Source organism: Colwellia maritima, assembly GCF_022669015.1.
GTDB lineage: Bacteria > Pseudomonadota > Gammaproteobacteria > Enterobacterales > Alteromonadaceae > Colwellia > Colwellia maritima.
Genome location: NZ_JAKKSL010000004.1, coordinates 113,772 through 229,114, shown reverse-complemented (window position 1 = coordinate 229,114; position 115,343 = coordinate 113,772). Strand labels below are relative to the sequence as shown.

General features: G+C 36.4%; 103 protein-coding genes, 6 tRNA genes and 23 pseudogenes (1 of these 132 only partly in view). 48 read left to right on the top strand and 84 right to left on the bottom strand.

What is annotated here, in order from left to right; all coding sequences use genetic code 11:
* Positions 1–349 carry the 5' portion of a uracil phosphoribosyltransferase gene (upp, locus tag L3081_RS19695; protein ID WP_242287935.1) on the bottom strand. The gene continues 281 nt to the left of window position 1, outside the view, so only the first 349 of its 630 coding nucleotides appear in the window; its start codon is at positions 347–349; the stop codon falls past the left edge of the window.
* Between the two features lie 362 nt (positions 350–711).
* Here upp and L3081_RS29230 point away from each other — a divergent pair, with 362 nt between their 5' ends.
* The 6 genes and pseudogenes from L3081_RS29230 to L3081_RS19670 all read left to right on the top strand — a co-directional run bounded on the left by L3081_RS29230 (position 712) and on the right by L3081_RS19670 (position 5,729).
* Complete coding sequence (locus L3081_RS29230) at positions 712–1,155, top strand: bifunctional ornithine acetyltransferase/N-acetylglutamate synthase (RefSeq protein ID WP_274620664.1); 444 nt, start codon at positions 712–714, stop codon at positions 1,153–1,155.
* The gene (gene argJ / locus L3081_RS19690) at positions 1,131–1,973 is read left to right on the top strand and encodes a bifunctional glutamate N-acetyltransferase/amino-acid acetyltransferase ArgJ (protein WP_274620689.1); all 843 of its coding nucleotides are present in this window, start codon (positions 1,131–1,133) and stop codon (positions 1,971–1,973) included. The genes L3081_RS29230 and argJ overlap by 25 nt, the downstream gene beginning before the upstream one ends.
* Before the next feature lie 165 nt (positions 1,974–2,138).
* Positions 2,139–3,210: pseudogene (locus tag L3081_RS19685) on the top strand (endonuclease/exonuclease/phosphatase family protein).
* A gap of 443 nt (positions 3,211–3,653) precedes the next feature.
* Positions 3,654–4,432, top strand: a pseudogene (gene hisF, locus L3081_RS19680) (imidazole glycerol phosphate synthase subunit HisF).
* Positions 4,426–5,046, top strand: coding sequence for a bifunctional phosphoribosyl-AMP cyclohydrolase/phosphoribosyl-ATP diphosphatase HisIE (gene hisIE, locus L3081_RS19675; protein WP_242287934.1), 621 nt, complete (start codon positions 4,426–4,428; stop codon positions 5,044–5,046). Before hisF ends, hisIE begins: the two are co-directional and overlap by 7 nt.
* Positions 5,047–5,192: 146 nt before the next feature.
* Positions 5,193–5,729: a GNAT family N-acetyltransferase gene (locus L3081_RS19670; RefSeq protein ID WP_242287932.1), complete on the top strand. Its 537-nt coding sequence runs from the start codon at positions 5,193–5,195 to the stop codon at positions 5,727–5,729.
* 37 nt (positions 5,730–5,766) lie between these two features.
* Here L3081_RS19670 and L3081_RS27355 read toward each other — a convergent pair whose 3' ends face one another.
* From L3081_RS27355 to nhaA, 11 genes and pseudogenes are all read right to left on the bottom strand, one after another.
* Positions 5,767–5,922 carry an MAPEG family protein gene (locus L3081_RS27355; RefSeq protein WP_338027422.1) on the bottom strand — a complete coding sequence of 52 codons (156 nt, stop codon included), beginning with the start codon at positions 5,920–5,922 and terminating at the stop codon, positions 5,767–5,769.
* Positions 5,877–6,161 (bottom strand): MAPEG family protein, encoded by a 285-nt coding sequence (locus L3081_RS19665; protein WP_274620662.1) that lies wholly within the window; start codon positions 6,159–6,161, stop codon positions 5,877–5,879. Before L3081_RS19665 ends, L3081_RS27355 begins: the two co-directional genes overlap by 46 nt.
* 277 nt (positions 6,162–6,438) lie before the next feature.
* A complete protein-coding gene (adk, locus tag L3081_RS19660; protein WP_242287930.1) occupies positions 6,439–7,083 on the bottom strand; it encodes an adenylate kinase in 645 nt (214 codons plus the stop codon).
* A 256-nt stretch (positions 7,084–7,339) separates the two neighbouring features.
* Positions 7,340–9,299 (bottom strand): annotated as a pseudogene (htpG, locus tag L3081_RS19655) (molecular chaperone HtpG).
* Between the two features lie 759 nt (positions 9,300–10,058).
* Positions 10,059–10,247: a hypothetical protein gene (locus L3081_RS19650; RefSeq protein WP_242287928.1), complete on the bottom strand. Its 189-nt coding sequence runs from the start codon at positions 10,245–10,247 to the stop codon at positions 10,059–10,061.
* A gap of 44 nt (positions 10,248–10,291) precedes the next feature.
* On the bottom strand, positions 10,292–10,642 hold the full coding sequence (locus tag L3081_RS19645; RefSeq protein ID WP_242287927.1) for a hypothetical protein: 351 nt from the start codon (positions 10,640–10,642) through the stop codon (positions 10,292–10,294).
* Positions 10,639–11,565 carry a hypothetical protein gene (locus L3081_RS19640; protein WP_242287925.1) on the bottom strand — a complete coding sequence of 309 codons (927 nt, stop codon included), beginning with the start codon at positions 11,563–11,565 and terminating at the stop codon, positions 10,639–10,641. Before L3081_RS19640 ends, L3081_RS19645 begins: the two co-directional genes overlap by 4 nt.
* A 199-nt stretch (positions 11,566–11,764) precedes the next feature.
* Positions 11,765–12,368, bottom strand: a pseudogene (gene recR, locus L3081_RS19635) (recombination mediator RecR).
* 43 nt (positions 12,369–12,411) lie between these two features.
* Positions 12,412–13,587 (bottom strand): ATP-NAD kinase family protein, encoded by a 1,176-nt coding sequence (locus L3081_RS19630; RefSeq protein WP_242287923.1) that lies wholly within the window; start codon positions 13,585–13,587, stop codon positions 12,412–12,414.
* The gene (locus tag L3081_RS19625; protein WP_274620661.1) at positions 13,575–14,126 is read right to left on the bottom strand and encodes an elongation factor P hydroxylase; all 552 of its coding nucleotides are present in this window, start codon (positions 14,124–14,126) and stop codon (positions 13,575–13,577) included. The genes L3081_RS19630 and L3081_RS19625 overlap by 13 nt, the downstream gene beginning before the upstream one ends.
* A 104-nt stretch (positions 14,127–14,230) precedes the next feature.
* A complete protein-coding gene (nhaA, locus tag L3081_RS19620; protein ID WP_242287919.1) occupies positions 14,231–15,403 on the bottom strand; it encodes a Na+/H+ antiporter NhaA in 1,173 nt (390 codons plus the stop codon).
* Between the two features lie 254 nt (positions 15,404–15,657).
* On the opposite strand from nhaA, the gene L3081_RS19615 reads away from it, so the two are divergent.
* Positions 15,658–16,128 carry an Lrp/AsnC family transcriptional regulator gene (locus L3081_RS19615; protein WP_242287917.1) on the top strand — a complete coding sequence of 157 codons (471 nt, stop codon included), beginning with the start codon at positions 15,658–15,660 and terminating at the stop codon, positions 16,126–16,128.
* Positions 16,129–16,476: 348 nt separating this feature from the next.
* On the opposite strand, the pseudogene L3081_RS19610 reads toward L3081_RS19615, so the two are convergent.
* The 4 genes and pseudogenes from L3081_RS19610 to L3081_RS19595 form a co-directional block, all read right to left on the bottom strand.
* A pseudogene (locus L3081_RS19610) lies at positions 16,477–17,234 on the bottom strand (DUF3300 domain-containing protein).
* A 213-nt stretch (positions 17,235–17,447) separates the two neighbouring features.
* Positions 17,448–18,783, bottom strand: a pseudogene (locus L3081_RS19605) (ATP-binding protein).
* A pseudogene (locus L3081_RS19600) lies at positions 18,780–19,459 on the bottom strand (response regulator transcription factor). Before L3081_RS19600 ends, L3081_RS19605 begins: the two co-directional pseudogenes overlap by 4 nt.
* Before the next feature lie 2 nt (positions 19,460–19,461).
* Positions 19,462–19,782 (bottom strand): PepSY domain-containing protein, encoded by a 321-nt coding sequence (locus L3081_RS19595; RefSeq protein WP_242287916.1) that lies wholly within the window; start codon positions 19,780–19,782, stop codon positions 19,462–19,464.
* A 173-nt stretch (positions 19,783–19,955) separates the two neighbouring features.
* On the opposite strand from L3081_RS19595, the gene L3081_RS19590 reads away from it, so the two are divergent.
* From L3081_RS19590 to L3081_RS19580, 3 genes are all read left to right on the top strand, one after another.
* Complete coding sequence (locus L3081_RS19590; protein WP_242287914.1) at positions 19,956–20,345, top strand: hypothetical protein; 390 nt, start codon at positions 19,956–19,958, stop codon at positions 20,343–20,345.
* Positions 20,290–20,799, top strand: coding sequence for a choice-of-anchor H family protein (locus L3081_RS19585; RefSeq protein WP_242287913.1), 510 nt, complete (start codon positions 20,290–20,292; stop codon positions 20,797–20,799). Before L3081_RS19590 ends, L3081_RS19585 begins: the two co-directional genes overlap by 56 nt.
* 164 nt (positions 20,800–20,963) lie before the next feature.
* Positions 20,964–21,716 carry a substrate-binding periplasmic protein gene (locus tag L3081_RS19580; RefSeq protein WP_242287912.1) on the top strand — a complete coding sequence of 251 codons (753 nt, stop codon included), beginning with the start codon at positions 20,964–20,966 and terminating at the stop codon, positions 21,714–21,716.
* A 144-nt stretch (positions 21,717–21,860) separates the two neighbouring features.
* Here the strand turns inward: L3081_RS19580 and dnaJ are convergent.
* The 3 genes and pseudogenes from dnaJ to grpE form a co-directional block, all read right to left on the bottom strand.
* Positions 21,861–23,004: pseudogene (gene dnaJ / locus L3081_RS19575) on the bottom strand (molecular chaperone DnaJ).
* Positions 23,005–23,228: 224 nt separating this feature from the next.
* Positions 23,229–25,151, bottom strand: a complete 1,923-nt coding sequence (gene dnaK / locus L3081_RS19570; protein WP_242287911.1) for a molecular chaperone DnaK — start codon at positions 25,149–25,151, stop codon at positions 23,229–23,231.
* Positions 25,152–25,430: 279 nt separating this feature from the next.
* Positions 25,431–26,062, bottom strand: a pseudogene (grpE, locus tag L3081_RS19565) (nucleotide exchange factor GrpE).
* 268 nt (positions 26,063–26,330) lie between these two features.
* Between grpE and nadK the strand changes: the two are divergent.
* The 3 genes and pseudogenes from nadK (at position 26,331) to L3081_RS19550 (ending at position 29,522) form a co-directional block, all read left to right on the top strand.
* Positions 26,331–27,201 (top strand): annotated as a pseudogene (gene nadK, locus L3081_RS19560) (NAD(+) kinase).
* 139 nt (positions 27,202–27,340) lie between these two features.
* Positions 27,341–29,016: pseudogene (gene recN, locus L3081_RS19555) on the top strand (DNA repair protein RecN).
* A 131-nt stretch (positions 29,017–29,147) separates the two neighbouring features.
* Positions 29,148–29,522 (top strand): outer membrane protein assembly factor BamE, encoded by a 375-nt coding sequence (locus L3081_RS19550; protein ID WP_242287909.1) that lies wholly within the window; start codon positions 29,148–29,150, stop codon positions 29,520–29,522.
* Between the two features lie 99 nt (positions 29,523–29,621).
* On the opposite strand, the gene fabA is transcribed toward L3081_RS19550, so the two are convergent.
* Positions 29,622–30,137, bottom strand: a complete 516-nt coding sequence (gene fabA, locus L3081_RS19545) for a bifunctional 3-hydroxydecanoyl-ACP dehydratase/trans-2-decenoyl-ACP isomerase (protein ID WP_242288221.1) — start codon at positions 30,135–30,137, stop codon at positions 29,622–29,624.
* Positions 30,138–30,373: 236 nt separating this feature from the next.
* On the opposite strand from fabA, the gene L3081_RS19540 reads away from it, so the two are divergent.
* From L3081_RS19540 to L3081_RS19475, 14 genes and pseudogenes are all read left to right on the top strand, one after another.
* A complete protein-coding gene (locus tag L3081_RS19540; protein ID WP_242288220.1) occupies positions 30,374–30,640 on the top strand; it encodes a hypothetical protein in 267 nt (88 codons plus the stop codon).
* Between the two features lie 13 nt (positions 30,641–30,653).
* Positions 30,654–31,297: pseudogene (gene uvrY, locus L3081_RS19535) on the top strand (UvrY/SirA/GacA family response regulator transcription factor).
* 29 nt (positions 31,298–31,326) lie between these two features.
* Positions 31,327–33,197: pseudogene (uvrC, locus tag L3081_RS19530) on the top strand (excinuclease ABC subunit UvrC).
* A 75-nt stretch (positions 33,198–33,272) separates the two neighbouring features.
* Positions 33,273–33,852, top strand: a pseudogene (pgsA, locus tag L3081_RS19525) (CDP-diacylglycerol--glycerol-3-phosphate 3-phosphatidyltransferase).
* A gap of 129 nt (positions 33,853–33,981) precedes the next feature.
* Positions 33,982–34,070: pseudogene (locus L3081_RS19520) on the top strand.
* Between the two features lie 257 nt (positions 34,071–34,327).
* Positions 34,328–34,403, top strand: a tRNA-Gly gene (locus L3081_RS19515).
* A gap of 64 nt (positions 34,404–34,467) precedes the next feature.
* A tRNA-Cys gene (locus L3081_RS19510) sits at positions 34,468–34,541 on the top strand.
* A gap of 4 nt (positions 34,542–34,545) precedes the next feature.
* A tRNA-Leu gene (locus L3081_RS19505) sits at positions 34,546–34,630 on the top strand.
* A gap of 241 nt (positions 34,631–34,871) precedes the next feature.
* A tRNA-Gly gene (locus L3081_RS19500) sits at positions 34,872–34,947 on the top strand.
* Positions 34,948–35,127: 180 nt separating this feature from the next.
* Positions 35,128–35,202 (top strand) — tRNA-Gly (locus L3081_RS19495).
* 81 nt (positions 35,203–35,283) lie between these two features.
* A tRNA-Leu gene (locus tag L3081_RS19490) sits at positions 35,284–35,368 on the top strand.
* Between the two features lie 522 nt (positions 35,369–35,890).
* On the top strand, positions 35,891–36,250 hold the full coding sequence (locus L3081_RS19485; protein WP_242287907.1) for a hypothetical protein: 360 nt from the start codon (positions 35,891–35,893) through the stop codon (positions 36,248–36,250).
* A 91-nt stretch (positions 36,251–36,341) separates the two neighbouring features.
* Positions 36,342–36,998 carry a Bax inhibitor-1 family protein gene (locus L3081_RS19480; RefSeq protein WP_242287905.1) on the top strand — a complete coding sequence of 219 codons (657 nt, stop codon included), beginning with the start codon at positions 36,342–36,344 and terminating at the stop codon, positions 36,996–36,998.
* A gap of 16 nt (positions 36,999–37,014) precedes the next feature.
* Positions 37,015–37,710, top strand: coding sequence for a peptidylprolyl isomerase (locus L3081_RS19475; protein WP_338027433.1), 696 nt, complete (start codon positions 37,015–37,017; stop codon positions 37,708–37,710).
* Positions 37,711–37,912: 202 nt separating this feature from the next.
* On the opposite strand, the gene L3081_RS19470 is transcribed toward L3081_RS19475, so the two are convergent.
* Positions 37,913–38,410 carry a hypothetical protein gene (locus tag L3081_RS19470; RefSeq protein WP_242287901.1) on the bottom strand — a complete coding sequence of 166 codons (498 nt, stop codon included), beginning with the start codon at positions 38,408–38,410 and terminating at the stop codon, positions 37,913–37,915.
* Between the two features lie 77 nt (positions 38,411–38,487).
* Positions 38,488–38,694, bottom strand: coding sequence for an alternative ribosome-rescue factor A (locus L3081_RS19465; RefSeq protein WP_420839770.1), 207 nt, complete (start codon positions 38,692–38,694; stop codon positions 38,488–38,490).
* 241 nt (positions 38,695–38,935) lie between these two features.
* Here L3081_RS19465 and L3081_RS19460 point away from each other — a divergent pair, with 241 nt between their 5' ends.
* The 3 genes from L3081_RS19460 (at position 38,936) to L3081_RS19450 (ending at position 42,341) form a co-directional block, all read left to right on the top strand.
* Positions 38,936–40,111: an alpha/beta fold hydrolase gene (locus L3081_RS19460; protein WP_242287897.1), complete on the top strand. Its 1,176-nt coding sequence runs from the start codon at positions 38,936–38,938 to the stop codon at positions 40,109–40,111.
* 32 nt (positions 40,112–40,143) lie between these two features.
* Complete coding sequence (locus L3081_RS19455) at positions 40,144–41,298, top strand: L-lactate dehydrogenase (protein WP_242287895.1); 1,155 nt, start codon at positions 40,144–40,146, stop codon at positions 41,296–41,298.
* Positions 41,299–41,381: 83 nt separating this feature from the next.
* Positions 41,382–42,341 carry a dihydrodipicolinate synthase family protein gene (locus tag L3081_RS19450; protein WP_242287893.1) on the top strand — a complete coding sequence of 320 codons (960 nt, stop codon included), beginning with the start codon at positions 41,382–41,384 and terminating at the stop codon, positions 42,339–42,341.
* Positions 42,342–42,373: 32 nt separating this feature from the next.
* On the opposite strand, the gene L3081_RS19445 is transcribed toward L3081_RS19450, so the two are convergent.
* The 4 genes from L3081_RS19445 to L3081_RS19430 all read right to left on the bottom strand — a co-directional run bounded on the left by L3081_RS19445 (position 42,374) and on the right by L3081_RS19430 (position 43,926).
* A complete protein-coding gene (locus tag L3081_RS19445) occupies positions 42,374–43,093 on the bottom strand; it encodes a Crp/Fnr family transcriptional regulator (protein ID WP_242287891.1) in 720 nt (239 codons plus the stop codon).
* 138 nt (positions 43,094–43,231) lie between these two features.
* Positions 43,232–43,420, bottom strand: coding sequence for an ASPIC/UnbV domain-containing protein (locus L3081_RS19440; RefSeq protein WP_242287890.1), 189 nt, complete (start codon positions 43,418–43,420; stop codon positions 43,232–43,234).
* Positions 43,421–43,429: 9 nt separating this feature from the next.
* The gene (locus L3081_RS19435) at positions 43,430–43,681 is read right to left on the bottom strand and encodes a hypothetical protein (protein WP_242287888.1); all 252 of its coding nucleotides are present in this window, start codon (positions 43,679–43,681) and stop codon (positions 43,430–43,432) included.
* 26 nt (positions 43,682–43,707) lie between these two features.
* Positions 43,708–43,926, bottom strand: a complete 219-nt coding sequence (locus tag L3081_RS19430) for a hypothetical protein (RefSeq protein ID WP_242288219.1) — start codon at positions 43,924–43,926, stop codon at positions 43,708–43,710.
* Positions 43,927–43,957: 31 nt separating this feature from the next.
* On the opposite strand from L3081_RS19430, the gene L3081_RS28585 reads away from it, so the two are divergent.
* The gene (locus tag L3081_RS28585; protein ID WP_338027432.1) at positions 43,958–44,053 is read left to right on the top strand and encodes an SDR family oxidoreductase; all 96 of its coding nucleotides are present in this window, start codon (positions 43,958–43,960) and stop codon (positions 44,051–44,053) included.
* On the opposite strand, the pseudogene L3081_RS29225 reads toward L3081_RS28585, so the two are convergent.
* From L3081_RS29225 to L3081_RS27345, 3 genes and pseudogenes are all read right to left on the bottom strand, one after another.
* A pseudogene (locus L3081_RS29225) lies at positions 44,013–44,305 on the bottom strand (GFA family protein). The gene L3081_RS28585 and the pseudogene L3081_RS29225 overlap by 41 nt on opposite strands.
* Positions 44,306–44,602: 297 nt before the next feature.
* Complete coding sequence (locus L3081_RS19420; protein WP_242287887.1) at positions 44,603–45,490, bottom strand: branched-chain amino acid aminotransferase; 888 nt, start codon at positions 45,488–45,490, stop codon at positions 44,603–44,605.
* Between the two features lie 41 nt (positions 45,491–45,531).
* A complete protein-coding gene (locus L3081_RS27345; RefSeq protein WP_274620660.1) occupies positions 45,532–45,666 on the bottom strand; it encodes a hypothetical protein in 135 nt (44 codons plus the stop codon).
* Between the two features lie 538 nt (positions 45,667–46,204).
* On the opposite strand from L3081_RS27345, the gene L3081_RS19415 reads away from it, so the two are divergent.
* Entirely contained in the window at positions 46,205–46,609 is a 405-nt protein-coding gene (locus L3081_RS19415) for an RNA-binding S4 domain-containing protein (RefSeq protein WP_242287885.1), read from the top strand.
* A 72-nt stretch (positions 46,610–46,681) separates the two neighbouring features.
* On the opposite strand, the pseudogene L3081_RS19410 reads toward L3081_RS19415, so the two are convergent.
* The 6 genes and pseudogenes from L3081_RS19410 to L3081_RS19385 form a co-directional block, all read right to left on the bottom strand.
* A pseudogene (locus L3081_RS19410) lies at positions 46,682–47,517 on the bottom strand (DUF6999 family protein).
* Positions 47,510–47,740, bottom strand: coding sequence for a hypothetical protein (locus L3081_RS19405; RefSeq protein WP_242287881.1), 231 nt, complete (start codon positions 47,738–47,740; stop codon positions 47,510–47,512). Before L3081_RS19405 ends, L3081_RS19410 begins: the two are co-directional and overlap by 8 nt.
* A complete protein-coding gene (locus L3081_RS19400) occupies positions 47,731–48,198 on the bottom strand; it encodes a hypothetical protein (RefSeq protein ID WP_242287879.1) in 468 nt (155 codons plus the stop codon). Before L3081_RS19400 ends, L3081_RS19405 begins: the two co-directional genes overlap by 10 nt.
* A 4-nt stretch (positions 48,199–48,202) precedes the next feature.
* Positions 48,203–49,312 (bottom strand): 3-oxoacyl-[acyl-carrier-protein] synthase III C-terminal domain-containing protein, encoded by a 1,110-nt coding sequence (locus L3081_RS19395; protein ID WP_242287877.1) that lies wholly within the window; start codon positions 49,310–49,312, stop codon positions 48,203–48,205.
* On the bottom strand, positions 49,313–49,873 hold the full coding sequence (locus L3081_RS19390; RefSeq protein WP_242287875.1) for a diguanylate cyclase: 561 nt from the start codon (positions 49,871–49,873) through the stop codon (positions 49,313–49,315). It abuts the gene before it with no gap.
* A 180-nt stretch (positions 49,874–50,053) separates the two neighbouring features.
* Complete coding sequence (locus L3081_RS19385) at positions 50,054–51,139, bottom strand: hypothetical protein (RefSeq protein ID WP_242287873.1); 1,086 nt, start codon at positions 51,137–51,139, stop codon at positions 50,054–50,056.
* Between the two features lie 318 nt (positions 51,140–51,457).
* Between L3081_RS19385 and L3081_RS19380 the strand changes: the two genes are divergently transcribed.
* Positions 51,458–51,595, top strand: a complete 138-nt coding sequence (locus tag L3081_RS19380) for a hypothetical protein (protein WP_242287871.1) — start codon at positions 51,458–51,460, stop codon at positions 51,593–51,595.
* Positions 51,596–51,883: 288 nt separating this feature from the next.
* Here the strand turns inward: L3081_RS19380 and L3081_RS19375 are convergent, their stop codons facing one another.
* The 8 genes from L3081_RS19375 to L3081_RS27340 all read right to left on the bottom strand — a co-directional run bounded on the left by L3081_RS19375 (position 51,884) and on the right by L3081_RS27340 (position 62,867).
* Positions 51,884–52,753: a substrate-binding periplasmic protein gene (locus tag L3081_RS19375; RefSeq protein ID WP_242287869.1), complete on the bottom strand. Its 870-nt coding sequence runs from the start codon at positions 52,751–52,753 to the stop codon at positions 51,884–51,886.
* A gap of 432 nt (positions 52,754–53,185) precedes the next feature.
* On the bottom strand, positions 53,186–54,868 hold the full coding sequence (locus tag L3081_RS19370; RefSeq protein ID WP_242287868.1) for a nuclease-related domain-containing DEAD/DEAH box helicase: 1,683 nt from the start codon (positions 54,866–54,868) through the stop codon (positions 53,186–53,188).
* A complete protein-coding gene (locus tag L3081_RS19365) occupies positions 54,868–56,544 on the bottom strand; it encodes a protein NO VEIN domain-containing protein (protein WP_242287867.1) in 1,677 nt (558 codons plus the stop codon). The genes L3081_RS19370 and L3081_RS19365 overlap by 1 nt, the downstream gene beginning before the upstream one ends.
* On the bottom strand, positions 56,507–56,989 hold the full coding sequence (locus L3081_RS19360) for a hypothetical protein (protein ID WP_242287866.1): 483 nt from the start codon (positions 56,987–56,989) through the stop codon (positions 56,507–56,509). Before L3081_RS19360 ends, L3081_RS19365 begins: the two co-directional genes overlap by 38 nt.
* Before the next feature lie 103 nt (positions 56,990–57,092).
* Positions 57,093–60,272: a sacsin N-terminal ATP-binding-like domain-containing protein gene (locus L3081_RS19355; RefSeq protein WP_242287864.1), complete on the bottom strand. Its 3,180-nt coding sequence runs from the start codon at positions 60,270–60,272 to the stop codon at positions 57,093–57,095.
* Positions 60,273–60,453: 181 nt separating this feature from the next.
* Positions 60,454–60,849 (bottom strand): PDDEXK-like family protein, encoded by a 396-nt coding sequence (locus L3081_RS19350; protein WP_242287862.1) that lies wholly within the window; start codon positions 60,847–60,849, stop codon positions 60,454–60,456.
* 251 nt (positions 60,850–61,100) lie between these two features.
* The gene (locus L3081_RS19345) at positions 61,101–62,699 is read right to left on the bottom strand and encodes a hypothetical protein (RefSeq protein WP_242287860.1); all 1,599 of its coding nucleotides are present in this window, start codon (positions 62,697–62,699) and stop codon (positions 61,101–61,103) included.
* A 39-nt stretch (positions 62,700–62,738) separates the two neighbouring features.
* A complete protein-coding gene (locus tag L3081_RS27340; RefSeq protein ID WP_274620659.1) occupies positions 62,739–62,867 on the bottom strand; it encodes a hypothetical protein in 129 nt (42 codons plus the stop codon).
* Between the two features lie 337 nt (positions 62,868–63,204).
* On the opposite strand from L3081_RS27340, the gene L3081_RS19340 reads away from it, so the two are divergent.
* Positions 63,205–63,522, top strand: a complete 318-nt coding sequence (locus L3081_RS19340) for a hypothetical protein (RefSeq protein WP_242287858.1) — start codon at positions 63,205–63,207, stop codon at positions 63,520–63,522.
* 49 nt (positions 63,523–63,571) lie between these two features.
* Here the strand turns inward: L3081_RS19340 and L3081_RS19335 are convergent, their stop codons facing one another.
* The 27 genes and pseudogenes from L3081_RS19335 to L3081_RS19225 form a co-directional block, all read right to left on the bottom strand.
* The gene (locus L3081_RS19335; RefSeq protein WP_242287856.1) at positions 63,572–64,279 is read right to left on the bottom strand and encodes a hypothetical protein; all 708 of its coding nucleotides are present in this window, start codon (positions 64,277–64,279) and stop codon (positions 63,572–63,574) included.
* Between the two features lie 20 nt (positions 64,280–64,299).
* The gene (locus L3081_RS19330; protein WP_242287855.1) at positions 64,300–65,010 is read right to left on the bottom strand and encodes a hypothetical protein; all 711 of its coding nucleotides are present in this window, start codon (positions 65,008–65,010) and stop codon (positions 64,300–64,302) included.
* Between the two features lie 5 nt (positions 65,011–65,015).
* Positions 65,016–66,983, bottom strand: coding sequence for a BREX-3 system phosphatase PglZ (gene pglZ / locus L3081_RS19325; protein WP_242287853.1), 1,968 nt, complete (start codon positions 66,981–66,983; stop codon positions 65,016–65,018).
* Between the two features lie 3 nt (positions 66,984–66,986).
* Positions 66,987–67,502 carry a hypothetical protein gene (locus L3081_RS19320; RefSeq protein WP_242287851.1) on the bottom strand — a complete coding sequence of 172 codons (516 nt, stop codon included), beginning with the start codon at positions 67,500–67,502 and terminating at the stop codon, positions 66,987–66,989.
* Positions 67,503–67,572: 70 nt separating this feature from the next.
* Positions 67,573–68,316 carry a helicase-related protein gene (locus L3081_RS19315; protein ID WP_242287849.1) on the bottom strand — a complete coding sequence of 248 codons (744 nt, stop codon included), beginning with the start codon at positions 68,314–68,316 and terminating at the stop codon, positions 67,573–67,575.
* Positions 68,306–69,625 carry a DEAD/DEAH box helicase gene (locus tag L3081_RS19310; RefSeq protein WP_242287847.1) on the bottom strand — a complete coding sequence of 440 codons (1,320 nt, stop codon included), beginning with the start codon at positions 69,623–69,625 and terminating at the stop codon, positions 68,306–68,308. The genes L3081_RS19315 and L3081_RS19310 overlap by 11 nt, the downstream gene beginning before the upstream one ends.
* Positions 69,603–69,779: a hypothetical protein gene (locus L3081_RS19305; RefSeq protein ID WP_242287845.1), complete on the bottom strand. Its 177-nt coding sequence runs from the start codon at positions 69,777–69,779 to the stop codon at positions 69,603–69,605. The genes L3081_RS19310 and L3081_RS19305 overlap by 23 nt, the downstream gene beginning before the upstream one ends.
* 18 nt (positions 69,780–69,797) lie before the next feature.
* The gene (locus tag L3081_RS19300) at positions 69,798–69,947 is read right to left on the bottom strand and encodes a hypothetical protein (protein ID WP_242287843.1); all 150 of its coding nucleotides are present in this window, start codon (positions 69,945–69,947) and stop codon (positions 69,798–69,800) included.
* A gap of 107 nt (positions 69,948–70,054) precedes the next feature.
* Entirely contained in the window at positions 70,055–72,007 is a 1,953-nt protein-coding gene (locus tag L3081_RS19295; protein ID WP_242287841.1) for a hypothetical protein, read from the bottom strand.
* On the bottom strand, positions 71,961–72,626 hold the full coding sequence (locus L3081_RS19290; protein WP_242287839.1) for a DNA methyltransferase: 666 nt from the start codon (positions 72,624–72,626) through the stop codon (positions 71,961–71,963). The genes L3081_RS19295 and L3081_RS19290 overlap by 47 nt, the downstream gene beginning before the upstream one ends.
* A 62-nt stretch (positions 72,627–72,688) precedes the next feature.
* Complete coding sequence (locus tag L3081_RS27335) at positions 72,689–73,789, bottom strand: DUF6079 domain-containing protein (protein ID WP_274620658.1); 1,101 nt, start codon at positions 73,787–73,789, stop codon at positions 72,689–72,691.
* Between the two features lie 19 nt (positions 73,790–73,808).
* Positions 73,809–75,872, bottom strand: a complete 2,064-nt coding sequence (locus L3081_RS27330; RefSeq protein WP_274620657.1) for a DUF6079 family protein — start codon at positions 75,870–75,872, stop codon at positions 73,809–73,811.
* Complete coding sequence (locus tag L3081_RS27325) at positions 75,802–76,419, bottom strand: DUF6079 family protein (RefSeq protein ID WP_274620656.1); 618 nt, start codon at positions 76,417–76,419, stop codon at positions 75,802–75,804. The genes L3081_RS27330 and L3081_RS27325 overlap by 71 nt, the downstream gene beginning before the upstream one ends.
* Positions 76,416–76,913 (bottom strand): BREX-3 system P-loop-containing protein BrxF, encoded by a 498-nt coding sequence (brxF, locus tag L3081_RS19280; protein WP_242287837.1) that lies wholly within the window; start codon positions 76,911–76,913, stop codon positions 76,416–76,418. The genes L3081_RS27325 and brxF overlap by 4 nt, the downstream gene beginning before the upstream one ends.
* A pseudogene (locus tag L3081_RS19275) lies at positions 76,900–77,818 on the bottom strand (WYL domain-containing protein). The gene brxF and the pseudogene L3081_RS19275 overlap by 14 nt, the downstream one beginning before the upstream one ends.
* A 257-nt stretch (positions 77,819–78,075) precedes the next feature.
* Positions 78,076–78,405 carry a hypothetical protein gene (locus L3081_RS19270; protein WP_242287835.1) on the bottom strand — a complete coding sequence of 110 codons (330 nt, stop codon included), beginning with the start codon at positions 78,403–78,405 and terminating at the stop codon, positions 78,076–78,078.
* Positions 78,341–78,736, bottom strand: coding sequence for a HEPN domain-containing protein (locus L3081_RS19265; protein WP_242287833.1), 396 nt, complete (start codon positions 78,734–78,736; stop codon positions 78,341–78,343). Before L3081_RS19265 ends, L3081_RS19270 begins: the two co-directional genes overlap by 65 nt.
* 161 nt (positions 78,737–78,897) lie before the next feature.
* On the bottom strand, positions 78,898–79,323 hold the full coding sequence (locus tag L3081_RS19260) for a hypothetical protein (protein ID WP_242287831.1): 426 nt from the start codon (positions 79,321–79,323) through the stop codon (positions 78,898–78,900).
* 239 nt (positions 79,324–79,562) lie between these two features.
* Positions 79,563–82,478, bottom strand: a complete 2,916-nt coding sequence (gene gcvP, locus L3081_RS19255; RefSeq protein WP_242287829.1) for an aminomethyl-transferring glycine dehydrogenase — start codon at positions 82,476–82,478, stop codon at positions 79,563–79,565.
* A 270-nt stretch (positions 82,479–82,748) separates the two neighbouring features.
* On the bottom strand, positions 82,749–83,138 hold the full coding sequence (gene gcvH / locus L3081_RS19250; RefSeq protein WP_242287827.1) for a glycine cleavage system protein GcvH: 390 nt from the start codon (positions 83,136–83,138) through the stop codon (positions 82,749–82,751).
* A gap of 111 nt (positions 83,139–83,249) precedes the next feature.
* Positions 83,250–84,338 carry a glycine cleavage system aminomethyltransferase GcvT gene (gene gcvT / locus L3081_RS19245; RefSeq protein WP_242287824.1) on the bottom strand — a complete coding sequence of 363 codons (1,089 nt, stop codon included), beginning with the start codon at positions 84,336–84,338 and terminating at the stop codon, positions 83,250–83,252.
* 289 nt (positions 84,339–84,627) lie between these two features.
* Entirely contained in the window at positions 84,628–85,074 is a 447-nt protein-coding gene (locus L3081_RS27320; protein ID WP_338027421.1) for an FAD-dependent monooxygenase, read from the bottom strand.
* Positions 85,044–85,910 carry an FAD-dependent monooxygenase gene (locus tag L3081_RS19240; protein ID WP_274620655.1) on the bottom strand — a complete coding sequence of 289 codons (867 nt, stop codon included), beginning with the start codon at positions 85,908–85,910 and terminating at the stop codon, positions 85,044–85,046. Before L3081_RS19240 ends, L3081_RS27320 begins: the two co-directional genes overlap by 31 nt.
* An 84-nt stretch (positions 85,911–85,994) precedes the next feature.
* Positions 85,995–86,387: an FAD-dependent monooxygenase gene (locus L3081_RS27315; protein ID WP_338027420.1), complete on the bottom strand. Its 393-nt coding sequence runs from the start codon at positions 86,385–86,387 to the stop codon at positions 85,995–85,997.
* Complete coding sequence (locus tag L3081_RS19235) at positions 86,360–87,310, bottom strand: FAD-dependent monooxygenase (RefSeq protein ID WP_274620654.1); 951 nt, start codon at positions 87,308–87,310, stop codon at positions 86,360–86,362. The genes L3081_RS27315 and L3081_RS19235 overlap by 28 nt, the downstream gene beginning before the upstream one ends.
* A 4-nt stretch (positions 87,311–87,314) precedes the next feature.
* Positions 87,315–88,668: pseudogene (pepP, locus tag L3081_RS19230) on the bottom strand (Xaa-Pro aminopeptidase).
* Between the two features lie 83 nt (positions 88,669–88,751).
* Positions 88,752–89,357 (bottom strand): UPF0149 family protein, encoded by a 606-nt coding sequence (locus tag L3081_RS19225; RefSeq protein ID WP_242287822.1) that lies wholly within the window; start codon positions 89,355–89,357, stop codon positions 88,752–88,754.
* 203 nt (positions 89,358–89,560) lie between these two features.
* Between L3081_RS19225 and zapA the strand changes: the two genes are divergently transcribed.
* Entirely contained in the window at positions 89,561–89,725 is a 165-nt protein-coding gene (gene zapA, locus L3081_RS19220; protein ID WP_242287820.1) for a cell division protein ZapA, read from the top strand.
* Complete coding sequence (locus L3081_RS19215) at positions 89,725–89,868, top strand: hypothetical protein (RefSeq protein WP_242287818.1); 144 nt, start codon at positions 89,725–89,727, stop codon at positions 89,866–89,868. The genes zapA and L3081_RS19215 overlap by 1 nt, the downstream gene beginning before the upstream one ends.
* A 90-nt stretch (positions 89,869–89,958) precedes the next feature.
* On the opposite strand, the gene L3081_RS28580 is transcribed toward L3081_RS19215, so the two are convergent.
* Positions 89,959–90,147: a hypothetical protein gene (locus L3081_RS28580; RefSeq protein WP_338027419.1), complete on the bottom strand. Its 189-nt coding sequence runs from the start codon at positions 90,145–90,147 to the stop codon at positions 89,959–89,961.
* 4 nt (positions 90,148–90,151) lie between these two features.
* Entirely contained in the window at positions 90,152–90,868 is a 717-nt protein-coding gene (locus L3081_RS19210) for a LysR family transcriptional regulator (RefSeq protein ID WP_338027418.1), read from the bottom strand.
* Between the two features lie 166 nt (positions 90,869–91,034).
* On the opposite strand from L3081_RS19210, the gene L3081_RS19205 reads away from it, so the two are divergent.
* From L3081_RS19205 to L3081_RS19200, 3 genes are read left to right on the top strand one after another with little or no spacing between them, the layout of a single operon-like run.
* Complete coding sequence (locus L3081_RS19205; RefSeq protein ID WP_274620653.1) at positions 91,035–91,604, top strand: cytochrome b; 570 nt, start codon at positions 91,035–91,037, stop codon at positions 91,602–91,604.
* A complete protein-coding gene (locus tag L3081_RS27310; RefSeq protein WP_274620652.1) occupies positions 91,594–91,743 on the top strand; it encodes a YceI family protein in 150 nt (49 codons plus the stop codon). Before L3081_RS19205 ends, L3081_RS27310 begins: the two co-directional genes overlap by 11 nt.
* 21 nt (positions 91,744–91,764) lie before the next feature.
* Positions 91,765–92,175: a YceI family protein gene (locus tag L3081_RS19200; protein WP_338027417.1), complete on the top strand. Its 411-nt coding sequence runs from the start codon at positions 91,765–91,767 to the stop codon at positions 92,173–92,175.
* 98 nt (positions 92,176–92,273) lie between these two features.
* Here L3081_RS19200 and L3081_RS19195 read toward each other — a convergent pair whose 3' ends face one another.
* Genes L3081_RS19195 through L3081_RS19185 form a run of 3 tightly spaced genes read right to left on the bottom strand, consistent with a single transcriptional unit; the run spans position 92,274 to position 93,192 of the window.
* Positions 92,274–92,672: a TM2 domain-containing protein gene (locus L3081_RS19195; protein WP_242287817.1), complete on the bottom strand. Its 399-nt coding sequence runs from the start codon at positions 92,670–92,672 to the stop codon at positions 92,274–92,276.
* Positions 92,673–92,704: 32 nt separating this feature from the next.
* Positions 92,705–92,962, bottom strand: a complete 258-nt coding sequence (yidD, locus tag L3081_RS19190) for a membrane protein insertion efficiency factor YidD (RefSeq protein ID WP_242287815.1) — start codon at positions 92,960–92,962, stop codon at positions 92,705–92,707.
* An 8-nt stretch (positions 92,963–92,970) separates the two neighbouring features.
* The gene (locus L3081_RS19185; RefSeq protein WP_242287813.1) at positions 92,971–93,192 is read right to left on the bottom strand and encodes a DUF4177 domain-containing protein; all 222 of its coding nucleotides are present in this window, start codon (positions 93,190–93,192) and stop codon (positions 92,971–92,973) included.
* Positions 93,193–93,391: 199 nt separating this feature from the next.
* Here L3081_RS19185 and L3081_RS19180 point away from each other — a divergent pair, with 199 nt between their 5' ends.
* Positions 93,392–94,129: a YebC/PmpR family DNA-binding transcriptional regulator gene (locus L3081_RS19180; protein WP_242287812.1), complete on the top strand. Its 738-nt coding sequence runs from the start codon at positions 93,392–93,394 to the stop codon at positions 94,127–94,129.
* 169 nt (positions 94,130–94,298) lie between these two features.
* On the opposite strand, the pseudogene L3081_RS19175 reads toward L3081_RS19180, so the two are convergent.
* Positions 94,299–96,001: pseudogene (locus L3081_RS19175) on the bottom strand (RluA family pseudouridine synthase).
* Between the two features lie 125 nt (positions 96,002–96,126).
* On the opposite strand from L3081_RS19175, the pseudogene L3081_RS19170 reads away from it, so the two are divergent.
* Positions 96,127–98,422: pseudogene (locus L3081_RS19170) on the top strand (peptidase U32 family protein).
* Positions 98,423–98,524: 102 nt separating this feature from the next.
* Here the strand turns inward: L3081_RS19170 and L3081_RS19165 are convergent.
* The gene (locus L3081_RS19165) at positions 98,525–98,737 is read right to left on the bottom strand and encodes a hypothetical protein (RefSeq protein WP_242287811.1); all 213 of its coding nucleotides are present in this window, start codon (positions 98,735–98,737) and stop codon (positions 98,525–98,527) included.
* 46 nt (positions 98,738–98,783) lie between these two features.
* Positions 98,784–100,016, bottom strand: a complete 1,233-nt coding sequence (locus tag L3081_RS19160) for a mannitol dehydrogenase family protein (RefSeq protein WP_242287810.1) — start codon at positions 100,014–100,016, stop codon at positions 98,784–98,786.
* Positions 100,017–100,327: 311 nt separating this feature from the next.
* On the opposite strand from L3081_RS19160, the gene L3081_RS19155 reads away from it, so the two are divergent.
* The 3 genes from L3081_RS19155 (at position 100,328) to L3081_RS19145 (ending at position 102,689) form a co-directional block, all read left to right on the top strand.
* Positions 100,328–101,095 carry a FadR/GntR family transcriptional regulator gene (locus tag L3081_RS19155; protein ID WP_242287809.1) on the top strand — a complete coding sequence of 256 codons (768 nt, stop codon included), beginning with the start codon at positions 100,328–100,330 and terminating at the stop codon, positions 101,093–101,095.
* Between the two features lie 468 nt (positions 101,096–101,563).
* The gene (locus L3081_RS19150) at positions 101,564–102,529 is read left to right on the top strand and encodes a bile acid:sodium symporter family protein (RefSeq protein WP_242287807.1); all 966 of its coding nucleotides are present in this window, start codon (positions 101,564–101,566) and stop codon (positions 102,527–102,529) included.
* A 1-nt stretch (position 102,530) separates the two neighbouring features.
* The gene (locus tag L3081_RS19145; RefSeq protein WP_242287805.1) at positions 102,531–102,689 is read left to right on the top strand and encodes a hypothetical protein; all 159 of its coding nucleotides are present in this window, start codon (positions 102,531–102,533) and stop codon (positions 102,687–102,689) included.
* 88 nt (positions 102,690–102,777) lie between these two features.
* Here L3081_RS19145 and L3081_RS27305 read toward each other — a convergent pair whose 3' ends face one another.
* The 3 genes and pseudogenes from L3081_RS27305 to L3081_RS19135 all read right to left on the bottom strand — a co-directional run bounded on the left by L3081_RS27305 (position 102,778) and on the right by L3081_RS19135 (position 107,280).
* Positions 102,778–103,278 (bottom strand): polysaccharide lyase family 7 protein, encoded by a 501-nt coding sequence (locus L3081_RS27305; protein ID WP_338027431.1) that lies wholly within the window; start codon positions 103,276–103,278, stop codon positions 102,778–102,780.
* A 2-nt stretch (positions 103,279–103,280) separates the two neighbouring features.
* Complete coding sequence (locus L3081_RS27300; protein ID WP_274620651.1) at positions 103,281–103,862, bottom strand: polysaccharide lyase family 7 protein; 582 nt, start codon at positions 103,860–103,862, stop codon at positions 103,281–103,283.
* A 354-nt stretch (positions 103,863–104,216) separates the two neighbouring features.
* A pseudogene (locus L3081_RS19135) lies at positions 104,217–107,280 on the bottom strand (TonB-dependent receptor).
* A 928-nt stretch (positions 107,281–108,208) separates the two neighbouring features.
* Here L3081_RS19135 and L3081_RS27295 point away from each other — a divergent pair.
* The 4 genes from L3081_RS27295 to uxuA all read left to right on the top strand — a co-directional run bounded on the left by L3081_RS27295 (position 108,209) and on the right by uxuA (position 111,911).
* Positions 108,209–108,985, top strand: coding sequence for an Nramp family divalent metal transporter (locus tag L3081_RS27295; RefSeq protein WP_274620681.1), 777 nt, complete (start codon positions 108,209–108,211; stop codon positions 108,983–108,985).
* A 14-nt stretch (positions 108,986–108,999) separates the two neighbouring features.
* The gene (locus L3081_RS27290) at positions 109,000–109,440 is read left to right on the top strand and encodes a divalent metal cation transporter (protein ID WP_274620650.1); all 441 of its coding nucleotides are present in this window, start codon (positions 109,000–109,002) and stop codon (positions 109,438–109,440) included.
* A 136-nt stretch (positions 109,441–109,576) separates the two neighbouring features.
* The gene (locus tag L3081_RS19125; protein ID WP_242287803.1) at positions 109,577–110,653 is read left to right on the top strand and encodes a class I mannose-6-phosphate isomerase; all 1,077 of its coding nucleotides are present in this window, start codon (positions 109,577–109,579) and stop codon (positions 110,651–110,653) included.
* A 61-nt stretch (positions 110,654–110,714) separates the two neighbouring features.
* Positions 110,715–111,911: a mannonate dehydratase gene (uxuA, locus tag L3081_RS19120; protein WP_242287802.1), complete on the top strand. Its 1,197-nt coding sequence runs from the start codon at positions 110,715–110,717 to the stop codon at positions 111,909–111,911.
* A 142-nt stretch (positions 111,912–112,053) separates the two neighbouring features.
* Here the strand turns inward: uxuA and L3081_RS19115 are convergent, their stop codons facing one another.
* From L3081_RS19115 to hscA, 3 genes and pseudogenes are all read right to left on the bottom strand, one after another.
* Positions 112,054–112,905, bottom strand: a complete 852-nt coding sequence (locus tag L3081_RS19115) for a mechanosensitive ion channel family protein (RefSeq protein WP_242287800.1) — start codon at positions 112,903–112,905, stop codon at positions 112,054–112,056.
* Between the two features lie 110 nt (positions 112,906–113,015).
* On the bottom strand, positions 113,016–113,354 hold the full coding sequence (fdx, locus tag L3081_RS19110) for an ISC system 2Fe-2S type ferredoxin (RefSeq protein WP_242287798.1): 339 nt from the start codon (positions 113,352–113,354) through the stop codon (positions 113,016–113,018).
* 57 nt (positions 113,355–113,411) lie between these two features.
* Positions 113,412–115,297, bottom strand: a pseudogene (gene hscA / locus L3081_RS19105) (Fe-S protein assembly chaperone HscA).
* Between the last annotated feature and the right edge of the window lie 46 nt (positions 115,298–115,343).

Here is a 115,343-nt window from a genome sequence, read left to right as displayed (position 1 = left end):
TATCAAAATAAGGAACAGCTTCTAGCGTTTCTTCATCACGATATAACCCAACCACACTAATTTTTGCACTAGGAATCAAAGGGATTACTCCATCTAACATACCTAACCCTGCACGTAAAATAGGCACAATAGTAATTTTTTTACCTTTGATGTTTTCAACTTCTATTTGATTACCTTCCCAACCTTCAATCGTAATTTGTTCAGTAGCTAGGTTTCGGGTAGCTTCATAGGTAAGTAATGCGCCAACTTCACCGCAAAGCTCCCTAAAATTTTTGGTACTAATACCATTAGCACGCATTAATCCAAGTTTGTGTTGAACTAAAGGGTGTTTTATTTCATGAACTTTCATAAAGACTCTCATTTATTTGATTTAATACAACTTATAATTGCTGATAATAATAGCATTGAACGTTAAAAATAATAATGCCTGCAACTATATAAAAACAAAAAATCTTGGTTAAATTATCAAGCGTCAATCTTATTTGATCGTTATCAAATAAGGGTATTATAAAAATAAAATCCATACTCTAGTTCAGTAAATAAACCCATCACTAAAACAAAAGGTTTTTTCAATTTGTCATCCACCTAAACCCTCTCGTTTGTTTTCTGTAACTAATGGTACTAAATCATACTACTCCCTCAATATTGCTTTGCATAAAAAACCATAAAAGCGTAATATTTACCTACTCTTATATATCCTAATTTACTTATATGCCTGTTAATTTACCTGAACTAATTCCTGCGTCTCTTTCACCAATTCAAGGCATTCGCCTAGGTTGGGCAGAATCAAATATTAAAAAAACAAACCGGAAAGATTTACTTATTATTGAAATTGCTGATGGCAGTGCTGTGTCAGGTGTATTTACTCAAAACCGTTTTTGCGCTGCCCCTGTTACTTTGTGTAAACAGCACTTAGATGCCGTAAAAAACAACGGTGTAAATGGTATAAAAGCATTAGTAATCAATACGGGTAACGCCAATGCAGGTACTGGCGAGCAAGGCATGTTAGATGCACTAACCACCTGTGAACACTTAGCTGAAATTATGACCATCCCTGTAGAGTCTATATTACCCTTTTCAACGGGGGTCATTTTAGAACACTTACCAATGAGTAAAATTTTAGGTTTGGACTGCCAAATGCCGTTGCTAACTTAGCTAGCGATAACTGGGCTGACGCAGCTACAACGATTATGACGACAGACATAGTGCCTAAAGCTTACGCCACTCAAGTAAATGTAGGCCAAGAAAACATCAATATCACAGGTATATCAAAAGGTTCAGGCATGATACATCCTAACATGGCGACCATGTTAGGATATGTGGCAACCGATGCCGCTATATCGCAACCATTATTAGACAGCATCACCAAAGAAATTGCGGACCTCTCGTTTAACTGTATTTCAGTTGATGGTGACACCTCAACGAATGACTCGTTTATTGTCATAGCCACAGGCAAAAGTAATGCGCCTGCGATCACAAGCCGTGATGATGAAGGCTATGAAGCCATATTTAATGCGCTACTTGAAACGTCACAATACTTAGCTAAAGCAATCGTACGTGATGGCGAAGGGGCAACCAAGTTTATCACCATTACAGTTGAGGGCGCGCTCACAAATCATGAAGCTAAAACCGTTGGTTATTCTATCGCGAAAAGCCCTCTCGTTAAAACAGCCATGTTTGCTTCTGACCCTAATTTAGGTCGAGTACTTGCTGCTATTGGCTATGCTTCTAGAGAATGTCACTCGTTAAATGATTTAGACACAACACAATTATCACTTTATTTTGGTAATTTATTGGTTGCTGAAAAAGGCGGACTTGCGGTAAGTTATATTGAAAAAGAAGCTCAAGCGATCATGAACGAAGCTGAAATAGACATCACAGTGCAATTGAACAGAGGTAATGAAAAAGCAACCATTTGGACCTGTGATTTTAGTTATGATTACGTCAAAATTAATGCTGAATATAGAACGTAAATTTAAATACTAGTAATATAAAATCTAAAATACAAGGTTAAATATACGTTACTTAAAAACAGCACATCTAAAGAATAAAGTTTAAGGTATAATAATGCTTCCACTTATTATAGAGTTAGCATTATTATCCAAGCAAACAGTAAAACAAACGAAAATAGTCACGATATAAATCAGAATCCCCCTTATGCTGCGGAACTAAATACGCAGCTTAAAGTAGCAACGTTCAATTTATTCAACTACCTTGAACCACCGAATGCTTTTTACGAATTTGAGCGTATTTATAGTGCACAGCAATGGCAAAAAAAGCAAACATGGATTACTGAATATTTACGCGAGCACCCGACCTGACATTATTGGGTTTCAAGAAGTTTTTAGTATCGAGTCTTTGCAAGCATTAGTGAATAGCCAAGGTTATGCTTTTTTTGCCGTTGTCGACCAACCCCAGATCATAGATGATTTTATTTACAAACGGCCCGTTGTCGCTATTGCTTCTCGTTACCCTATTATTAATGTTGCCGCAGTAGAATCCAACTCAGAGCTTGCTCAAACATTAGGTTTAACTGGTAATTTTTCATTTAGCCGTAAAATAATAAGAGCGACAATTAACGCCCCCCATATAGGCAATTGTGATTGCTATGTGGTGCACTTTAAATCGAAACGATCAATGATTGAATTGGACGAACAAAGTAAACACCAACCGGTAGAAAAAACGATTATTGAAACACTAAAAGCCCAAGTGGGCGGTTCATGGGGATCAACCGTACAACGAGGTAGCGAAGCAACGTTACTTATGATTGATATGATACAACGTCGAGAAAACACGGGGAATCCTATGATCTTAATGGGTGATTTTAATAACACCCTAACTGATGGTGTGCTAAATCACTTATTAACAAATACCCTGAGATTTATATCGGTTACTGACCGCGATACCTATCTAGCCAAATATTGCTTAACAGATGCTTGGGATTTATTTCAAGAAGTACAAAAAAATGAGCTAAATAAAGCAGATAAAACCGCAGAGCCCCGCCCCCCTACACACTATTTTGGCGCAAATAGTTCAGTGCTCGATTACATATTATTATCCTGTGAATTTAACGCCGCCTATCACGACAGTCTTTATGAAGTTAGCGATTATCACACGTACAACCGACATCTAATCAACCCGCTGTTTGAGCGTGATGGCGAAAGCACAGATCACGGTATAGCCTTAGTCACATTAACCCTGAGATCATAAACACAAGAGACTTTTTAACACTGCTGAAAAACAGTTTGTTGCATCGTATTTTTAGCTGTGAACTCAATCTTAACGTTTGTTTGTAGTGGCATAGTTAATTTGGCGCAACGTGGGCGATTTAAATTGGTTAAATACAATTTTTTCTCACCCAATTAAACAAATCCACCCCACATTACTGAATAAATAAATAAAGTATCAATAGAATTCTACTTAATCAGCTAATAATCTAATACTGAGATTAACAACGCTTTAAAATTAATGTATATTTACACCCAAGAATTAAGTGCATAACAATGCATTAGTATTCACTCATTAAAGAACTATTCTTTTATTAGAACAACAATATACCAAGTGTATCTTATGCGTCTCCTACGAAATACAAAACACAAAGAAAATGAAATTTTAAATATTGAAAATCAAACAATTAACCCGATGGTGGCACCATGTTAGCAAAACGCATAATTCCTTGTTTAGATGTACGTGATGGTAAAGTTGTCAAAGGTGTACAATTTAGAAATCATGAAATTATTGGTGATATTGTTCCGTTAGCTCAAAAATATGCTGAAGCCGGCGCAGACGAACTGGTTTTTTATGATATTACTGCCGGCTCTGATGGTCGTGTTGTTGATAAAAGTCCGGGTTAGCCGTATTGCGCAAGTAATTGATATTCCTTTTTGTGTCGGGTGGCATAAAAAGCGAAGCTGACGCCAAAGAAATACTCATGATGGGGGCAGACAAAATTAGTATTAACTCCCCTGCTCTACGTGATCCCACACTTATTTCTCGTCTTGCTGATCATTTTGGACAACAATGTGTCGTGGTTGGTATTGATAGTTTTTATGACAAAGAATCACAACAATATCAAGTATATCAATTTACAGGCGATGAAAACCGTACTCAAAAAACAAACTGGACCACATTCGAATGGATAAAAAAAGTGGTTAGTTTAGGTCTTTACGGTGAAATAGTGCTTAATTGCATGAACCAAGATGGCGTTAGACAAGGCTATGATATTGCTCAATTACAAGCAGCAAGAGCCGCATGTACTGTACCATTAATTGCTTCAGGTGGTGCAGGCACGATTGAACATTTTGCCGAAGTTTACCAACAAGCCGATGTTGATGGCGCACTTGCAGCTTCGGTATTTCATAAAGGCATCATTCCAATAGACGAACTAAAAACCTATTTAAGATCACAAAACATAGAGGTAAGACCATGTTAGTAAACAAAGATAATATCAATGAATTAGCATGGGAAAAAATGGATAACCTTATTCCTGCTATTATTCAACATGCCGCTACGGGCGCAGTTTTAATGCAAGGTTTTATGGATCAAGCTTCATTAAAAGCAACGTTAGTCTCTGGCAAAGCAACTTTCTTTAGTCGTTCCAAACAAGCATTATGGGTAAAAGGCGAAACTTCAGGTAATTTTTTACATGTTAAACAGGTGCTTACAGATTGCGATAAAGACAGCTTACTAATTGCTTGTACGCCAATAGGACCAACGTGCCATTTAGGCACTGAGTCTTGTTTTCCTGAACAAAAGCTAACCACTCAAAACTTTTTAAGCCAACTGGAGCAAGTCATTGCTAGTAGAAAAGGAGATGATCCTAAAGAAAGCTACACAGCTCATTTATTTTCGCGTGGCACAACTAAAATGGCACAAAAAGTAGGAGAAGAAGGTGTTGAAGTAGCCTTGGCTGCCGTTGCAGAAACGAAAGAAGACTTGTTAGGTGAGTGTGCAGATTTGTTCTATCACACCCTTGTTTTACTTGCAGATCAAAAAATTGACTTAAGTGAAGTCATGACAGTTTTACAAGATCGCCATAATAAATAACAAAGGCTCGACGTAATAATATCTCTACCCTCGCTAATATTTCGTCAAACTTTTGATAATAAAATGCATCCTTGTTATCACTAACATCGATGCATTTTTATCATTAATGCTTATATAAAACTAACGCTTACTCTTGAACTAGATAAATGAACTTACATGACTTAAATAACCTAGATAACCTAGATAACCTAGATAATTTAGAAAACATAAAAACAACTTGGCAAGTTAAACACTTTGATGAGTTATCACTTGATCAATTGTATGATTTATTAAAATTACGTATTGATGTGTTTGTTGTTGAACAAACGTGCTATTACCCTGATTTAGATAGTGAACCAAATCAATTAGACAGACACAAAGAAACACGACACCTTTTGGGTTATCAAAATAATAAGCTTGTCGCTTATTTACGTATTTTAGCACAAGGTCAAAGCTACGAAGACTATATAAGTATCGGTCGTGTAGCGATTGTAGAACAGGCAAGAGGGTCTGGATTAGGTCACGAATTAATGAATGAAGCATTGAAGTTATGTCAGCAATATTTTCCTAAAAAAAATATAAAAATATCAGCCCAACAACATTTAACAGCCTATTATCAGCAACATGCTTTTGAACAAGTTTCTGACATGTATCTTGAAGATGATATCCCCCATGTTGCTATGGTTAAAAACGCGACTATTTAAGGTGCATTTTCTTTAGGAGGATTGATCGAAAAACACCTTACCAGATAAAAGTATAAATATTGGCAATGGCTAGCACAAGTAAAACAATAAACATACTTAGGATACCAAAAACTCTTGGTTTGGAAGTGCCTACAGACTGAGTTAAACCTATAGCATGTAAAACTCTACCAATAAACAAAACACTACCAAACACATGTACCCAAGCGCTATTTCCTCCGCTAAGTTCAAACCCACTAACAAAATTAATGCTAATGGCATGTATTCAGAAAAATTGCCATGTATTCTAATTGCCTTGGTTAACTGCTCTTGACCTCCATCACCCACGCCGACTTTAAGTTTAAATCGTAACCGGATTACATTGAAAGATAAGCCAATATAAAGCAGCGTAAGTAAACTTGCATAAAATGCCGTTATTGTAATGTTAATAGCCATAATTCTCCTTTAATTCTGGAATGTAATACCAGTTTCATTAAGTTTGTGATCTTGTTGTGTGTAGGAAAAATAAATCAGGGCAAGACGCTTGATTGAGCAATAGCAGGCTATTGGGATTGAGAGCAACGCCGCCATGGATTATTTTAACCAGTACAAGTGGGCAATAATTTAGTGAAATTGGTTTAAAACCAAATCCATTAAATTAATTTTGTTATATAACAAAAAACTCGCCGCAGCGAGTTTTATTCATTATTTATTTTTAAAATCAAAAACTAAGTTAAGCCAATTGTTCATTTAGTAAAGCATTAACAGCTTCAACCGCTTGTGTGCCGTCTACCGTTAAATACTGACAATTACCTGCTTTAGCTTCCGCTTGATAGAAATCAACAAGTGGTTTTGTTTGTTCATGATAAATAGCTAAACGTTTGCGAACCGTTGACTCTTCATCATCAGGACGTATAGATAAATCATCACCTGTAACATCGTCTTTGCCTTCTACTTTAGGCGGATTATACACTAAATGATAAACACGGCCTGAACCAGAATGTACACGACGACCGGCCATACGCTCAACAATAACTTCATCAGGCACATCAAATTCAAGCACATGATCAACGCTAATACCATTTTCTTTCATCGCATCCGCTTGTGGAATAGTGCGAGGAAAACCATCAAGTAAAAAACCGACTTTACAATCATCTTGGGTAATACGCTCTTTTACTAAACCAATAATAAGTTCATCAGAGACTAATTGACCTGCATCCATCACGGCTTTAGCTTGTTTACCTAGCTCACTGCCCGCTGAAATGGCAGCACGAAGCATGTCACCAGTAGAGATTTGAGGAATACCAAATTTAGCCATTAAAAACTGTGCTTGTGTGCCTTTGCCCGCACCAGGAGCACCAAGAAGTACAATACGCATATAAACTAACCCTTAAATGATAATGTTTAAATAAAAAATAATTACATTAATACAATAGCACTCAGCACTGCAGCCTTATCAATATAAGGCAACTTGATCACACTAATGTAATAATTCTTAGCTATTCTATTTGTTGGGGCAAACACTATACAAGTTAGCCCAGAATCAAACAAGCATAGCATACAAAAAAGGAGCATTCATTTACAGTGAATTGCTCCTTTTTCAGACTAAAGTATACTGTTTTATCAGTACAAACTTACTTAGTTAAACTTAACATCAATTTATTTAAACGAGATACAAAGCTCGCCGGGTCTTTTAAACTACCACGTTCTGCTAACATAGCTTGTTCAAATAATACTTCAACCCATTGGTTAAACTTATCATCATCTTGTTCATCAGCTACATGCTTAACTAACTCATGCTCACCGTTTATTTCGAATATAGGCAGTGTTTCTGGCACTTCTTGACCAACAGAAGCCATCAGTTTAGCCATTTGACTACTCATATCATTCTCATCGGCTACAATACATGCAGGTGAATCAGTAAGACGTTGAGATAATTTAACCTCTTTCACTTTACCTTTTAACGCTTCTTTAATACGACTAACCACACCATCAAACTCTTTCTCAAGTTTTTCTTGTGCTTCTTTCGTTTCAGCATCATCCATATCACCTAGATCTAAACCACCACGCGTTACTGACTGTAGTTGTTTACCATCAAATTCATTCAGGTGGCTGACTAACCATTCATCAATACGGTCAGACATCAATAATACTTCAATACCTTTTTTACGGAAAACTTCTAAATGCGGGCTATTTTTAGCAGCAGCAAAACTGTCAGCAACCACATAATAAATTTTATCTTGACCTTCTTTCATGCGCTCAACATACGAAGCTAACGACACGTTTTGCACAGCACTGTCTTCATTGGTTGAAGCAAAACGTAATAACCCTGCAATTTGCTCTTTATTAGAGATATCTTCAGCCGGGCCTTCTTTTAATACTTGTCCAAACTCATCCCAAAAACCTTGATATTTTTCAGCATCATTTTTGCCTAATTTTTCAAGCATTTTCAATACACGTTTAGTACAACCTTTTCGAATGGCTTGGGTAACTTTGTTATCCTGTAAAATTTCACGCGAAACGTTTAACGGTAGATCATTTGAATCAAGCAAACCTTTTACAAAACGTAAATACGTCGGCATAAATTGTTCAGCGTCATCCATAATAAATACGCGTTGAACATAGAGTTTTAAACCATGCTGTTTTTCACGGTTGTACATGTCAAATGGTGCTTTTGCCGGCACATAAAGCAACGAAGTATATTCAGTTTTACCTTCTACTTTATTGTGTTCCCATAATAATGGGTCGCCAAAGTCATGGGATACATGTTTGTAAAATTCATTGTATTCTTCATCAGAAATATCTGCTTTTTCACGAGTCCATAATGCAGTTGCTTTGTTAATAGCTTCCCATTTGGTCGATTGCATCTCGTGCCTCTACTGCAGGCGTAGTCACGTTGCCTTCATCATCTTTCTCTTCAGCAACGGCTTCAACAGCAGGAACTTCAGGCGTTAACATTTCCACAGAAACAGAAATGTGATCAGAGTATTTAGTCACAATTGACTTTAATCGCCATTCATCAGCAAATTCACTTTCTTCTTCTTTTAGATGAAGAATAATATCAGTACCACGGTTGGTTTTATTGATTTTAGCAGTAGTGAATTCACCTTCACCTGCACTCACCCATTCAACACCTTCAGAGGCATCATCACCTGCACGACGCGTACGAACAGTCACTTTATCCGCAACGATAAACGCAGAGTAAAATCCAACACCAAATTGGCCAATTAATTGTGAATCAGACGCTTGGTCACCCGATAATTGTGAGAAAAATTCAGCCGTACCTGATTTTGCAATAGTACCTAAATGTTCAACAACTTCATCAAGGTTCATACCTATGCCGTTATCTGAAATAGTCACTGTGTTGTTTTCTTTATCACAACTAACACGAACTCTTAGCTCACCATCACCTTCAAACAAATCAGCATTAGATAAACCTTTAAAACGTAGTTTATCTGAAGCATCTGCTGCATTTGATACTAACTCACGTAAGAAAATTTCTTTATTAGAATAAAGACTGTGGATCATTAGTTGAAGTATCTTAGCGTTATCTGACGCAAACTTATGATTTACTGGTTCTTTTTCAATTGTCATGTGATAATTCCTACTTATTTTTACAATGTGATAACTAATTTGATAACTGTTCTCCTAGATTGACTTGAATCTAAGTGATTCAAACGAAGAACACTTGTTGCTACATATCTGAGGATGGTTTAACTTTTTTCAAGGGGAAGGATGAACTTTAGATAAAAAAACTCAAATAATCTCAGTTTTTTTATAATCAATAAATCATATATATTTAAACATTTCAATTAATCACTTAATACTTACTAACAACACAGGAAGGCGCATTAAAAGTAGTTTTTTTTGCCTGAAAATGCATTAAAAGGCGAAAAACCAAACTATTTCACAGCTTAGCTTAGTGCGCCTTGCGATCAAGCAATTGATCGTAACTCCTTCACCCTTATTTACTATATAAAGCAGACTCCGGACTTGTCCAACACCCGAATAGGTGTCACGATGGAATAAATAAGGTATACGCAGTTAGCCAACAGCTTAATAATCCAGGTATATCAGCATGATAACCGACAAATTTACTTACTCCATCTAATGCGTTAACTCACTTAATTGAGAAGTGAACAATATGGCTCTGATTTATTGAGCATAGATCAGTGCATTTAACTTGACGGGAGGCGTCATACCAACGCTTTAGTCGAAGAATTAACCTCATGTTTAAGCACGAGTTTAATTCTTCTATCATAATAATTTAAAGTCTTATTTAAAATGACATAAAACTAGCTCACACTCAAAGGAAGAACGAAAAATGAATGAAAGTTAGTTAATATTTATACTTTACAGCAAATCAAACCGCTCTTTATATTTAGCTAATAGTTCAGACTGTTTATTTCGAGCCTGTTCCACTGTGGTTTTCTGCCCTGATTGGTGCTGTGCTTCAAACCAGTCGAGTAAATCAATACGAACTTGATAGCCTTCTTTAATACAAAATTCACGCTTACTCACCATCACTTTCGCAGCCCCCATTGATGCACCTGAATACCAAGTGCATTGAGAATAGCCTTGTGATTCTAGCCACCCATCACTTGGGAATTATAAATGAGCCATACCAAAAGAAAGACAGGAAAACTGCCCCCAATGAAAACCAAGCCTTTTTTTTGCTTTTCAACGGTCATAGTTTGTTTCACTTGATGCACAATCCCCCACGCTAATACCAAAAATGCCGGAACCATACTTAATAAAGGAAACACAACATTGCGTACTTTCACTAACGCCACCCCCTCTTTAATATGTTCTAGCATGGCAAACTCATTCAAAGCCGTCATCACTAATGCAAACACACACCCTAATAATAACGTAATAAATACCCCTCCTTGCAAGGGGGATATAGGCTTAGAACAAACCTCTATTGCGTCTTTCATCGAAACTGAGTTCCAAAATACGGAATACCGAATAAACGATGTATAAAACCGATGGGATCGGCATCAAACATACGCTCTACCCGATTAATTTCATACTGTACGTTTAACAAGCCTTGTTTAAACTGTTGCTCAGCTTCACGTAAACTATCCGCAAGATTTTTAGACAATGCGTCCGAATCAACAAATGCGGTCGTGAGCATCATCAATGCAGCGCCCACTACAACTACCGCCAACATCGGCCCCACCGCAGCCATTGCCACAGTACCACCAATATAAGTGGCTACAGCCCCCCAAGCAATGCCTGAAGCTGCCGCGGCGATACCAACATCAACCGCCATACCACCAACAAAATCATGCCAAGTGGCTTGGTCGTTTAGCATTTGTTCAAAAGCATGAAAGGTCGCAGAAATAATCACTGTTACAACAAAACCGGTTTTAATGGATTTAGCAACACCAAGTTTACCTATTCCGAATGACACCACTTTTGGGTTACTTGCTAGGTATTTGGTACCAGTTAAATGTTTACGAAATCCTGAATAACCTTTAAACACCACATTAGGCTTACCATTATAAGTTTTAACGTAATATTTGGAGAAGGTGTTTCCGTCGCGTTTCATTTCTAACGCAATAGCGCCAAGTCCCACCACATCGACTCCCCATGGAATAAAGCCTGTACCTGTTTTAATGCTTGCTTTGTATTGTTCCCAGTTTTGTGGGTTCACACCTGCTTTTTGAAACGCATTCTCGAACCACTCGATGATTTGTTGTTGTACTTTACCTTGTAAGCGCAGTGTGTGAACCACATAATCGATAAATTCTTGGCTGTTCATTTGAACAAGGGTGTCTTGGTTATTTTTGATTGCCTTGTGGATCTGATGTTGACGCTGTTTTTCGGCAATGGTGGATCTTGCATATGTAGACATACTGATTTCCTTATCATATTGTTAGTATTATTACATTGGTTTTAAAATTACAAAAAGGCTCCTTCTTTTAATAACTTGAAAATTAAATTACCATTAATTCTACTCGCTAAGATATCACCTATATTAAAAAAAGAAAATAAAAGTTTACTCAGCGCGACTAAATTCGCCTACAATTCGTTCTTATGATTATAATCGCGGTCTAAAAATAATTTTTTCTGCCTGAAAATGCATGAGATAAAGTATTACCATCAACATATTCAAGTTCACCACCAACAGGAACACCATGAGCAATACGAGAAATAGTTACTTGATATTTTTGTGCCAGTTCAGCAATAAAATGTGCCGTGGCTTCACCTTCAACCGTCGGGTTAGTAGCTAAAATCACTTCTTCAAATTGCCCTGACGCAAATTGATTTTCTAAAATATCTAAACCTAAATCATCAGGTCCTATGCCATCAATGGGAGATAGATGCCCCATCAATACAAAATATTTCCCACCGAATTCCCCCGTTTGTTCTATAGCAATCACATCGCCAGGGCTTTCAACAACACATAACGTTGTGGCAATTTTTCGTTTAGGGCTTTGACATATTTCACATAAATCTTGTTCGGTAAAATTCCGACAGGATTGACAATGACCAATATCAGTCATTGCTACAGCTAAGGTTGCTGCAAGCTTACTACCACCACGACGATTTCGTTCTAACAACTGAAAGGCCATGCGCTCGGGCAGACTTAGCCCCAACACCAGGTAAACATTTCAAAGCATCAATAAGTTCTTGTACTAATGGGCTAAATTTCATAAAAGCAGTCTTTAAAATTCTTAATAACGGTTAACTAGCAAACTTATAAAGGGCTCGATACCGGGTAAAGTACCTGATCTTTATAACCTGTGGTAATTGGCATAAAGCCAGACAATAACTGATCTAGTTCATTATCACCAGTGTCACAGATTAGTGGTTTGTTATTCAACTGAGTTAACTTCGTTTTAGTGGCGATAATGATGACATTTTCTTTACCACACGGTTGATTAATAATATAGCGAATGATGCGCGGGCTTAATTGCTGATTACCGCGTCCAAAAATATGCCCTTGCCCACCAATTAACGTGATGACTAAATTAACATTCTTATTAGCGCCCTTCGCTATCATCAGTTGTTGCCACAGTATGCTTTCTGTCACATCATTAGCCATTAAACATTGGTTTTGTACTAAATCGACGCCAAGTAGCGTACTTTCCAAGCCAAGTTCATGCATTAAGAAATCCGTAGTTGAGCCAGAGCCAATAATAAACAAGTTATCTTCATTATCTACCATCTTAGCAATGACTTCTTCACTAATATCTTGAAGGACTAATTCATCAGACTCTTTACCACCAGATTTTACCGCTTGAACATAGCGTAGTTCACTCGGTATTTGCATTTCGCCAAAACGCTTTGCTTTAACAATACCTTGACGAAATAACGACTCGTCAATATCCATAACATCACCTTCAGTTAATGTAACTAATTGTTTAGTAAGCATTAACTCAACCACACGACCTGCGGCGGTAGGCGTGATAGCATAAACCCCCGAGTGAATTTTACAGCCTGCGGGTATTCCCAAAACAGGTACTTGGGGATATTCATTATTTTCAACATTTTTTGAAATGACACTAGCGATGTTACGGGCGGTGCCATCCCCGCCGGCAAATAAAATAATATCAACGTGTGCGGATAATAATGCCAAAAGTGCTTTTTCAGTATCTTCAGCTTGAGTAGTCTCGCTGTCAGTTTGATAAATCAACTTAACTTCAAAACCTAATGCTTTTGCTGCTTGCTCCCCCATTTGATTATTAGCAGTATAAATCTCAATGTCATTTTTATAAGGTAGCAAAACAGTTAACGCTGCTTGTGTTCGTGCATTAGCCTTTAGCTCTGCTCCTAAAGCTAAAGCTTGCTCTACCATATTATCGCTGCCTTTAAGTGCTACGCTACCACCAACCCCGCCGATAGGGTTAATGATTAAGCCTAATTTAAACATGCTTCGTCTTCTTTTCGGGTAAAGTGCTCAATAGTTAATGGTAAGGGTGTATTATAAAAATGAGCGAGTGTTTCTATAAACTGATTTGCTCGTTTAGGAAAGCCATACATTAAGAAATGTTGTACTTGTGCTAATACTTTTAGTTTAAAACCTTCCGTATCTGCTTGATAACCGTCTAAGTTATCAGAAGATACCTGAAATTCTTTTTGTGCCGCAACATTAAATGCCCACTCGATGGCTTGTGGAATAATCTCAACCTGTTCGAATTTCTTCTGCTGATCTTTATCTCTCCCATCGGGAATATACCAGTACCCAAAATCTTCCAACAAGCGTCTTGCTTCGCCCGCATGACACCAGTGGGCAATCTCATGAAAAGCACTAGCATAAAAACCATGAGCAAAAATAATTTGGTGATAAGGACACTGCTCACCCGCCGGCAAATATATAGGTTCGTCTCCACCTTTCACTAATCGAGTATTGTATTCATCGAAAAATGTATGATGAAAAAGCTGAATAAGATCTTGATACTGATGACGCATAGTCACTATTGATAAATATAATTTTCGCCATTGTAACGAAAAAAGGTGCCTACTTCATCAAACAAAATTCAGAAATAGAACACCTTTTTATTCATGGTTATGCGTTAAGGCACTTTTTTCAATGCGCCTTTAATCACAAAATAACCTAATATTCCAGAGATGAGTGAACCAATGACAATACCTAACCTATCTTGATAAAGCGGGCTACCTGTACTTTGTTCAAACGCAAGAGAACCGATAAATAAACTCATGGTAAAACCAACCCCACATAAAAGTGCGACACCATATAATAAAGTCCAATTAACATTTGTTGGTAATTTGGCAAAACCTAGTTTAATCGCAATAAAACAAAAGCCAAAAACACCTAACTGCTTACCGACTAATAACCCTAAAATAATACCTATAGGTACAGGAGACATAACTTGATCAAGCCCTACGCCAGTAAAATTAATACCCGCATTGGCAAAAGCAAAAATAGGTAACACAATAAAAGCGACGGTTGAATGTAAATTATGCTCTAACTCCTTGAGTGGTGATAGTTCACCATCTTTCCCTTTCATTGGAATAAAAAACGCAAGAATAACACCCGCTAATGTTGCATGTACGCCCGACTTTAATACTGCAATCCACAGAACAACCCCCACAAAAATATAAGGCGAAGTACTCGTTACGTTCTTTTTATTAAGTATGAATAAAATTGTTAACATGCATGCTGAAACAATGAGCGCTAACGTAGACAATTGATCAGTATAAAATAACGCAATAATAATAATGGCGCCTAAATCATCGAAAATAGCTAAAGAAGTGAGAAAAACCTTCAATTGTAAAGGAACTTTTGAGCCAATTATCGCAAGTATTCCAAGTGCAAAAGCAATATCCGTAGCCGTTGGGATAGCCCAACCATTAAGTGCTTCTGTATTATCATAATTAAACGCAGTATAAATCAATGCCGGCATTAACATACCACCTAAGGCGCCAATAGCCGGCAGTGTTACTTGCCCTGGCTCTGATAGATCGCCCTCTAAAAATTCGCGTTTTAATTCAAGACCCACTAAAAAGAAGAATAAAGCCATGAGGCCATCGTTAATCCATAAAAGTAAGGGTTTAGCTATTTCTAGTTTACCTACAGCAACAACAACAGGCACATCAAGTAATAAATTGTACCAACTTGCCCAAGGGGAATTTGCGAGTATCATGGCGAATACAGCGGCAAACATTAAAATAATACCACTAGCCGATTCTTTTTTTAAAAACGTTTCTATCGTTGTTATAGCCATTTTTTTCCTTTTTAATTTAAAATTTCGCCAATACAAGTGACATAATATGTCAAGCACAAGGCTCTAGGCAACAAATTTATTACATTCAACTTTATTCATCTTTATTCATCTTTACTAACGCGTATAAAACGCTAAAAATTCGGAAAAACAGAATAAAACGAAATAAATGCATGTTTTATTGATTAAAACTAGCTTGGGTTTGTTGTTTAAGTATAATACAAATAATAACTAAGTGATTCTATTATAGGTTAATAATGAAAAAACTCGACAATATAGACCTCCATATTTTAACTATTTTATACAATGATGCTGATATTAATAATAAAGAGTTAGCCGAAAAAATAGGTATTGCTCCCTCAACCTGTTTAGAACGTGTAAAACGGTTAAAACAAAACAGGGTAATCAGAGGTGCTTTTATTGACGTAAATTTAAACACTATCGGCGGTAATATTGAAGCGATTGCTGCGATTCGTTTGCAACCTTATTCAGAACAAATTGTAAATAAATTCCGCGATGACTTATTACAATACCCTGAAATTTTAAACTTGTATCATATGGGAGGGAGCTATGATTACTACATACATATGTCAGTGCAAGACAGCGAACACTTACGCCAATTTGTTTTTAAAAAAATCACCTCTCGTGATGAAGTAACAACAGTAGAAACATCCCTTGTATTTGAACATAGCCGTAGCGGTGTTCTCCCTAACTTCCAAGATGAGTAGACTTCTGAGGCCATTTGTTTTAACTCAACTTACCCTGTGCTGTTAATACCGTTCCTTAGTATGTTTCGTTTTAGTACGATTAAAATTTTCGGGTTTTGATGACGTTTTTCTAGTCTGTTGTTTTGTTTTTGATTGGTGATTACGCTTTGTTCCCGTTAAAGTTCTCGGTTTATTCGTGATACTTTTAGGTGAGTTAGTAATCACCCGGTCAGGTTTTCTCTTTACTATTAGAGTGCTTACTTACCAGTATATTGTTTTTCACATGATGTGTTGTTAAATTAACATGAGAATGTGATTTCGATTTTATTACTCGATTTGTTTTATGTGGCTTAACAGAACGATTACTGTTTACACCCCAATTTTTTTATCTGAATAACCATGGTACTTTTCACGAACAACCCTGTTTTTATATGAAACACCTCTTCTATGAATGGGTTTATGCAACCAACGTTTAGCATAACCACCACGAGTAATTTGTCGACGAGGTCGGTAATGATGGGTTTTTCTCGGGTTAACCACCACAACATGATGATTATTCCAATGAAAAGCACTAAAAAAATAATTAAATGAAATATGAATACCTGAATGCCAAGCAAAAGGTCTGTAACGATTTACAAAAACGTTACGATGAGGAGTCCAATAAACTGGGGGATAAGAAGACCAGTGCCAAGCACCATAAACCATACGCGTGTCATAATAAGGCACATAAACAATTTCTTGTTCGCGTGGTTCAATAATTATATTGTTATTTTCATAGCTTACGTCTAGGTTCTCCATTTTATCAAGATTTCCGGAAGCTTAGCTTGCTCCCTAAGTGACTGAATACTAATCAACAATCTCTCTTCATTCTCTAAAAAAGCATCACCAAGCTGCTGTGTCCAACGCAAGTCTTCACTTAATCGGTTAAGAATACGTTCAAAAGGCACTAATGCTTTAACACTGGCATCCCACTCGAACGTTTCAATTGCTTTTACTAATTGCGTTGAATTAAGTTTGTCATTTTTAAGTAACCAACGCTGAGCTTCAACAATTTCAATAGGATAAGTTGCAGCAATTAAAATATGTGTTAACAGACTATCGGGATACAATGCAATAGGGGCTAACATTTGCGCTAGCTCTGCCTCAGTAAATGTTCGCTCTTCTACTTGCACTTGCTGCGCTTGATCGTCTTGTGCAAAAGCCGTAAAACTGGCAAACGCATAAGTTGTAATAGCACAAACAAAGCTAAAAACGCGTAGGATGTTTTTCATCATTATAATCCTTATGATTAATGTTAAGTCATAAAGATAACAAAGCTAAACTGAACGTTAGCTGAATCATCAAAAGGTAATAGTAAAAACAGCGCCAGTAAGCGTGGTTGAGTTACCAATAGCTAATTGCCCCTGATAACTACTAACTAAATCATTAACGATGGCTAAACCAATACCATGCCCCGCCTGATAAGTATCTGCACGACCACCTCGAGAGAGAATAACTGCTTGTTGTGAATCATCTATACCTACACCATCATCGGCAATTTCAATACATAAATTTTTATTGGTGGTGTACACATCGATAGCAACTTCCTTTTGTGCCGCTTTGCAAGCGTTATCCAAAAGATTGCCTAAAATTTCCATTAAATCCGCTTTATCACCTTTAAATATAGCTTTTGTATCGACCTTAACAATAAAAGATAGGTTTTTATCACGATATATTTTAGATAATGTTTTGATAAGCTTGTCGGTAACTTGGCTAACCTGAACACCTATATGCCAAGAAGACTGCCCTGCACTTTGTGCTCTTTTAAGTTGATGATCAATAATTTGATTAATCACCTGAAGTTGCTCTTTCGCACTAACAGAAACATCTCCCTGACTTTGCAATACTGCAAGTGGGTTTTTAAGACTATGCGCGAGATCAGCTAAGGCATTTCGATAACGCGTACGCTGATTTTCCTCCGTGATAAGCAAACTATTTAATTGTTGTGTAACTTGTTGTAATTCCCGTGGATACATAGCATCTAGTGCTTTTTTCACCTTTTTCAATCTGCTCAAGTTCGCGTGTTAAGACGTTAAGCGGTTTTAATGTCCAAAGTAACCAGATAATTTGCACAAAAATAAATACAATCATTAACACCAACAACCATGTCCAGAGTTGCTGTTTGAATTCTTGAAGTACAATGGCAGAATTCTGTTGATCTTTCATCAAATGTAGCGTGACAGGAAACGACTGTCCGTTCTCAGAAAAACTAACACTAAAACTATAAAGTAAATGACTATTACCCGCTAAATTTATTGTTGAAAATTGGGTTTGACCCACCTTTGGAAAAGGTAAAATAGAGGGGACTGATAATGTGAGTAATGACTGCGATTGCCATAGCGGATCGTCATCTTGATTCGCATCCTGCTTATCTTTAGGTAAAGCAGTGATTAAGGCATATAAACCTGATTGACTCACGTTAAATTGGGTTTCTAATAAGAGTTCAGGCATTAACAGTTGGTTATTTTCAACCTCAGCAACCGTAAAAATGGAGTAACTGTAGGCTTTCAATTCATTTTGAATCGCTAAAATTAATTGTTTTTCAAACGCTTTTGTTAATGTTAAGCCAATAATAGGTAGCATAACCACAGTCATAATTAATGTACTTAAAAACAACCTAACTTTTAAAGAGTTCATTCGTTGTTAAATCGCTTTAACTTATACCCATGTCCTCGCAGCGTTTCTATAAAGCCATACTCACTAGTCGGATCTAATTTTTTTCTTAATCTCCGAACAAATACCTCAATAACATTTGAATCAAGATCGAAATCTTGATCATAAATATGTTCGGTCAAAATTGCTTTAGAGGTAACTTCGTCTAGATGTAGCATCATGTATTCAAGTAATTTATATTCAGAGCTACTAAGTTTTATTGTTTGGTTATTTACTTCAACTTGAAAATTTTTGGTGTTAATCGTTAACGGCCCATTTTTGATTAAGGGACTTGCTTGTCCACCGAGCGGCGAATAAGTGCATTTAAACGTGCCAGTAACTCTTGTGGTTGAAAAGGTTTAGTTAAATAATCATCTGCCCCTGCATCTAAACCAACCACTTTATCTTGCCAACTGTCTCTTGCTGTCAGTACGATGATTGGAAAATCAATATTTTTCTCACGTAGCATTCGAATAACGCTAATCCCGTCAATGATGGGTAAACCGATATCAATAATTGCCGCATCGTAGGGATATTCTTGTCCTTGAAATAAGCCTGTTTCACCATCACTGGCTAAATCCACTAAGTAATTCGCAGCGGTTAAGTGCTCATATAAATTACGTTGTAGGGCTAAATCATCTTCAATTAATAATAAACGCATACTTAATTGCCACCACTGATACGGCCGGATTTTGCATCTACATAAACCGACACAATATTACCGTCATTTTTAATTAGCTTAACGCGATAGCCTGTATTCTGCTTTTGTACTTTAAGTACCTTACCACCAAAACGAGATTTAGCCATGTGAGCAGCCTGCCGGCTGCTAATGACATTTGCCTGTTGCTTCGTAGTTGACCTACCCTGATGATTAACTTGCATAGTAGCAGCACTAAGTACACCACCACTTGCTAAAGAACAGGTAGAGTGCGCGACCATAAAAATTAAATAACAACGTAAAAAATAAGGTAAAACAAGTTTCATTTATGTTCCAAGTACTAGCAAGCATGGTGTTAGTTAATAGCTATAGCTTATTTAAAATCATAACGCTTAGCAACTGAATATAAGCTGAACATTTTCATAATAGATCATTCAGCTTGTATTCATCTTAACTGCGCTTTAATAACTGCATAAGTAAAAACAGCTAAGGATATATTATGTTTAAAACACCGTATAAAATGAGAATAAACAAATCAAAGTTACTAACTAAAGGTCTATTGTTCACCGTTGCCAATATGCTTTGGGCTACCAATGCATTTGCCAATGAAGTCAGTGAGATTTCTACACCAATATACACAATTTCCCAAGGGGCATTCAAAAGTGAGTTTGATATTGATAAACGCAAAAATATGACATCGTTCGATAAACTTACTGCAATCCCTGATCAATTGAGTAACAAAGCAACTTCGAAGACCCGAGAACAGATGACAAATACCGCTAAAGGTTTTGTTAATAAATCAGCCAAAAACCTATTAGTACAAAATAGTTCCTATGATTATTACGCTGATTTTAGCATTTATGGTGCCACCAAACTTTTTAGCAGATGACTTAGATGGTGACGGTTTTTACCAAACTTTTAGTGTGATTTTTGACGCTGATATTTATAGCTATACCGCAAGCCCTTGGGGTGAAGTATATGCTTTGTTATATCTCAGTAAAAATGGTGGCCCTTGGGTTCACTATTTCACCACAGATTATTTTATTATTGAAGGTGAATCTGATACCGACGAATATGAAGTAATGACCACTTTTTTATCGGGTTATAATGCTGATTATTATGATGTGTTAATTGATTTATATCAGGTTGGTTATAACGATATTGTTGCTAGTTACAGCTCTGATGATGACAATGCACTGTACGCTTTATCATTAGAAAGTGCCGACCATGATGAACCTTATATAGAAGTAGTTCAGGTACATGGTGGCGGTAGTTTTTCGATAATGAGTTTACTCATAGTGTTAATCATCGTAGCGTGTAAATCTCTCGTACACAGAAAATAACAAGACCAGAAAAGTTAAACCATTTAATTGTTTTTACGTTTATATTATATAATTGTGTATTCAACACGTTGAAAATTGTATTTTAAAACAGATAGATTTATATTGATTTTGTACTTACACTGTAGAAGATCAAATTATGTAATTGACAATTAAGAGGAAAAATAATGAAGATGCTTAATAAATTATTTTGTATCGTTTGTTTCTTATTTTTAACTTTTTCTGCTCAAATATATTCTAAAGAACTTATCTCTCTTTATACCTATTTAAACAAGCCCCCCTTCATAGTTGATAAAGAAAATGAATCTGGTTTAAGTTATGATTTGGTCAGAAGTTTAAATCAATTTTCCACAAATTACACTTACCAACTTGTTTATATACCAAAACAAAGATCAATAAATTTTTTGATAGATCCTGGCGTATTACTTTGGGTTAACCCTCTCTGGGTTAAAGACAAAGAAAAGATAAAGTATGCTTGGATAGAAGACTTAATTAAAGATAAAGAGTTGTATATAACCAATGATCCAAGCTTAAGATATAAAAATCCGACATCTCTATTTGGTAAAACATTGGTAGGCGTTCGCGGTTACACATACATAAATCTAGAAAACTTAGTGAAAAAACATAAGATCAACCGTGTCGATGTGACGAAAGAGTTATTAGTGCCACAAATGCTAATAAAGAATAGAGCTGACATTGGTGTTATTGGCATGCAAACTTATTCATATATTCAAAAAGAATTTCCAAAAATAACAGAGAAGCTATTTATTTTAGAAAATTATGAGATGGAGTTTACCCGAAGTATTTTAATTTCTAAAGCGAATATAGGAATCAAGGATGATATTAATATTTGGCTTGCTTCAGTACAAGGTAAGGCACAATGGTTAGCAATGAAACAAAAATGGCTTCATCCATGGTAAATCTATATCTATGGTAAATGGTAAATGGTAGTGTACAAAAATAATCGGATAGTGTTCGGCTTTTGCTTGCTTCGCTAGGAAAAAAACCACATAAAGCGAACTTGATGTGGTTTCTTAATTGATATAACTTATTTATATGCTAATTTAGCCTTTTAAGTCATCGAAAAACTTTTTAACGCCATCGAAGAAACCTGTTTCTTTTGGGCTATGCTTTTTACTGCTTTTACCCATTTTCTCTTCTAATTGGCGTAACAAGTCGGCTTGGTCACCAGATAAATTAACAGGTGTTTCTATGACCACTTTACACATTAAATCGCCTGTTGTTGCACTGCGCACTGACTTAACGCCTTTACCACGTAAGCGGAACATTTTGCCTGTTTGTGTCTCTTTCGGTACTTTAAGTTTAACTTTACCGCCTAAGGTTGGCACTTCAATTTCACCACCTAAAGCTGCGGTAACAAAACTAATGGGCACTTCGCAGTATAGGTGGTTTTCATCACGAACAAAAATATCGTGGTCACGTACATTCACTTGCACGTATAAATCACCCGCGGGTGCACCATGTTCACCTGCTTCACCTTCACCTGACAGACGAATTCTATCACCCGTATCAACACCTGGTGGAATTTTTACAGATAAGGTTTTCGTTTTCTCTACACGTCCTTGACCACGACATGCAGGACAAGGATCAGTAATTATTTTTCCTTTACCACCACACGTTGGGCATGTTTGCTGCACAGCAAACAAACCTTGACGCATTTGTACTTGCCCGTGTCCGTGACAGGTAGTACAGGTTTTAGCCGATGTTCCTTTTTTAGCGCCTGAACCATCACAAGGTTCACAACTAACATAAGTAGGTACTTTAATCTCTAGGCTTTTACCTTTTACCGCATCTTCAAGATTTAATTCAACGTTATAACGTAAATCAGATCCACGTTGTGCGCGCGATTGTCTGCCACCTCGGCCTCGGCCGCCACCAAAAATATCACCAAAAATGTCACCAAAAGCATCACCAAAGTCACCTTGACCACCGCCAAAACCGCCACCACCACCGTGGCCGCCTTGTTCAAAAGCAGCATGGCCGTATTGATCATAAGCAGCACGCTTTTGATCATCTTTTAAGACTTCATACGCTTCTTGAATTTCTTTAAAGGTTTCTTCTTTTTCTTTATCGCCCTTGGTTCTATCCGGGTGATATTTCATCGCTAACTTTTTATAGGATTTTTTGATATCGCGCTCATTGGCATCTTTTGATACTTCCGACTTCATAATAATCGCGTTTTGACATAAATGACTTCTTTTGGTTTGTACTTTAATTAACATTGGCTTTAACGTAAGAAGCGCCGATATAAATCAGCGCTTTAAATTTACTTAACTAAAATAGCAGCATTTTAATTACTCAGGTTAGGCTATATCGCTTTACTTCAAAGCGAAGGCACAATACGTAGGCTATACGTGAGTACCTTCAACGATGAAATTAAGTAATAAAACGACACCTGCATACATTAAAAACTATTTATCGTCTTTCACTTCTTCAAACTCAGCATCTACAACATCATCTGCTGAATCAGCGCTGTCAGCTTCTTGAGCCGCCCCTTCAGGTGCACCTTGAGCTTGTTGTTTCGCTTGAGCAATTTCCATTAATTTAGCAGAGGCTTCCATTAATGCTTGAGACTTAGCGTCAATCGCTTCTTTATCTTCACCTTTAAGCACAGTTTCAAGTTCAGAAATAGCAGCTTCAATTTTCTCTTTATCTTCGCTTGGTAAATCATCGCCGCCTTCTTCAACTTGCTTGCGAGTAGCATGAACCATACCGTCAGCTTGGTTACGAGTTTGTACTAATTCCTCAAACTTAGCATCAGCATCAGCATTCGCTTCTGCATCACGTACCATTTGCTCTACTTCATCATCTGATAAACCAGAAGACGCTTTAATGGTGATTTTTTGCTCTTTACCTGTATTCTTATCTTTTGCTGTTACATGCAAAATACCATCAGCATCAATATCGAAAGTTACTTCGATTTGTGGCGTACCACGTGGTCTTTGATCAATCCCCTCAAGGTTAAATTGACCTAATGATTTATTAGCACTGGCTTGCTTACGCTCACCTTGAACAACATGAACAGTCACCGCGGCTTGGTTATCGTCAGCAGTAGAGAATGTTTGTGATTGTTTCGTTGGAATAGTGGTATTTTTATCAATAACTTTCGTCATGACACCACCCATTGTTTCAATACCTAATGATAATGGCGTAACATCTAATAGAAGTACGTCAGTAACATCACCAGATAAAACACCCGCTTGAATCGCAGCACCTGCCGCTACAGCTTCATCAGGGTTAACATCTTTACGTGGCTCTTTACCAAAGAAATCTGTTACCGCTTTTTGAACCATTGGCATACGTGATTGACCACCAACTAAGATAACGTCATTAACGTCACTTACTGATAAATCTGCATCCTTAAGCGCTTGTTTAAGTGGCTCTAAAGTTGCTTTAACCATATCTTCAACAAGAGATTCTAACTTAGCGCGTGTTACTTTAATGTTCATATGCTTAGGGCCTGAACCATCAGCAGTGATATAAGGTAAGTTAACATCTGTTTGTTGAGCTGAAGACAATTCACATTTTGCTTTCTCTGCAGCTTCTTTTAAACGTTGCATCGCTAATGGATCAGTTGTTAAATCCATACCTTGATCTTTTTTGAATTCAGCAACAAGGTAGTTAATTAAACGGTTATCAAAATCTTCACCACCTAGGTGAGTATCACCATTAGTCGCTAATACTTCGAAAGTATGCTCGCCATCAACTTCATCAATTTCAATAATTGAGATATCAAAAGTACCACCACCTAAATCGTAAACAGCAACAACTTTATCACCTTGCTTTTTGTCCATACCGTAAGCAAGGGCAGCAGCCGTTGGTTCGTTAATAATACGTTTAACATCTAAACCAAGAATACGGCCAAGATCTTTCGTTGCTTGGCGTTGTGAATCGTTAAAGTAAGCAGGAACAGTAATTACCGCTTCAGAAACTGTTTCACCTAAGTAATCTTCTGCTGTTTTTTTCATTTTCTTTAACACTTCAGCAGACACTTGTGGTGGCGCAACATTTTTGTCACGTGCAGTAACCCAAGCATCACCGTTGTCAGCTTTAACAATGCCAAAAGGCATAATTTTAAGATCACGTTGTACTTCTTCATCTTCAAAGCGACGACCAATTAAACGCTTAATGGCAAATAATGTGTTTTTTGGGTTAGTGACTGATTGACGTTTAGCAGGTTGACCTACTAATGTTTCGCCATCTTCAGTGTAAGCAATAATTGAAGGAGTGGTACGGTCACCTTCTGCATTTTCAATAACACGAACTTTGTCGCCGTCTAATACAGCAACACAAGAGTTAGTTGTACCTAAGTCAATACCAATGATTTTACCCATGAGGGGGAAGCTCCTATTTATTACGTTATTACGTTCAATTACGTTTTACTCTCATCGAAAGTAAAATGTTTATCTGTTGTTGAAATAGTAAATGGGGGTAGGAAAATACTTTTCAATAGAAAATTTGTAAAAATTTAATTTTATTTGAAATACAGCCCTACTTTTTCGTTGTGTTTTTTATCCTCTAAAAAGGCAAATACAAAAAAACCAGACAAAATGTCTGGTTTTTATCTGTGTACATAGAACCTGATATCGGCTCAAATACTATTATTTTAGTAATTAAACAGACTCATCAACACTAGGGGCTGCTTTTGACACCATAACCATGGCAGGACGAATTAAACGACCATTAAGTTCATAACCTTTTTGCATTACGGCAATCACGGTATTAGGTACAACACCAGGAACTTCTTGCATTGACATAGCTTGATGCAATTCAGGGTTAAAAGGTTGATCTTGAGGATCAACCGCTTTAACACCAAATTTTTCTAATGACGAAGTTAAACCTTGCAAAGTTAATTCAACGCCTTCAATAACAGCCAACTTACTTTCGTCGTCTTTATCAATATTTTGTAAAGCGCGTTCTAAGTTGTCAACGGTGACAAGCATTTCACCGCAAATTTTTCTAAGGCAAACTTTCTCGCTTTTTCAACATCTTGTGCAGAACGACGACGAACATTATCCACCTCAGCCTTAGCGCGAATAACGGAATCTTTTTGATCAATAACGGTCGCTTGCGCTGTCGCTAAAGCAAGTTCTAATTCATTAATACGCTCTTGATCGGCACTAAGTACCTCATGTGCGTGTTCATGCTGCTCTTCAACTTGCTCTTCTGCTTCTTTCACTATCTCTGCTGCTAACTGCTCTTCAACTGTTGGCTGACTTTCTGATTTTGTAGACTCTGTCGTCATAAAAAACTCCAATTAAATCTTAATAACGTTACAATAAAAAAACATATTGATGCTAATTATGGGGCCAAGATTATGCTATTCAAGCCCTTTAACAACAGAAATAAATTATTAACTAACGTTTACGCAATTTCTAACGTACTCAGTCCTAAACATAATCACTTCTCTTGGTATTAACGCCAAAAAAAATCATTTTATCAAATACAAACTTTACAAGCCACGGAAATAAGGGGAAACTTCTTTTAAAGAGATTAACTATGAAATAATTGTTATGGCTCAACACTATAGAACAATTGGCCTGATTGGCAAACCTAACCACCAAGGTGCAAGTGCAACAATTTTAGCATTGCATGACTATTTGCTTGAAAATAAATATCAAGTATTGATCGAAACAACGGTTGCTACTTCAATAAACATTAAAGGGATGAAAGTTTGCTCACTGACCGAAATTGGTGAACAAGCTGATCTTGCGATAGTGGTTGGTGGTGACGGCTACATGTTGGGCGCTGCCCGTGTTTTAGCCTGTTTCGACATTGGTGTTATTGGTGTAAACCGAGGAAACTTAGGTTTTTTAACTGATCTGTCACCTGATGAAATCATCAAACCTTTAGCCAAAATATTAAAAGGTGAATCACGTTCTGAACAACGTTTTATTATTGAAGCCGAAGTTTATCGTCATGGTAAACTCAAAAGCTCTAATAGCGCAGTCAATGAAGCCGTACTTCATGCCGGTAAAGTTGCCAGTATGATTGAATTTGAAGTGCATATTGATAACTGCTTTATGTTTAGCCAACGATCTGACGGCCTTATTATTTCTACACCTACCGGCTCAACAGCTTATTCCATGTCAGTTTGGTGGACCAATATTGACCCCTAACTTAAATGCCTTATCTTTAGTGCCTATGTTCCCACATACACTAACAAGTAGACCTATCGTTGTTGATGGTGACAGTGAAATTAAGCTTATCTTGGCCAATGAAAATCAAGAAAGCTTACAAGTAAGCTGTGATGGTCATGTTATTTTAGCCGTTATGCCGGGCGATGAAGTGATTATTAAAAAAAGTGTTAGCACCATACGTTTAGTTCACCCCCTTGATCATGATTACTTTAATGTATTACGCAGCAAATTAAGTCAGGGGTAACAAACTTTACTAGTATTGTGCTTAGTAAATAAGTACAAAGATTAAGTGAAATATAACAGTAAAAACATTTGCATTATATCTATTTACTGTATAAATTAACACCTAAGTATTTATACAGTATTATTAGGTGCTCGACATTATGCTTTTACAACTAAACATTCAAAATTTTGCCATCGTTAAATCTCTCGATATCGATTGGCAATCAGGCATGACCACTATTACAGGTGAAACAGGAGCAGGTAAATCAATTGCAATTGATGCTTTAGGTTTATGTTTGGGCGATCGTGCCACCACTAATGTAGTTCGTCCAAACAGCAAAAAAGCAGAGCTTGCTGCCACCTTTGAAACTCAACATAATAAAAGTGCGCAACAATGGTTAACGCAACATGACTTATTATTAGAATCAAATACTGAATGCATACTACGACGGGTCATATCTGCCGAAGGTCGTTCAAAAGCCTATATTAATGGCAGCCAAGTGCCCTTAGTACAGCTGAAAGAAGTAGGTCAATTGCTCATTAATATTCATGGACAACATGATCACCAATTAATTATGAAGTCGAGCCAACAATGTAAATTACTTGACGAATATGCCAATAATAAACCGGCACTTGATGAAGTAAAACATTACTATCAACAATGGCATAAGCTAAATAAAGAATTAGACTTATTACAACAAAATAAAATCCAAAGAGAAGCGCAGCAACAACTCTTGCAATACCAAGTACAAGAGCTAAATGAATTTGCCTTACAAACAGGTGAATTTGAAACCTTAGAAAGCGACTATAAGCGCCACGCAAACGCACAAGACTTACTTGATACCACTCTACAATCCTTGCAAACACTAACTGAAGATGAAAACTTTAACGTGCTCGACTCATTAAGACACTGTAGCGAAAATATTGGTAGCATTGCCCGTTTAGATAACAGGTTAGCGAATGTTGCAACGCTACTTAATGACTCTTTTGTTCAAATTGAAGAAGCTTCTGCTGATCTTAAGCATTATTATCAAGATCTTGAATTAGATCCTCAAGCTTACGCTATGATTGAAGAACGCTATTCTACTGCCTTACAACTAGCAAAAAAACACAGTCTTCCCCCGGAAAATTTAGTTGGTTTTCATCAAGAATTAATTCAAGAGCTAGCCGCAATCTCTAATGATGAATCAAGAATTAATACTGTGATCAGTGAAATGGCTAAAACTGAACAACACTATCATGAGAGCGCATTAGTATTAACAGCTTCAAGAAAAAAGCCGCAAAAACCTTAAGTCAATTAATAAGTAAAAGCATGCAAGAACTTAATATGCCTCATGGAAAATTTCATATTGGTATAGAATCAATTAATAGTAACACTGGCAGTCTTTCAGCTAATGGCATAGATAAAATTGATTTCCAAGTAAGCATTAATCCAGGTCAATCATTAGAAGCCATGAATAAAGTTGCTTCAGGGGGTGAATTATCGCGGATAAGCTTAGCCATGCAAGTAATTCTTGCTGATAAAATTGTAACTCCAACTTTAATATTTGACGAAGTTGATGTAGGAATCAGTGGACCAACAGCGGCAATGGTTGGTAGAAAACTACAACAACTCGCAAAAAATACACAGGTAATATGCGTAACCCATTTACCACAAGTTGCTTGCAAAGGTCATCAACAATTTTTTGTGAGTAAATTAACTGACGGTGAACACACAGAAACAAAAGTTACGGAACTAAGTGAGCAAAGTCGCATCCAAGAAATAGCACGTTTACTTGCCGGTGATAAAATATCAGAGCATAGTTTAGCGAATGCGCGAGAGTTATTAGCAAGTTAAATAAGTGTGCAGATATGAAATTTATGAAAAATAGCTTTGTATCTCAAGCCATGCTTCGTTATTATCCCTGCTCACACTTTATGTGTTAATTTGTATTTGTATTCATTTATATTGAAGGAAAGTAAAATTTCATGTTGTTTCGTACCTCAATTATTGCCGTAGCGCTATCACTTTCTGCCTGTTCAAGCCGGGTTTATCGAATCGATATTCCACAAGGTAACTACCTTGAACAAAAAAGCATAGACAAAATACAAATAGGTATGACCAAGGAGCAAGTGAAATTTGTTCTTGGTAGCCCTGTCATGATAGATTCATTTGATGCTGATACATGGAATTATATTTATCGTTTTAAATCAGGCCGTAGTGCGAAATTAGATATGCAGAAAAGTTTTATAATAAAGTTTGAAGATGACAAACTTGTGTCAGCAGAAGGTGATTTTGAATTATCAGAAAATTTCAATACGCCATTTAATCAACCGATTACTACTGATGAAACTGACAAGTAAATCCCAGAAAGCGAAGCTAATTAGCTAGCAGTATAGCCGATTAAAATGGGTTAACTCTTTTTACAACACGCTTAAAAGATGTTAACCCAAAAACCAATACTAAAACTTACTTGTATCAGTAAATAATCCCACTTTTAAATCTTTCGCTGAATAAATTTCACGACCATCAACACTCACACTACCGTCAGCTAAGCCCATATAGAGTTTACGTTTAATAACACGTTTAAAGTCAATTCTAAACGATACTTTTTTTGCTGTTGGTAAAATTTGACCGGTAAATTTAACTTCACCCACACCCAACGCACGACCTCTACCCGGTCCACCTGTCCACGCTAGGAAAAATCCAACTAACTGCCACATTGCATCTAAGCCTAAACAACCTGGCATAACAGGGTCGCCTTTAAAGTGGCAATCAAAAAACCAAAGATCTGGCGTAATGTCTAATTCTGCTTCAATAAACCCTTTACCAAACTCACCACCCTCTTCAGTAACAGTGAGAATACGATCCATCATCAACATATTATCTGAAGGAAGTTGAGAGTTTCCTTCACCAAACATTTCACCAGTACCGGCTTTAATTAAGTCTTCTTTGCTATATGAACTCTGTTGTGCCATTGCCATCAGTTTTTTTACCTATAAAAGTTGTTTATTTAAATCTGTAATATTTGTTGAGCGCTACTTTAGCGAACACTTGTACACTAAACAACTCTGAACAGTAAAAAAATAGGTGTTTTAATGATAATAGTCAACTTTTATGTTGTTATTAAGCTGCATGTTGATATTGCAAAATCGACCGGTCAAGGTAACATAGTAATTAATTGCAGCAAGTAATAAAACGCATTGAGATAAAAATGGACGATCCGGTCAAAAAAAAGAAAAAGGCGATGACAAATGCCGAAAAACAAAAACGCTACCGTGAAAGACAAAAAGAACGTGGTAAACAAGAAATGCGTGGCTATTTATCACCCGAAGCAAGAGTCTGTTATCAATTAATTTCAGAACAAACAAACTGGTCTGACAGTATTATTTTAAGTAATGCTGTACGCTTAACTTATGCAGCCTATAAAAATGGACAAATAGGCTTACTCAATAGTTGGTTAAAGAACAACGAATTATAAAAGGCAAAATCCATTGATAAATATATTATTAGTTGATGATCACGAGCTAGTACGCTCAGGTGTTAATAAAATATTAAATGAAGTAAAAGGTTTTAAAGTTATTCAGGAATGTGAAACAGGTGAAGACGCAATCAAATATTGTCGTAAAACTGAGCCTGATGTAATTTTAATGGATATGGACATGCCTGGCATGGGCGGATTAGAGGCGACTAAGAAAATTTTACGCATAATCCCTGACGTACAAATAATAATACTAACAGCCCACGCGGAAAATCCTTTCCCAACCAAAGTAATGCAAATTGGCGCCGCAGGTTTTTTAACCAAAGGCGCGGGTCCTAATGAAATGATAAACGCGATTAGAGCCGTGAATAGTGGCCAACGTTATTTGCCACCGAAATTGCTCAACAAATGGCGTTAAGCCAATTTAAATCAACAGAGGAAAATCCTTTTACCGAATTATCAGATCGCGAATTACAAATAATGTTAATGATAACACGCGGCGAAAAAGTACCTGATATTTCAGAAAACCTGCACTTAAGTACAAAAACAATCAACAGTTATCGTTATAGAATGTTCGAAAAACTTGGCGTTGGCAACGACGTAGAATTAACACATCTCGCTATTCGTCATGGCATGATTAACACAGAAAAATTATAGTTTTGTCAAATACAACCACCGGCACAAACATGCCGGCAATAAATTTTGATAGTGAAGCCTTTTTAAATTCGGTTACTGAGCAGGTCGGTGTATACCGTATGTATAATGCCGAGCAAACCGTTATTTATGTAGGAAAAGCCAAACAACTAAAAAAACGTTTAGCAAGTTATTTTCGTAAAGATGTTGGCTCGGTCAAAACAAAAGCCTTAGTTAAGCAAATTTGCGCTATCGACGTCACTGTAACCCATACGGAAGGGGAAGCACTGATTCTTGAAAATAACTATATAAAAAAATACCAACCAAAATACAATATTCTCCTGCGTGATGATAAATCCTACCCATATTTATTAATCACGCAGCATAAACACCCTAGACTTAGCCTACACCGTGGCGGGAAACGCACAAAAGGGGAATACTTTGGTCCCTACCCAACCGTTGGTGCTGTGTGGGAAAGTTTACGCTTAATGCAAAAAATATTTCCTATTCGCCAATGTGAAGACAGTTATTATAAAGCACGTTCTCGCCCATGTTTACAATATCAATTAGGCCGTTGTTTAGCGCCTTGTGTCGATAAAATATCGCAAGAGGATTATCAGCAACAAGTTGATTTAGCTAAACTATTTTTAAAAGGCAAAAGCTCAATGGTTATTGAGCAGTGGTAAAAAAAATGGAGCAATCCAGTAGCGAATTACATTTTGAACAAGCAGCAAAATACCGAGATCAAATAACAACCTTACGTAAAGTTCAACAACAACAATATGTTAGTGGTGTTGCTGCAGAAATGGATGTTATTGGTATGTATCGACTGAAAACCCAAGTCTGTCTTCACTTACTTTGTATTCGAGACCATAAAATACTTGGTAGCAAAAGCTATTTTCCGGTCGTACCGAGTGATACAAGTGACGAGGAAGTCATTCAAGCTTTTATTGGCCAACATTATTTAGGTAATGAACTCGGTAGCGGAACTAATGAAGGACTAATTCCAAAGGAAATTGTTGCGCCAACTGATTTTGAACTGCTTAATGAATTAGCCTCATTGTTATCAAAGCAATCTGATCATGAGGTTAAAATATCCACGAAAATTCGTGCCGAACGCCGTCAGTATTTAAAACTCGCCGCCACCAATGCACAAACAGCACTTGTCACTAGAAACAGCCATAAAGAATCAATGCAAGCAAGGTTTGTAGCCCTAAATGAAGTGTTTGAGTTAGCAAATGGCATTAACAGAATTGAATGTTTTGATATTAGCCATACGATGGGACAACAAACCATAGCGTCTAATGTTGTTTTTAATCAAGAAGGGCCACTTAAAACTGATTACCGACGATACAATGTCTATGGCATTACGCCGGGCGATGATTATGCTGCAATGGAATTTGCCTTAAATAAACGATATGGCAAAATAAAATCAACCGACGAAGAGTCACTGAAAAAAATGCCTGATATTGTTTTTATTGATGGTGGTAAAGGCCAATTAGCAAAAGCTGAAGACTTTTTTGCCATGCTCAGTACCCAAGAATCACTAGAAAAAATTCCTTTACTTGTAGGGGTTGCTAAAGGTGAATCTAGAAAACCAGGTTTAGAGACACTCATATTAGCCGGCTCACACCAACTAATATCTTTACCCGCCACCTCCCCTGCTTTACATTTGGTGCAACATATTCGCGATGAATCACACCGTTTTGCAATTACGGGTCATAGGGCAAAAAGACAAAAAGCGAGCAAAAAATCGGTATTAGAAGAAATAGAAGGCGTAGGCGTTAAAAAACGTCAAGCATTATTAACACACTTAGGTGGTATACAAGAAGTAAATAAAGCCGACATAGCCGATTTAGAAAAAGTTCCTGGCATTAGTAAAGTGTTAGCAAAAAACATTTATGAGACTTTACATAACAAGTGACTATAACTCATTGATGATCCTGTGTAGAATAAGGGAAGAATTTTTGCAGTTACCTTTCAAAATTAAATAAAAATTATGTGGACATTACCTAATCAAATAACCTTATTCCGGATCATTTTGATCCCCGTTTTTCTGCTTATTTTCTATTTACCTTTGTCTTGGAGCCACTTTGGTGCTTTTGCCGTGTTCTGGACTGCTTCAATTAGTGACGCATTAGATGGCTATTTGGCACGAAAACTAAATCAATCATCTGCCTTTGGGGCTTTTATTGACCCTGTCGCCGATAAATTAATGGTTGTTGCAGCTTTAGTGATGATAGCCCAAGACTATCAAACATGGTTAGTCGCTATTCCGGCAAATTATCATGATTGCCAGAGAAATATTTATCAGTGCGTTAAGAGAATTCATGTCATCCCGGGGTAAACGTGATGTTATTGCGGTATCTGACATGGGGAAATATAAAACAGCCGCGCAGATGCTTGGCATAATGGGATTAATATGGCGACCTGATTATGACATTCCGTTAATATTTTTCTCTTTACCACCAGAAGTGATCAATTATGCAGCCTATTTTTTCTACTTTGTTGCTACTATTTTAACCGTTTCAACCTTAATAAGTTACTTTAAAGCTGCTTGGCCTGAATTAAAAGGATAATTTAACTGCTTGCTATAACATCAAATTAGCTGCTTTTTAAGCAGTCGACATAAAAAATTCATTTAATAGTTGACTGTTACTTAATTCGATGTAGAATGCGGTTCCGTTGACAAGGAGTCAACAAATGAAGCGGCTGTAGCTCAGCTAGCATCACGTTGCCAAAAGCGAAGTGAATGCCACGACTTATGTTAATGAGAGTAGTCTCGTTAGCCGCTCCAATAAAGTAAAAAAAGCTCTAATGAAGCGGTGGTGTCGGTAGAGCATCACGTTGCCAAAAGCGAAGTGAATGCCACGACTTATGTTGATGAGAGTAGTCTCGTTAGCCGCTCCAATAAAGTAAAAAAAGCTCTAATGAAGCGGTCGGTGTCAGGCCGGTAGAGCATCACGTTGCCAAAAGCGAAGTGAATGCCACGACTTATGTTGATGAGAGTAGTCTCGTTAGCCGCTCCAATAAAGTAAAAAAAGCTCTAATGAAGCGGCTGTAGCTCAGTCGGTAGAGCATCACGTTGCCAACGTGAATGTCACGAGTTCGAGTCTCGTTAGCCGCTCCAATTACTAGTTTTTAGTCGATGAAATCTCGACAGATGAAATCATCTCAATTCGCGTTGATAAAATGGCGGGTTGGCAGAATGGCTATGCAGCGGATTGCAAATCCGTGGACCTCGGTTCGACTCCGGGACCCGCCTCCATTATGCCCGGGTGGTGGAATTGGTAGACACAAGGGATTTAAAATCCCTCGCCGAAAAGCGTGCCGGTTCAAGTCCGGCTCCGGGTACCATTTCATCAACAAGTGTTGAGATAAAAAAAGTGTATTTTATTGTTGTCAAAGCAGTTTAGGTACGCTAGAATGCGCGCTCATTTTTAAGTAAATGATTGCAAAAAGAAAAACGCTATTAAGCGGTTGCTATCAACTGGTAGTGCATCACGTTGCCAAAGTAAAGTGAATGCCACGACTTATGTTGATGAGAGTAGTCTCATTAGCCGCTTAAATATAGTGTAAAAAGTACAAGCTCTATGAAGCGGCTGTAGCTCAGTCGGTAGAGCATCACGTTGCCAACGTGAATGTCACGAGTTCGAGTCTCGTTAGCCGCTCCAATTTTTGCCTGTAAACAGTAGTAGAAAGTACAAGCTTTATGAAGCGGTCGTGTCAGCCGGGTAGAGCATCACGTTGCCAAAAGCGAAGTGAATGCCACGACTTATGTTGATGAGAGTAGTCTCGTTAGCCGCTCAAAGATAGATAGTGTAAACAGTAGTAAAAAGTACAAGCTCTATGAAGCGGCTGTAGCTCAGCGGTAGAGCATCACGTTGCCAACGTGAATGTCACGAGTTCGAGTCTCGTTAGCCGCTCCAATTTTATACAAGTAGGTTACCAATGTCCTACTATAAAAAAAACTCCCTTTATCTTTTAGGTTTAGTCATAAAGATAACAATGCCCGGGTGGTGGAATTGGTAGACACAAGGGATTTAAAATCCCTCGCCGAAAAGCGTGCCGGTTCAAGTCCGGCTCCGGGTACCATTTTATTATTGACTTTAATTCAATAATACAAAAATGTATAATCATACAACATATTCAACATATTAAATTTTCCTAATCGTAAGTCATCAAGAAAAATCTAACCATTAACTTGATACCCCTTTCTCATTTATCCTTTATTAAACTTACAATTTTTTTTAGTACTAGACTTGGCGAAGAATATTCAGTTAGTATCAAGGTAATCAAACGGACTCGTAATTTTTGCTAGCTTGAGGCTTAAATTCCAATAATTATTTGAGTCTATCTTTCTATAATTGAAATTTACCAGACTTGATAATCACCATGACCCGAACTCATATAGCAATTATATTCACATCAATTATTATTTTATTGCCCATAGTATTTTTAATATGGGATGAAAATGTAGATCCTCCTTTTATCTCTAATTCGATATATGATCTTCTGATTTATAAACTTATTCCTGTATTGGTCGGCTTTATCAGTATTAGCTTATTTTTCCTATCTTATCGAAAATATAAAAGTTGTAGCCGTTATCAGGAAACAATGAAATCTAAATTTGCTGAAGAGGGGAAAATACGCTCAGCACTGGGTATCATCTTTTTACCCGTTTTAGTATATGGATGGATTTGGGCAGCAATTGGTGCTCCTATTAAACTATGGGCTTATTATTCTGTTAATGAGTATTGGTCACAAGAATACCGTTTAAGTCGCGTAAAGGGCTGTGGTAGCGATTATGAAAATGGCTGTGCTCGCCTTACACTTGTAGACTTAGGTACGAATCAAACTCATTCTATAAGATGGTATATTGATAAATCATCATTAATGAAATTAGAAAAAAAACAAATCAATGTCATTGGTGAGAAAGGCTACTTTGGCTATATTGTTAACGGATTAGAATGGTAACCAGAATGAACTAAGCAAGCATATTCCACCTCTTCATGACATGATATACCAAAACTCAATGATGTGAATGTTCAACGCATAAGGAAATAAAATGGAAGTAGATGTATTTAACAGAACAGAAACTAATGATGAAATAATAAATGACTCAATTTACAATCTAGTTATCGGTTTAACACTCCTTTGGGGCTTCGCATTAAACTGGTTAATGGTTCTCAATATTTCGGTTGAATCTCTCAGTAATATTAACCCAATCGTTTTTTTTATTGGTTATTTTGCATCCTGTTTTCTCGGTATTTATCTTTTTAGAAAATCCGATAGTCCGATGGTTAGTTTTATTGGTTATAACTTTGTGGTTGTTCCTTTCGGGTTAATTATTAATTTAGTTGTCAGTCAATATAATCCCGATATTGTTTTAGAGGCAATAAGAGTTACGGGTATGGTCACGTTCGTAATGATGCTTTTAGGCTCAATGTATCCGGCATTTTTCAATAAAATTGCAGGAGCTCTTACCATCGCTTTACTATGTGTGATCGTAGTAGAACTAGTTGAAATTTTCATATTTAATACCCATCATGGAATTTTAGATTGGATAGTGGCAATTATTTTCTGTGGCTATATCGGTTATGATTGGGCTAGAGCCAATGCTATTCCTAAAACATATGATAATGCGGTGGACAGTGCTGCAGCATTGTACATGGATATTATTAATTTGTTTCTACGTATACTTAGAATTCTTGGTAGAAAGTAACTCATAAGCAATATAAATACTCCTAAGGCAACACAATGATTTTAAAAAATTTATTAAAACAATTTCCGTTGTTTTATTCAGCGCGACACTAACCGCTTGTTGTGGTGGCGATCTAGCAATAAAAAAAATAGATAATTTTATTAGTAAGCAACCCATCGATAAAAAAGCCCCTGCTTGGAAAACCACGTTAGTTGCCCCTCCCTTACTTACCTTTACACAAGGTAAAGACTATTTTTGGGATCTACAAACGACCCAAGGTAACCTTAGTATCAAATTATTTTCTGATACTGCACCTATGCATGTATCAAGTACTATTTATTTAACGAAACTAGGTTTTTATGATGGCTTAACCTTTCATCGTGTTATTCCGGGATTTATGGCACAAGGCGGTGATCCTATCGGCACAGGTTCAGGTAACCCTGGTTACAAGTATGATGGCGAATTTACAGGTAAGCATAGCCATGACAAAGCAGGCGTTTTAAGCATGGCAAACGCGGGGGCAGGCACTGATGGTAGTCAATTCTTTATCACTTTTACCGCAACCCCTTTTCTAGATGGAAAACATACTATTTTTGGCGAAGTTGTCGCTGATGTAGAAGATGCTCTGACTAAAATTGAAAAATTAGGTAGTAGACGAGGCAAAACCAAAGAAACGGTGCAAATAATTAAAGCAACAATACGTGTAGCTGACAGAAGTGTTGTTAGTAGTTAACCTTAGCTCGGCTTTACTCGATTTTTAATAGTTTTTGTTCAAATTGTAGCACTTCTTTTTCTCTAAAAGACTCAATCAAGTCATTAAGTGCTTTTTCACGTTCCGTTGTTGAGTCGTTTGGCACCAAACCTACAAAATTTTACAGCCTCTATTGCTCGATTATTACCGTAAATAATTAACACTTTTTTCAAAAACGTTTTATTTAGTGAAAAAGAATGACTGAGGTAATCCGGATACTTATAAAACTGGTGAAAGTAAGCCCGTCGAACTCGTATTCTTCATCATCTAAAATATCTTCAGCATCAATAGGTATGCCATCAACACTTAACGCCCAACCGCTATAATTAACCCGTTCTTTGGCAATTAAATACATTTGCCGCCCACTTTTTTTAAAGCCATCAAATGCACTACCGTTTAACGCTGATTCTTGTAATTCTGATTCCGTCCAATTAGCGCCTATCGACAACGCTTTAGCGCTTCGCAACACTATCTTTTCTTTAATCTGTTTACCAAGTTTGACTAATGAAATCTCCTCGTCATGACATTGGTAAGATTTACATTCATCACAAATAGGTATGTTAACTAAATAATTATCTTGGTGTGTTGATATGCTAGTTACAATAGTTTGATAAGAGCCTTCACCACAAAACCAACAAGTAAAACGACAATCAAATGGTATATCAAGCGTTAGCGTATCCATTTAGGGTAGCCTTAATGTGGTTTATGAGGAGAAGTTCAATAGAAGAGTTTTATTTAATAGTGGCTTTGAATTAAATCTTAAGCCGCTATTAAATAAGACTCTCGTCTTACATTTTTTGCTTTACGTTGATAAGAGCCCTTGCCTTTTTTAGCCTTAACCACCTGCATTTTATACAATTTAGAAGTAACTAATGCAGCTAAAAAGTTATCTTTAATTTTTCCTCGGCCAAACTCTGTTTCACTTTTATCAACTTTCGCTGATACTTTTTTGTGTTTTTTCATTATATTTCCTTTAAAGGTTGTGTTGAAATGACATTCATTTAATGCCTACTTATTATACAATCTAACCTATAGAAAACACTATAGTTTTATCATAATAAATTGTTCAAATGTTAGATTGCTGACAATTCTAGCCAATAGTCTGTGTCAGGATAGATAACAATAAATATTGTTTTTACATTAAAACAAATTTAACTATCGAATGACTGACTAAAACAGATAACAATTGAATTAACAGGATAACATTATGCAAACTCAAAACAACGCATATGAAACTGATACCCTTGACCCTGGCATCAGATCACGATTTGTAAACAACAACAATGGCCTAAAAGTTCATGTTCTTGAAGCCGGCTTTGAAACAAAAGACCGCCCTCTCGTAATACTATTACACGGACATCCTGAGCTTGCTTATAGGCGGCGCAAGCAACTTATTCCCCTAGCAGAACAAGGTTACCACGTCATAGCACCAGATCTTCGAGGTAGTGGTAGAACAACAGGATGGGAAGAAGGCTTTGATTGTGATTTAGAAAACTTCACACTTTATAATAATGCCCGTGACATAATAGGCTTAGCGTATGCCCTTGGATACAAATCTGTAGCCGCCGTTGTTGGGCATGATTTTGGGTCACCTTTAGCTGCTCTGTGTACGTTAATACGACCCGATATATTTACATCACTTATCATCATGAGCACCCCTTGGCCAGGCAGCCCTCAATTTCCATTTAACACCGCAAACTTAACCGATGATGAAAAACAGTATGATCCTACGTTAACTAAAAGCATGGAAGATCAACTAGCGTCATTATCACCACCACGCAAACATTATCAAATGTACTTTTCTTCGAAAGAAGCTAATGATGAGATTATGAATGCTCCGCAAGGTATACATGACTTTATGCGAGCGTATAACCATGCAAAAAGTGGCGATTGGCTAGAAAATTCCCCTCATCCATTACAAGCCAAGTCTTTAGAGGAATTCGCTAAAATCCCTACATATTATGTTATGGACTTTAACAAAACTATGCCAGAACAAGTGATGGATTATATGCCAAGCAAAGAAGAAATTGCCGCGTGTGAATGGCTACCTGACAACGAACTTCAAGTGTTTAGCAATGAGTTTGAGCGTACCCAATTTCAAGGCACAATGAACTCTTACAGATGCGCAACTAATCCTAAATTTTTTGATGCGATAAAAGCCTATACAGGAAAAAATATTGAAGTACCGGTAACGTTCATTGCAGGTGCTAAAGATTGGGGACCATACCAAAGCTATGGTAATTTTGAAGCAATGAAAGCAACATTACCAATACTAGATATTCATTTTGTTGAGGGTGCAGGTCATTGGGTACAGCAAGAAAAACCAGAGCAAGTTAACAAGATAATGATCGATTTTTTGGCAAAAACCAAAAAGCGCAATTAGATAAAAACCAGTGAATACTTCGGAGATAGTCGATGAGTAAATATAATGTAATACCTGTGAGTGTTGATGATTATCGCTTGAAAGCAAAGAAACGCTTACCTAATTTCCTTTTCGACTATATTGAAGGTGGTGCAAATGCTGAAGAAACTCTGGGCCTTAACACCGCAGAGTTTAGAAACTTTAAACTTAAACAATTCGTTATGCGCGATGTTTCTAAGGTTGACACCTCAACCACAATGCTCGGTGAAAAATGTTCTATGCCATTAGCTTTAGCCCCCATAGGTATGGCAGGGTTATTTGCTAGACGTGGGGAAGTTCAAGCTGCTAAGGCAGCAAACAAGGTAGATGTGCCATTTACATTATCTACAGTAGGCGTGTGCTCTGTTGAAGAAGTTTATAATGCCACGCATAAACCCTTCTGGTTTCAATTATACATGCTTCGTGATCGCGATTTTGTACTTGAAATGCTAGACAGAGCACAAAAAAATGGCTGTACAACACTTATATTTACGGTCGATCTACCTTTACCTGGATTACGATTAAGAGATTATAGAAATGGTATGTTAGGTGGAGGACTCAAGGGTAAAATATCTCAAGCAGCACAACTCGCTACTCGCCCTTGGTGGTTGTATGACATTGGCATTAAAGGCAAGCCTCATACGTTAGGTAATCTTATGCACAAAGTTAACAGCGCCAATGATTTAGATAAGTACAAAGCGTTTGTTGAAAGCCAGTTTGACCCAAGCGCAACGTGGGACGATATAGCTTGGCTTCGTAAACATTGGCACGGGAATATTCTCATTAAAGGCATAATGGAGCCGGACGATGCTCGTGCAACCATTAATGCCGGCGCCAATGGTATTGTTGTGTCAAACCATGGAGGACGACAATTAGATGGTACCTCGTCAACAATCAGTAAACTACCCGCTATAGCCAAAGCGGTAGGTGGCCAAGCAGAAATATATTTAGATGGTGGAATACGAAATGGTATTGATGTTGTCAAGGCCGTTGCTTTGGGCGCAAAAGGCGTTTTAATTGGTCGTCCCTGGGTTTATGCAATGGCAGCTCAAGGCGAAGATGGCGTTAATAAACTCTTAACACTATTCCACCATGAAATAGCAGCGGCTATGGGACTAATGGGCGTTAACCATATAGACGAGATCACGTCAGATTTAATCGATTACTAAGTATGAGTACATAACACCAATCAGCCTGATTTATTGGTCTGTTTACTATTAAACGTATAAAAATACTACCTGTGAGAATATCTATGCTACTTAAACGCGGTATATATCCCGTGATTCATACACCATTATTAGACGATGAAAGTATTGACTTTGACGGCTTAAACACATGTATTGAACATTACCTTGAAACCCAGATTGCAGGTTTAACCATCCTAGGAAGTGGCGGTGAGTTACCTTACTTTTCAGATAATGAACAATACCTTATGGTTAGAATGGTGTCTGAAAAATTACAGAACAAAAAAACACTTATCGCCGGAATTAATGCTTATAGTAGTCATCATGCACTACAAAAAATAAAAGCATACACACCTTATATAGATAGCGTGTTGCTTTTATTGAATGAATATTATCAAAGTACATTTGAAGATTATTATCACGCAATTTCAACAATCGCACATTCTGCTTCTGTACCTATATTACTGTATTATTTCCCTCAAGTTACTGGACGATATTTTTCATCTGATCAGTTAATAAAACTACTGTCTATCAATAATATTATTGGTATAAAAGACAGCTCTATGCACTTACCTACTGCAAAAAAAATATTAAAAAACATGCCTCAAACACTTTATTTTAGTGGTTTAAGTTTACTATTAGAAAAATTAGTCAATAAAGGCGCTGCCGGTGCTATTTGCCCTATTGCATCAATATTGCCCGCGCAAGTTAATGCCTATTTTAACGCGGTTAGTAGCGCAGACACATATAACATTGAACAATACAGTCAATCGTTAAAATCTATTTTGCCAATAGTCAATACGCTACATATTCCCGCTACTATTCAAATTTTAGCACTCAATGTATTGAGTAACAGCCCTATTCCTCTACTCAAAAATGTAGCAAGTTCACATGCAAATACTAAAGAAGCATTACAAATATTAGGATTACCGATAAAGTCTACGGTAAGAAAACCTTTGCCGGGTCTGGCGAATGGCGCTTCTGAAAAAATAGCTCGAATTCTTAAGCAATTAACTTACCTAGATTAACTTGTTTAAATTAAATTAGTTAAATTAGTTAATCATTCTTCGCTGTAATCTGGCGTAATTTGATTATGACCTATAAGGTAGTCGTATTGACTGGAAAAGATATGAGAACCTTTAATAATGACCTTCCCATATTTTATTTCAAGCAAACCATCCTTTTCCATTTGCTTTAACTCTTTACTAATACTTTGACGAGAGGCACCCAGTATCCGTCCAAGCTCCTCATGCGAAATATCAATAAGCACATCGTTATCATTATTTTCATTTACACTGCGACTAACAGCAATACGATGAATATAACGCGCTAAACGTTTGTTTAACGTGAGTGTTAAACTATCGGTATTAATAGTAAATGCCATACGCATCCTGTGGCTAAACATAACTAGCAGTTGCGCATTAATTTCAGGATATTTTAAACTTAGTCGATTAAAGTTTTTTTTATTTAACGTTCTTATGGTTGTATTACCTACGGCTAAAGTATTGGCTGCCCTAGGCAAACCATCTAGCAAACCTAACTCACCAAAAGTATCCCCCGACAAAAACGTGGCAATCACAACTTCCTTACCATCATGACTGTGCATATTGCATTTTATAACACCTTCTACAACTTGATAGAGTTCGTTAGCCTTATCACCTAAATGGTATAGCGCCTCACCATCAACTAAGGTTCGAACACTCATTAAGCTCTCTATCTCGGCTAATATTTCATTAGGGAGTGGAGAAAGCCAATTGTGAAGGTTTGATATCTTTAACATTGGTTACAACTTAATAATGTAATTGACGTTACATAAGCCTGATATTATTAGCCCTATAGTGAGTGATAACAAGTTTTTTGTAATGGAAAACACCTTAATATCTAAAATTTACCAAACGGATAGATGACCAATATACTTCTACAATTTCAGTATGCTATTTATTTCTATTTCATCAGATACATATTTCTCACCCGTTGGCCATTGAATTTCAATACGATCAATATTTTGACAAGTGCCCAAACCAAAATGGATCAAAGTATCCCTACTTTGAGAATATGGAGCGCTTGATGAGCCAACTCTTCTTATTTGTGATTTCTGACATGCCATTACCTTGGTTCAGAGTAATACGTCCATCGCCGTACAACACAAAGTCACTAATATTGTCTTCATTAAAGTCTGTAAGCAACAATTTTTGTCCATCTTTATTTGTTTTGGGTAAATATGACGAAAAACTAACTGACCTTTACCATCATTTTTGTAGGAATAGCTAGGAACATCTTTTTCTCCATTATTGCTAGGAAAACCGAATAATAATAAATCTAAATCGCCATCATAGAATTTTGACGTTCTGCCACGCATTAATTTCAATGGCTCTATAAATTCCTTACCTTCACTTATTTCTCTTTTATATTGATATGAAAAAGTTTAGCATTTCTCGCGTTATCTCCAGAGCCCCCACCTCGAGAAACCAAAACATCGGTAACACCATCTTTATTAAAGTCGCCGATAGCAATACCATGGGTATCACCAACAATGAGATCAATACATTTGCCGTATATTCTATTATTATTCCAGTATAATTTAATTGAAAAACCGTGGTCGGAAAGCAGCAAATCTTGATAACCGTCATTATCTAAATCTGCAATAATAGGATTAACCAAAAACTTAGCAGTTGAATTAGGTGAAAATAACATTAGAGTTAATGCGCTTTGTCCTGGCATGTTTGAAAGCAAGGTATAAGGTCATTGCGTTGTTCAAGAGTGCCTACCCTTATACCATAAATTCGGTTAGACTTTTCTTCAGTTGTAACATAGAGACTACTGCCACAGTGCTGACAAAAGCCTTGTGCTCTACGATTGCCATTTGCTGCGATTTTAATATATTCTTTTGCTTTCCTTTTGTAAAAATCACCCCGTCAGGTTCAGACGTCACGGTTGTTCTAAAAGCAGTACCAGATAATTTTTGACAATCAATACAGTGACAAACCCGCACTTTTCTGGTTCAATTACCGCAGTAAAAGTAATGTCTTCGCAATGACAACTACCGTTAATTTCAATCATAATTCAGTCGCTTACAAACTTCATTTATTACTGATTTAATGGCTATCTAACAACAGTTATATTCATACATTTTTTAAATATAACTGTCGTCTTATAGTACTTATAGTTTATTTTCTACTTGTAAACAGCATTATGGACACCAAATTCACTAGACACTTAAAGCCCTATACTTTGTTACATTAGAGAATCATCACTTTTTCAAGTTATCTCTCATCCAAACACAAAAACTTTAAATAGAAACAATCCATCCAAATTTATCTTCGCGAGTACCATATTGAATGCCTGTCAACTCATCATAGAGTTTAGTAGAAACCTCACCAGTTTTATTATTATTAATAATATGATCTTTACCTTTAAAACCAAGGTTTCCTACAGGTGATATTACCGCTGCTGTACCACAACCAAATACTTCGGTTATTTTACCGCTGTCAATGTCAGCCAGAATTTCTTCAATATTTAAACGCTGCTCACTAATTTCATAACCTAACGTTGGCGCTAACGTTAAGATAGAATCTCGAGTGATACCGGGTAAAATACTACCGCTTAACTCAGGTGTGACAATGCGTTTACCTTCATAAACAAAACAGATGTTCATCGCACCAACTTCTTCAATATATTTACCTTCAACCGCATCTAACCATAACACTTGAGAGTAACCTTGCTTAACCACTTCTTCAGAAGCGTATAAGCTTGCCGCATAGTTTCCGCCCGTTTTAGCTTCACCCACACCACCTTTTACTGCCCGGCGATACTTATCAGCTACATGCACTGATATTGGGGTTAATCCACCCTTAAAATAACTACCGGCAGGACCCGCAATAATATAATGACAATAATTAGCACTCGCGCCTAAACCTAGTTTAGCGCTAGTAGCAATCATTGTTGGGCGGATATATAACGATGAACCATGCTGACTGGGAACCCAATTTTGATCAAGTTCAACCAATGTTTTAATCGCTTGTAGGTGATCTTCTTCATTTACTTCAGGCATAACCATGCGTTTTGCTGAACGATTAAAACGTTTTACATTTTCTTGAGGACGAAATAAATTAATACTACCATCGGCTTTACGATAAGCTTTAAGTCCTTCAAAAATTTCCTGACTGTAATGAAACACAGCCGCTGAAGGGTCAAGCGATAATGCATGATAAGGACTAATTAAAGCATTATGCCGCCTTTATCCGCAGAGTAATCTTGGGTGAACATATGATCAGAAAAAGTTTCACCAAAACTGTATGATTCTGGACAAGACCGACGTTTTTCAAACTCGAGTGAGTTTACTTCTATCGACATTATTATTCCTCGAAATTGTATAAGTAAAATATACCCGTAAATATAACAGTCTATTATTATTGTTCACAGTGATATTGTGTGTTTATTAGTAAAAATTGTTGTTAATTTTTTTAAAAAAAAGGCTCTTGATTCTAAATAACCTGAGTCTTGTTTAAGATACGGCTAACCTGTTGAAAAATAAACATTAAAATTTTAGTTCACTTATAGCTTGATAGTTTTAATACTTTAGTCCGCAAAATAAGCAAGGCTTATTTACGCGTCAATAGGGAACTATTGCAAGTGAATTTAACGCCGAAGTTAGTAAAAAAAACTGCTAGAAGAACATTTATTAAGCCGAGCTGAGGTTAAATAACATAATAATAACTATCCTGACACAGAGGGAAGTATAAATGACATAATTAATGTTTTTATCTATTCTTGCAGCGCGTATTTACTGTCTATGCTTGTTCAACATAATAAAGCATCCTTAATATAAGTTTTATTCAATACATGTTAGAATATCAGTAATTATTTTATTTAAAATCATTAGGCGTATTTCATGTCTGAACACCCAATTTTCGACATTTGTGTTGAACCTATAGAACTTTGTAAATTACTCAAAATAGCCAATATGGTTGGTGGCGGCGGCGAAGCTAAAACCATGATCAGTGAGGGTAATGTTTTAGTAAATGATGAAGTTACTGTTCAAAAACGTAAAAAAATTCGCCACGGCGATATTATTCAATATAACGGTAAAACTATTAAAGTCGCTTATAATCCCGGCCAAAAATCAGCAGAGTTTATTAATACTGTCGTGTTAGCGAGTAAAAAAGAACAAAGAAAAAAAGAGCTAAAAGTAAAGTACGGGATCTTTCATCTGAAACATAAAACCATCCCGTTTTTCCTTGAAACCATGGAACTATGTAACTATAAAAGAAGCGAAAAAGGCGAATCATTGAAGTGACCCCCAATAGTTGGACATTCCTATTTCTGGTGCGCCTTTTTAAGATTAATCTAAGGTTTTAGTATTCCTTATTCAGCTATTTCCTGATATTTCTGCTTGTCTTATTTCTTCTAATTTTGCATATAAATGTTCTGTAAAAAAACCATGCATTAAAAAGCGCTGTCCCAAATTCCAAGGACCAACTAAATACTGTGGATATTTGTTATACGCCACTCAGTTAAGGTATTTTCGCCAATGATACGGCCAATTCTTATGGCTATAGATTGGTCTAAATTAAAGCCATTGATTGCGTCTCTGTATTCATCTTTTTTAAGTAACAAACAAAATAAACACATAAACAAAGCATGGGAGGTTTCAAAGTCTAAAATTTGAGTCGCCTTTTTCTCAACTAATAATTCATCCATATTAATAGGTTGCCAACTCTGCCATTGGTAAGGCGTGTTAGCATTGTGGTTAATGGCTTTACTGCTATTACCTAACTTGATAAAACAATCAAAGAGTTCTTGGTCATGATCAACAAATGTACTGTGCAACATATCGTTAATTGTTTTTGGGTAAAGATTAACTCGATGTTCATAGCCGGTATTTTCTGACAAAAAATTTAAAATATTAGATTCTGTCGCGTAGTGCCTTAAAATAAGTAAATTGGCTTCAGGAGAGACAAAGTATTTACAAAACCAAGAAATTGTTTTTTGTAAGGTGTTATGCGCACTAAACTGAGGTAAAGGTAATCGCTTAATAAACCAAACAATATGCAACAAAATAGCAAAGGTAAATTGTAAAATAGGTCTTAATACCCGGAATCTATTATCTAAATCTTGTAACCATAAATTAGCCGCTTCACTTTGTATTGGTAATGAATCGTCTGTACTTATGGCTTGTAAATAAGCGCTACGCGATTTATTCATGGTTATCAACCTCTTCTAATTGTAGCTGATATAACTTAGCTACCACTTTAGCCGTGCGAATAATGTCATCAATGTTTTTTTGCGAAGTGGCTACCCGATCAATCAGGTTATAAAGCTCTTGTAGGTGGTTTTCGTCATTTTCACCATGGTAATCCATAAAAGTTGTCGCATTGTTTTCAAAGCTAAATTGCTCATTAATATACCGAGACCATTTCATTGCCATTTTGTTACCCGACCTTCAATAATCCACATAGCGCCAATTAAATCAACCGGATTAGGCTGACTTGCTCTATACATTAAAAAACCATGTAACGCTTCTGAACCAATATTTTTTTTTGTTGATTCAATCACGCTTTGCTCACCGCCGGCAGCAACATAGTCTGTTTCTAATAATTGATAATCTCGATGTTCTTCTTGTGCATGATGTATAACGGTTGAACGTATATCGGAGTAATCGCGGTCAAAGCTTGACGCACTTCTACTGATCCACCTTGAGCCTTCAATTACTTGCTGGCGTAAATTAAGTAACAGTTTTTGGTAATCTTCAAGGCTTAATCTCCCTTGCTCTAATCGTTTAACAATAGCGACTTTAGACAAAGCTAAATCAAAATCTAACCAAACTTTTAATAATGCTTGTAAACAGTTTTGTCCTAAAGGGGTTAATACAACTTGTTCCATCAAAAAATTACTCCGCTACAGTTAAGTGCATATAAGCACAATTAAATCGGCCACTTTCAGGCACCATACAAAAAATAGTTTCACCAACCTTTAAATCATGCGTGTTAATAAATTCATCAAGCATAATAAAAATAGATGCACAGCCAGTGTTACCCCTTTCATATAAATTGGTGTACCATTTTTCTTCCTCAATACTAGCTCCTGCGGTTTCAAGCATGTCAAAGATTTTACTTTTAAAATATTTAGACGAAAAATGACATAACACGTGGTCTATTTTGTTAACTTCAACATCACCTTGGGCAATTAATTTTAAAAAACCATGTACGCCAACTGACACAATATTATCTAATAACCGAACATCTTGTCGCAGCATTAATGCCCCTGCTTTTTCGGCATCAGCATAGGTATCGTAGTCTTGCCAAGTTTTATGCTCTTCATTTTTAGCCGTACCCACCGACATACAAACCGGATAAACATTGGCATGTGAAAAGCTTTTGATCCAATCAATTCTCAGGCTTTTTCCTGTAGGTCTAGGTTGATTTTCTAAAAGTAACGCGCCTGCCCCGTCAGACAACATCCAACGTAAAAACTCAGCATTAAAATCAACTTCGTTACCTTCAACTTGCTCATAACGCTTATTTTTAAAAAGTCTTGAAGTGAGTTCGCTAGCAACCACTAAAGCATTTTCACTACAGTCTGATTTTATGTTAGTGAAGGCCGCTTTTAACGCCATCATACTGCTAGAACAAATTCCGTGGCTAGTATGTAGTTCAACTTCTGAAAGGTTTAATGAGGCTTGCACCATACTTCCAAAGCCGGGTAACACCATATCACCTTGACTAGTGGCACAACTTAACATCTGTATTTTTGTAGGAGAAAGATAGCTGTTTTCAATACAAGCTACACCAAGACTTGCTGCCATTTCACTATTTGATATTTGCGTTTGTTGTTGGTTATTAATGGCGTAATGTCGTTGCACTATGCCATTAGAGTTAAGTATTTTATTTTTTAAGCGGCTTTTTTTACCATTTATTAAACCTAAAACATCTTCAATTTCATCATTGCCAACAGGGTCGCCCGGTAAATAATGCCCGGTACTATTAATATAAACGTTCACCTAAACTCCTTTTTTTAAATATACGTTTAAACAACGCAGATTTTCTTCTATATACGGAAATACACACACAATACCCATAAAAATTAAATAAGCGGGTAAATATGATGTCGTGCCATGAGGGTTTTCAAGTGGAAGTAATGACATATTTCCCGCCCACTCTAACGTCATTAGTAACTGAAATTGCTCCCAATTAATCACTAATATTGACGTTAACATGTACAGCGGTAACGAGCCTAAATAGGTATGCGCATGCATTTCCCATATTGATATTTCACGCTTTGGAGCCGCATACCGTACATCCCAATGAGCGACAATTTCATGCGAAATCCATGTAATAATGCAAATAAGTAAAATAAGTACATTCACTTCAAACAACAAACACATCAATATAGGAATACCCATTTGAATGCCCATTAAAGAATGCATTAACGATTCTTGAATACCCGAAGTGATTTCAATTTTTGTAGCACGGTGACAGCACCAATCAGCAAAACCTGCTATTCCCCACAAAGGTAAAAAAACATATAACATTGCATTAATTAGTAATACCGAAGTGTCCATTTCAATAATCCATTATTTTAAAAAAAACAAATACTACTAGAATCAACACGAAATAAATAGCTGTTTGACAGGCTATCGCCTATTAGTGATTGAAATTAAGTAAGTTTTTCTTATTTAATTAAGAATATCGCTATCAATATTTAGGAAGTCAAATGTCTGACATATTCACGATTTATTCCGCTATGACTTAAACTTAAATTGAGGGACATCTTTCTGTACAAGATTCGCTAAACTAGCTTTCACATGCCGTGTTTTTAAATTAGATTGTTTTGAATCCAACAGCGTTTCCAGTAGCATCTTGTATCGGTAGTTCTGACTTTGGCCAAGTATTTTGCATAACCAAGCAATTCCATCGCTCATATATCGATCTTTACTATTCCTTTCTTTCCAAATTTTATCAGCAAAAACATCCAATATTTCAATATCTGTAATATTCAATCCATAATACTCTTTCGCGAGTTCACGAATAGTTCTGCCAGTTGCAGGATTAATTAAAGAGTAAACTGAGCTTGCTGACAAATTAATAATATCTATGTCAGGAATAATCATATAGACGAAGGATTCATTGTCGTTGCGTCTTATGAACTTTATTTTTCCTAAACCTTGATAAATAAAAGTCGAATTTTTTTCGGGGTATAAAACCTCTGTAGGTTTACCAAACTTATAGATTATTAATTGCGAACTTTCTCCTGTCATGATGGTAGAGAAAAGCTCAGAACGCGTTTTTTTTCGTTTATTATTTTTATTTAAGTTCTGTCCGTCAGTTAGGGAGAATTTATTAGCATTGTGGCCTAATTCAACTAGTTCAGAAACAACATTTCCAAACCCATCTTCAATCCATACTGCCGAATAATCTTTCAATATCACACCGTTAATTAAATAGTGTTTTCCTATCTCTCCTGTAAAATCAACTATCCCCTTAACGCCAAAATAACCAGAGTCAGATGCTAAAGCATTAAAACCTGTTCTAAACATTGTCCCTGCAGCTAGTGTGATCTTCATATTTTTAGCGGCAATGTTTCGAGTAAAACCAAATTGATTATAGTTATTGGACAGAGTGTTTATTGCTCTTTCAAAGGCATTACTTTGTTTTATTCCATCAATATCTTCAATAAAGAAATAATGTGTACCGCCTCCAAAATGGCCGCTATTACGGTAACTATCGTCTACAACGGCATATTTTCCGTTAAATTGATTAGTATAAGGTTTAGTTGTTACACAAGAGGCAAGAATAATACTAAATAACAATACAATAATGTTTTTCATTTTTAATTCCGTTTAACGTATTTGATAATTGAGCATAACAGTAAAAAAGACCCTAAGCTCTTTTCTATGAATTGTAATAATACATTTTATGCATTAATTATGCATTTGAAAAAGAATTGCTTTTGATATTATATGTCGACAGAAATACCATTTTATTAGTTTTTTTATTAGGTCTTATTGCCCTTTCTGAAACCTTTATTTTTTTGATAAAATAACAACAAATAAAACAAAAACAATCATAAAAATACAAATTTTGATTGATTAATACGTAATAATATTACATATTAGATAAATCTTATTAATAGAGGTTATTTACATATGCAAAATCAACAAACACATTTAAGCGCTGACAACACAACTGAAGCGACCGCATTTGATTATAGTAATGAGAGCTTACCTCGTGATTTTGATATCCGAATTGAAGTTGCTGAACAACGTGAAATACTTGAGCAATAATAACTAAGTTACTCGGTAAAACTGCTGAGTTAATAGATTACAAGGGAGCCGTGGCTCCCTTGTCTATTTCTACTATATTTAGGACACTAAAAGTAAGGCAACAATGGATATTATTATGCGTGTAGAAACTATCAGTTACTGAAGAAATGCCGCTAATCTCCCTCTCGAAGAACCAATGGCAATTACCGTACACATCAACTATACAGTTAACTGTTGGCATAGCTTCTAGCTATTACTGCTTGTGGAATTATTATTTATTCACCAACTTGTTCTCTCGGTTTACGTATTCTATGGTGAGGAAGATTTTTCTGCTCTTTTAAGCCACAATGACATAATCTCACTGACTCGCCCGCTTTGTTCTAAATCAACTAAAGCTTTTTTAATTTTGTTAACAAGTGCCATATCGGTATGATTTCCTATAGCTATATATAAACCTTGCCTTATATAAGGTATCTCTACTGTCCGTTCAATCATATCGGGGTCATAGCCCAATTTCTTTAATTTCTGTATATTAATTAGTTCACCACCAAGAATATAATCGACTCGCCCTTTAAACAGCATATGAATTACCTGTTCGCGCCCCCCGACAGAATAAATGTTGGCTTGATAACCTAAACTTTCAAGATAATTTTTATAAGCCTTACTTTTATGATCCCCCTGCGTCACAGAAATAGAAGCTTTTTTTAAACCTATTTTCTTATTTTCTTCAGACTTACTCTTTAATTGCCACAAAAAAACTCTTTCTCTATTGCTGTTAAGGGGTAATTTATATAACCAGTGAAATTTGTCCTCCCTAGAAGCGTTTCTCATGAGTCCTGTTAAGAGAATATTTGGCTTTTTTTTACTTTCATATAAAGCTCGCGACCAAATAATTTCTTCATAACTTATCTCTATACCACTTTCTTTTAAAGCTTCATCTAATATATCTACTGCTGCCCCTATAATATTATCATTACTAATAAAGATATACGGCGGTATTTGCTCTACATAAGCTAACACTCTATCGCTTGCCTTCACATAAAATGGTATTACTCCTATTAAACAAAATAAAAATAGAGGAAAAATAGAATTCATAGCAACCTTTAAAATAGATATTGAAACGTAATAATAAGCATACTGTAGCAAATAACCATAAAACAACTGACCACAAAATAACACTTTTTATTAGGGCCTGTTGATCAATTTTGTTCGAGATAAAAGCGTTTTAATCGCGGCGAGTAGTGTGTAGCCTAGTCATTCTTAGCTAATACAGCTCAACAAAGAGTAAAACGCTTTTAGCCGAATCCTTCGGACAGCGTTTATTGGACATTTTACGGCGTTATCACCTCTTTATGTGACGCTAAACAAAAAAGCGAGCATCAGCTCGCTTTTTGTTATTTGTATATCAAACAGTGATCACGACAGATCAGGATGGAAACTCTGCCCCTATATTTTTCAATAGCTTAGGAAGGGCTTAAAAGCAATCGAGGTTGGAAACTAGAGCATATACTGTTGTAGGAAAAAGAAAATAATAAACAGATCAAGTTAGAAACAAGCCAGAATCCCTTTGTGTATAAGGGATTCATTGGTCCACATGATTTCACAAATCTATTATAAATCCAGACCATCAAGAAATGGTTTGCAACCCACTATCCATAACCTAAGTCTAGCACGTGAAATAGATACATAAAGTAATTTTTCATCGACCTTTTGTTCATCAACAACCCATAAAAAAATCAGCTTTGATTCCAATCCTTTAAACCTTTTTGCTGTTTCGACTAAAACTTTTGATTTAGGTGAAAACTCTTTAAAAGCCCACATATGGTTATTCTTCGTTTTTGATAGTAATTCTTGAGCTTGAAAAAATGATCCTATAATTATTACCGCAATATCTTCAGAGGTAATTCTTTCTGTATTTACTAGTTTAGATATCATTTTATCAATTTCTGCTGCTTGGTGCTCTAAGGAGATTTTATCGATTAGTTGAATTGGTTCTCCTTTAAGTTCAGGAGCATCAACTTCAGAACCTTTATAATACCTATAAGCAGCATCATGTATAAACTTAGTATTACGACAATTATCGAAGAGATATAATGGTTCACAACTAATTGGTAATTCAGTCACCTCTGAATAAATTGCTTGATTACAATCTTGAAAAATATATAGCTTCGTATCTTCTTTTTGATCTTTTAACATTTCAATAGCAAACCAAAATTCGGGTTTAAAATCTTGCCCTTCATCTATTAAAATCACATCATATTCAATCGGTGCTAGGTCATAGCTATTGATTAATGCATTTGGCATCAATACGTCATATAAATTATCTTGTGGATATACTTGCCTAGACTCTTCAATTAAATCGCGATCTGTATTGTGTTTTACTTGCCTAACTCTCCATGAGCAAAACTCATGAAAACTCATAGAGTGAAGGTTATTGGTATGTTGTGATTTAACTTTTAGAGCATCGCCTAATTTTTGGTTATAGCAAAGAAGTAAGACTTTCAATCCTTGTTCAGCAAGACTGACAGCTTGATCTAAAGCCAAAACTGTTTTTCCAGTTCCTGCTCCTCCTTCAATTAATGCTTCTTTCCTTCTTTTTAATTGTCTAAGAATAATTTTTTGCTGATTAGTCAATTCAATTTGTTTTTGTACTTCTTTCTCAATTATTGAGCGTAAGGAGGGCTGAATAGAAACTTTTTTGCCGTAAATCTGCTCAGCTACTCTAATTCCATTTACTCCAAGTTTATCTTGTTTAGAGTTTTCACCAGACCAATACTCGAAAACATCTATTACCCAATTATTAAGGTTCTTAATATTAGCATTTGTTCCTATGATTTCAGTTACCATTTCTGGTGACGCTAAAGGTCCCGCATGCTCGATATCAGGGAACATTACCGCGTGAGCAAGAAGAATATTCGTCTTGCCTAGCTTTTGTTGGAGATGATTTTTTATCTCGTATTTAGCATCTTTTGCTTGTCTAACAGGGTTTTTTATTTCGTGTTGCTTTTTATAACGATCTATTGAATACCACTGATCAATCGACTTATCATATTGAATCCCCCCTCCCTTAACTTCAACAACCAAAACCCCATATAATGGTGAGAAAATAACAAAATCAGCTTCTCGGTCTCCATGACTTTTGTATTTAGAGGTTTGTTTAATAAACTCTAATGAGTGGATTATCAAACAGTCTTTAGGTAACTGTTCCGCAAGAGCTTTATAAAGCTTTTGTTCTGCTTTTGATGATATTTTTTCAATCTGTTCATCAGACAATAATGGAATAATGTTCGCCATTAACACTTCTCCCATGTCGGATCATACTTTTTCGTTAACTTCTTATCAGAACCAACTTCTTTAATGGTGACTTTATGAAGCTTACCTTTCGTATCAACCTTACATATTTCATATATTCCATCAGACAATTTATATCTCTCGCCTTGTTCAGGTATTTTTTCTTGCACTTTTACAGCAGTTTTACTGAGCTGCTTCCGGCTATGATCAAACATGAAGCGATTTGCTTCTTGCACTGGGTTTTCAAAAACATATACACTAGGATTATTACAATTAACATTCTCAACAACAAATAACCACCATTCATCATTTACTTGGGCAAATTCGAGTTGCGACTCTGTTACGGCTACTCCCCCTTCGGCCCACATTCCTGTTAGTGTTTTCACTTCAATATACCTAACAAGATCACCTTCTGAATTTAACTCTCGAATATCAAAACCTTTATTATTTACAGACGCTTTCTCTAGTCTATTCGATTTCGACAGGATGTAATCAGATGAATGTTTTATAATATAATCTTCACCTTTATTACCAATTTCAGTGGCAAAACCTTTTTTATCTAGCGTAGATTCAGACTCAACTTCTTTCTCTTTACCTACATATACAGGTTTTCTATCATTTGGACTAACAATCTTATTTGGGTTTTCTGATGTGTGAGAAAGTCGATTTATATCTTTATTATTTAATGAGTCATTATTATTAAATGAGTCATTATTAGCACTTTGATTGGGCCTTGAATCTTGATTATTGGTAAAGCTTCGATTAGAGCTACTAACGCTTCTACCATTTGAGCCTTTATTATTACTATCAGATGGTTTTGTTGACTTGGGGTTAATAGGTGGAGCAAGATCCGTATTTTGAAATTCTAATTTTTCGCTATCACTCAAAAAATCTGTTTCAGTAAGTTTTTTCTCTAAATCACTTGCAAAGCTATGATCATCATCTAAGGATTCATCTTCAATTTCACCATAAAGTGAAATATTATCATCTACAATAATTGCTTCTGGTAAAGATTTTATATTTTTGGAATCCGGCAAATAATTTATCTCTTCTAAAGTAAATATTTTATTTCTAAGAATTCGGCTTATCAAACTGTAGCTACTTCTACTTAAATCAGAAGAGTCACTTATGAAAGTGGCAATACTTTCGCACATGTCTTCATCATCTTCTTGATTCAAAAGATAGAGTGAGCTATTAGCTATATCTTGAAACGTTGATGCATGTAAATCATCATAAGCCCAAATATCCCCCACAAAGTACTTCACTACGATGGAATCCATCAAGTAAAGCTCTGAAGGTAATACTGATTCGATTGCATCATGATTAATGTCGCCTTCATCAATGTTACCCTCATGATAAACTAATCTTAAAATTGAGAATTTAAAAGGCTCACTATGTATAGCATCCCCCCAAATCCCCAAACCTTCTGATGAATTTTTCGATTGTTCGGTATCTAAGATTGGTGTTATTTTATCAGCTAACGAAACGACATCGCATTTTCTAGCTAATCTTTCAAATTGCTGCTGACAGAAGTCTATCTGTTCATTCTTTCTATCAGAATTATCATATGAGGGTAAATCTTTTATGTAAAGACTCTTACTAGTCAGTAACTTATCAGAGCGAGATAGTAATAACACCTTATCATAATCGATATCCGACAAGTTTGGTTTGTAATTCAAACAATATAGCTTTAGCATCTTTGAGGTTTTGTTTTTCTAACTTTTGATTTTGTGGCAAACCACGTAAAAAACTGACTAAATATTCATTATCTGGCCGTTCAGAAACTCCCAGTTTAATAAGCCCTTCAGCTAATCTTGACTCTTTACCATCATTGACAATTAACTCATCCCGGCTATAAATTCCTGATAGCTCAATTAGCTGTTGAAAAACACTGCTTGATGGTAACCAATTCCCTTTAATAAAAATTGACTTTTCTTTTATATCTTCAGGTATTTGGCTCTCATATACATTATTAAGTCCTACATATTTATAAAACTCTTTGGCATATTCAGAAACTCTTTTGTCGTAGCTTTTCCCTGAATTGTTTAAATGAATGAGCCTACGAAAACTCTTGAGTATGCTAGACATTGTTGGTGTTGCTAATATACCGATTTTTTCTGCCATCTGTTTTTCAGAGTACTCGCCATCTATATCTTTCTTTCCTAACTTTATTTCTGAAGAAACACAATAATGCGCACCACCACCCTCTTGTAATCTCGACCTAATATTAACTCATTTGGTGTTCGTAACTTTTGATACTTTTCCTCTGGACACAACACCCTTCCACGAACTCCTTCGGAAGGAACCCAAGCCGCTTTGACAGATAAATTAAAATATTCTTATTTTCAAATTTCATATCTTCAAATATCTCGAAAAAATTAGATATAAAATTTATTAATTCGACTGATTTAAGTACATTTTCTTCTGCTACGATTGAATTGACAACGTTAACAATATGTTCTGGAATTACTGTATTTGAGATTCCTATTTTTGATAGCAAGTCTAACCAATTACTCTGAGTTTCTGGACTTTCAAATTTATATGGCGAATACTTTTTATCTTGAATAGTCTTAGGGAGGGTAGCGAAAAAACTTGGATGATAGTAGTTACTTGCAAGGTTTAGGTTACGTTCAGAATCAATAACAAAATGAGCTGAAGACAAGCTTAATTTCAATTCGCTTTCTTCATCTTCAGACAAGTCTTTAACTAAGGTTTTCCAATTATTAGCTAGCCATTCAGATATTTTTATAACATCTTCAACTAATGGAGAATTATCAATAAATGGCAAAATAACTTGTTTAAGGTAGTTTTGTGGTGTTTGTTCCTCAATCTCCATTTTTAAATACATTCGATGCTCTCTATCATCGTTTGTATGTATTATCTCAAACTCTCCTTTTAACTTTTGAATGTGCTTAGGCGGAACAAAACCGGCAGGAAGATATAACTTTACGTCTTCACTTTTCGAATAAACGTTTCCACTTTCGGTTGCAATAAAAGGCATTTCATTCAAGTATTTTTTTTCATTGCTATTTAGGTCATCCATCCATGTTAGGTCTTGTGCCAAAATATCAATTAAGTACTCTCTTGTAGGTTTTTGATTAAAAAACTGGTAGTCATCAACAGGAACTAAAAGCAGGTATTTGGCTAATGTATGAGAATTAAATTCTTTTATTAATCCATGCTTATTCCATTTGAGTATAGGATTATAGATATCCAAATACTCTGGGTGAACTGTACTCAAACCTGTACCTAATAGAAAGTGGATATTAGAGACTTCATTTTCTTTTACAAAAAAAGGAGAGTTTTTACTTGTTTGAAGTTTTGCAAATGTGGAATCATGTTGACATACAATTTCTAATTCATGAATCTGCCCAAGAGCATCTAATATTTCAACTTCATTAGCTTTAACAATCAAAGAAATAACGTTCTTCAACCACTCCTTTTTTGTACGATCGTATGATTCAATATGTTCATTTAGAACAGTTAAATAATTATTTAGAGAAGGAACTAACCATGATGGAGGTAGTTCTTCAGCATTCTTAACAATCTCAATTATTTCAGGATGTATAAATAGAGATTTATCTAGTTCGAATACAGAAAGCCTTGGGCTGTTATCTAAGAGTCTATTGCCAGATATGATATTCACTTTATTATCAATTGTTAATTCTAAAGGAAGCGAGTCTAGGTAACTAAAATCTTGATCGTCATCGGCTTCCGCACAATAAATTAAAATTGATTTTAACCACTCCAATTTTGAGATCATTGTGATTGGAATACTATTTAAATCTACTGGAAACTCAATATTCTCTGCTTCCTCAGTCAAAAAGTTTCTTACCTGTACAGGGGAAATAATTTTTAACTCTGTTTCAATATCACGAAAGCCATTGATAACATTTAATGGAGGCTTGGGTGAAATTATTGAAAAATGTTCTTTAATTGCCTCGAATAAATTCTTTGTAGTTTTTGGAAGGTAGTAAATTTCATCTGTTGACTTACTCCAGATAGTTTCTTTTTTGTACTTGGTTTTTAAGCAGGCAAGTTCATATATAGTGTTATAAAATCCGTCTAAAAGGTATTCATCAAACTCGTCATCATTATTCTTAGGCCATAGGGAGTAGTAAATAGTTGAAGAGCAATTAAGCTTAATAAAGTCAATCAAATACGCCCAAGCACAACCAATTGCTTCTTTAAATAATAGTTGATTCCACTCTATTAATATTTCTTTATCGTTTCCTGAACCATCATAAGTAATCTCTGTTCTTTTAGGGTTTAGATCAAACCACCCATGAATGTTAACTGAGTGTTTAGATTTAATTGGCAATGGTAGGAATGCATGATAATTAGACTTTTCAAGTTTTTTTACATTTCCTTTTTCATCTAGTCTAATCGCCACTCCGGCCCAAGGAAGGACTTTACGAGGATTAGGTGAAATATTTAATACCTTTATAGCCTGATCTATTAAGACATCATTTTCCCCCCTGAATAAACCATTAACTACCGCCCAACTTTCTTCCGTCTTATGAACAGCTTGCTTTTCTCTGTCATAGTGATTTATTTTAAAATGATGCTGATATGTAAAAAGAGGTAATTCTTCTGCTCTATTTTTCCGGCCTGAACATATATTTAAAAGCCCATCTGTAAATTCATTTTGTATTTGTTTGCTAATATCATGTATTTCTTTAGTGTTTTCTGTGCTTATTTCAACATGAATGATCTTTTCATTATTTTCATTAATTTCTTGTAAAGTTAGCTTTTGAATATGTCTTAAGAACAATAAACCTGAAGAATTATCTTTCCACTCATCACACCATATCAAGAAGTCATCAAACGTAAACTCTTCATGACTGATGTTTCCTAATCGTGCAGTATTTTTATGTCTTAATGGTAATCGAAATGTAGTCCCTGGATTTTCATTATCTAAATTGAAAGTTGTTAACCATTCAGAAATTTCTTCATGATCTTGCCCTAAATCCCAACCTTGAATACTTTTATTATTTCCTTTTGCTACCGCACTTTTAAGTACATCAAACCAATAGGCTCTACCGTTAGAAATAAATGTAGGATGGTCACATATACTGAAGCCGGAACTAAATCCTTGGCCAAAACGTCCGGTAGAATTTGGATCATCCACCTTTCCTTGTGCACTGATTTTAACAATTGATTTAAAATCTTTTTCTTTAAACTGAGAGTTATTAAAGAGTAGAAGTGATGGTCCGCTAGCTACTTCAAATTTAGAATCAGTTAATGAAGAGTGTCGTCTTTTATCAAAAGTAACTATTAGCTCGGTTGCGTTTGAGTCATCTGCATTTTGCAGATACTCTTTCAATATAGAGTTTTTTGAATAACCATCAATAAGGTCTCTAATTCTAGAAACTAAATCTTCTTCATAATTAACTTCAAACGACATGTGAAATCCTTATCTTAATAACTAGAAAATCATAATATCAGTGACCTTCCCTGGCTGTTAACAAGTATATTATCTTTTATGTTTTACTTATATATCTACACTGTAACACAAATCATAATCACCTGAAATTTCTAATAATAACTTTAGTTAAATACAGGATCGATCTAACTTTATTTATTTTCTATATCAAACTAAGCGCTTTAATAAACGGCTTATGATGTTGGTGGAACTTTATATTGTCTGGAGAATTTAAGCGCTTTCTGCGCTTCTTGAAGGGTTTAGATATATAACCCCAATTAGCACTTTTCGAGAAATAGATAACATAATCGATTTTGGCATCACCCCACTTATTTTCAACTAAGTGAGACTCATCTGCTGACTCAACCGTTTTAATTTGAATCCGGTAGAAGTTAACGCCATCACTCACCAATAGGTCTGTTTTCATATCATGGTCAATAACAGGAACGAAAACTTCCCAACCATCATAGGTAAACCAACTTGCGGCTAACGTTTCAAAAGAGGTGTTTTTATAATATTGATTTGCGGGTGCTGTGCGGTTTGCATTTTTTACAGGCATAGTTATATCCAATATAAAATTGATGCCGCAGGCCAGTAGGGACCTCTATATGCTGCGAACCCGGTATCTATAAAAGATCACCGCCAATTTAATATCACCATACAACCTAAATGGTTTGTATCTAATAGAGAGGCTGCCGGCCTTGCAATTTCCCATAACGGGTATCATGCATTAATACTATTATCAGGCTTTAGAGCCTGTGATAAAGCTTAAAACAAATCTAAGAAATACAAAAAACTAAAGCAACCAACTTATAATTGAGCATATCTAAACTTATCTTGCCCCATAAGGTTAAATAGCCCTTTTAAACTTTCTTCTGATTCAGGATCATCCCAACCTCTTAGCCATCTAACTTTTAAACCAAGGTAATTTGCCCAAGCAACAGCCTTTTTAAAGTCTCGGTATTTATTATTTTTAGCGCAAGACTCAATGTATTGATTAACTAAGGTATATTGATTTTCTCCCGCAGAGTATTTTGCTTTAGTGAAAGCTTTTTTATAAAAAAAATTCGCATTTTCATTATCTTCATTACGGTAATAAAAATTTGCATAACACCAATCAGATAACCACCCTAAAATTTCTTCAAGTCCTTTATCTTTCAGTTCTTTTTCATAGCCTTTAGCTTGGCTAAGGGAAGTAATACGTTTCTTTAACTCTAGCCCTTTTACCAAAAATTCAGGGAACGATATTGGCATATTCTCTAGAGTATTAAACTTCTCTGCTTCTAATATTCTATAAGCCTGAAAAGAGCCTACACATGAAATACGCACCATTGCAGCCTCACGTTCAGACAAGTCTTTAAAAGCGTCAGCCTCAATGTATTCCTGTAAAAGAAGTGCACCTTTTTCTTGTTTTATTGCGTTATTTTGCCAACACCGACTAACATACTGAAAGTTTATCTCATCAATCTCTTCTGTCGTTAAATCTGTATAATTCGCTTTGATTGAGTCTAGGTCTTTTCCAATTTTCTTGTTAATTCGTAACAACCTGCCTGATTGCCCTTTTATGTGTGTGCACACATTTAAAAGAAAATCGTCCCCAAAAGATTTTTGAACCTCTTTAAAAAAGAAAGTGGCGGCTCTTGCAATAAATAGGATTAACTTGAATTCATTTACTTGCTTAGCATTGACGATACGATGTGTTTTCGCATCTTTAGATTTATTTAGTAATTCTAATGAATAATCTAGATTTGCATACAAAGAGCTAACACTTGGCAACTGCTTCAGACCACCCAAAGATTGTGCCTTTTCTAGATTTTGAATCGCTTTATAGTCGTCTGAATTTTTATTTGGGTGGTGAAAAGCTGACTGACTAATAGAAAAGGTGCTATAAATGAGCTTCCACGCATGAGCCAAAGGCCAAGTAGTTTTTTTGCTATTAGTTTCGGGCAGCACCCAAGAAATCAGATCAGGAATATTGAGTTTCTCATCAACAACATTAAACCGTAGATAGTTTTTATAAAAAGAAATGACCAATCTATCTAACAAATAAACCTTAATGAACCATTGTGTCGCTTTCTTTTTACCTAGGTATGTTCCATCATCTTTTAACACAACCTTGTAATTGCCTAAAAGCTCTTCTACGAATTCCATAATCAAACAGGCAACTCGTTCATTAGGGACCGCTTTGATGAGAAGTTTTTTAAGTGTAATTAATAACTCATCAAGTTTACCGTCGATTTTTGAGCTTTCATCAGCAAGTCGTTTCAATTGCATTTGAAGCGTTTTCTTGTCGCTAGCTGATAATATTGAGTTATTTGGATCTTCTTTTTGTGGCAGCAGCCCAGAGCAATTAAAGATTTCCCTAACTACTTCGCCAATAGTGGGAAATGAAATTTCTATATTTTCCATAATTATAAAAGGCCCCAATATAAGGGGCCAAACTCCATTTTATTTTTTACCGCCTTTAGGGACAGCATTTCCTCGATTACCACCTGACTTGTTACCAGTGGTTCCTGGCCAGTTACCACCTGGACCTGGGTGGCTTGATGGTGGTCTAGAGTTGTTGTTATTCGCCATAATTAAATTTCCTTTAAAGTTAATATAAAAAATACTTCCTGGTTTTTGAATAAACTCAGTGAAGTCGAAACGAACTTTAAATCATGGTTAATTAATAAGATGCAGGCGTTTTGGCAACAAGAAAATTAATCGTAATATTAGTTAAGACTAAAAAGAATAAATAAACATTAAAATATATATTTATCAGCGCCTTAGTTAATCCAGGTTAATACTATCAATAAACATTGAGAAAGACTAGTTGGTACTTAAATTTCTTCTCAATCAGACTAAAAGTTATTGGCGTTGTGATCACTTTATACTCTAAAATCTAGGTATAATCTTTTTGACGGTGTTAGATATGAATACAGTGATTACCGACTGGTTCGTTGTTTCTGTTTATGATGAAAATCTGTTGATTGGTAAGGTCCTATACGGAACAGTAATTGATGACAGCAGTTGTCGATATTTAAAGGGAGATTACGTTTGCACATCTGCAATAACCGCTTTCAACTTAGAGACTAAATTAGTAAAAACTCAAACAGGCAGCCTTTATCAAATTTTAGACAATGGGCAATATGATGATATCCAACTAAGCGAGTTTGAACTATTACGCCAAGGTTGCTCTCCCCAAGAAATTAAAGCTTTTCGCTCAGCCCCTCGACACAAATTCCATTAATTATTTTCATTAAATACCGGAACACTGGCTATAAATTAATTAGGGACTATTAAACAAACACTATCACATCAGCGGTTTGATGGTGTGCTTCTAAGCGATCATTATGACTCAGATCATTTTCATCGAAATAAAGCTCAAATGGAAACCATACATTTTCATCATTAATAGCGGTTAAGCTTCGACTTGTTACTTGCGCTGAATAAACACTAGCTTCAACTAACCAAGCTTTTATTGATGGATTATTAACTTGAATAGGCTTTCTAAGTTGATATATACCTTGCTTAGGATTAGCTAGTAACTCTAAGTTCATCAAAGTTCTTATCACGAATTGCATACTTCTTTTTATGGTTGAAGTATCACCATAGTTTTCAGTAATTCTTTGCTCTAGTTGAGAATATAAAAATGAGTCATTTAATTTGGTTAACCGACCAATTTGTTCAACTACAGATTTGAAGAACGGGTATTTTGAAAGCATCATTCCCCAATGAAACACCAAATTAAATTCGCTGTACTCCATCAATAAGTTAGCAGCATCACGTTGAAAATCACTTGGGATATGTTTTGGTAATTTACTCCAAATCCCAAAAAGTAAATTACGTGTTTTATCCTTGGCTACTTGGCTAGTAAAATCAGGAGTAAGTAATAAATCAATCTTATCTTTTAACTCTTTGCCTTCAATGCCATTTGCTACCCAAGATGCTGTTTGAGCTAGCCAGTTCGACTCTAAGTGTCGATTAAAACCAATTGATACTTTCAAATTACTTCTCTTATTTTTTATTATTTCTTTCTGAACAACATCAAGTCATAACCTTGCTGATGCACTTCAAACCATTGTTTATCGATGTCTTCTGGCTGAATACTAATATCAAAAGGGAACCATACAGCATCATCAATCATATCTGACAATGTTCTGCTCATTACATCTTCACTAAATAATAATGCACATAATAGCCAATTCATTAACTTATTAGGTACTGTTAAATTATTTGGGTTTACTTGATAACTTCTGGCGTTACTTCGTAGCAAAACACCAAAATCAACCATCGTCTTAAGCACTGAACGCAGCCCACGTTTAACTGTTTCAGTGTCACCATACATCTCAATCATTCGCTTTTGCACTTGAGCGTAAGTAAATGAATCATTTAGCTTAGAGTTTCTACCTATAAACCTTGCTACATCAGCAAAAAACTTCTTTTTAGCTATCAATAAGCCCCAATGAATAATTAGAGGAATATCATGGCCCTCTTTCACGTACTCTACTGCAAATGCTGAGAACTCACTACTGACATTTTCGTTCTTATCAAACCATAACGATGTTAATTGGTTTCTCGTTTTTCCTAAGTTAACCTTGCAATTAATTAGCGGTGAAAGCATTGAATTAATTTTATCGTGTAATTCTTGTTTGCTTAGCCCTTCGGCAACCCAAAGTGCCGTTTGATCTAACCAATGAGCCTCTATATGACGACTATAATTAACCCTTTTAGACATATCTATTACAACTTTCTTTTTATAACGGCTAGCGGTACAACAACTTCATGTAAGCTGATCCCACCATGCCCAACAATTTTTTTCCCTTCTTTTACAAACGCATGAGTTCCTCTGCTTACTAATGGAAATCGTCCTTCAGGTAAGCCATATTTCTTGCCTGGCCATTTTAGCACTTTCCCGTCTAAAAGGTCATTAGAACTAGTCGCTGCATTTTCTGAATCATATATCCTAACTCGCTCACCTTTAGTTTCAGCCTTTACGCCTTCCCTCAACGCCCCACAGCCAATAGCTTCTTGATTACCGTGATCAGCAGTAATAATCACCTCATAACCAAGATCAATTAAAATGTTAATTTTTTCTTCAAATTTCCAAGTTACTATCCAGTCAGACACTACAGCATTTAGTCCTGACATTCCGGCCTTCATGCCATGCATTTGTTCATCAACAAAATTGATTACTAAGCCAAGAGCTTTAATATGACGATTAGATATCAAATCACTAAAAGATTCATTAGTTGCTCTGTCTTCAACTTTTTTTGCATACAACACTTCTTTACTAGTTAATCCATTATTTTCCCAGTATGCCTGCCATAGCTTACTTTCTTTTGATGTTGTTAAAAGTGAGTCAGCATAAAAATAAGGTTTTTTACCCGAAAACATCGACTGTCGTGAAATTGAAGTAATAGTGGGCACCCAAGCAAAACTATAATGCTCTTCCATTGTTATTCTTGAGCAGGAATTCAATGACTCTCTAAACAATGACCATTGTTGAAATCCCATGCCATCCATTACCAACAAACATATTTTTTTATCGTCTTGTACCTTTCTATTAAGCCAGTCAGGTATTTTATGCAGCATGTTAGGATGGCGAATTGCAGGTAAAGAAATTAAACCGCCAAACTTTTCAAAAAGCCATTCTTCAAAAAGATGATCAACTTTAGTATTGAGATGATTTAAAGATGTTATTTCTGAAGCTGATAACGTTTTAATTTGATGACCTAACGCATTTAACATACCAAGTTCAAAGGCATGTTCGCCCCAAATATCAGCACTTAGGTCATTAACTAATTCTTGTAAAAATACACTATTTAAACGAGCAAGTAAGTGAGAAAACCGCTTTAACTGAGATGTTCCATCTTCACTTATTATGCCTATCACAGCCCAATGATTTTTTGATATTCCTTCCATATTAACGGGTTTAAGCAAACCATCAGCAAATAAGTTATCAACATAAACTTGAACATCCTGATCGTCAAAAGGCACTATTAACTTACCTTGCGGCCATGGTGGTTCTTTTAATTCATCAACAGAAACTAATGTTTCAAGATATAGTGTCCATTGAACTTGTAAAAACTCAAAGAATTCAGCTTTACTAGGCAATAATCTATCGAAGTCCCAACCATTAAAAGTGTCATTAAGTTTTAATAATGCAATTAACCTTTGTTCTATTGCTTCAGGCATTTCACCACCGAGGTAGTGTTTTTGAATTAATAGCCTTACTAAATCCACTTCTGTTTGAATTATTTCAGGAGCAATTTTGAATATATGCCTAAGCAAGAAATCCAAACTAGCAATTCGACCTAGCTTTCCTGGGCGATAACTTGAAATGGCTTCTTTCAGTGGCTGAAAATAGACGGGTGAAATACTTCGAAGTGTTTCAACCTCTAGTTCTGGTATTATTTCATTGATATGAAAGTTGATATTGGTTGCATTGAATGTGATATCAAAAGGAATATAGTTATCTTCTATTTCAGCACATGTAATAATTAACGCTTTATTGTTGTTTTTTTCAAGCCGGCTTTCATATATAAACCTTAATGAAATAGGATCGCTATCATCAACTAATTCAACTTCAGCTTGTTCGAACCGCTCTGCAATTAAAGGCTCAAAACATAAATGTTCCGGATCTGAAATAATAAAGCATTGTTTCGCATTGAAATCTAACTTACCGAGCAATTCTTTTTGCCAATCCATCAATTATCCCTTTATCTCAAAAACAATATGAAGCGATAACTCAGGGTACACATGCTGTTTTTCATTTATTTGCTGTGACCAGTTAAGTTGTTCATCTACTAACTGGCGTAAACGATAATTTTTCACTTCAGGTAATCCTATCCTCTCTATTGCTCGTTTTCGAGCAGCAAATGAATACTCTCCTTTATCCATTTGCTCAGATAAATCAGCTTTATAATCAACTAGCATATCTTCAAAGACTAATTTTCCCTGTTCTTCTGCTACAAACCTCAGCATTTGATAAATATCTGAATTTTTCGCGGTACTGGAGCCACTGATAATTTCTACCGTACCCGAACATAACACATCCCAAATCCGATTTGAGGCTGGAGCAAAGTAACTACCATCAGGTTTAATGTAAATAGGCAAATACTTAACTTGCCTTTCATCGTTGCCTGCAAAGCGTACACTCCACAAAGACCAGTATCCAGAAGCACCTACTGGTAATGTTGGTACTCTTGCAACAGGTATTGACTGCACATCACTCCAAATAGGTAAATGAGTACATAATCCTCTAATTTTAGGGTTCTCTAAGGTAATATGCTTGAGATTAATGTTTTGCTTGGGCTTCTTTACCAACAAAGGTAATATCATTCCATAAAGCACCATCTGGCCAAGTAATATCTAAACCACCTACTAAGGATTTATCAAACTTAGCCTTAACGCCTTGTTGGTTTTGCCATAAGATATATTGCTCAACCATTGCCGAAACCCAATGCGGTAATGGGTGATTAGCCGTTTTCTGATAAGTATCAGCAAGCAACTGCTCTCCGCCAGAAAATAAATTATCTTGTGATTTTTTGTCCTTTCCTGCGTCTTGAATTGTTTTTAAGGCTTTAGCAAGTTCTTGATCCATCAAATCAGGATTTGTTAATGCCTCCATAAATAATTCATCAAATAAATGATTAGCCTCAGCAGAGTCAAGCACATCACTGGTTTTATCTACACCAAACTCTTCTAAAATCACTTGAAGCTTAGTTTCAAGTACATCACGTACCCTATGCTCAACTGTATCTTCTAAAACAAAGTTTAATGCCCTTACTACATGAGGCTGTCCTATACGATCAACCCGTCCTATCCTTTGCTCCATTCGCATCGGATTCCACGGCATATCATAATTAACAATTACGTGACAAAACTGAAGGTTTAAGCCTTCACCACCAAGATCAGTCGAAATAAGTATGCGAGTATCATCCGCAAAAGATGCTTGTACTTTTTTGCGTTCATTTAAATCCATCGAGCCATTTAAACAAACCACACTAATACCACGATCAGTAAAAAACTTAGCAAGCATTTCTTTGGGTTGGAACAAACTCAGTAAAAACTAACATTTTCAAATCAGGAGATTGTTCTTCTTGTTGCAATTTATAAAGCCAATCTAGCAATACTTCCGCTTTCGCATCGCATTCATTAGCCACACACTTTTCTGCTAGCTTTAAGAGGTGAGCTACTTCAGCTTTTTCATTCTCTAGGGCTTGCTTACTTTCAACGATTAATTCATCTAGCTGTGCTTGCCCATCTAGGTCTGCCCATTCATCTGCGAATGATAGTGGTAGCTCTTCTTCGACTACCATAGTGTCTAGGGCAATTAAGCGCCTAGATAATGTTTTAGCTATTGCAGCGCTGCTCGAACTCACCAAACGCTGCATCAAAATCATTAAAAAACCAATAGCATTTTGTTTTTTGGCTTTAGCTTGGTTATAGCCTTCTTTAATATATTCGGTGACTTCTTCATAAAGGTGGCGTTGAATAGCGTGCTTTTGTTGCCAAGCAACAGGGATTAGCTCTGTTTTTCTTGGTTTGAATAAAGGTTTTCCTTCACCATCAATTGAAATACGCTTTTCTGTGCGAACAACAAACGGTTGCACTCGCTCTTTGGTCACACTACCAATATCAGGAAACACTTCTGGATCAAGCAGTGCCATCAGACGATGGAAGGCATCACTTTTACCTTGATGTGGCGTTGCTGAAAGTAACAATAAGTAAGGGGCTGCTTCTGCTAACCCTTGCCCCAATTTATATCGAGCAACAAATTCTGTACTTCCGCCTAAGCGATGTGCCTCATCAATAACAATTAAGTCCCAACCTGCTGCAAGTAAATCATCAAATCGATGTTTATTGTATTCATGAACTTGCTTTAAAGACCAACCTTTCCGGCTTTCTATCGGTTTAATGCTATCAACTGGGCAAATGACTTGATCATGACGCAGCCAAACGTTGTCATGTTCATCAACAGGTTTTTGCTCTCCCGGTAAAAGTAAGTGAAAATTCTCATTAAAATGAGTACTCATTTCACTTACCCACTGACTAACTAAACCTTTAGGAGCACACACTAATATCCGTTTAGCCATACCTCTCAGTTTTAGCTCTCGCATTGCTAAACCAGCTTCTATTGTTTTTCCTAAACCCACTTCATCGGCCAGTAAGTAACGAATTTGTTTCCGCGACATTACCTTATTTAAGGCTTTCAACTGATGAGATAAAGGAATTACATTTGATTCAATAGGAGCAAGTAAAATATCTTCTTGTTGTGCGTTAGCTATTTTAGCGGCAACAGCAATGTAAGAAATAAAATGTTCACTAGGTTTCTGCTTGGTTATCAACGTTGACTAAGTCATCAGCAACTACTTTGACAACTGAATCTTGCTGCTGTAGCCAAACACGATAAAAACTCTGCCCCCAAAGGCCAGAGTTCTCAATGATTTTAACATGTTGCTGATGGGCTTTACTCCAAGCCCACTCTCCGACATCAAACATCCATCATTCCCTTAAAAACTAATCCCAATCATCATCATTGTTCGATGTTAGCGTTAACGCGTTATCGTAGAACATCAGCAGCTTTTCATCTTCTTGCAATACAGCAGGAGGTATCTTGGCTGAAATATCTAAAATTGTTTGTAAATCTTGCTTTTCCCGGCCAAGCATTAAATCCGGCTCTTAACGCTTCAGCACGGGGCTGTTTAATTTTTTTCTTCTCTTCTTTATATACATCAAACTCACGCAATAATGCACGAAGTCTAAGCTTTTCAATATCACCAGGCTTTACTCGGATCTGGCACATACCAACGATCTTTTGCCTTTGCAACAAGTGCAGGATCGTCTTTGGCTAATCCACGCATATCTTTAAAATTAGTAGAAAGGTAGGTATGAATCTGATTAGGAACATCTTCATTACCATCATATTTAATGTAATTCTGCTCAAGTAAAGTCATTAACTCCAATTGAAGTTCGTTCTTCTTCCATCCAGATATTTCATTTAAGAATAAAGGATGTATTTCTGAGTAAGTTTTAGGCTTTCGACTTAGCTCCTGTCTTAGCCACTCGATAGATGAAGCTTCATCATCTACAAATATGGAGATTTGTTTAACGACCTTAGAAGATGCTCTTTGTTTATCATATTTAGCGACCTGTTCAGGAGTAAAATACATTCCATCTCTTTCAGGGAACCTTACTTTCAAACCTTTTTGAAACTCAATACTTGAAATAGGTAAAGGTGCTGAATTTCGAACATAAAACGCAACCAATTGATCATAAAGTAATCGAGCATCCCGTTCAGGAACGGAAAGCAGCTCACCGTTTTGAATTTTACTTATACTTAAGTGGTTTAGATGTTCTGTAATAAACCCCCAAACAAAACCTTCACTAATAATTTCTTCAGATTTACTTTCTGCATATACCTCTTCAGGTTTATAGGCCGTAATTATTAAATCTTGTTTAACCGCTGTAGGACCAAGCATTGCATGTAGTCCTCCTCTAGTTTTATCCAAGGCAGAAACATTTGCCACAATAAAACCGGCTTCAGACAAAGCATTTTGAATGCTATTCCAAACACTAGCTTTAGTATTGGAAAACTCAACCGTCATCCATTTTCCAGGCTTCAATACATCAAATGCTGTTTGGAAGCAATCCGACATTAAGTGACGATACTCATCCAATCCTTTATTTTGATGTTTATTTTGAATAGCTTCGGGTTTTGAATTAGTAATGACTTTTAACCAAGACTCTCTCAGGATACTTAACTCTGAATACATAATATTAGCGCCAAATGGTGGATCTATAAATATGTAATCAACGGATTCTTTGTTAAGATTTAATGATTGTGTTGCTTGTGTTGTAATGCAATTTCCGCCTAAATCATTTAGAGCTTTTAGAATTTTTTTAAATTGAAACTCAAACTGATCTAAGGGGTTGTTTTCAACACTAACGGGCGGAACATATAATGTATTTGCCATTGGCCCAACTAATGCCCTTCCCCCATGTTGAGGCATATAACGATTCATTTTTGTTAATTTAGGTAACATACTTCCATAAACAAAATTTAATGTTTGGTTACCAAGTATTTCTTCAGAAAATATTGATAAACACTTCAGCATTCGCGGTGTATAGAATTCATGTACATGCTTTATACCAAATAAAAATGGATCCGATGATTTTTCTCCATCGACTATTGGCACCTTGGGAATAAATGCCAAATTATCTGTATCTAATTCAATTTTATTGAGGTTATCAAAGTCCTTCTGCTCCATTTTTTTCTCAAACCGGGTGGTTCCAACAGAGTAATTAATCTTTACCGGTACTTGTTTTTGTATAGAAGTTACTTCCCCTAATAAAGGATCAAACTCTGAAACAAACAACCTAAGAGGTTTTTGAGCATTGGAGCTTTTAGAAGGGTTTTTAGATAATTTACAATTACAGCTAGGGCACAAAAATTCAGGAGAGAATACTGTTTTTCCCCAAAGATTTAAAAACACTTGCTCAGAATAGATAATTTCCTTAGTACATTCCGGGCAACTATATACATCAGACCAAACAAAATAATTTACACAGCCTGATGTCGTACCATCTGAATGTAATGTTTCCCAATAATTACCTAAGTGCTTTCTAAGTTTATTTATTAGTTTTCTTCCTGTTTTTTCAAACAGATCTATATTAACTTCTTTATTTAATACGCTTGAAATAAAAGTCGCTGCTTGGTGACAAATCATTTAAAACAGAATTTCTTTTTCCTATTTTTGAAAAAACTTTCCACTCTCTTTCCCCATTAGAATTAATAACTTCTTCTGCGATTTCTCCATTGGAATATACTTTGTACCCCAGTGCCTCAATTTCTTCTTTTTTACCGCACAGTTGAGAAGCAACTCCAGTCATACCTGTTCCGCAAAACCCGTCAAAAACAGTATCTCCAGGGTTAGTATAATGCAGAATATACCTCATTATTGCCTTATGAGGGACTTTAGTATGATAAGAATGAGCGTTATAAACGGGATCGTTTTTCCCTTCTTTTACATCTGCTGCAAATGGACCTCTCTGATATTCATCTACATCTACTGGCTTTAAGGACTCCCAATATTCAACAAAGTCATTTAACCAAGGATTAGGGCAGGCTGTATAATATGGCGGATCAGACAGCTCAAGAATCGACTCATCAGTGCCAATAGGAAATCCTGCAATTTTTCTAAATTCAGGATCTTTTAACTTTTCACTTAAAAGTTTAGTGAAATGCCCTCTACGTGCTTCTTCGTTTTCGAAAGCTTGGCCTAAACATTCTACAGGGTCTTTTGATGATTTGATTTTTGCGTCATCTAATAATGAATCTTGTTGCATATTTTCTCTCTTAGAGGCAATTATTAATTAACTGCGCTCTAGTAAATTATTTTTGAAAAAGTTTACTCAATAACGATGCGAACTTTATCGCTATCTTGGCCTTTACAACGTTCAGCAATGAGTTGCTCAAAACGCTTACGTATATCATCAATACTCTGTGGTGTGCCTTTACCAAGGCTAGCAACGAGTTCCTCTGACGTTATTGCTACTGCAACTAATCCATCAAGTACTTTATTTACTTCTTCAATAAAGTCTTTTGTTAATGGTTCAGGCAAACATCCAGAATCGATAAAAACTGCAACTTCAGCTTTTTGTTCTGACCTCATTAAATCTAATTGGATAAATGGGTCAGCTAAGTTTGTTTGGAGTGTAGAAGTCCATTCCGTTAACATGGCATCTAATTGGTCATCTAATCTGTTCAAGCGATTACTTGCAGGTGCAAGGTCTTTATCTGTTCTTGGGTTGAATGAAACAGGGTTTGGATCTACTGCTAACATTTTACTATCAATAGCAGAAGCAGGCTGTAAATTAGCCCAATCTTCACGCCAATTTTTAACTTGATTACCCGGCAATAATGCGATGCCACTTAATAAACTTAGAGCAGTTAACCTGTCATCATTCATCAATTCTGCTTTAATTTTATCTTCAGCCAACGTTAAATGGGCGCGTTGATATAACGAAACAAACCGAGTGATATAAGATTGTTTTGCTTCAGCTAATTGTTTAAGCATTTTTTGCTTAAATTCAGTTGATTGCCTTGTGTCTTTATCAGCCAAACCTTGACGTAGTTCATGTTGAGCACTTTTAACCATTTGTTGCCAGTCATCATTTTCAGCCAATACTAATTGAGCTTTACTTAAATAGTTTGTGATTTCGATAAATTCACTTACTGTCAGCTCTAGCTGCTTATAATTATTCCAAGCGATTAAGTTTTCTTTTTGTGATGCAATATCTTCAGGTGTTGCTTTTAGATTTTTCAGTTTACCGGGTGTGTTAAAGCGTTGCATTTCTTCTAAGAAAGTCTTTGCCGATATTAACTTGTCAGTTAATAATTCAGCGTCATTTTCTTCAAGTACATGTTGTCCCCATAAAGGTAATCTACTTTTTACAGCTTGAGTATCATGTACAAGCGACTTAACTTTTTGTTCAATTTTGTCACCCATTTCTCGAACAATACTGTCATCACCTTGCTTGGATGCTAACAGCTAGCCCTTCATTCATCCCAAGCAATTCTAATAAGGCTTTGATAGCCGAAGTATTAAAATCTTTAGGTGCTTGTATATGTTTGAAGTTAATCAGGTCATTAAAATCTAATGACTTTAATAGGTCCGCATTACTTGCCGTAATGTTATTACCTACCACTGAAAGTTCTAACTCACCTGAGTAAACTAAGCTTGCTAATATAACTAACAACCACTCAGGCTCTAATCTAAATGAATTAGGTTTAAAATAAAGATTGGCATTAACTTGATCTAATAACTCGCCATTATTGACAACTTGACCATGGCCCTTATTCTTTAATATATCTAATACGGTTGCAGAAAAACGTGACTTGGTTGCTTTTAATTTATCACCATCAAGCAACTCTAATGCATCGAGAACCGCAGTGGCTCGTTTGGTTCTTGCACCACTAGATAAACTAATAAGTACATCATTAGCTGCGCCTTGCATGTTGTCACCAGTAATCCACTGGCTAAACTTAGGGTATTCTGGCGCAAGTGATTGAAAATAACCTGCAAATATATAACTAGCAACCGCTTCAAAAATATCTTTTACGTTACCGTGCTCATTGGCAGATATACCTGTGATATCTCGTACTGATGTCCCTTTTAGCCAGTCCATAATTGGTTTTGATTGGCCGTTATATTTCACTTCAAAAGCATCTGCAATATGGTTTCTTATCCACTTTTGCATATCTCTTAAATAATCATCTGCCTTTAATTTATAAGTGTTTTTGGCACTACCTGTTGCAACGCCTCTTAATTCAACAGATGCTGCATAATATTTAAGGTAACGATTAAAGTCTTCATCTCTATTCTTTAAAACAAAGAGTACTTCATCTTCACGTATGTGCTCTTTTTTCTGTTTCGGTGCATCTTCAGGTTGAATAAAGTACATGTAATAATCACGCTGAGGCTTAGCTGTTTCACGCTCATTTGGTGAACCTAAAAATAACCAACCTTGACGATTTACGTTTCTGTCAATCCATTTCAACTCATGTTGCCACATGGTGTGTACTTGTTGTGTATCTGTTTGCTCTAGAATTTCCAACATTGCCGCACGGTAAGCGCCATTGAGGCTATCATTAGCTAATTGTTCAGCTTTGGTTTCAATAATCGCATCAAAGTCTTCTGTCTTTTTAAGATCAATATAAAACTGATCATTAGCTTTGTTTTTTGAGAAAAACTGGCCATTCACTGTTTTTCTAATTTTTCCCAAAACGGTAACAATATGATTCTCTAAATTTTTACTCTTGTCTCCAGGCAAAATATCTACGGTTTTGATAAACAAACACAATGAATCTCTTAACTCTGCCGCAGTAGCCCCCATCTCTTTATAAATATCACCAACTGCCATTCTATGAATAGCTAAACCGGCAACTAGGCGTTTAGCGAACTCTTTTTCTAATGGGTTTGGTGAAGAGTATGCTTGCTCAATACGCTCAACTAAGGTTTCACCTGTTTCAATAACTTGACCTACTTCAGGGTTCGTTTTCATACTTGGCTCTGAACTTAATTCATGCCAATAGGTATCGTATGAAAAAATACCAGGAATATCTTCTGGTACTTGCTGACTTTTTAAGGCTTCCATATGATTAGATAAACTACGCAACACTTGGCGTTGTTCTAAACCAAGAATACGAACACGTTCAAAGGTATTAATATAATCAGGATGTACAGGGAACATATCAACAAAATCATCTAAGCGTTCGTTCATTTTCTCATAGTAAGGCGTGAACTTTTGTAGGTACTCTCTGATCCACTCTTTTTGTTGAGCAGTTTTTTTCAATAACCTCTCAGAAACAACAAATTTAATATCATCCCTGACGATTACAACTTCTACAGCCCTATCCGTAATACGTTTAACTTCTTTTGAAATAAAGCTTAACTTAGGATCGGCAAAAATAGCTTCCTGAACACCGGCGATAAAGCGGAAACGTGTGCCCTCGATGACTTCACCAAGGACGCGAAGCATTGCCATATCGAGCGGTAGTTCTTTGGTTGTTTCTTGAACGGAAATAATCAAGTATTTCATCACAAATTAACAGTAAGCCATGATCTGGGTATTTCTCATGAAATACCGACATCATTTCTTCAACATACTGCTTATGGTTTGATGTAATTTGATCCATCGCCGGAAATTCATAACTCACGCCTAAATCTTCTAACCCTTTGGTTAGTTGATAGGTAATGATGTCTGTTAAGTCCATCTTACTAGCGCCAATTTCAAAACGAATTACTTTGAATTTACCCGCAATTTTATCTGCGCATTCTCTCACTTCATTATTTGTTACTTGATCAACGAGATCTGGAAATTCAGCTAACGCTGAAATGACAGACATTAAATGTGATTTACCTGAGCCGTAATTACCAACGATCCATAATGCTTTTTGATCAGTAAATTCATCGTACTGAAGATGTTTGATGATGATATCGTTCAATTTTGATTTCATTTTGTCTGAAATCACATATGACGATATTAGTTTTTCCGCTTTACTATGGTCTGCGGCATCTTCCAATTCGATAGTATCTCTAACAGGTTCAAATTGGATTAATTCATTGTACGTCTTCATTCACTAACTCCTTGTTCACAAGTGGTAATTACCTGCACATCTTGAAATTCATTTAATTTATAACTTTTGTGATCTGGTAAACCTGGTTTTGCATAATTCAGAGATATGCTATCTATATCCCCAGGCCAAATAACAATTATGGGTTTCTTTTTCGCTGCATGTTGAAGCAGCTTTAATGGGTCTGCTTGTAAACTTTCTTCAAACAACACATTGATTCTTGATAAGTAGCAAATATCTTTGCTCTCTTTTACTAAGTCAGACACTAAATTATGTAAGTCACGTTCTCTATCTTTTAGGGACAATACGACTAATTTTTCTGACAATAACTTAGATGTATTATTAAACTTACCGGCAATTAACTGTGTAATAATTACATGCTCTTCACTGGGATTTAACACTAATAGAATAAGATTGCCGGATTGAAAAGAACCAAATTTAATTGCCTGTTCAATTTCAGTTTTAATATTCTCTATTTTTGTTTTATATACTTTCATAAGTGGGGGCAGTTTCCTCAGCAGAATAACCTGGGGCAATTGTTAAATTTTCTGCACCATATAGCGTTTGTCTGTTTCTCAACCAAAGCCGGTATTCACCGCCTTTTAAAGTACCATTTTTTGTGCAGTCAACATTCCAACGCCTTAGTAGATAGCCTACCGGCAGCCCTAACAGTTATTTGTAACAGCCCTTTATCCATCCCATAATCAAGTTCAATAGCTTGTGGAAACTCGACATTTGTAGGGTGTGGTACTAAATGCAAGTCCATCTTCCGCATCCATTGGTTGTCTTCTATTTCTTTTTCGAATTCTTCGATTGGGCTATCAAGCAAAGTAACCTTTGAAATACGAGTAATGACAAAATCTCGAAACGAGTTTGTATTTCTGTCAAAAGATCGAACATGCCAACGAAGGCCATTATCGACAATTGTATGTGGAATAATTTCTCTGGCTTTTGATCCAGATGATAATGATGTGTAAATAATTGAAATTGCTTTTTTATTTATTACTGCCTGTACTAGTTTAGCGACAATATTAATATCAGGGACATTAAGTTGTAGTGGTGCATCCACAGGAAAAGCGACTTCCATTACACCATCAAAGCCATCACTTATTTTATTCGCTAACTTCGCTAGCGTTTTACGGGATTCATATTCAAAAAGTGATTTAAACTGCTTTGTTTGTAAGTAAGTTTTGGTTGGGTTATCAAATTCTATATTCTTGGCAGCAAGTTCTCGATAAAGAGCAATATCGCGAGTCGCATTTGCCATGCCCATCTCAAATTTACTTGTTAGGTCACTTCGAGTGAATGAACCTTTAAACATTAGCAAAAAATCTATAAATGCCAACCGTTGCTTTTGTGCATAGTTAAAATCAGAAACTTTTTTATTATTGTTATTATTCATAATTTTCTTAAGCGCATTAAAATTGAGTAAAAAACATAATCAATTTGATTAGAACAAAATACTACTCCGTTTTATAATAAAATCAATCGTAAATACGTTGTATTTTGTTATTTCTGTCGGAAGGGTTTTACTCATCAGGAAACAACCAATGCCAGAAGCCGTTCCAGGCTTTTACAATTAGGTAGACTATAAAAATAGCCCATAGAATATTAAATATGAAACCTAGCAGGTCAGATATGCCATCCATGCTTCATCCCTTAACCTTCAACAACAGGAAAACATGGTTCTCCCCATAGTTCATTAGCACTATCCATCATGATTTTAATGATAGATGGTACAAACTTACTCATGAAAGCAACTGCATCACGCATCTGGTCTCTATTAACAGCACTATTCCATGTGGCACCACCATGCATAGTCTGGTTACGTAAGGTGTATAAACGAGAAAAGATAACCGAAAGTACGGCTGAAGTGTTTTTATGGCCTAGTGCTTTGTGTGCAAAGGCATTAGCTGTTTTAAAATCATCTTGCCATTGAGCTTCGGTTTTCTTTTGATTTTGATAATCCCAGAAGGGTTTGGAAAACATATTGATTACTAAGAAGCACACGAATACTGCTAGTAAATTCCTTCCAAACTAAATCGGATAGTAAGTTGCCTTCATCTAGCTGACATAATCTATCAATAAAATTTCGAAAGGTTTCTTGCTCGGTAAAGCGATGGTGGTCATCTATTTCATTGGCATAGGCTGCATTGAAGGCTATCCACAGAAAAATGAATTGCCCATCTAAATCACCTTCAGCTCGCTCTGCACGATCTAACCAACTTAAAGATCGATGTACTCGAAGGCTTAAGTTTATTGGGTAGTTATCTCGTTCTTTACGTTGACGGTCTTTTAGATTTTTATACGTTAAAATCATAAATACTTCCCTGTGTTATATGCTAGATATCCTATAATCACTTAATAGTATTAATTAGCAAACTCTATTTACTAATTATTTTGATTTAAAAAACAAAAAAGCGAACTATAATAGTTCGCTTTTAAATTAAGTATGTGACTAAATTTTGGGAGAATTAAACTTTAGTCACTTTTAATAGGGTTAACAATTTTAAAAATCTGCCGTAAATCGGTATCTTCTGCTTCTTGAATCAACGCTGTATTTGCTAAATCAAAGAATTCTTCCACAATTTTTTTAATTTCATCATTGTGTTTCACTGTCAATTTAGTTTTATTAACAAAATTTGAAGTTAAAAACACACTCTCTATATACTCGTTTAAGTCATCAAACCCTACATCCATGCTGTCTACAAAAAACACATAGTCAGCATCAATTTTCTGGGTTTCAAAAAACAACCCTACCTGAAGGCGTGCAAATTCAAACTCTTTAAGTATTTCATAAGTTAAATGAAGTAAATATTTATATTGTTCTATACTGAAGTTGTTCTGACCTATGAGGTGCTCTAGCTCTGACTTTAATTGGTTATGATAACCACAAAAATTATTCATGTTTCTACCTTTATATTATTTTTTGATTAGATCTCCTTACGATTAATTCCTGTAACTATTTTCTAATAAAAAATAATGAAAATCTATACTAAGCTACTAATATAAAAGGTATTAAATGAAAAAAGCGAACTTTTAAAGTTCGCTTTTGAATATGTTTGACTAGAGTTTCCAACTAGATTTATTAGTTTCCAACTAGATCAGATCGGTTTCCAACTAGAATTGTCGTGATCAACAGTTAACTAATCAATATAACTATCAATTGGAGGACATGAACAAATTAAATTACGATCCCCGTATACATCATCAATACGGTTTACCGTTGGCCAGAATTTGTTTTTGGCAACACCGGCGATAGGGAATACGGCTTCTTGAACCGTGTATCCACGATCCCAAACCGCTGTAATATCAGCTAACGTATGCGGTGCATTTTGTAGTGGGTTGTTGTTTAATTCCCACTCGCCTGACTCAACTTTACGTACTTCATTACGAATACTGGTCATTGCTTCTACAAAACGGTCCGGCTCAACTTTAGACTCAGACTCTGTTGGTTCAATCATGAACGTGCCTGCAACAGGGAACGACATGGTTGGTGCATGGAAACCGTAATCGATTAAACGCTTAGCAATATCAACTTCTGTAATACCTGATGTTGCTTTAAGTGGGCGTAAATCAATAATACATTCATGAGCAACACGGCCGTTATTACCTGTGTATAACAGTGGGTAATGTGCGCTTAGTTTAGTTGCTACGTAGTTAGCGTTAGTAATGGCAAATTTACTTGCCTCGGTAACACCTTTTTTACCTAGCATTGCTACGTAAAGGTAAGAGATGCATAAAATACCTGCACTACCAAAGGGTGCAGCAGAAACCGCGCCGTTACCTTTAGTTTCTTCACTTACGTTGATAATGGCATGATCCGGTAAAAACGGTGCTAAATGTGCTTTAACGCCGATAGGACCCATACCTGGACCGCCACCGCCATGTGGAATAGCAAATGTTTTATGTAAGTTAAGGTGTGAAACATCAGCGCCAATATGACCTGGCGATGTTAAACCAACTTGTGCGTTCATGTTTGCGCCGTCAAGGTAAACTTGACCTCCGTGAGCATGAATAATTTCACAAATTTCAGCAATAGTCGTTTCATAAACACCGTGGGTTGACGGGTAAGTGATCATGATACAGGCAAGGTTATCTGCTAATTCTTCTGCTTTGGTTTTTAGGTCATTCATGTCAACGTTGCCTTGTTTATCACAAGCCACAACCACAACTTTCATACCCACCATGTTTGCTGATGCAGGGTTAGTTCCGTGTGCAGACGCAGGAATTAAACAAATATTACGATGCGAATCACCACGGCTTTCATGGTATTTAACAATTGAGATTAAACCCGCGTACTCACCTTGTGCACCTGAGTTAGGTTGCATAGACATTTTGTCGTAACCAGTTAACTCAACTAACCAATCGGCTAGTTCGTCAATCATTTTCTTGTAACCTTGCGCTTGGTCCATGGGTGCAAATGGGTGCATGTTTGCAAATTCAGGCCATGATACTGGAATCATTTGCGCTGTTGCATTTAACTTCATAGTACAAGAGCCTAGAGATATCATTGAATGGTTCAATGCTAAATCTTTGTTCTCAAGTCGTTTGATATAACGCAGCATTTCTGTTTCGCTGTGGTATGAGTTAAATACTGGGTGAGTTAGAATTTCAGACTCACGTACTAGTGATCTTTGAATTGACGAGTGACTTGAAGCAACAATTTGTTGATCTAATTCGGCAACGTCTAAACCATGACCTTCACCTAATAAAATATCAAATAAGGCGGCGATATTTTCACGTGTTGTTGTTTCATCAAGTGAAATACTGATTTGACCGTCAACATCAGTGCGGAAGTTAGCGCTTGCTGCTAATGCACGTGCTACCACAGCTTCTTTTTGAGCTGCGTCGACATTAAACGTTAGTGTGTCAAAATAGTTGGCATGTACAGCGACTAAGCCTTTCGATGCTGTTCCTAAACATAAAATATCAGCAAAACGATGAATACGGTTCGCAATAGTTTTTAAACCTTTCGGGCCATGATAAACCGCATAAAATGCAGCCATATTGGCTAATAATACTTGTGCTGTACAAATATTGGAGTTGGCTTTTTCGCGGCGAATATGTTGTTCACGTGTTTGCATCGCCATACGTAGTGCACTGTTACCACGAGTGTCTTTTGACACACCAATAATTCTGCCAGGTAACGAACGCTTGTATTTATCGGTGGTAAAAAAGGCAGCGTGTGGGCCACCGTAACCCATAGGAACACCAAAACGTTGGCTTGAACCAATTACCGCATCAGCACCTAATTCGCCAGGCGCTTTTAGTAATACTAAGCTCATAATATCGGCAGCAACAGCAACAATACCTTTATTGGCTTGAATGTTTGCAATGAGTTCGCTGATATCGGTTACTTCGCCTGAAGCACCTGGATATTGTATAAGTGCGCCAAAAATATCGTGTTCAGTCGCTTCTGCTGCCGGAGCAACAATAATGTCAAAATCAAACATGTCTGCACGTTGCTTAACAACGTCGATAGTTTGTGGGTAAACATCGTCTGAGATGAAGAATAGGTTTGATTTTTTATTTTTAGAAACACGTTTAGCCAGTGCCATGGCTTCTGCCGCTGCTGTGCCTTCATCTAATAATGATGCACTTGCCAATGGTAAACCGGTTAGGTCAATACACATTTGTTGATAATTAAGTAGTGATTCTAATCGACCTTGGGCAATTTCAGGTTGATAAGGGGTATATGCTGTATACCAACCTGGATTTTCTAAAACATTACGGGTGATAACGTTAGGTGTTAATGTACCGTAGTAACCTAGACCTATGTAGGAAGTGTTAATTTTATTTAAACTAGCAACCGCTTTTAAATCTGCTAATGCTTGTACTTCTGTTTTACTGTCACCAATAGCGGGTAACGCTGCTAAACGAATATTCTGGGGTACAATTTCATCAATTAAAGCATTAACTGATTCAACGCCCATATCATTGAGCATGGTTTGTGTTTGTGCTTCATTTGGTCCAATGTGGCGACGAATAAAATCTTGTGTTTGCTCTAATTGAGCCAACGACAATGAAGCAAGTTGGTTAACAGGTAATTGAGAAGTCATAACAGTTTCACTTAAATAATTTACTTATATAGACAAAAGAAAGCCTCATATTCTTACTAGAAAAAAGAGGCTTAGTACTAGGTAGTAATCTTTTAGCTTGGTAATTAATGGTTAGGTAAAACCTTTAACTTGATTGCCAAGGCTAAATGTTTTCGTAAACAGTTTTTGTTTAGGCAGGCGCTGACATTAAACATCAAATAAGCTTAGTGTAAAAAGCATTGAAACGAATAATAAAACCAATGCAGCATAAACGCTGATTGTTATCGAAAATTAGTCTTCATCGATTGAAGTGGCGTAGCCTTCAGCATCAAGTAGGTTAGCTAACTCACTTGCATCTTCAATTTTAATTTTAAATAACCAACCGCTACCGTAGGCATCTGAGTTTACTAATTCTGGTGCATCTTCCGGCTCTTCATTCACTTCTACAACCTCACCTGTAACAGGTGCATATATATCAGAAGCCGCTTTTACTGATTCAGCCACACAAATATCATCACCCGTGCTCACGTTATCGCCAACATCAGGTAATTCAACAAATACCATATCGCCTAATAAATCTTGCGCATGTTCAGTAATACCAACAGTAACAATACCGTTTTCTTCTTCACGTACCCATTCATGTGTTGTTGCATATTTTAATTCTGAAGGAATGTTGCTCATTTTTATTTTTCCTATAAAGGTTATAAATTAAATTTGTTTTGATCGTTAAGTAATACGTTTAGATGCTCATTAACTGCATTGTTAATATAGAGCATCTGTTTATATTTTCAATTAAAAAACCTTTACGCCATTTCGAACAAAGCTAGGTTTAGTTACTTGCACTTTTACATTCTTTTTACGCATTTCTACTTCAATAATATCGCCTACTTTCACGCTACGTGGTACACGGGCTAACGCAACACTGTGTCCTAGTGTTGGTGAGAAGGTACCTGATGTGATTTCTCCGTTACCAAATTCAGTAACAACCACTTGATGAGAACGTAGTACGCCTTTTTCTTCTAAGACTAAACCAACAAGTTTGGGCTGATCATTAGCCGCTTTTTGCGCGGTTAATACGTCACGGCCAATAAAGTCGCGATCTTCAGGTTCCCGACTAATAGTCCAGGCCATATTAGCAGCCAATGGTGATACGGTTTCGTCCATATCTAAGCCATATAAGTTCATGCCTGCTTCTAATCGTAGTGTGTCACGTGCACCTAATCCACAAGGAGCAACACCTAAATCAATGAGTTTTTGCCAAAAACTTTCGGCAGCAGTTTCAGGCACTATGATTTCGTAACCGTCTTCGCCTGTGTAACCCGTTGTGGCAATAAATAAATCACCTACTTGCACACCAAAAAATGGCTTCATGCCTTCAACGGCTACAATTTGTGCGGGTGTTAATAAGTTAGCAACTTTAGCTTTTGCTTCCGGACCTTGTACGGCAATCATGCCAAATTCAGGACGTTCGGTTATGGTAGCATCAAAACCGGCTAGCTGTTTTGTCATCCACGCAAGATCTTTTTCACGGGTCGCTGAGTTAACCACTAAGCGGTAATTGGTGTCAGAGAAGAAATAAATGATCAAATCATCAATCACGCCACCTTCTTCGTTTAACATACCTGTGTATAGTGCTTTGCCTGCAACAGTTAATTTTGCAACATCGTTAATCACTAAACGACGTAAAAAAGCTTTAGCGTCTGGGCCTTGTACGTCAACAATAGTCATATGAGAAACATCAAACATACCGACATGTTGACGAACAGCATTATGTTCTTCTATTTGTGAGCCATAGTTAATTGGCATTTCCCGACCGTGAAAATCAACCATTTTAGCGCCAGCGGCTAAGTGTTTTGCATGTAATACGGTTTTATTTGTCATACGTCATTCCTAAAGAAGTCATACTTAAAGCGTTCAAACCTCAAACAGTCGTCACTAAAACAGTCAAGGTGCTCTTAAAATTCCGGCTAATTATAGCCGCTGAATTATGCTTATTCAACAAAAAAACACCACATTTTTCAAATTAAAAACCAACTTATTAAAATTGTCAGAATTAAATTTTGCAAAATGGCATTTTAAAAAATATAAATCTGACCTTAAGCTAGGGCAAGGTTATCTTTGTGATCAGGTTTATATATTTTGTAATGCGTAAGGATTGAACCAAGAATAGTTATTGAGGATTTTTTTGTGCGAGGTTGGGTAATTCTAGTTTTAAACCCAGTGCTTGTTCTATTAATCGTTTTTTAGCGGGTTTAAAATTATCCAACACACTCATACCAATGCCTCGGAGTACAGTAAAGGCTGATTGATTTATCGAAAATGTTTGTTTAATGGCTTCCATTGCCCCCATCATTTCAATTGCCTCACTTTTACGATATCGAGCAAAGGCTTTTAATTTTTTGGGGTCGTAAGTACTGAGTTCATTATGATCTTGAGAAGATGTTGAAGCCGTTAATGTTTGCGCTAATGCAGCAGCATCAAGTAAACCTAAATTAACCCCCTGACCGGCAAGCGGATGAATGGTGTGTGCTGCATCACCAATAAGTACCATACGGTTTTTAACAAAATCTTGAGCCAAGCGCATGGTTAATGGGTGAGTAAACCGTTCACTAACCACTCAATAGTGCCTAATTTACCATCACTTGCAGCCGCTAATTCTTTTGAAAATTCAACCGGTGAAAGCGCGGTTAAGCGAGCAGCTTCTTCCGGTGAGGTTGAGTAAACAATTGAGCAAGTATCACCACTGTCTGGAAAAAGTGGTAAAAAGGCTAAAGGGCCATTGGGCATAAAAACTTGCCATGCGGTATTTTTGTGTCCTTGTGAACACTTAACCGTGGCAACAATAGCATGGTGATCATAATCTCGGCTGATCATAGCCATATCCATTTGTTTTCGTACCCAAGAGTTAGCACCATCGGCCCCCACAACTAGCTTGGCTATAATGGGCGTGGGCATGGTTGAACTTATATTGCTATCAGAGTGATTGGCTGCAGTCATGTTAAAACTAGCAAAAACTTCACTGTCGCCTACCGCTATATTCGCAAGTTGATGTTGAGTAAAAAATTGAATGCCTTCGTCTGCTTGGGCTTTATCCCATAAGGCATTACGAATAACGTTATTTTCAACAATCCAACCAAGGTGGGTATTTTGAGGAAAAGTATTGAAGTCGTTAACCGAAAAATCTAATTTGCCTATACCAGCTTTATCCCAAATATGCATGTGCTGATACGTTTGGGTTCGCTTATTTTCAATAGCCGACCAAACCGCTAAATTTTCAAAAATTGTTTGGCTAGCAACATTAATGGCACTCACCCGTATTTCAGGCTCAGACGTTAACTCTGTTATAGGTAAGGTGTCAGCAATGGCAATGATTAGGTTGCTCGTTTTTCGTAATGAAAGTGCCAGTGTTAAACCCACCATGCCGCCTACAATTAACACATCAAATTTTTGCATTGTCTTCTCTTATCTTTTTTGGAATTAGCTGTTTTCTGTTTTAGCTATTCTTTATTTAGCTCTTAGGTATTTAGCTCTTTAAATTTAGTAACCCATCAATTTTGTCACAAGTGTTTTTTTCAAAGGCATTACATAATTCATCGCTTTCAAACCAAGATTTCTACCGGCCACTAGCGGTGGCAGATTATTAGCAAATAGGGTAACTAACGAGTCGGTAAGGTTAATAATTTGGTTTTGATCTTGCTGTCGTTTTTGTCCATATTGATTAAGTAAAGTAAAACTGCCTAGATCACGCTGTTCTTTTAGTGCTTGAGTGATAAGGCTACTCAATTGCTGTACGTCTCTTAAACCTAAGTTAAACCCTTGACCCGCAATAGGATGAATAGTGTGCGATGCATTACCAATAAGCGCCATACGATGGTACGTTTGTTGCTCAGCTTGTACTAACACTAAGGGATACGTGTCACGTTTACCCACCTGTGTAATAGCACCAAGCCGCTACCAAAAGCTAATTCTAGTTGCTCGGCAAAGTCGTTACCATTTAATGCCATCATTGTTCTGCTTTGCTCAGGAGACATTGTCCACACTAATGAGCTGCGACTATCACCGTTAGCATCCCCACTTAATGGCGATTGGGGTAACATAGCTAAAGGTCCATACTCGGTAAAACGTTCAAAAGCTTTATTGTTGTGCGATTTTCGGGTTGCAACATTAGCAATTAACGCCATTTGTTGATATTCACTTTGGCGGCAGTGTATGCCGACTAACTGCCGACAAGGGGAGTTGGCACCATCACAGGCAATCAATAATGGTGTGTATAGGCTTTGCTTTGAACCAAGGGTTACTGCCACCATTTCATTGTGATTAATGCCTGTTTGAAAAGCATTTGATTGTTCAACGTCTTGTTGAGGCGGTTGCCAATCAATGTCCACGATACAATCTGGGCTAAACCAGTGTACATTACTTTTATGCACTAGCGCGGTTAACAGAGCTTGGCCAATATGCGCCATTTCAATGACATAGCCTAACGCCAAAACGCCGTGCTCTTTAGCTTCTATGCGCGCTTTGCCATAATAACCTCTATCTGAAATGTCTATTTTTTCAATAGCGCATGCGTTGTTTAATAAATGCTGCCATACGCCGAGTTTTTTCAGATAAGAAGCACTCCCGTGAGAAAGTGCCAAAACACGATTATCAAATAAGGTTTTCGTATTATTGTGATCTAAGGTGGCGGTTGATGTTTTCGGTTTCCTTACTTCAGTTGCTGTTGTTTCAACAATAGCAATAGACAATAAACTGCCATCTGATTTTTTTAAATCAGCCAGACTGAGTGCCATTAAACTACCTGAAAGGCCACCGCCTGAGATAATAATATCGAACGTGTTATCTTGGTTTTTCATCACATTAACTTGCCATCAGCGCTTCAATTTCGGTAATAGTTTCGGGGCAATATTGTGTTAAATTTTCACAACCATTTTGCGTAACAACAATGTTGTCTTCAATACGAATACCAATACCACGCCACTGTTGGTCTAAGTCTGTATCATCAAGAGGCATGTAAAGCCCTGGCTCTATGGTTAACACCATACCAGGTAGAAACTCCCGACTCTGTTGTTTGTCAGCGTTTATTTGGTAATCACCCACATCATGCACATCTAAGCCAAGCCAGTGACCTAAACCATGAATAAAATATTTTTTACAGGCTTTTGCTTCAATAAGCGTATTCAAATCCCCTGTTAATATATTTAATTCAATTAAGCCTTTGGTTAAGCATTCGTTGGCAATTTCATTAAGTTTTGCAAAACTAACACCTGGTTTAATCGCCGAAATCACTTGCGATTTTGCCGCTAACACCAGTTGATAAAGTGACTTTTGTGCCGGACTAAAGGTTCCATTAACGGGGAAAGTTCGGGTAATATCTGCCGCGTAACCTGATAACTCACCCCAAAGATCAATTAACAGCAAGTCATTATCATGAAGTTGTTCACTATTATCGGTGTAATGTAAAATATTAGCGTTATCTCCCCCTGCAACTATCGTGGCATATCTTTGGGTGTCGCGCACCGTGGCGGGTAAACTCATGTAATATTTCATTTTCTATTTGATATTCAAATAAGCCTGCTCTAGTTTTTTGCATTGCTCTTTTATGCGCCAAACACGAAATATAGTTTACTTGTCGCATTAGCGCTATTTCATTCGCGCTTTTAATTAAACGTTGTTCATTAATCAGTGGGCTAGCATCAACTAATTGTGTGGGTACTTTGCCGCCTTGTCGTATTGTAGTTCTAACTTGTGCAAGTAAATCAAACACCTGCGCGACCAAATTTTGATCATCAAAGGCAAAGTACACTTGTGATAAACCGTCTAAATAATGGGTGAGTAGTTCATTTTTTTCATCCAACGTGAAGCATTGATCAAAGCCGTATTTCTGACAGGCTTGCTCTTGCCCTATTCTTCGACCGTGCCATACTTCTTGCATTTTATCTTTTGGTAATGAAAATAAAATAGTCTGCTCGATATTATCACGTTTAAGTAATATCAATAATGCATCGGGTTCATTAAATCCTGTTAAGTAATAGAAACTTTTATTTTGACAAAAACTGAATTCAGTATCATTACTACGGGTTACTTCGTGAGCGGCAGAGAAAAGTGCAATTGAGTTTTCTGACATGTTTGCAAAAAAACGGTCACGATGGTGCTTAAAATCACTCATTGGCAAATGAGCTAAACCGGGTAAAATGTTATCTTGTTGTTTCATATTATTACTGCTTTATAACCTTATATAATTATACTTTAACGTTACAGTTTACTTGATGCTGTACTTTATAGTTTATAGCGAATTTAATGAATAGTACTGTTAGCAGGGGTGTCTCCGCCCGACTTGGTTGGTAACGTTGCTAGCTCACTAAAACATAATAAAGCTGAAATACGAACATATTCATTTATTTCAAAATAAGCCTGTTCAGTTGCTTCATCTTCTTCCATTTCATCCGACAAATTCGCAATTTCCGCAAAATCGGTGATCACTTCTTTCACTTCTTCAGAAACAACTGGGCTATCTTTTTGTTGTAAGCCAAAACCTAAGTTAAACCCTTGTACCCACATGCTTAACGCATGGCCTCGTTCTACTATAGTGTCATCGTCGTCTGGCAGCATTAATTGAAAGCCATAGGCATCATCGAGTATATCGGTCCATAACTCGCTAAACATTTGTTTAAGCGTTGATTTAACCTGCGAAGGGAAACCGTCGCCACTATTAAACAGGTCATTCAACATCGACACATATCCCGTGTCTTCAAACGGATAACCTGCACAGATTAATCCAGTTAATACACCATGAATTTCGCTAGCATGGGCTTTAATATTTTCAGTGGTTATAATTGCTTGCGCACTAGCAAAGTCTAATTGATTACTTTGCTTGGCATTTTGAGAAGAAGGCTGAGACATAACAAATCGCTTTGGTTAAAAAAAACTAATGCCATATCCTAACATTTGAACCTATAAAAGGCATGAGAAAAGTTGTATTTGCTTGCATCGCTATAACAGCACAGTTATAGTGCAACTCTACGGAGAAAAATCGTATTTTCAAATGGAATGGAACTATATATGATTGGAAATTATACAAAATATATGCTTGGATATTATACAAGATGAGTCAACGTACTGTTGAAATCAATGTGATTGACCGCAAACTAAAGGTGGCTTGCCCTATTGGACAAGAAAGCGCCTTACTAGGTGCTGCGGCAGAACTAACCGAGCGTTTAACCAAAACGAATATGAGTAAGTCTATTTCCGGTGAGATCAAGCGTTGTTAATGACGGCGCTAAACTTAGCGAATGATTTATTAATCGCTAAGCAACAACTCAAGACGAGTCAAAAAGAAAATAAACAAAAGATTGCTTTGTTACAATCAACCATTGAACAAGCGTTGGCGTCTTCAACTAAAAAACAAGCGTAAACAATTTCTCTGTTTCGTTCTATATCAATCTGTATCACTTAACAATACAATATTTTGCGAAACAAAATATTGTCGAGATAGATAATATTGTCAATCTAAGTATTGCGAGCTAAACTTTTTAAGATCAACCAAGCTCATATTTTTCCATAGCTCACTTGCTACCGGCCCAAGTAAACGTGATTTCAACTTTATCGCTTGATAATTTAGCGTTATTTGCGTATCAAAGTCATTTAAGTGAACAGCCAGTAGGCTTTTAGCATTCAATTCTTCTTTAATCATGTGATCAGGTAATCGCCCCCATACCACTCATAATTAAGGTTTTCTTCGTGTTAAAGTCATTTACATACCAACATCGTTGTCCTGTTTGCACGCTATAGTTTATGCCTTGACTACTTTGGCCTGAGTCTTGTACCACAATTTGATATTCTTCTTTTAATTGCAAAACACTGCTTAGCTTGTCATGACGCTTTAAAAACTTAGGCGCTGCCACATTACATAACTGGCCTTGATAAAGTTTATTTGCTTCATATTTTCCCGACAATAATGTTAAGTTATCTATCCCCGTTAACGCTAAATCAGCCTGTTCTGAGTTCACAGCCTCTAATGCGCCGTTAATATATTCCTGTTTTAAAATGATCTGAGTGTGAGGAAATTTATTTTGTGTTAATTCAAACACTGGCAGAATTCTTTTTAAATCGTATGACGCTTCTATGGCAATCGTAATAGTAGCTTCGTTACCTTGCGCTAAGAAGGACGCCAATTGCTTTATTTGTGCAGCCTCATTAAGTAATTTCAATGCGTGTTGGTATATTTGATTGCCGTTATCAGTTAACAGTAAACGATACCCCTGACGGCTAAACAATTGCAGTCCCATTTGGTTTTCTAGCTGCTTAATCCCTTGGCTAATCGTCGGTTGTGTTTTAAATAACTTTTCACTCGCGGCTTTAAGACTACCTAGCTCAGCCACCTTTACTAACATTTTTAATTGCTCTAACGTCATTTACTTATTACACCCAAAGTTACACACTAAACAAATTAAGTAAAAATTAACAAGATATAAATAAACCTTCAATATTTATTTATTAAAATCAAAGTAAAATTGCGTTCATCAATTTGACGTAATATTCATAAAAATCTTATAGGGTAATATATTGAGGAGTAATATATTGAATAACACAAGCTCAAGTTATGGCTATGTTAGTATCTTTTTTCATTGGTTATCAGCACTTACAATTTTTGGCTTGTTTGGCTTAGGTTTTTACATGGTTGATTTAACATATTATGACTCATGGTATAAAACCGCTCCAGACATACACAAAAGCATTGGTTTAATACTGTTTGCTTTTATGGTGCTGAGAGTTGTATGGCGTGCTAGACAAATTAAGCCAAATCATTTAGCTAGTCATAGCACACTTGAAAGAAAAGCAGGCAAAGTAATACATAATGTACTTTATTTATTGATATTTATTATCATGCTCGCAGGCTATTTAATTTCAACCGCTGATGGTCGAGGTATAGAAATTTTTGAAGTAATCACAATACCTGCTTTGGGTTCTATTATTGAAAATCAAGAAGATATAGCAGGTTTAGTACATCAGTGGTTGGCCTATTTGCTCATGTTACTTGTTACATTGCATGCATTAGCTGCGCTAAAGCATCATTTTATCGACAAAGATAACACCTTAAACAGAATGATTGGCAGACGCCTAGAAACGGAGAACACAAATGAAAAATAAATTAACTAAATTGGCATTAACGTCAGCGCTAATAGCAGCTGCACTTCTACCTACAGCGAATGCTGCAGATTATGTTATTGATACCAAAGGAGCGCATGCTTCAATTAACTTTAAAGTACAGCATTTAGGTTATAGTTAACCGGACGTTTTGACAAATTCGGTGGCACATTTAGTTATGACTCTGCAAATGTTTCAGCATCAAAAATTGAAGTTGATATTGATACTACCAAAGATAAACTCAAACCATGCTGAGCGTGATAAGCATTTAAAAGGCGATGACTTTCTTGATGTAAGTGCATTTAATACAGCAAAATTCATCAGTAGTTCAGTGACAGACAAAGGTAATGGTAACTTAGCTATTGCGGGTACTCTAACATTGCACGGTGTTAGTAAAAATATCGTTATTGATGCACAAAAAGTTGGTGAAGGTAAAGATCCTTGGGGTGGTTACCGTGTTGGGTTTAGCGGTACAACCACAATAGCCATGACTGATTTTGAAATTAAAAAGAGCTTAGGCCCTGCATCTAACAATGTACAATTAGACCTTTATATTGAAGGTATTAAGAAGTAGAAATAAGTAGAAATGGTGTACCCAATCAATGTATTGGTTACACCATACTATTTTATGTTACTTTCGCAACTCATCATTTAAAAGAGAAGAAAAAACAGTTAATCATTTTGTTCAAATTGCATCAGTAATTTTTTTATTAACTCATTATTATATTGGCTTATCACATTTTCACTGTTAAATAGTTGTGGCAGCTCAATCAGAAATACGAATATAATAAGTGCCATTCCGTACAACGCACAGGGGCTAATAATGCACAACCCTACCCCTATTGCCATCAATATGATGTTAAGTATACCCTGCGGCCATTTACCTAAATAAAAATGATGTAATCCTGCAACAAAAAACCAGTTTAATGCGGCATAAGTATCAGGGTCTTTAATTTGTTCGAGCTCTTGCGTGTAATACTGTCTTTTTTGTTCAACCGTAAGCGCAGCAACGCGCGCTCTTAATTGGTTTTCTTCTAAACGGAGTGCTTCCTTGCTTCTGACTCGTTTCATGAATTAAATCCTTTTGAGTGTTTTATTCTCCATTAATCGGGCTTATCTGGACAAAAAACCGGAACGGGATCGTCTATAATAATCACACAATCATGGTCATTACAACGCCTAATACGGTTAAGGCCTAATCTAACGCCTTTCACTACCCCGAAGTGTTCAATGGCTTGGTAAGTATAATGCGAGCAAGTCGGTGTAAAATTGCAAGATGTTGCAAAATGCTTTTTCGACCCGCCCGTATTTTGATAATAACGAATAGATTTTAGTAATGTATTTTTTATTATGTTTTTCACTATAAATTTTAGCTGTTAGAACGACCAAGCGTTAATATAACGGCTTCACGGCTCCAAAATAACCAAAAACGTTTTTGTTCAATCACTTGAAACACAAGTTGCCAACCATCGTTTGCTTCTTGATTTAAAGTTGCCTCTAAACGTTTTAAAGGTAAACCACTTGACCCCAAAAAAATAGTGCCACAACCACCCTCGGTTACATAGATAACTTTGTATTCATCAAACTTCATGCGTTACTTCCTTGATATTGTAATAATAATTCATTCTATAAGATAAAGAATAAAAAAACGAATACTATTTCAGGGGGATTTTTCACGTTCATATCAATTTTTCAATAATTACTGCCCTCTCCCACTAGTCAACAGCCTAGTGACACTGGTAGAATCTAGCCCATTATTTTTATGTTTATGCAAAATGAGACAATGAACGATGGGAAGAGCTTACCAAAACCGAAAATTATCCATGGCAAAAACTGTCCGGGCCAAAACTAAAGTCTATTCAAAGTACGGTAAAGCGATTTACGTTTGTGCTAAAAATGGCGGGGTAGACCCGGATGGAAACCTTGCTTTACGTGGTTTAATTGATCGCGCTAAAAAAGATCAGGTTCCCACGCATGTAATTGATAATGCGATAAAAAAAGCATCTGGCACTGGTGGTGAAGATTTTGAAGAGGCGCGTTATGAAGGCTTCGGTCCAGGTAATTGCATGGTAATCATTGACTGCTTAACCGATAACGGTAATCGCACCATTAAAGATGTTCGCCAATGTTTTACTAAAACCAATTCTAAAATTGGTTCTTCTGGCACTGTGTCTCATATGTTTGATCATCAAGCAGTTTTTGCATTTAAAGGTGAAGATGATGAAGCGGTATTAGAAAACTTAATGATGGCTGACATTGACGTTTCTGACGTTGAATTAGAAGACGGTATCATCACTGTTTATGCCCCACATACTGAGTTTTTTAAAATTAAAACTGAATTTGCAAACTCAATGCCTGAATATGATTTGGAAGTTGAAGAAATTTCTTGGGTTCCTCAAACGTATATCGATATTGAAGGCGAAGAAGATTTAGCAAATTTTGAAAAATTCATTGCCATGTTAGATGATTGTGATGACGTACAAAACGTTTATCATAATGCTGAAATCAAAGATGAAGGCGAAGCTTAAGTTTTAAATTTTACTACTTAGTTACGGAGCTACACGTAGAAAAAATGCAATATTCATTGTAGGGGGTAATTTATTACCCCCTTTTGCCGCTTGATTGAACGGAAGTACAACAAGGTGGAGATTTAAAAAAACCTTACCCTGTGGCGACATAATTAAGCTTTTTTATCACCTAAAAACCTTCATCAACTTCAAATGTCATTACTTCTTTTGTAACAGGATGGCTTAGCGTTAACCTCTGCGCGTGAAGGTGTAAACGTTGATGCTTTTTATTACCATTGTTCTCGTATAAATCATAACCATACAAGTCATCGCCTAAAATTGGCATATTCAAACCTTGTTGATGAGCACAATGCACACGTAATTGATGTGTTCGACCTGTTTCGGGATATAAATACAGTTTCGATTTACCCGCTGTTGACTTGATTAATTGCCAGTATGTTTTAGCTTGCTTTCCCTGTTCAAAACACACTAATTGCCTGGGTCTATCTTCTAAATCACCACGTAAAGGTAAATTAATTTCGCCTTCAAATACGCCTTCAAAATTGCCTGCGAGCTTTCCTTCAAGTAATGCCACATACCTTTTTTTAATAGTCCGATTAATAAACTGTTGTTGAATATTTTTTTGTGCCCTTTTCGTTAACGCTAACACCATTACACCAGAGGTAGACATATCTAGGCGATGAACTATAAGTGAGCCAGTTGCCTGCGGAAATTGCTGTTTTATTCGTAAGTAAACCGAATCTTCGATGTATTTACCTGGTACGGATAAAAATTCACTCGGTTTATCAACAATCACCATGTCATCATCTTGATAAATGATAGCTAATTTTTTGCCTAGTCTTTGGTTTACTAATAATGGGTTTTTGTCGAGTGCTATACCTTCAAGCATGTGCGGTAAAATGGGTTGGCATTTACCTGAGCACGCTGCATAAAAATTTTTATGTTGTCGTATTTCTGATTTTGGTGCACGCCCCCACCAAAATTCTGCCATAGCCAAAGGGGTTAGCTTGTGCTTAAAAGCATATTGTAATAATTTGGGTGCGGCACAATCACCTGTTCCCGCGGGTGGTATAGGATGAGTCGCATGTTGAAATAACTCCATGACGTCTTTTTCAACGCCGGACTATTTAATAAACGGTATTGTTTAAATAGTTTTTTTTGCAATCGTGTTGAAAGCCGGCTACGGGTGCTTTTAATCGTATTAATTTCCCCCATAATCGTGTTTAGTTGTTGTTCAATATGCGTTATTTTCTCATGCCAATTTTGCTTAAGTGCTTTCAACTGGTTTTTATCATCAACACTCTCTTTGGCAAGCTGATTAAGTTGTTGTGCTAATGCATCACCGGAAAGCTCAGCGTTTATCTGACTACGCTTAGCTTTTCTGGTTTGACGGTTTAACGCCATCACATCACGGTGTTGCTCAAGTTGTTTTTTTTGCTTCGCAAACAGTTCAGCTATTGTGCGTTCATGTGCTTTAATTTCAGGGTTGTTTAACAACACTTCTAATTCATAGTTAAGTTGATTAATTGTTTTATTTTCTGCATAAAAAAAATCAGCTTGGTCTTCAAGGTCAACCACTGGGGGGACAAAATTGATATGATGTTCACTTGTCAATTTTTTACCTGAAAAAGCACTAAGATAGCCAACATCTCCCTGTAAATTTTTTACTATGAGAACGCCAAACATCTTACCATGTTGTTGAAATTCTAGTTTAAGGTGACTATTTTCATTTAACTGACTTTGTAACTCTGTTGAAGCTAATATACACAAAGGGTGTGGCTCATAACAAAAAGGAAACGTAAAACGTTGAGGCAAAGTATCGCTTTCGATACTTTGAATAAAGGGTGTAAAACACGTTTGTTGGCTATGCATAAGGCTATTTAATTTTATTCTCTAACGCTAAGCATTGTTTTAGCGCTATTCATTCGCTGATTATACGGGTAAAATCCCTCCCTTTTAAGTTTTGCTCAATTAAATTTGTAAAAATAGGTTATAAAATGTCTTCTAAAATTGAATTATTAGCCCCCGGTGGCGATGTCGATGCTATTAAAGCCGCGATTATTGCAGGTGCCGACGCGGTTTATTGTGGCCTAGATACCTTTAATGCCCGAAACAGAGCATCTAATATATACTTTGACGAATTAGTAGGCATTATTCGGTCGGCACATCAGTATCAATGTAAAATTTTTCTTACTTTGAATATTGTTATTTTAGAACGAGAATTTAAAACCTTAGCAAAGTTATTGAGTAAACTAGTCAATACCACATTAGACGGCGTGATCGTGCAAGACCTTGGACTATTCAATTTAATTACCAAGTACTTTCCTACCCTAGATATTCACGCCTCAACACAGTTAACTACCCATAATGTTTGGGCAAATTCCTTTCTTGAAAAAACTTGGTGCTTCTCGTGTAAACCTATCACGAGAAATGAACCTAAAGGAAATAAAAGCAATAACAGCAGTGGCCGAAGACAATAATATTTTAGTTGAAGTATTTGTTCATGGCTCCTTGTGTGTTGCTTTCTCAGGCTTATGTTATTCAACTTCTGCCAGTGTGGGTAATTCAGGTAACAGAGGACGTTGTAGCCAAGCCTGTAGAGAAGAGTACGAAACTACAGAATCAGGTAATAACTTTCCGCTAAACATTAAAGATAATTCTGCTTTTTTTGATTTACCGGCATTGATTGAGGCCGGCGTGCATTCCTTTAAAATTGAAGGACGTATAAAGGGTGCGAACTATGTGCATACGGTTGTTGATAGTTTTCGTAAACAAATTGACGGTTTTTTAACAACCGGCGAATTAACTGAAGATGGTGAACGACTATATCAAGTATTCAATCGTGATTTTTCTAACGCCTTTTTACGTGGTGATTTAAACCAGTCGATGTTTATTGATAACCCTCGTGATAACTCAACCAAACATGCTATAGAAAAGAAAAATGCTATTTCTGTTGTTCAAATTCATGATGCTGAACAAGAGTTACACCAACAAAACAAGCAAATTAAAGCAACTGTATTTGATAAAATAAGTTGTTTAAGTATAGAAAAAAGACCATTAAGCCTAACCTTTTCAGGTGCGCTTGGTCAGTCATTAATCATTCATGCTGCAGTGCTTGAAAGCGATAAAAAACATGAGTTTACAGTGGAGTCAACGAGTAAACTTACAGCAAGTGACAAAGCAAGTATTGATCAACATGTTATTGATAAGCGCTTTAAAAGTTTTAACAATAGCAGTTATACGTTAACCAACATCAACACTGATAATATGCCTCAAGGGTTAAGTATTCCTTTTAAAGAGCTTAGCGTTTTAAAAAGACAACTTGCAACATTATTAAATGATAATAACCCCTTATTACCCGAAGTAATACTGCCGGCACTGCAAAATCACCCTAAAAGCTCAGATACCTCATCAGCAACGAACAGTCCTAAACTGTCATTACTAATTTGTGATGAAGCCGATCTAGGTTTAACTAAATTACCTAACGCCAACGTTTATTTCAAATTACCTGATGCTTATAAACGTGGTTGTACTAAATATGTTGATTTTTTTAAAGAAAATCCCGCATTAATCCCTTGGTTTCCTTCGGTTTTAATTGGCAAAGACTACGATGTTGCTTTAAATATTTTAAAACAAGTAAAACCTAAAACCATCGTTACAAATAACACAGGTATTGCATATGAAGCTTATTGTTTAGGTATAGAATGGATTGCCGGACCTTTCTTAAATACAACGAACTCCTATGCTTTATTAGCAATGAAAGAAACATTTAATTGTGCGGGTGCTTTCATTTCAAATGAAATAAATCATCAACAAATGAGAACGATTGCCCGACCTGAAAACTTTAAATTGTTTTACAGTGTTTACCATCCTATTTTATTAATGACGAGCAGACAATGCTTCTTCCGGCAGAGTGTTGGTTGTGACAAACCTAGAATTGATAATGGATGTATGTTGTCTTGTGATAAATCAACAAGTATTACCAACTTAAAAGGTGACAATTTTGCTATTGATAAACAAAAAGCGGGTTACCCTAGCATTTATAATCAAGATCAATTTTTAAATGCAGAGATCATCAAAGATCTGTCTGATTTGTATGATGGCTTTCTGATTGATTTAACCAATATCGGTGCAGGAGATAAAGTATCACCTGATAAAGTCGCTTTAATTGAACAATTTGAACGCTTACTTACCCCTGAAAATTCGAAACAAACCGATTTTGAAAGCATACACAATACGTTAAAAACAATGGTACCTGCATCGACCAATGTTCAATACCATAACGGCTTGTAACGTTACTGTTATTCATATAGACATCGCTAAATGTAGGGTTGAACGATAACCATCGTTCAACCCTACATTTAGCTTTTCACACAATATTAATGAAACTCAAAACTAAGGGTAGGATGAGCCTAACGTATGTGCAATGTTGTTTATTCGACTTTTGCCCTGCCGCAACGCTGATAAACTTTCAGCTAATTGAGCCTTTAATTGCGAATTTTTTTGGAAAGATTGACCAAATATTGACTCAATACTTAAAAAACCTTCAACAACTTCCTGCACATCAGCACTCAACAAGTTTGGGATTCTGGCAAAATGACTCGCCATGGGGTCAATAATTTCTGTGCCTTGTTTTAAGGCTCGGCATATAAACTCAAACCAAAGATACCGATAATGAGAGTAACTTAGTTGAACGTCCTAAAGCCATATTGTCTTCAATTATAGGCAAAATCCTCATTTGAATTTTTTGCGAACCATCATAGGCAATTTGGGCTAATAAATGACGAATAGATGGGTTTAAAAAACGCTGAATTATTTCGTGACTATAGCTTATTACATCTAGCTCTTTTGGTGGTCTAAATGAGCCTATAATTTCATCTGTTGCCAGTTGTGTTATATATTCATAAAAACCTTCATCACTTGTGACATCGAATACGGTTTCAAAACCGGCGAGTGAGCCGGCATAGGCAAGCGTTGAGTGCAGACAGTTAAGCAACCTTAATTTTGCCTTCTCAAACCCTTCGACGTCATCAGTAAAAATCACCCCAACATTTTCCCAATCAGGACGTTCACCTTCCCAGTTATTTTCAATAACCCATTGTGTGAACGATTCTCTTTGAATTGGCCAGTTATCTCGTAAATTAATCGCTTTTGATACTGATTCAATAGTATAGCTTTCAGTTTTAGGTGTAATACTATCAACCATTGAATTGGGAAAGGCGACATTTTGGTCTATCCATAACTGAAGGGGCTTATCAAATTGGCCTGCATAATCTAAAACGGCGCGGCGAAGTTTGTCACCATTGCCAGAAACATTATCACAACTGAGCACGTTAAACGCATTAATCTTTTTTTGTCTTCTTTGCTTAAGAGATTCGACAATAAAACCAATTGCGCTAACGGGGTTCTCTGGGCTTTCTAAGTCATGTTTAATGTCTTTATGAGTTAAATCCAAGGTGCCATCCGTACCTAAACAATAACCTTTTTCAGTAATAGTTAAGGTAACAAGTTTTGTGTTTACAGCTGACATTCGGGCGAGGATATCATCACTTTGTTCCTGTGCAACTAAAATTTCTTTAATTGCGCCAATAACTTGATAACATATTTTTTTATCTAAAATTGCTAGCGTATATAAATTATCTTGTTTAGCTAAAATATCTCGTGCCGTTGCACTTCGTAATGAAACGCCACAAATCCCCCAATTTTCTCCCGATAAATTCATCGCATTTTCAGTAAAAACAGCTTGATGACCTCGATGAAAAGCACCAGGACCAAGATGAACGATACCAATGTCCAAGTGTTCTCTATCGTATTTTGGTGTAGAGATTGTATTTTCATTTGTTAATTGAGATAAATTATCTGCTTTTAATTGTTTTTGATAAATCACCGTACTGCTCTCTTGATTGGTTTACTTGAATCATTTTATAATAAACGATAAACAAGCGGCCTTACCAGTTTATTTTTTATTTTATGTCCACAACAAACGATTTAAGCCAACAAAAACAATATCACCTTGTTATCTCTTCTATTTAACAGTAGAAATAATTATTTTTTTTGGACTAACCAATATGCATGTATGAGTTTTATTCTAATTAAGAAAAGTATATGTTTTGCAATGTAGTTAGGCACTCGATAAACTGTCCATTTAGGCTTGTAACTTAAGTATTTAGGCCAAATCAACCTTCAGTGAAAAAATATATGAAATCAGCAACAGAAAAATTACCACGCCTCTATCAACAAGTGGCTGAAAAATTGGTAACTTTGATAAAATCAGAAAAATACACAGTGGGTATGCGCTTACCTGCTGAACGAGATTTAGCTGCAATGTTTAATGTTAGTCGACCAACGATACGTGAAGCAGTGATTGCACTTGAATTAGAAAACTTTGTTGAAGTACGAATGGGTTCCGGTGTTTATATCATTGAAAATAATGAAGGAAAAAGCCGCTTTTCTGATAAAGATGTTGGACCATTTGAATTAACTGAGGCAAGAGCTTTATTTGAAGGCGAGGCCGCCGCTTTAGCTGCAACCATGATAACCGACGAAGAATTAGCTGAACTTGCTGAAACACTCGATGAAATGGCTTGTGAAAATAATAATGATGCGGATACTCATGAAGCGGCTGACAAAAGATTTCATATGATCATCGCTAGAGCAACCAACAATAGTGCTATCAGCACAGTTATTGAAGAACTTTGGGACGAGCGAGAAAGTTCAATATTGACTAAACGCATGTACAAAACCGTACGGGATAGTGGAGTTAAGCCTTCTGTTGATGAACATAGAGAGGTATATGAAGCACTAAAAGCGCATGACGCGAAAAGCGCTAGAGCATTAATGCGAGCACATTTAATGCGAGTCATTGATAGTATTTTACAAGCGACGGAAGTTGAAGCGGTTGAAGCCGCACGCAAACAAGTACTAAAGAGCCGCGAACGATATAGTAAAACCCTCAATTTAATTTAACAGCCCTGATTTAAGAAAGATACCTGAAACCACAGGCACTTGATTTTGTTATCAATGAATATGATCTTGGCTAGATTATTATACTTACGAGCCACTAAAACAATGTGCCTTTACTCCCCTTCTCTCACAATCTTAGCCCTACAAACCTAACCTTATTTAACCGTCGATTTAAACCTGAAATGAATATTTTTTGGTCATACTCATTAAAGATAAAATACCATTAAAATCAGCCATATAAAAACCTATATTACCAAATAAAAACCAATACACTAATTTTGGTAATATAGATTGATTGACAGATGTCGATGTATTGGTTAGATTAAAATCAGTAAAAAGAATAATAATGGCCAAAATCTAGGTTATGGTTAGGGTAATAAGCCATTCAAAATTTATTATAACAAATGACTCTATTATCAATATAACCCCGTTTTTAGGCACTATAGTTATCAATTAAATTAGGTGTACTTTATGAATTCAACCAAGATGTTACTTGGTTTTTCAACCATTTTATTAGGTTTAATCAGCGCAACTTTAATCATTATGCAAGCATGGGGATTGTCGGGGCCTTTCGTTATTTCATTTTTTATATTGTTAGTTATTTTTTTAAAAATGACAAAGAACTTCAGTGGTTTTTCTTTTACCTTTGTGATTTTTGCGGCTGCTAGTGCGTCACTTTACTACCCAGATTTTTTTCTTGGTTTTGGAGAGTTTAAATATAAAGGACTCATTGTGCCCTTACTTATGATAATAATGTTTGGCATGGGTACCTCGATGAGTGTTAAGGATTTTGCCAATGTAGCTAAAATGCCTAAAGGGGTAATAATTGGGTTGGTTCTGCAGTTTTCTATCATGCCGTTAATTGGTTTTACTCTAGCGAGTATCTCTGGTTTACCTCCTGAAATTGCCGCCGGCATTATTTTAATGGGTTGCTCTCCTAGCGGGTTAGCGTCTAACGTTATGGCTTATATTTCGGGGGCTAATCTAGCCCTTTCATTAACATTAACGTCAGTATCTACGCTGTTAGCGCCCTTCATCACCCCGTTTTATATGTCTATATTTGCCGGAGAGTTGATTCCTATAGATGCTACGGCGATGTTTTTTAGTATTAGCAAAATTGTTATTTTACCTATAATTGCAGGCTTGTCTTTCAATCATTTCTTCCATGGTCGTTTCCCTATCGTAGACAAGACTATGCCTAAGCTTTCTATGATCGGTATTGTTGTTATTATTACTGTTATTATTGCCGCCGGACGTGAAAACTTATTAAATATAGGTTTACTGCTTGTTGTATTGGTAATAATTCATAATATTTCAGGCTACTTACTTGGTTATGGTAGCGCTAAGTTATTAAAAATGGATGAATCATCTGCTCGTACAATTGCTTTTGAAGTGGGTATGCAAAATTCTGGGGCCGGCCTCAGGTATCGCGCTTGAAATGGGTCGCGTTGCCAGTATGGGGTTAGCGCCGGCCCTTTTTGGCCCGTTAATGAATATTACCGGATCATCGTTAGCCGTATGGTGGAAAGGTAAACCTACCGACAACAAACTCAAGAATGACGAAGTTAAAACCACTTCAGGTGAGAAAACGCTCTAATACCCCGTATCACGCTTTTCTGCGCTTTGTAGTGTACAAAAAAAGGTTTATTTCATTAAGAAATAAACCTTTTTTCAGTCTATTCTACCTACTTAACGGGTGTAGATTTACTGAGGGCTAATTTAGAAAATGTGACACTGGTAAAGTCGCCATTGACTTTATCAATAGCCCAATCCCCTGTCCCCAGACAAGCGGTATAGACAAAGTGTTTACCATCTTTGGCATTACATTCGTTATAGGCGCCGGCTTTAAAATAGAACCAATCACCTGTGTAACCCCTAGGGTTATCAAGGGCGTCTACTTTACCAAATGGATCAATATTATTGGATATATCAACCGAATATTTTACCTCTGGGTGACCTTCTGATTGAAAGGTTAAGTACATCATATTTTCATAAATATTGATTTCATAATTTATCTCCTCACCAAGGGCAATGCCTTCGGCGCCTGGATCAGATTTATTCTGCCATGTGTATCCCCAAACAGGATAAGATATATCAATTCTGTTTGGATCATTCCTAGCTAAATTACGTTCATAATTCCAAAAAACTGAGCCTTTATCGTGCCCTGGGAATTTTTTATAGTAAATTTTTATCGGTTGATTACCCCACCAAACCCCTCTGGATTACCTTTGATTTTACCTGTGTGAACTTGTGCAATCACCACAGTATAGGTCGGTCGTTTATCTGGGTGACCGGCTCTTAATGACACCGCATTAACCTTTAACGTTGCATTTAATTTTCCGCCTATGGCTGAATATTCTTTCGCCTTTTTATTCGCAGAAATCACCACGTTATTGCCTGGTGCGTGAGTGTCAATATTGGTATTAAAACCACGGTTCATTTGACGTAGCTCACTACGCGTACTTGCTAGACTACTGGTGGTAGCTCCTTTATTTGGCGAGATAAATACCATACCGCCCTTTTCATCTAAGTAGAAATAGTTAGGGTGAGAAAATGTTTGTAATTCTTTAACATCGACTTCATCTACTTTTCCGTTGTTGTCTTCATCAACAGGCAGTGTGAGTTTCCAATAACTAAGATCGAAGTTATCAGCAGGAACCGATATCGAGTTCAGTTCATCGGCTACCAAAAAGTTGGCTGCACAAGCCGTTAATAGGCATGTCACACCAGTAAGTATTATTATTGACTTATTTATTGATATTTTATTCATAGAAAGTTCTCTTTTTATTAGAATGGTCTCAGGTTGGGATAATCATTAAATTATTTTCACATTGAGCAATTTGATCTTTTGACTATTCTCAATTCTAAATGAATTCAAAAGGTGATTAGGTTAATCCAAAATGACTACTCAAGGGGAATGAAGGGGATAACAATCTTAATCATTTTTTAGTGTTTGTTGGTCATTCAAATGAAAATAATATTGGGGTACTGTTAATACCCCAATATCCTAGACATAACCTATTTTTTCAATAAATGTCGGCACCACTTTATACGCAGAGCGAGTGATAACGTGGTGAGAATATCCAATCAAATAGGCTATCTTCTTCTTTGTTATGCATTAATGCTAAAACTTATAGCTAGCCCCAAAAGTAATACGACGGTCTGTTAAGCCTTGGAAGCAAAATAAAGCCCCCTCATTAACACAAGATTGAGTAATATCTGATTTAGTCAAGTTAACTGCTTCAATGCCAATATTTAGGCTATCATTTACATCATAGCTTAAGTCGGCATTAACCTGCCCTCTGTCATGGGTAACTGTTGGAAAACCAAGTGTCGAGTTAAGCGTAGCACCACCTGCAGTATCTTCTGTTCGGAATGCTTCACGCCATGTATAACGTACTCTTGCTGAAAGACCAAATTTTTCATAATACAACGCAAGGTTGTAGGCATTTTCTGAGAAGTCAAGAAGCCCCCTTTCGGCGGTAAGACTAACGAAGTCTGCATCATCATAAATGCCATTAATCGCATTAAAAATATCGGTTCCACGAGTCGCTGAGCTATAGGTAGCTGAACCACCGCTATATTCTTGAATGGTATAATTAGCAATAACGCCAAAACCTGATGCCCAACCTAAATCTTCTTCAAAACTAGAAAGGTCATATTGGAATGCCATTTCAATACCTGTTTGAGTTGTTGTAGCTGAATCATTGGTATTGGTTTCAACATCTACACATAATCCAGTAGTACCTTGTACACCTAAAGAATTAGGCTGAGTAGTCAAGGGTTCCATATACCGCCACCTACACATGAAGAATTACCGTCACGCTTGCCATTGGCATCAATTGAAGCACTATTCAAGGTAGTAACAAATAAGTTGCTTCGTTTTTTATTGAAATAACCAATACTTACAACCGCTGCTTCTGCAAAATACCATTCAGCTGAAAGATCTAACGACGTTACTTCTTCCGGCTCTAAACCTGGGTTACCAAGGGATACCGAAGCATTCTCGCTCGTAGTATATTGTACTGAGGTACTGATGATGTCAAAATCTGGACGTCTAATATCTTGCCCCCAAGAAAAACGCACAACAATATCATCAGTTACATCAGCAACCACATTCAAACGAGGTAACGTGTAGCTATAATCACCCGGTGTTACAACTTCGGTTACAACACCTCCAACTTCATTATTACCTATTGATGCAATATCTGTAGTTAAGTAACGTACACCAAAATTACCGCGTATCATTTCATACTCAAAATTAGCTTGCGCATATAGGGCATGTGTTTCTTCTTCAATAGCAAAAGAAGAAGCAAGTGAAGGTGTCAGATCTGCAGTAGGTACAGGGCTATCGAAAGTAAAACCTAGTGCTTCTTGTTGTGCGCGATGAGTAGCCAATGCTGCTTCTAATATAGCTAATGTTCCGACCTGATCGTTGAAAGCTCGGTCAGGATCGATAACAAGGAAATTACGAAAGGCTAATTCTCTGCCATCGGCATCATCAAAATTGCTAGGTCCGGGAACAAGTAATTCTGAGAATAAAGAACCATTTGGACTATCAATTAATTTGCTGAAATTACCGATACGATCTGATGATGATATTGAAGTATGTTTCGTTTTGTTATAACGATAACCAAAATCAATAGAGCCGATAATATTATCGTCTAAGAAATAGGTGAAATCCGTACGGAATACATCTTCAGAATTTTCTACTGTACTTCGACTTATATCTACTTGGTCAAACATTACGTTGTTCGGGTCTAATAAATCGGCTGCGGTTGGTGCATAAGGCGCGTCAAAAGCTACACCAAAGGTTAGCGAACCGCCACTCAAGTCATAAGTTAGTGGTACACTATTATCATTACTCGTAGCAGCCGTAGGGTTACCATCAGCATCTAGCGCATCAAGTGGCGCATTTGGGTTAACAAAGTTTACTTGAGCATCTAGCTTAGGTGAAATCGTGTCAGAATTTGCACTTGATATTTCAACACTTACTTTTAGATTATCACCTTGCCATTCACCACCTAACCTAAAGACTTCGGTATCGGTTATACGTGCACCAGTATCACTACTAAAACGTAAGTTTGGATCATCATCGTCCGCCTCTAAATTAACGCCAACCGTACCAATGAGTGCCGCTTGAATACTACCAACTTCGTTACCATCGAGTGAACCAAAGTCAACAGTTTCAAATACATCAGGTACCCAATAATCATGTGCTTCTGCAATACCAGATCCCTGCACTCGCGAACTATCTTGGCGACGTTCTTGCTTTGTAACAACCGCATCAAAGAAAAACTTTAGATTATCGTTTGGTGCATACTCAAATGAAGCAGCGATATTTTTAGTTTCATATTCAAAATTTTCTAATTCCTGATTAACAAATTGAATACCGAGAAAATCGAATTCTTGAGCAGCAGGTCTTTCAGTCGGTTGATCTTCTAACTCACCACTTCTCACAACATTCGCGTTCACATTTTCAACAAGGCTACCATCGCGGTCAAGACGTGGACGAAATGAAGTCGCTTCCTGTTTAGAATAGCTTCCACTGATAACAACACCGAACTTACCGCCAGAGTCGAGTTCCCACTATCACCGTATGCCCCAGACATTCTTGGTTGAACACCATCGGTTGTTAGACTACTATCTTCACCTTGTACACGTAAAGATCCCAAGGTTTCAGTAAGTTCTAGCGGGCGAATAGTACGAATGTTTATCGTTCCACCCACTGAGCCTTCTGTCGTTTTAGCTTCGGAAGCTTTAGTCACTTCAACACCAAGAATAATTGCAGCAGAAATATCTTCAAAATTCATTCCACTACGACCAGTACCAGAGCCAACAGTAGATGCACCATTAATTTCAACACGGTTAGCGTTACTACCACGAATTTGTACGCCTGTACCAACACCCGCTGTTCTTGTAATTTGAACCCCTGTAACGTTTTCAAGTACTTCTGCTAGATTTTGGTCAGGCAACTTACCAATATCAATAGCATTAATTATTTCAACTAGATTATCTGTATCACGTTTTTCTGCAAGTGCATTTGTCAGAGAGGCTCTCATACCCGTAACTTGAATGACTTCAACTTCTGATTCTGCAGGCACCTCTTGTGCATATACTGACGTTGCAAAATTTAGCGAAGTTGCTGACAAAACCGCTAGGGTTATTTTAGATAATTTTTGTCTCATATGATTCCCCGGAGTAGTTATTTTGAAATTGGTTTACAAAAATTCAAAAGCTACATTTATTGTTTGTTGTTTTAATGAATATAAGTCGTCATCTTCAAGACAGATGCCGATAAAATAAAGTATCGACTCCTCATAACTAAAGCACTGAGTACTTGTACTCACAAGAAATCACATAGATAGTTACAATAAAAACAGAAAAGGTCAACCTTTTGGTTAGACCAAAATAACTAAACAAACAAAAACATAACTTACCAATAAAAAATAAAAATCAACCGTCGACTTTAATAAAAACACATAACACACTGAATTTAAATTACTTGTTTACAATTACACTGGTTTATCATCCGTCTTATTTACTCATTATTTTATTTCAATAAGATATAAAAAATAACCAAATATAGATTTTGTCGGTCTAACCAAAAAATCATCTAACAATGTCACCTCCTATTAATACATAACTAATTGGTTTACCACTTTAAGCCTGCTCTTTTGGATTTCACCTCAGTAAAATGACTATAATCAGTAATTATCACTCTTTCATTTTAGATAAAATGGTTAAGTTGAATGTTAGCTAGACACTTAGCAAAAAAATAATCATTTGATTAATAAGCATTAATAAAATATAAAAAAGAAATCGTAGTACTGTGACACTATAAAAAACACCACTTTTAAAGTTACATCAATAATAATGAATATAATATAATTTCAATTTTGGTAATTGCAATCTGTTGTATTTTGATTTACATTTGGTCATACAGATTTTTTATTAATTGGTTTTATTGGTAACTTGTAGATATTGATAGCGCTAGCTACTGTAAAAGTACGATAGACCTTTTTTTTGACTATATTAAATTTTCTAACAAATAAGTGCTTTAAAATAAGTACTTTAAATATGCTGCTAACGTAAGGTACAACTAAAGTGAATAATATGAAGATGTTTTTTAAGTCTCTACTGCCTGGAATATTTTTGTTTGGTTTTACCGTAGGTACTGGCAGCGTTACAGCTATGGCAAAAGCCGGCGCTGATTATGGTATGTCATTACTCTGGACCATTTTTATTTCCTGCGCTATCACCTATTTTTTAATTAACTTATTTGGAAAATTCACGTTAGTAACCGGTCAAACAGCGCTTCTGTCTTTTAAAAAGCATATACACCCAACAGTTGCGATACTGTTTATCGTTGCACTCACAACACAAATCTGCGGAAGTGTTATTGGGGTCATGGGTATCTTAGCTGATGTTTGTTATGAATGGTCCAAAAACTTTATTGGCGGCGGTATCTCACCTGTTATTTGTGCTCTCTTTTTTATCAGCTTTGTCTATGCCATTTTTCTCATAGGTAAAACAGACGTTTTTGAAAAAATATTGGCGATTTTCGTCGGTATCATGTCGATATGTTTTTTGATTAATTTTATTATTCTTATGCCGCCGGCAATGGACATTTTAAAAGGTATGGTACCTAACGTACCTGATACAGGAAGTGATAAAAATGCATTTTTAGTCATAGCGTCGATGGTGGGAACAACTGTGTTTTCAGGGCTATTTATATTACGTACTATCCTTGTAAAAGAAGCAGGTTGGACAATAGCTGACTTAAAAGCCCAAAATAGAGATGCATTTTTTTCAGCATTTCTAATGTTTATTGTTAGTACCTCAATCATGGCAGCAGCGGTGGATCTTTATTTGTTGAGGGCGTTACATTAGTCAATGTAACTCAAATGATTAATTTACTTGAGCCTTTAGCAGGCTCTGCTGCTGTCACTATTTTTACTATTGGACTAATAGCAGCAGGTATTTCTTCGCAGTTTCCAAATGTAGCATTACTACCTTGGTTACTAGATGATTTTCACCAACGTGCACCTAATCTGAAAAGACCAAGCTACCGAATTATGGCCTTCGTCATATCTTTATTAGGATTAATTGTACCCATTTTTAATGTTAAACCAATTGCCGTAATGATTAGCTCTCAGGCTTTTGGGGCTTTACTTTTACCTGCTACCGTTGGCTGTATTTTCTATATAGGTAATAAAACAGGCTTAATGGGTGAGAATAAGTTTTCAAAGGTAACCAATATTATCTTAGTAATGATATTTATATTTGCCTTAATCATGAGCTACATGAGCTTAATTGGAATCATTTCTACCTTACAGAATCTTTAACCCCCCTTTATTGTGATAACGGTGGCTAAGCTTTATTTGTCATTTTCCGCACTTATAAGCGGGTTTAATTCCCAGGCATATGGTTTGTTTTTAATAGGCAAATGCTGAAACAAACAATTTCAATGGAATAGTAACTATGAATCAAATTATTAAATTTACAGCCAACCGTGTATGGCGAACCTACAGAGGCGGAAAACTGCTAGATATGATCGAAGGAAAGGAAAATCCTCAAGATTCAAGTTTTCCAGAAGACTGGATTGGCTCAACCGTCGAGGCTCGTAATATTGGTCGCGAACATATCTCTGAAGGCTTAGCGATGGTAAAAAATGACCAAGGAAAGTATGTTCCTTTTCGTCAATTACTAGAGAAAGATCCGCAATTTTTTCTGGGGCAAAGTGGTGGCACAATACGTTCGATGAATGATATTCCGTTGGTTAAATATTTGGATAGTTCTACTCGCTTGCATTTTCAAGCCCATCCAACCCGAGAGTTTGCTCAAGAACGTTTAAATATGCCACGTGGTAAAACTGAAGCATATGTGATTCTTGAAACGCGTGAAGATATCAGTACCCCCTATATTTATGCGGGTTTTCAACGCTCGCCAAGTCGAGCGCAGCTAAAAGAATGGATTGAAACCCAAGATATTACCTCCATAGAAAGCTGTTTTGACAAAATTCCGGTAAAACCGGGTGACGTTTTTATCCTACCTGGTGGTCGTCCACATGCATTAGGTGAAGGCATTCTGATGTTGGAAATAATGGAACCATCAGATTTAGCCGTACGATTTGAGTTTGAACGTTGTGGGTACGAAATACCAGAACAAGCAAGATTTATGGGCAAAGATATCGAAACAGCGTTAGACGTATTTAATTTTGCTCCAGTTCCTTCAGAAAAGATCAATGCAGAGTTTCGATGTTACCCTAAAGTTATTGCAGTCGACGAACAAGGAAACAAACTTGAAGAGTTAATTGGTGCCAGTGAAACATCTTGCTTCACCGTAAAAAGAGCACAAATAAAAGGGTATTTTAAACGTAATGAAAACGCTTTTTTTTACGGCATTGTAACGGAAGGAACGGGCGTATTACGTATGGGCGACAAAATCACTCAACTTAATCGTTGGGATCGGTTCTTTTGCCCTCTTGGTGTTCGAGAATTTGAATACCAAACCGATTTAGGTATGTCTATTTTGGAATGTTATCCCGGAAACAGTTAATAACCGAATCAAGAAAATTTTGAATAAATACAAATACAGAAATGATATGTGGAGAGTTTAAATGCGTGAAGCTTGGAGATGGTTTGGTCCTAACGACCCTGTATCGATTGCCGATATTAGACAAACAGGGGCTACTGATGTTGTGAGTGCTTTGCACACAATACCTACTGGTGAAGTATGGCCAATAGATCAAATTAAGATCCATAAAGGGTTAATTGAAAAAAACAACAAGAATCAATCCTCTCTTATTTGGTCAGTGGTAGAAAGCATTCCTGTACATGAAGATATTAAATTAGGTCGTGTAGATAATCAACGCTATGTGGATGCTTGGATAACATCCATGGAAAACTTAGCAAAATGTGGTATTAAAACTATTTGTTATAATTTTATGCCGGTAATCGATTGGACACGAACAGATTTGAAATTTCAATTACCAAATGGGGGTTATGCCCTAAGATTTGATCAACAAAAATTTGCTGCGTTTGATTTATTTATTTTACAACGTGAACAGGCTGAAACGGATTATTCAGCAGCAGAAATAAAACAAGCAAAAACTGCATTTTTAGCCATGTCTGAAGCTGATAGAGCCTTATTAGCCAAAAACATTATTGCCGGTTTACCAGGTAAAATGACTGATGCTTATACACTTGATAACTTTAGAAATGCCCTAGCAAATTACAAAAATATTACTAAAGATATTTTAAGAAAAAATTTATTTTCATTTTTAACACAAGTGTTACCTAAAGCTGAACAGTTAGGAGTTAAATTAGCCATTCACCCAGATGATCCACCAAGAGATATGTTGGGCTTACCACGAATTATTTGTACAGCTGAAGATTTAGATATTCTCTTTTCTGCACTACCAAGCCCTGCAAACGGTATTACATTATGCGCAGGAACCTACGGTAGTCGGCCAGATAATAACTTACCTGAAATGGCTAAAGATTTTGGATCTCGTATTCATTTTGCTCACTTACGAGGTGTTGCTAAAGATAAAGATGAACAACGTTCATTTTATGAAGCTGACCATCTATCAAGTGATGTAGATATGGTCAGAGTGATTTCTGCTTTGTTAAATGAAGAAAAAAGACGCGAGGGAAAAAAGGGTAATAATGATATATTTTTTAGACCCGATCATGGTCACCAAATTTTAGATGATATTTATAAACAGGGAAACCCTGGGTATTCTTGTATTGGTCGCTTGAAAGGTTTAGCTGAAATTAGAGGTGTTATTAAGGCTCTTACGGCGGTTGGGTAATATGTTTACGGCAAACTATTGATTGTAAGAGGATGTACTAATACTTTTTGATTCTAGAGGTTAGATATTTAGAAAAAACAAACGCTATACTTTAGAAAAATATAGCGTTTATTTAAAAACAATTCAAAAAATATGGTTTAATTTATGATTGAGTTATTTGTGATTGAATTAAATGTACATCGCGTTGTGGGAACGGAATGCTGATGTTATTTTTATCAAGCGCTTTCTTCATCGCTTCATTAACTTCAAAAAATACAGGCCAATAATCCGTTGGATGACAATGAGGTCTAACAGCTAGATCAACCGAACTATCGCCCATTCCTGTAACACCAACAAAAGGTGCAGGCTCTGTCATTACTTTATCATTCGCTTTTAACACGTCCAAAAGCACGGATTTAGCAAGATCAATATCTGCGTTGTAAGAAATCCCCACAGTAAGGTCAACCCTAATTTTACCTTCTGCAGTAAAATTAGTAATAGAGCCATTAGATACCGCCCCATTAGGTATGATCACTTGTTTTGATTGTGGTGCAATTAAAATGGTATTAAATATTTGTACTTCTTTAACCACCCCTAAATGTCCTTGTGACTCTATTAAATCACCCACTTTATAGGGTTTAAAGATCATGATTAAAACCCCGCCGGCAAAGTTTGCTAAGCTACCTTGTAATGCCAAACCAATTGCCAAACCTGCGGCACCTAACACAGCAATAAAGGACGTTGTAGCGATGCCAACCATTGATGCTACTGAAATAAATAACAGTACCTTAAAAATCCATGAAACCAAACTATCCATAAAAGGAATAAGCGTAGGATCTACTTTTGAGCTTTTCATCGATAGTGTGACGAGTTTACTAATCCCTTTTATTATCCATAAACCAATTATTAGCGTAATAATGGCTAAGGCAAGTTTAGGTGCATACTCTAAACCTAATTCATATGCTTTCACCGATAACGTATCGGCTAGTGCCATTGTATTGTCTATCTCATTCATAAAAACCCTTTATTTGTACGATTAAATTCCTACTCAAGTTTAGCTAATATTTATATATTATCAACTAATTAAGACAGAATTTACCTCATAGTCCTTTAAATTAAACTAGATTAATGATTCTCTGACACCATATTTACCGTGTATTTTGGAATATCAACCACTAGGTCTTCGTCACCCACGATAGACTGACAGCTAAGTCGAGATTCTGGCTCTAAACCCCATGCTTTATCAAGCATATCTTCTTCCAGCTCATCGCCCTCTTCTATGGAATCGAATCCTTCTCGGATGATAACGTGGCATGTTGTACAGGCGCATACCTTTTCACAAGCATGCTCAATACCAATATCATTTTTTAAAGCTACGTTTAATATGCTTTCGCCTTTTTCAGCTTCAACAACTGCGCCTTCTGGACATAACTCTTCATTGGGTAAAAATATAATTTTTGGCATTTTACTTTTCTCTCATTGTCATTTTTATTTAGCTAATGGCTAAAAATTGTCTATTCGTTACAGCTTCTCAACCGACTGACCACTTAATGCTTTGTTAATTGAACTGTCCATGCGACGTTCAGCAAAGACAGCCGTTGCCTGATCTAATTTTTCAATTGCCGCTTCAATTGCATCTGCATCTTCGCCTTGACTGATATCAGCAACTTGCTTAATTACTTTTTCAATTCCTTCTCTTTCTGAATCAGTCAGCAAATGTTTGTCTAAGGTTATAGCTGCTTGAATTGATTCAATTACACGAGCAGCTTCAACTTGTTGTTCTTTAAGCATGCGCGCATCAATATCAGCTTTGGCATTATTCATAGAATCTTTAAGCATTTGTGCAATTTGGTTGTCATCTAAGCCAAACGATGGTTTAACTTCAATACTTGATTCAACACCTGATGATTTTTCCATTGCACTAACCGACAATAAACCATCAGCATCCACCTTAAAGGTTACACGAATATGTGCAGCACCCGCGGTCATCGCAGGAATACCTCGCAATTCAAAACGCGCTAACGAACGACAATCATCAACAAGTTCTCGCTCGCCTTGCAGCACATGTACAGCCATTGCCGTTTGACCGTCTTTAAAGGTGGTAAATTCTTGCGCTTTAGCAACCGGAATGGTGGTATTACGTGGAATAACTTTTTCAACTAATCCCCCCATTGTTTCTAAACCAAGCGAAAGAGGAATAACATCAAGTAATAAAATATCACTATCAGGTTTATTACCCGCAAGAATATCGGCTTGAATCGCCGCGCCGATAGCAACCACTTTATCAGGGTCAATTGACGTTAATGGTTTTTTGCCGAAATATTTTTCAACTTCTGTACGTACTAATGGTACACGTGTAGATCCACCAACCATAACAACTTCTAGCACATCATCAACACCGATTTGTGCATCTTTTAAACTTACGCGACAGGCTCTTAAGGTTTTTTTCACTAAATGGGCAATCAAGCTATTAAAGGTTTCAATTGTTAAAATGGTCGTCCATACGTTATCGTCAGACAAACTTAACTTTACTTCAACACTGGTTTGCGTTGTTAATTGCTCTTTAGCCGCACAAGCTTGTTGCATTAATTGGCGTTCAATTGTGGGTGACAGAGGACGTGTTAACTCTGCTTGTTCAACTAAGTAGTCAACAACAGCTACATCAAAATCATCGCCGCCTAAGGCTGAGTCACCACCAGTCGATAAAACTTCAAAGACACCCTTATTTAAACGGAGAATTGAAATATCAAACGTACCACCACCGAAATCATAAATAGCGATAACCCCTTCTTGATCACCTTTTTGTTCTGAATCCGGCCCATAGGCGACAGCCGCAGCCGTTGGTTCATTTAGAAGACGTAATACATTAACACCACCAATTTAGCAGCATCTTTGGTGCTTTGTCTTTGTGCATCATCAAAATGTCTTGGAACCGTAATGACTACACCAGTAAGCTCACCACCTAATGCTTGTTCTGCACGTTGACTTAATTTTTTGAGAATTTCAGCTGAGACTTGCACGGGGTTTATGTTTCCGTGTCGAGTCATAATTTCAGGATGATTGTCATCCCCACAAAACTGATACGGTAATGAAGGATATTTACTTTGTATGTCGGATAATGATCGACCTATTAATCGTTTTGCCGATACGATAGTATTTTGAGGATCACTGACGCTAAGTGCTTTTGCTTCATCTCCTACTAAAATACCATTACCTTCTGGGGCATCTTGATAACTAACAATAGAGGGTAATATATCGCGACCTTGACTGTCTGTTAAAGTGCTTGCTTCACCACTTTGTACACTGGCAATCAGGGAATTGGTTGTTCCTAAATCAATACCGGCAGCTAACCTATGCTCGTGCGGTACTGTACTTTGACCGGGTTCTGCTATTTGTAATAAAGCCATAGTTCATTTATGTTCTTTTTTGGTTAGTGTCATCACAAACGTAAAA

Coding starts and splice junctions, on each gene's coding strand:
- L3081_RS27345 (WP_274620660.1), bottom strand. CDS start 45,666: ATGTCGATAGAAGTAAACTCACTCGAGTTTGAAAAACGTCGGTCTTGT.
- L3081_RS19390 (WP_242287875.1), bottom strand. CDS start 49,873: ATGGACACTTCGGTATTACTAATTAATGCAATGTTATATGTTTTTTTA.
- L3081_RS19125 (WP_242287803.1), top strand. CDS start 109,577: ATGAATCAAATTATTAAATTTACAGCCAACCGTGTATGGCGAACCTAC.
- nhaA (WP_242287919.1), bottom strand. CDS start 15,403: ATGGCTATAACAACGATAGAAACGTTTTTAAAAAAAGAATCGGCTAGT.
- L3081_RS29230 (WP_274620664.1), top strand. CDS start 712: ATGCCTGTTAATTTACCTGAACTAATTCCTGCGTCTCTTTCACCAATT.
- L3081_RS27340 (WP_274620659.1), bottom strand. CDS start 62,867: ATGGCGAATAACAACAACTCTAGACCACCATCAAGCCACCCAGGTCCA.
- L3081_RS19115 (WP_242287800.1), bottom strand. CDS start 112,905: ATGAATGAGATAGACAATACAATGGCACTAGCCGATACGTTATCGGTG.
- L3081_RS19295 (WP_242287841.1), bottom strand. CDS start 72,007: ATGATTTGTCACCAAGCAGCGACTTTTATTTCAAGCGTATTAAATAAA.
- zapA (WP_242287820.1), top strand. CDS start 89,561: ATGAGTCAACGTACTGTTGAAATCAATGTGATTGACCGCAAACTAAAG.
- L3081_RS19385 (WP_242287873.1), bottom strand. CDS start 51,139: ATGAAAAACATTATTGTATTGTTATTTAGTATTATTCTTGCCTCTTGT.
- L3081_RS19485 (WP_242287907.1), top strand. CDS start 35,891: ATGAAATCTAAATTTGCTGAAGAGGGGAAAATACGCTCAGCACTGGGT.
- L3081_RS19380 (WP_242287871.1), top strand. CDS start 51,458: ATGCAAAATCAACAAACACATTTAAGCGCTGACAACACAACTGAAGCG.
- L3081_RS19585 (WP_242287913.1), top strand. CDS start 20,290: ATGATTATTACGCTGATTTTAGCATTTATGGTGCCACCAAACTTTTTA.
- L3081_RS19180 (WP_242287812.1), top strand. CDS start 93,392: ATGGGAAGAGCTTACCAAAACCGAAAATTATCCATGGCAAAAACTGTC.
- L3081_RS19460 (WP_242287897.1), top strand. CDS start 38,936: ATGCAAACTCAAAACAACGCATATGAAACTGATACCCTTGACCCTGGC.
- L3081_RS19540 (WP_242288220.1), top strand. CDS start 30,374: ATGGACGATCCGGTCAAAAAAAAGAAAAAGGCGATGACAAATGCCGAA.
- L3081_RS27300 (WP_274620651.1), bottom strand. CDS start 103,862: ATGAATAAAATATCAATAAATAAGTCAATAATAATACTTACTGGTGTG.
- L3081_RS19590 (WP_242287914.1), top strand. CDS start 19,956: ATGTTTAAAACACCGTATAAAATGAGAATAAACAAATCAAAGTTACTA.
- dnaK (WP_242287911.1), bottom strand. CDS start 25,151: ATGGGTAAAATCATTGGTATTGACTTAGGTACAACTAACTCTTGTGTT.
- L3081_RS19150 (WP_242287807.1), top strand. CDS start 101,564: ATGAATTCAACCAAGATGTTACTTGGTTTTTCAACCATTTTATTAGGT.
- L3081_RS19305 (WP_242287845.1), bottom strand. CDS start 69,779: ATGTTTGATGTCGGAGAGTGGGCTTGGAGTAAAGCCCATCAGCAACAT.
- L3081_RS19470 (WP_242287901.1), bottom strand. CDS start 38,410: ATGGATACGCTAACGCTTGATATACCATTTGATTGTCGTTTTACTTGT.
- L3081_RS19625 (WP_274620661.1), bottom strand. CDS start 14,126: ATGCGTCATCAGTATCAAGATCTTATTCAGCTTTTTCATCATACATTT.
- L3081_RS19265 (WP_242287833.1), bottom strand. CDS start 78,736: ATGATTTTAACGTATAAAAATCTAAAAGACCGTCAACGTAAAGAACGA.
- gcvH (WP_242287827.1), bottom strand. CDS start 83,138: ATGAGCAACATTCCTTCAGAATTAAAATATGCAACAACACATGAATGG.
- L3081_RS19185 (WP_242287813.1), bottom strand. CDS start 93,192: ATGAAGTTTGATGAATACAAAGTTATCTATGTAACCGAGGGTGGTTGT.
- hisIE (WP_242287934.1), top strand. CDS start 4,426: ATGTTAGTAAACAAAGATAATATCAATGAATTAGCATGGGAAAAAATG.
- gcvP (WP_242287829.1), bottom strand. CDS start 82,478: ATGACTTCTCAATTACCTGTTAACCAACTTGCTTCATTGTCGTTGGCT.
- L3081_RS19345 (WP_242287860.1), bottom strand. CDS start 62,699: ATGGAAAATATAGAAATTTCATTTCCCACTATTGGCGAAGTAGTTAGG.
- L3081_RS19210 (WP_338027418.1), bottom strand. CDS start 90,868: ATGACGTTAGAGCAATTAAAAATGTTAGTAAAGGTGGCTGAGCTAGGT.
- L3081_RS19215 (WP_242287818.1), top strand. CDS start 89,725: ATGACGGCGCTAAACTTAGCGAATGATTTATTAATCGCTAAGCAACAA.
- L3081_RS19145 (WP_242287805.1), top strand. CDS start 102,531: ATGGGTCGCGTTGCCAGTATGGGGTTAGCGCCGGCCCTTTTTGGCCCG.
- L3081_RS19340 (WP_242287858.1), top strand. CDS start 63,205: ATGAATACAGTGATTACCGACTGGTTCGTTGTTTCTGTTTATGATGAA.
- L3081_RS19670 (WP_242287932.1), top strand. CDS start 5,193: ATGAACTTACATGACTTAAATAACCTAGATAACCTAGATAACCTAGAT.
- L3081_RS28580 (WP_338027419.1), bottom strand. CDS start 90,147: ATGATTAAAGAAGAATTGAATGCTAAAAGCCTACTGGCTGTTCACTTA.
- L3081_RS19595 (WP_242287916.1), bottom strand. CDS start 19,782: ATGAAACTTGTTTTACCTTATTTTTTACGTTGTTATTTAATTTTTATG.
- L3081_RS19650 (WP_242287928.1), bottom strand. CDS start 10,247: ATGGGGGCTGCGAAAGTGATGGTGAGTAAGCGTGAATTTTGTATTAAA.
- L3081_RS19330 (WP_242287855.1), bottom strand. CDS start 65,010: ATGTCTAAAAGGGTTAATTATAGTCGTCATATAGAGGCTCATTGGTTA.
- L3081_RS19640 (WP_242287925.1), bottom strand. CDS start 11,565: ATGTCTACATATGCAAGATCCACCATTGCCGAAAAACAGCGTCAACAT.
- L3081_RS19240 (WP_274620655.1), bottom strand. CDS start 85,910: ATGCAAAAATTTGATGTGTTAATTGTAGGCGGCATGGTGGGTTTAACA.
- L3081_RS19580 (WP_242287912.1), top strand. CDS start 20,964: ATGAAGATGCTTAATAAATTATTTTGTATCGTTTGTTTCTTATTTTTA.
- L3081_RS19235 (WP_274620654.1), bottom strand. CDS start 87,310: ATGAAAAACCAAGATAACACGTTCGATATTATTATCTCAGGCGGTGGC.
- L3081_RS19450 (WP_242287893.1), top strand. CDS start 41,382: ATGCTACTTAAACGCGGTATATATCCCGTGATTCATACACCATTATTA.
- L3081_RS19415 (WP_242287885.1), top strand. CDS start 46,205: ATGTCTGAACACCCAATTTTCGACATTTGTGTTGAACCTATAGAACTT.
- L3081_RS19155 (WP_242287809.1), top strand. CDS start 100,328: ATGAAATCAGCAACAGAAAAATTACCACGCCTCTATCAACAAGTGGCT.
- brxF (WP_242287837.1), bottom strand. CDS start 76,913: ATGAAAGTATATAAAACAAAAATAGAGAATATTAAAACTGAAATTGAA.
- pglZ (WP_242287853.1), bottom strand. CDS start 66,983: ATGGATTGGCAAAAAGAATTGCTCGGTAAGTTAGATTTCAATGCGAAA.
- L3081_RS19480 (WP_242287905.1), top strand. CDS start 36,342: ATGGAAGTAGATGTATTTAACAGAACAGAAACTAATGATGAAATAATA.
- gcvT (WP_242287824.1), bottom strand. CDS start 84,338: ATGACAAATAAAACCGTATTACATGCAAAACACTTAGCCGCTGGCGCT.
- L3081_RS19195 (WP_242287817.1), bottom strand. CDS start 92,672: ATGAAACGAGTCAGAAGCAAGGAAGCACTCCGTTTAGAAGAAAACCAA.
- L3081_RS19665 (WP_274620662.1), bottom strand. CDS start 6,161: ATGGCTATTAACATTACAATAACGGCATTTTATGCAAGTTTACTTACG.
- L3081_RS19445 (WP_242287891.1), bottom strand. CDS start 43,093: ATGTTAAAGATATCAAACCTTCACAATTGGCTTTCTCCACTCCCTAAT.
- L3081_RS19630 (WP_242287923.1), bottom strand. CDS start 13,587: ATGTTTAAATTAGGCTTAATCATTAACCCTATCGGCGGGGTTGGTGGT.
- L3081_RS19550 (WP_242287909.1), top strand. CDS start 29,148: ATGTTGTTTCGTACCTCAATTATTGCCGTAGCGCTATCACTTTCTGCC.
- L3081_RS27290 (WP_274620650.1), top strand. CDS start 109,000: ATGATTAATTTACTTGAGCCTTTAGCAGGCTCTGCTGCTGTCACTATT.
- L3081_RS19350 (WP_242287862.1), bottom strand. CDS start 60,849: ATGCCTGTAAAAAATGCAAACCGCACAGCACCCGCAAATCAATATTAT.
- L3081_RS19270 (WP_242287835.1), bottom strand. CDS start 78,405: ATGTTTTCCAAACCCTTCTGGGATTATCAAAATCAAAAGAAAACCGAA.
- L3081_RS27295 (WP_274620681.1), top strand. CDS start 108,209: ATGAAGATGTTTTTTAAGTCTCTACTGCCTGGAATATTTTTGTTTGGT.
- L3081_RS19370 (WP_242287868.1), bottom strand. CDS start 54,868: ATGGCGAACATTATTCCATTATTGTCTGATGAACAGATTGAAAAAATA.
- fabA (WP_242288221.1), bottom strand. CDS start 30,137: ATGGCACAACAGAGTTCATATAGCAAAGAAGACTTAATTAAAGCCGGT.
- uxuA (WP_242287802.1), top strand. CDS start 110,715: ATGCGTGAAGCTTGGAGATGGTTTGGTCCTAACGACCCTGTATCGATT.
- L3081_RS19360 (WP_242287866.1), bottom strand. CDS start 56,989: ATGGCAGAAAAAATCGGTATATTAGCAACACCAACAATGTCTAGCATA.
- fdx (WP_242287798.1), bottom strand. CDS start 113,354: ATGCCAAAAATTATATTTTTACCCAATGAAGAGTTATGTCCAGAAGGC.
- L3081_RS19355 (WP_242287864.1), bottom strand. CDS start 60,272: ATGTCGTTTGAAGTTAATTATGAAGAAGATTTAGTTTCTAGAATTAGA.
- L3081_RS19455 (WP_242287895.1), top strand. CDS start 40,144: ATGAGTAAATATAATGTAATACCTGTGAGTGTTGATGATTATCGCTTG.
- L3081_RS19615 (WP_242287917.1), top strand. CDS start 15,658: ATGAAAAAACTCGACAATATAGACCTCCATATTTTAACTATTTTATAC.
- L3081_RS19260 (WP_242287831.1), bottom strand. CDS start 79,323: ATGAATAATTTTTGTGGTTATCATAACCAATTAAAGTCAGAGCTAGAG.
- L3081_RS27325 (WP_274620656.1), bottom strand. CDS start 76,419: ATGAAGACGTACAATGAATTAATCCAATTTGAACCTGTTAGAGATACT.
- L3081_RS27310 (WP_274620652.1), top strand. CDS start 91,594: ATGAAAAATAAATTAACTAAATTGGCATTAACGTCAGCGCTAATAGCA.
- L3081_RS19645 (WP_242287927.1), bottom strand. CDS start 10,642: ATGAAAGACGCAATAGAGGTTTGTTCTAAGCCTATATCCCCCTTGCAA.
- L3081_RS27335 (WP_274620658.1), bottom strand. CDS start 73,789: ATGGGTGACAAAATTGAACAAAAAGTTAAGTCGCTTGTACATGATACT.
- adk (WP_242287930.1), bottom strand. CDS start 7,083: ATGCGTATTGTACTTCTTGGTGCTCCTGGTGCGGGCAAAGGCACACAA.
- L3081_RS19440 (WP_242287890.1), bottom strand. CDS start 43,420: ATGGCATGTCAGAAATCACAAATAAGAAGAGTTGGCTCATCAAGCGCT.
- L3081_RS19290 (WP_242287839.1), bottom strand. CDS start 72,626: ATGCAACAAGATTCATTATTAGATGACGCAAAAATCAAATCATCAAAA.
- L3081_RS19300 (WP_242287843.1), bottom strand. CDS start 69,947: ATGCTTGGCCGGGAAAAGCAAGATTTACAAACAATTTTAGATATTTCA.
- L3081_RS19165 (WP_242287811.1), bottom strand. CDS start 98,737: ATGGCGAGTCATTTTGCCAGAATCCCAAACTTGTTGAGTGCTGATGTG.
- L3081_RS19315 (WP_242287849.1), bottom strand. CDS start 68,316: ATGCTTGCTAAGTTTTTTACTGATCGTGGTATTAGTGTGGTTTGTTTA.
- L3081_RS19405 (WP_242287881.1), bottom strand. CDS start 47,740: ATGGCAATGAAATGGTCTCGGTATATTAATGAGCAATTTAGCTTTGAA.
- L3081_RS19225 (WP_242287822.1), bottom strand. CDS start 89,357: ATGTCTCAGCCTTCTTCTCAAAATGCCAAGCAAAGTAATCAATTAGAC.